At 68.9% G+C, this 115,343-nt stretch carries 90 protein-coding genes and 6 pseudogenes (1 of these 96 only partly in view); 51 read left to right on the top strand and 45 right to left on the bottom strand.

Annotated features, from left to right (window positions below):
• Window positions 1-207 (top strand): annotated as a pseudogene (locus tag ACTRO_RS51430) (transposase) (its annotated part extends 57 nt beyond the left edge of the window); the annotation flags it as partial.
• A gap of 125 nt (window positions 208-332) precedes the next feature.
• Here the strand turns inward: ACTRO_RS51430 and nadC are convergent.
• Genes nadC through nadA form a run of 3 tightly spaced genes read right to left on the bottom strand, consistent with a single transcriptional unit; the run spans window position 333 to window position 3,843 of the window.
• Window positions 333-1,232, bottom strand: a complete 900-nt coding sequence (gene nadC / locus ACTRO_RS16280) for a carboxylating nicotinate-nucleotide diphosphorylase (RefSeq protein WP_084316305.1) — start codon at window positions 1,230-1,232, stop codon at window positions 333-335.
• Window positions 1,229-2,818, bottom strand: a complete 1,590-nt coding sequence (nadB, locus tag ACTRO_RS16275; protein ID WP_157436278.1) for an L-aspartate oxidase — start codon at window positions 2,816-2,818, stop codon at window positions 1,229-1,231. The genes nadC and nadB overlap by 4 nt, the downstream gene beginning before the upstream one ends.
• 29 nt (window positions 2,819-2,847) lie before the next feature.
• Window positions 2,848-3,843, bottom strand: coding sequence for a quinolinate synthase NadA (gene nadA / locus ACTRO_RS16270; RefSeq protein WP_034263947.1), 996 nt, complete (start codon window positions 3,841-3,843; stop codon window positions 2,848-2,850).
• Window positions 3,844-4,042: 199 nt separating this feature from the next.
• On the opposite strand from nadA, the gene ACTRO_RS16265 reads away from it, so the two are divergent.
• A complete protein-coding gene (locus tag ACTRO_RS16265; RefSeq protein WP_245594393.1) occupies window positions 4,043-4,711 on the top strand; it encodes an NUDIX hydrolase in 669 nt (222 codons plus the stop codon).
• A gap of 90 nt (window positions 4,712-4,801) precedes the next feature.
• Here ACTRO_RS16265 and ACTRO_RS50980 read toward each other — a convergent pair.
• Window positions 4,802-5,125: pseudogene (locus ACTRO_RS50980) on the bottom strand (oxidoreductase); the annotation flags it as partial.
• Window positions 5,126-5,188: 63 nt separating this feature from the next.
• Between ACTRO_RS50980 and ACTRO_RS16260 the strand changes: the two are divergent.
• The 4 genes from ACTRO_RS16260 (at window position 5,189) to ACTRO_RS16245 (ending at window position 9,248) form a co-directional block, all read left to right on the top strand.
• Window positions 5,189-5,692, top strand: coding sequence for a DUF3592 domain-containing protein (locus ACTRO_RS16260; protein WP_034263945.1), 504 nt, complete (start codon window positions 5,189-5,191; stop codon window positions 5,690-5,692).
• Between the two features lie 266 nt (window positions 5,693-5,958).
• Complete coding sequence (locus tag ACTRO_RS16255; protein WP_034263943.1) at window positions 5,959-6,552, top strand: HD domain-containing protein; 594 nt, start codon at window positions 5,959-5,961, stop codon at window positions 6,550-6,552.
• The gene (locus tag ACTRO_RS16250; protein ID WP_034263941.1) at window positions 6,549-7,043 is read left to right on the top strand and encodes a hypothetical protein; all 495 of its coding nucleotides are present in this window, start codon (window positions 6,549-6,551) and stop codon (window positions 7,041-7,043) included. The genes ACTRO_RS16255 and ACTRO_RS16250 overlap by 4 nt, the downstream gene beginning before the upstream one ends.
• A 108-nt stretch (window positions 7,044-7,151) precedes the next feature.
• Window positions 7,152-9,248, top strand: a complete 2,097-nt coding sequence (locus ACTRO_RS16245; RefSeq protein WP_281177863.1) for a DUF6461 domain-containing protein — start codon at window positions 7,152-7,154, stop codon at window positions 9,246-9,248.
• A 96-nt stretch (window positions 9,249-9,344) separates the two neighbouring features.
• On the opposite strand, the gene ACTRO_RS16240 is transcribed toward ACTRO_RS16245, so the two are convergent.
• On the bottom strand, window positions 9,345-9,668 hold the full coding sequence (locus ACTRO_RS16240; protein ID WP_157436277.1) for a hypothetical protein: 324 nt from the start codon (window positions 9,666-9,668) through the stop codon (window positions 9,345-9,347).
• A gap of 338 nt (window positions 9,669-10,006) precedes the next feature.
• Window positions 10,007-13,003, bottom strand: coding sequence for a beta-galactosidase (locus ACTRO_RS16235; RefSeq protein WP_034275142.1), 2,997 nt, complete (start codon window positions 13,001-13,003; stop codon window positions 10,007-10,009).
• 542 nt (window positions 13,004-13,545) lie between these two features.
• Between ACTRO_RS16235 and ACTRO_RS16230 the strand changes: the two genes are divergently transcribed.
• Window positions 13,546-14,091: a GNAT family N-acetyltransferase gene (locus tag ACTRO_RS16230; RefSeq protein ID WP_051450931.1), complete on the top strand. Its 546-nt coding sequence runs from the start codon at window positions 13,546-13,548 to the stop codon at window positions 14,089-14,091.
• 352 nt (window positions 14,092-14,443) lie between these two features.
• Window positions 14,444-15,862 (top strand): ATP-binding protein, encoded by a 1,419-nt coding sequence (locus tag ACTRO_RS16225; RefSeq protein ID WP_034263935.1) that lies wholly within the window; start codon window positions 14,444-14,446, stop codon window positions 15,860-15,862.
• A 209-nt stretch (window positions 15,863-16,071) separates the two neighbouring features.
• On the opposite strand, the gene ACTRO_RS16220 is transcribed toward ACTRO_RS16225, so the two are convergent.
• The gene (locus ACTRO_RS16220; protein ID WP_063628010.1) at window positions 16,072-16,668 is read right to left on the bottom strand and encodes a PadR family transcriptional regulator; all 597 of its coding nucleotides are present in this window, start codon (window positions 16,666-16,668) and stop codon (window positions 16,072-16,074) included.
• A gap of 141 nt (window positions 16,669-16,809) precedes the next feature.
• Between ACTRO_RS16220 and ACTRO_RS16215 the strand changes: the two genes are divergently transcribed.
• From ACTRO_RS16215 to ACTRO_RS47260, 3 genes are all read left to right on the top strand, one after another.
• Window positions 16,810-17,676 (top strand): SDR family NAD(P)-dependent oxidoreductase, encoded by an 867-nt coding sequence (locus ACTRO_RS16215; RefSeq protein ID WP_034275133.1) that lies wholly within the window; start codon window positions 16,810-16,812, stop codon window positions 17,674-17,676.
• Between the two features lie 207 nt (window positions 17,677-17,883).
• Window positions 17,884-18,381: a hypothetical protein gene (locus ACTRO_RS16210; protein WP_034263932.1), complete on the top strand. Its 498-nt coding sequence runs from the start codon at window positions 17,884-17,886 to the stop codon at window positions 18,379-18,381.
• Between the two features lie 90 nt (window positions 18,382-18,471).
• Window positions 18,472-18,786: a hypothetical protein gene (locus ACTRO_RS47260; RefSeq protein WP_157436276.1), complete on the top strand. Its 315-nt coding sequence runs from the start codon at window positions 18,472-18,474 to the stop codon at window positions 18,784-18,786.
• A gap of 260 nt (window positions 18,787-19,046) precedes the next feature.
• Here ACTRO_RS47260 and ACTRO_RS16205 read toward each other — a convergent pair whose 3' ends face one another.
• The 4 genes and pseudogenes from ACTRO_RS16205 to ACTRO_RS43420 form a co-directional block, all read right to left on the bottom strand.
• Window positions 19,047-19,271: a hypothetical protein gene (locus ACTRO_RS16205; protein ID WP_157436275.1), complete on the bottom strand. Its 225-nt coding sequence runs from the start codon at window positions 19,269-19,271 to the stop codon at window positions 19,047-19,049.
• Window positions 19,268-20,095: pseudogene (locus ACTRO_RS16200) on the bottom strand (IS5 family transposase). Before ACTRO_RS16200 ends, ACTRO_RS16205 begins: the two are co-directional and overlap by 4 nt.
• A 231-nt stretch (window positions 20,096-20,326) precedes the next feature.
• The gene (locus tag ACTRO_RS16195) at window positions 20,327-20,824 is read right to left on the bottom strand and encodes a PH domain-containing protein (protein WP_169739906.1); all 498 of its coding nucleotides are present in this window, start codon (window positions 20,822-20,824) and stop codon (window positions 20,327-20,329) included.
• A 255-nt stretch (window positions 20,825-21,079) separates the two neighbouring features.
• A complete protein-coding gene (locus ACTRO_RS43420; RefSeq protein WP_051450929.1) occupies window positions 21,080-22,135 on the bottom strand; it encodes a hypothetical protein in 1,056 nt (351 codons plus the stop codon).
• 162 nt (window positions 22,136-22,297) lie between these two features.
• Between ACTRO_RS43420 and ACTRO_RS16185 the strand changes: the two genes are divergently transcribed.
• Entirely contained in the window at window positions 22,298-22,768 is a 471-nt protein-coding gene (locus ACTRO_RS16185; protein WP_157436273.1) for a DUF3592 domain-containing protein, read from the top strand.
• A gap of 277 nt (window positions 22,769-23,045) precedes the next feature.
• Here ACTRO_RS16185 and ACTRO_RS16180 read toward each other — a convergent pair whose 3' ends face one another.
• Both ACTRO_RS16180 and ACTRO_RS50975 read right to left on the bottom strand, forming a co-directional pair.
• The gene (locus ACTRO_RS16180; protein WP_034263917.1) at window positions 23,046-23,507 is read right to left on the bottom strand and encodes a cupin domain-containing protein; all 462 of its coding nucleotides are present in this window, start codon (window positions 23,505-23,507) and stop codon (window positions 23,046-23,048) included.
• Window positions 23,508-23,522: 15 nt separating this feature from the next.
• Window positions 23,523-23,648 (bottom strand): annotated as a pseudogene (locus ACTRO_RS50975) (alkene reductase); the annotation flags it as partial.
• A 63-nt stretch (window positions 23,649-23,711) separates the two neighbouring features.
• Between ACTRO_RS50975 and ACTRO_RS16175 the strand changes: the two are divergent.
• Entirely contained in the window at window positions 23,712-24,203 is a 492-nt protein-coding gene (locus ACTRO_RS16175) for a hypothetical protein (RefSeq protein WP_034263915.1), read from the top strand.
• A 32-nt stretch (window positions 24,204-24,235) separates the two neighbouring features.
• A complete protein-coding gene (locus tag ACTRO_RS50970; RefSeq protein ID WP_084316303.1) occupies window positions 24,236-24,691 on the top strand; it encodes a CPCC family cysteine-rich protein in 456 nt (151 codons plus the stop codon).
• Window positions 24,692-24,758: 67 nt separating this feature from the next.
• On the opposite strand, the gene ACTRO_RS43415 is transcribed toward ACTRO_RS50970, so the two are convergent.
• Window positions 24,759-26,933: a caspase, EACC1-associated type gene (locus ACTRO_RS43415; RefSeq protein WP_051450928.1), complete on the bottom strand. Its 2,175-nt coding sequence runs from the start codon at window positions 26,931-26,933 to the stop codon at window positions 24,759-24,761.
• Window positions 26,930-27,271 carry an effector-associated constant component EACC1 gene (locus ACTRO_RS16165; RefSeq protein WP_245594678.1) on the bottom strand — a complete coding sequence of 114 codons (342 nt, stop codon included), beginning with the start codon at window positions 27,269-27,271 and terminating at the stop codon, window positions 26,930-26,932. The genes ACTRO_RS43415 and ACTRO_RS16165 overlap by 4 nt, the downstream gene beginning before the upstream one ends.
• A 216-nt stretch (window positions 27,272-27,487) precedes the next feature.
• On the opposite strand from ACTRO_RS16165, the gene ACTRO_RS16160 reads away from it, so the two are divergent.
• Window positions 27,488-28,354 carry a GNAT family N-acetyltransferase gene (locus tag ACTRO_RS16160; protein ID WP_034275118.1) on the top strand — a complete coding sequence of 289 codons (867 nt, stop codon included), beginning with the start codon at window positions 27,488-27,490 and terminating at the stop codon, window positions 28,352-28,354.
• A 263-nt stretch (window positions 28,355-28,617) separates the two neighbouring features.
• Entirely contained in the window at window positions 28,618-28,878 is a 261-nt protein-coding gene (locus ACTRO_RS16155; protein WP_157436272.1) for a hypothetical protein, read from the top strand.
• Between the two features lie 8 nt (window positions 28,879-28,886).
• On the opposite strand, the gene ACTRO_RS16150 is transcribed toward ACTRO_RS16155, so the two are convergent.
• The 3 genes from ACTRO_RS16150 to ACTRO_RS45730 all read right to left on the bottom strand — a co-directional run bounded on the left by ACTRO_RS16150 (window position 28,887) and on the right by ACTRO_RS45730 (window position 32,680).
• Window positions 28,887-29,672, bottom strand: a complete 786-nt coding sequence (locus ACTRO_RS16150) for a GNAT family N-acetyltransferase (RefSeq protein WP_051450926.1) — start codon at window positions 29,670-29,672, stop codon at window positions 28,887-28,889.
• Window positions 29,673-29,808: 136 nt separating this feature from the next.
• Window positions 29,809-30,645 carry a GNAT family N-acetyltransferase gene (locus ACTRO_RS16145; RefSeq protein WP_034263911.1) on the bottom strand — a complete coding sequence of 279 codons (837 nt, stop codon included), beginning with the start codon at window positions 30,643-30,645 and terminating at the stop codon, window positions 29,809-29,811.
• Between the two features lie 154 nt (window positions 30,646-30,799).
• Window positions 30,800-32,680, bottom strand: coding sequence for an SAM-dependent methyltransferase (locus ACTRO_RS45730; RefSeq protein ID WP_051450925.1), 1,881 nt, complete (start codon window positions 32,678-32,680; stop codon window positions 30,800-30,802).
• Between the two features lie 222 nt (window positions 32,681-32,902).
• Here ACTRO_RS45730 and ACTRO_RS43405 point away from each other — a divergent pair, with 222 nt between their 5' ends.
• Entirely contained in the window at window positions 32,903-33,400 is a 498-nt protein-coding gene (locus tag ACTRO_RS43405; protein WP_084316301.1) for a cupin domain-containing protein, read from the top strand.
• Between the two features lie 68 nt (window positions 33,401-33,468).
• On the opposite strand, the gene ACTRO_RS51425 is transcribed toward ACTRO_RS43405, so the two are convergent.
• The 5 genes from ACTRO_RS51425 to ACTRO_RS16105 form a co-directional block, all read right to left on the bottom strand.
• A complete protein-coding gene (locus ACTRO_RS51425; RefSeq protein ID WP_084316300.1) occupies window positions 33,469-34,116 on the bottom strand; it encodes a DJ-1/PfpI family protein in 648 nt (215 codons plus the stop codon).
• Window positions 34,117-35,201: 1,085 nt separating this feature from the next.
• A complete protein-coding gene (locus ACTRO_RS16120; RefSeq protein ID WP_034263909.1) occupies window positions 35,202-35,474 on the bottom strand; it encodes a type 1 glutamine amidotransferase domain-containing protein in 273 nt (90 codons plus the stop codon).
• 74 nt (window positions 35,475-35,548) lie between these two features.
• Window positions 35,549-36,484 (bottom strand): RNA polymerase sigma factor, encoded by a 936-nt coding sequence (locus ACTRO_RS16115; protein WP_034263907.1) that lies wholly within the window; start codon window positions 36,482-36,484, stop codon window positions 35,549-35,551.
• Between the two features lie 87 nt (window positions 36,485-36,571).
• Complete coding sequence (locus tag ACTRO_RS16110; RefSeq protein WP_034263906.1) at window positions 36,572-37,456, bottom strand: helix-turn-helix domain-containing protein; 885 nt, start codon at window positions 37,454-37,456, stop codon at window positions 36,572-36,574.
• A 549-nt stretch (window positions 37,457-38,005) separates the two neighbouring features.
• Entirely contained in the window at window positions 38,006-38,770 is a 765-nt protein-coding gene (locus ACTRO_RS16105) for a DeoR/GlpR family DNA-binding transcription regulator (RefSeq protein WP_034275101.1), read from the bottom strand.
• Between the two features lie 90 nt (window positions 38,771-38,860).
• On the opposite strand from ACTRO_RS16105, the gene ACTRO_RS16100 reads away from it, so the two are divergent.
• From ACTRO_RS16100 to ACTRO_RS16085, 4 genes are all read left to right on the top strand, one after another.
• On the top strand, window positions 38,861-40,117 hold the full coding sequence (locus ACTRO_RS16100; protein WP_034263904.1) for an MFS transporter: 1,257 nt from the start codon (window positions 38,861-38,863) through the stop codon (window positions 40,115-40,117).
• 121 nt (window positions 40,118-40,238) lie between these two features.
• Complete coding sequence (locus ACTRO_RS16095; protein WP_034263902.1) at window positions 40,239-41,177, top strand: class I SAM-dependent methyltransferase; 939 nt, start codon at window positions 40,239-40,241, stop codon at window positions 41,175-41,177.
• An 8-nt stretch (window positions 41,178-41,185) separates the two neighbouring features.
• Window positions 41,186-41,722, top strand: a complete 537-nt coding sequence (locus ACTRO_RS16090; RefSeq protein WP_245594391.1) for a hypothetical protein — start codon at window positions 41,186-41,188, stop codon at window positions 41,720-41,722.
• Window positions 41,723-41,757: 35 nt separating this feature from the next.
• Window positions 41,758-42,174: a barstar family protein gene (locus tag ACTRO_RS16085; protein ID WP_034263900.1), complete on the top strand. Its 417-nt coding sequence runs from the start codon at window positions 41,758-41,760 to the stop codon at window positions 42,172-42,174.
• Between the two features lie 57 nt (window positions 42,175-42,231).
• Here the strand turns inward: ACTRO_RS16085 and ACTRO_RS16080 are convergent, their stop codons facing one another.
• Window positions 42,232-42,633 carry a hypothetical protein gene (locus ACTRO_RS16080; RefSeq protein WP_034263898.1) on the bottom strand — a complete coding sequence of 134 codons (402 nt, stop codon included), beginning with the start codon at window positions 42,631-42,633 and terminating at the stop codon, window positions 42,232-42,234.
• Window positions 42,634-42,806: 173 nt separating this feature from the next.
• Here ACTRO_RS16080 and ACTRO_RS16075 point away from each other — a divergent pair, with 173 nt between their 5' ends.
• Window positions 42,807-43,649 (top strand): MerR family transcriptional regulator, encoded by an 843-nt coding sequence (locus ACTRO_RS16075; protein WP_034263895.1) that lies wholly within the window; start codon window positions 42,807-42,809, stop codon window positions 43,647-43,649.
• Between the two features lie 23 nt (window positions 43,650-43,672).
• Here ACTRO_RS16075 and ACTRO_RS16070 read toward each other — a convergent pair whose 3' ends face one another.
• Entirely contained in the window at window positions 43,673-44,302 is a 630-nt protein-coding gene (locus ACTRO_RS16070; protein ID WP_034263894.1) for a TetR/AcrR family transcriptional regulator, read from the bottom strand.
• Window positions 44,303-44,453: 151 nt separating this feature from the next.
• On the opposite strand from ACTRO_RS16070, the gene ACTRO_RS16065 reads away from it, so the two are divergent.
• A complete protein-coding gene (locus ACTRO_RS16065; protein ID WP_034263892.1) occupies window positions 44,454-45,014 on the top strand; it encodes an ester cyclase in 561 nt (186 codons plus the stop codon).
• 58 nt (window positions 45,015-45,072) lie between these two features.
• Here the strand turns inward: ACTRO_RS16065 and ACTRO_RS16060 are convergent, their stop codons facing one another.
• Together ACTRO_RS16060 and ACTRO_RS16055 are read right to left on the bottom strand one after the other, a co-directional pair.
• The gene (locus ACTRO_RS16060) at window positions 45,073-45,339 is read right to left on the bottom strand and encodes a Smr/MutS family protein (RefSeq protein WP_034263891.1); all 267 of its coding nucleotides are present in this window, start codon (window positions 45,337-45,339) and stop codon (window positions 45,073-45,075) included.
• A gap of 148 nt (window positions 45,340-45,487) precedes the next feature.
• Window positions 45,488-46,033, bottom strand: a complete 546-nt coding sequence (locus ACTRO_RS16055; RefSeq protein WP_034263889.1) for a TetR/AcrR family transcriptional regulator — start codon at window positions 46,031-46,033, stop codon at window positions 45,488-45,490.
• A gap of 212 nt (window positions 46,034-46,245) precedes the next feature.
• Between ACTRO_RS16055 and ACTRO_RS16050 the strand changes: the two genes are divergently transcribed.
• The 4 genes and pseudogenes from ACTRO_RS16050 to ACTRO_RS16035 all read left to right on the top strand — a co-directional run bounded on the left by ACTRO_RS16050 (window position 46,246) and on the right by ACTRO_RS16035 (window position 49,831).
• Complete coding sequence (locus ACTRO_RS16050; protein ID WP_034263887.1) at window positions 46,246-46,989, top strand: SDR family oxidoreductase; 744 nt, start codon at window positions 46,246-46,248, stop codon at window positions 46,987-46,989.
• 231 nt (window positions 46,990-47,220) lie between these two features.
• Window positions 47,221-47,658: pseudogene (locus ACTRO_RS16045) on the top strand (aldo/keto reductase); the annotation flags it as partial.
• A gap of 103 nt (window positions 47,659-47,761) precedes the next feature.
• Window positions 47,762-49,207 carry a glucose-6-phosphate dehydrogenase gene (gene zwf / locus ACTRO_RS16040; protein WP_051450920.1) on the top strand — a complete coding sequence of 482 codons (1,446 nt, stop codon included), beginning with the start codon at window positions 47,762-47,764 and terminating at the stop codon, window positions 49,205-49,207.
• Between the two features lie 105 nt (window positions 49,208-49,312).
• Entirely contained in the window at window positions 49,313-49,831 is a 519-nt protein-coding gene (locus ACTRO_RS16035) for a hypothetical protein (RefSeq protein WP_034263885.1), read from the top strand.
• Window positions 49,832-49,877: 46 nt separating this feature from the next.
• Here the strand turns inward: ACTRO_RS16035 and ACTRO_RS16030 are convergent, their stop codons facing one another.
• The 3 genes from ACTRO_RS16030 to ACTRO_RS48110 all read right to left on the bottom strand — a co-directional run bounded on the left by ACTRO_RS16030 (window position 49,878) and on the right by ACTRO_RS48110 (window position 51,652).
• Window positions 49,878-50,486 (bottom strand): TetR/AcrR family transcriptional regulator, encoded by a 609-nt coding sequence (locus tag ACTRO_RS16030; RefSeq protein WP_245594389.1) that lies wholly within the window; start codon window positions 50,484-50,486, stop codon window positions 49,878-49,880.
• A gap of 7 nt (window positions 50,487-50,493) precedes the next feature.
• Window positions 50,494-51,351 (bottom strand): alpha/beta fold hydrolase, encoded by an 858-nt coding sequence (locus tag ACTRO_RS16025; RefSeq protein WP_034263884.1) that lies wholly within the window; start codon window positions 51,349-51,351, stop codon window positions 50,494-50,496.
• A gap of 145 nt (window positions 51,352-51,496) precedes the next feature.
• Window positions 51,497-51,652 (bottom strand): hypothetical protein, encoded by a 156-nt coding sequence (locus ACTRO_RS48110; protein WP_211244277.1) that lies wholly within the window; start codon window positions 51,650-51,652, stop codon window positions 51,497-51,499.
• Between the two features lie 346 nt (window positions 51,653-51,998).
• Between ACTRO_RS48110 and ACTRO_RS16020 the strand changes: the two genes are divergently transcribed.
• From ACTRO_RS16020 to ACTRO_RS16010, 3 genes are read left to right on the top strand one after another with little or no spacing between them, the layout of a single operon-like run.
• Window positions 51,999-53,861 (top strand): SCO2524 family protein, encoded by a 1,863-nt coding sequence (locus ACTRO_RS16020; RefSeq protein ID WP_034263882.1) that lies wholly within the window; start codon window positions 51,999-52,001, stop codon window positions 53,859-53,861.
• Between the two features lie 5 nt (window positions 53,862-53,866).
• Window positions 53,867-54,784 (top strand): SCO2523 family variant P-loop protein, encoded by a 918-nt coding sequence (locus tag ACTRO_RS16015; protein WP_034275092.1) that lies wholly within the window; start codon window positions 53,867-53,869, stop codon window positions 54,782-54,784.
• Window positions 54,785-54,789: 5 nt separating this feature from the next.
• A complete protein-coding gene (locus ACTRO_RS16010) occupies window positions 54,790-56,616 on the top strand; it encodes an SCO2524 family protein (RefSeq protein WP_034263880.1) in 1,827 nt (608 codons plus the stop codon).
• Between the two features lie 17 nt (window positions 56,617-56,633).
• Here ACTRO_RS16010 and ACTRO_RS16005 read toward each other — a convergent pair whose 3' ends face one another.
• From ACTRO_RS16005 to ACTRO_RS15995, 3 genes are all read right to left on the bottom strand, one after another.
• Complete coding sequence (locus ACTRO_RS16005; RefSeq protein ID WP_034263877.1) at window positions 56,634-60,932, bottom strand: AAA family ATPase; 4,299 nt, start codon at window positions 60,930-60,932, stop codon at window positions 56,634-56,636.
• 9 nt (window positions 60,933-60,941) lie between these two features.
• Window positions 60,942-62,348: an esterase/lipase family protein gene (locus ACTRO_RS16000; RefSeq protein ID WP_051450917.1), complete on the bottom strand. Its 1,407-nt coding sequence runs from the start codon at window positions 62,346-62,348 to the stop codon at window positions 60,942-60,944.
• Window positions 62,349-62,571: 223 nt separating this feature from the next.
• Entirely contained in the window at window positions 62,572-63,822 is a 1,251-nt protein-coding gene (locus ACTRO_RS15995; protein WP_051450916.1) for an MFS transporter, read from the bottom strand.
• A 207-nt stretch (window positions 63,823-64,029) separates the two neighbouring features.
• On the opposite strand from ACTRO_RS15995, the gene ACTRO_RS15990 reads away from it, so the two are divergent.
• The 13 genes and pseudogenes from ACTRO_RS15990 to ACTRO_RS15930 all read left to right on the top strand — a co-directional run bounded on the left by ACTRO_RS15990 (window position 64,030) and on the right by ACTRO_RS15930 (window position 88,354).
• A complete protein-coding gene (locus ACTRO_RS15990; RefSeq protein WP_211244276.1) occupies window positions 64,030-65,295 on the top strand; it encodes a cytochrome P450 in 1,266 nt (421 codons plus the stop codon).
• A complete protein-coding gene (locus ACTRO_RS15985; protein WP_034263875.1) occupies window positions 65,292-68,582 on the top strand; it encodes an AMP-binding protein in 3,291 nt (1,096 codons plus the stop codon). The genes ACTRO_RS15990 and ACTRO_RS15985 overlap by 4 nt, the downstream gene beginning before the upstream one ends.
• On the top strand, window positions 68,579-68,884 hold the full coding sequence (locus ACTRO_RS43400) for a phosphopantetheine-binding protein (RefSeq protein ID WP_051450915.1): 306 nt from the start codon (window positions 68,579-68,581) through the stop codon (window positions 68,882-68,884). Before ACTRO_RS15985 ends, ACTRO_RS43400 begins: the two co-directional genes overlap by 4 nt.
• Before the next feature lie 100 nt (window positions 68,885-68,984).
• Window positions 68,985-69,761, top strand: coding sequence for a thioesterase II family protein (locus ACTRO_RS15975; RefSeq protein WP_034263873.1), 777 nt, complete (start codon window positions 68,985-68,987; stop codon window positions 69,759-69,761).
• Window positions 69,762-69,899: 138 nt separating this feature from the next.
• Window positions 69,900-70,919 carry a pyridoxal phosphate-dependent aminotransferase gene (locus ACTRO_RS15970; RefSeq protein WP_034263871.1) on the top strand — a complete coding sequence of 340 codons (1,020 nt, stop codon included), beginning with the start codon at window positions 69,900-69,902 and terminating at the stop codon, window positions 70,917-70,919.
• An 80-nt stretch (window positions 70,920-70,999) separates the two neighbouring features.
• The gene (locus ACTRO_RS15965) at window positions 71,000-72,040 is read left to right on the top strand and encodes a hypothetical protein (protein ID WP_051450914.1); all 1,041 of its coding nucleotides are present in this window, start codon (window positions 71,000-71,002) and stop codon (window positions 72,038-72,040) included.
• Between the two features lie 83 nt (window positions 72,041-72,123).
• Window positions 72,124-73,071, top strand: a complete 948-nt coding sequence (locus ACTRO_RS15960; protein ID WP_034263870.1) for a chlorinating enzyme — start codon at window positions 72,124-72,126, stop codon at window positions 73,069-73,071.
• A 108-nt stretch (window positions 73,072-73,179) separates the two neighbouring features.
• Window positions 73,180-74,760: an amino acid adenylation domain-containing protein gene (locus ACTRO_RS15955; RefSeq protein ID WP_034263869.1), complete on the top strand. Its 1,581-nt coding sequence runs from the start codon at window positions 73,180-73,182 to the stop codon at window positions 74,758-74,760.
• Window positions 74,757-75,914 (top strand): acyl-CoA dehydrogenase family protein, encoded by a 1,158-nt coding sequence (locus tag ACTRO_RS15950; RefSeq protein WP_051450913.1) that lies wholly within the window; start codon window positions 74,757-74,759, stop codon window positions 75,912-75,914. Before ACTRO_RS15955 ends, ACTRO_RS15950 begins: the two co-directional genes overlap by 4 nt.
• Before the next feature lie 131 nt (window positions 75,915-76,045).
• Window positions 76,046-76,831 carry an SDR family NAD(P)-dependent oxidoreductase gene (locus tag ACTRO_RS15945; RefSeq protein ID WP_051450912.1) on the top strand — a complete coding sequence of 262 codons (786 nt, stop codon included), beginning with the start codon at window positions 76,046-76,048 and terminating at the stop codon, window positions 76,829-76,831.
• Between the two features lie 71 nt (window positions 76,832-76,902).
• Window positions 76,903-77,919, top strand: coding sequence for a TauD/TfdA family dioxygenase (locus ACTRO_RS15940; protein ID WP_034263868.1), 1,017 nt, complete (start codon window positions 76,903-76,905; stop codon window positions 77,917-77,919).
• Window positions 77,920-78,048: 129 nt separating this feature from the next.
• Window positions 78,049-88,071: pseudogene (locus ACTRO_RS45715) on the top strand (amino acid adenylation domain-containing protein); the annotation flags it as partial.
• Between the two features lie 61 nt (window positions 88,072-88,132).
• Complete coding sequence (locus ACTRO_RS15930; protein WP_034263867.1) at window positions 88,133-88,354, top strand: MbtH family protein; 222 nt, start codon at window positions 88,133-88,135, stop codon at window positions 88,352-88,354.
• 84 nt (window positions 88,355-88,438) lie between these two features.
• Here ACTRO_RS15930 and ACTRO_RS15925 read toward each other — a convergent pair whose 3' ends face one another.
• The 6 genes from ACTRO_RS15925 to ACTRO_RS15900 form a co-directional block, all read right to left on the bottom strand.
• A complete protein-coding gene (locus tag ACTRO_RS15925) occupies window positions 88,439-94,711 on the bottom strand; it encodes a non-ribosomal peptide synthetase (protein WP_051450910.1) in 6,273 nt (2,090 codons plus the stop codon).
• Window positions 94,712-94,829: 118 nt separating this feature from the next.
• Window positions 94,830-96,092: an ATP-binding protein gene (locus tag ACTRO_RS15920; RefSeq protein ID WP_169739905.1), complete on the bottom strand. Its 1,263-nt coding sequence runs from the start codon at window positions 96,090-96,092 to the stop codon at window positions 94,830-94,832.
• Window positions 96,093-96,209: 117 nt separating this feature from the next.
• Window positions 96,210-97,505: a cation:proton antiporter gene (locus tag ACTRO_RS15915; protein ID WP_084316294.1), complete on the bottom strand. Its 1,296-nt coding sequence runs from the start codon at window positions 97,503-97,505 to the stop codon at window positions 96,210-96,212.
• A 71-nt stretch (window positions 97,506-97,576) separates the two neighbouring features.
• Window positions 97,577-99,184 carry a citramalate synthase gene (gene cimA, locus ACTRO_RS15910; RefSeq protein WP_425394882.1) on the bottom strand — a complete coding sequence of 536 codons (1,608 nt, stop codon included), beginning with the start codon at window positions 99,182-99,184 and terminating at the stop codon, window positions 97,577-97,579.
• Between the two features lie 105 nt (window positions 99,185-99,289).
• Window positions 99,290-99,679, bottom strand: coding sequence for an ATP-grasp domain-containing protein (locus tag ACTRO_RS43390; protein ID WP_051450907.1), 390 nt, complete (start codon window positions 99,677-99,679; stop codon window positions 99,290-99,292).
• 10 nt (window positions 99,680-99,689) lie between these two features.
• Window positions 99,690-100,466 carry a thioesterase II family protein gene (locus ACTRO_RS15900; RefSeq protein ID WP_034263864.1) on the bottom strand — a complete coding sequence of 259 codons (777 nt, stop codon included), beginning with the start codon at window positions 100,464-100,466 and terminating at the stop codon, window positions 99,690-99,692.
• Window positions 100,467-100,744: 278 nt separating this feature from the next.
• On the opposite strand from ACTRO_RS15900, the gene ACTRO_RS15895 reads away from it, so the two are divergent.
• A complete protein-coding gene (locus tag ACTRO_RS15895; protein ID WP_034263863.1) occupies window positions 100,745-100,930 on the top strand; it encodes a hypothetical protein in 186 nt (61 codons plus the stop codon).
• Between the two features lie 18 nt (window positions 100,931-100,948).
• Here ACTRO_RS15895 and ACTRO_RS15890 read toward each other — a convergent pair whose 3' ends face one another.
• The 3 genes from ACTRO_RS15890 to ACTRO_RS15885 form a co-directional block, all read right to left on the bottom strand.
• Window positions 100,949-104,041, bottom strand: coding sequence for an AfsR/SARP family transcriptional regulator (locus ACTRO_RS15890; RefSeq protein ID WP_211244275.1), 3,093 nt, complete (start codon window positions 104,039-104,041; stop codon window positions 100,949-100,951).
• Window positions 104,042-104,074: 33 nt separating this feature from the next.
• Window positions 104,075-104,248: an IS3 family transposase gene (locus ACTRO_RS51420; RefSeq protein WP_425394881.1), complete on the bottom strand. Its 174-nt coding sequence runs from the start codon at window positions 104,246-104,248 to the stop codon at window positions 104,075-104,077.
• 274 nt (window positions 104,249-104,522) lie between these two features.
• Window positions 104,523-105,815 (bottom strand): benzoate/H(+) symporter BenE family transporter, encoded by a 1,293-nt coding sequence (locus ACTRO_RS15885; protein ID WP_051450906.1) that lies wholly within the window; start codon window positions 105,813-105,815, stop codon window positions 104,523-104,525.
• 39 nt (window positions 105,816-105,854) lie between these two features.
• On the opposite strand from ACTRO_RS15885, the gene ACTRO_RS15880 reads away from it, so the two are divergent.
• Window positions 105,855-106,427 (top strand): helix-turn-helix domain-containing protein, encoded by a 573-nt coding sequence (locus ACTRO_RS15880; RefSeq protein WP_034263861.1) that lies wholly within the window; start codon window positions 105,855-105,857, stop codon window positions 106,425-106,427.
• A 30-nt stretch (window positions 106,428-106,457) separates the two neighbouring features.
• Here ACTRO_RS15880 and ACTRO_RS15875 read toward each other — a convergent pair whose 3' ends face one another.
• Entirely contained in the window at window positions 106,458-107,597 is a 1,140-nt protein-coding gene (locus ACTRO_RS15875) for an ROK family protein (protein ID WP_051450905.1), read from the bottom strand.
• Here ACTRO_RS15875 and ACTRO_RS15870 point away from each other — a divergent pair.
• The 6 genes from ACTRO_RS15870 (at window position 107,578) to ACTRO_RS15845 (ending at window position 111,920) form a co-directional block, all read left to right on the top strand.
• Window positions 107,578-107,883 (top strand): helix-turn-helix transcriptional regulator, encoded by a 306-nt coding sequence (locus tag ACTRO_RS15870; RefSeq protein ID WP_051450904.1) that lies wholly within the window; start codon window positions 107,578-107,580, stop codon window positions 107,881-107,883. The genes ACTRO_RS15875 and ACTRO_RS15870 overlap by 20 nt on opposite strands.
• A gap of 178 nt (window positions 107,884-108,061) precedes the next feature.
• A complete protein-coding gene (locus ACTRO_RS47240; RefSeq protein WP_157436268.1) occupies window positions 108,062-108,631 on the top strand; it encodes a hypothetical protein in 570 nt (189 codons plus the stop codon).
• Complete coding sequence (locus tag ACTRO_RS47235) at window positions 108,628-109,158, top strand: SigE family RNA polymerase sigma factor (RefSeq protein WP_051450903.1); 531 nt, start codon at window positions 108,628-108,630, stop codon at window positions 109,156-109,158. Before ACTRO_RS47240 ends, ACTRO_RS47235 begins: the two co-directional genes overlap by 4 nt.
• A gap of 22 nt (window positions 109,159-109,180) precedes the next feature.
• Entirely contained in the window at window positions 109,181-110,104 is a 924-nt protein-coding gene (locus ACTRO_RS15855) for a hypothetical protein (protein WP_157436266.1), read from the top strand.
• A 197-nt stretch (window positions 110,105-110,301) separates the two neighbouring features.
• Window positions 110,302-110,928 (top strand): NADPH-dependent F420 reductase, encoded by a 627-nt coding sequence (locus tag ACTRO_RS15850; protein WP_034263857.1) that lies wholly within the window; start codon window positions 110,302-110,304, stop codon window positions 110,926-110,928.
• A gap of 308 nt (window positions 110,929-111,236) precedes the next feature.
• Window positions 111,237-111,920, top strand: a complete 684-nt coding sequence (locus ACTRO_RS15845; protein WP_157436264.1) for a hypothetical protein — start codon at window positions 111,237-111,239, stop codon at window positions 111,918-111,920.
• 66 nt (window positions 111,921-111,986) lie between these two features.
• Here the strand turns inward: ACTRO_RS15845 and ACTRO_RS15840 are convergent, their stop codons facing one another.
• Both ACTRO_RS15840 and ACTRO_RS15835 read right to left on the bottom strand, forming a co-directional pair.
• Entirely contained in the window at window positions 111,987-113,486 is a 1,500-nt protein-coding gene (locus tag ACTRO_RS15840) for a DUF4246 family protein (protein ID WP_157436262.1), read from the bottom strand.
• Between the two features lie 137 nt (window positions 113,487-113,623).
• A complete protein-coding gene (locus ACTRO_RS15835) occupies window positions 113,624-115,294 on the bottom strand; it encodes a hypothetical protein (protein WP_034263855.1) in 1,671 nt (556 codons plus the stop codon).
• Window positions 115,295-115,343: the final 49 nt, after the last annotated feature.

Raw genomic sequence — 115,343 nt, 5'->3', positions numbered from 1 at the left:
ATGATCAGGGCACTGATGTAGCGGGTACTCCAGGATCTGATCGAGGTGGCGGCCACCGTGCACATCGGTACGGAACCGGGCGAGCACACCGAGACCCGCACCACCTGGCGCGACGGCCACCGGGGGAAGCCGGTGACTACGCGGGCCGGCTACGTCGGCTTGGCGATGCCGAAGGTGCGGGTCGGATCGTTCTTCCCGGTCCTGCTCTGCGCCGCCGTCGAAAAGGCGAATCGACGGAGTCACCCCGCGGGAGGACCTTCAGCACCCGCTGCCATCGCAGTGTTCGGACCTCGCTTGAACGCTGTCAGTGTGTCCCCGCGCAGGTCGGCGGTTCATCGATCCAGCAAGTCGATGCCCAGGTCGAGAGCTGGGCTGGAGTGTGTCAGCGAGCCGACGGACAAGAAGTCCACGCCTGTCTCCGCGACCGCGCGGGCATTCGCCAACTGGAGGCCGCCACTGGCTTCCAGGCCGGCTCCCGGGTATCGGCGGGCCAGGGTGACTGCCGTGCGCATGTCCGCGAGGTCCATGTTGTCCAACAGGATAAGGCCGACGCCCTCGGCCAATGCCTCGCTGACCTGTGCCAGGGTGTCGCACTCGACTTCCATCGGGAGGTCAGGGGCGGCTTCCCGGACCGCCCGGATCGCGGCCGTGATCCCGCCGGCGGCCACGACGTGGTTGTCCTTGATCAGGGCCGCGTCGCCGAGGCCGAACCGGTGGTTGGCCCCGCCGCCGCAGCGCACCGCGTACTTCTGCAGGAGCCGCAGTCCAGGCATGGTCTTGCGGGTGTCGCGGACGACGGCGCCGGTTCCGGTCACTGCGTCAGCCCAAGCGCGCGTGGCGGTGGCGATCCCGGACAGGTGGGTGAGGAAATTGAGCAGGGACGGCTCGGCGGATAACAGACTGGCCGGCGGGGCGCTCACGCGGATCACGGCCTGGCCGGCGTTGATCCGGTCGCCGTCGGTGGCCAGCGGCGTTGCGGCATCCAAGGAGATGCCCATGACATCGAGCACGGCGAGCGCGACCGGCAGGCCGGCCAGAACCCCGGGCTGGCGGGCAACCACATTGGCGGTGACGGTGGTATCGGGCCGAAGCGCGGCCGTGGTCGCCGAGGTGGTGACGTCGGGGCCATACCGGAAGTCTTCGGCGAGGGCCTCACGAACCAGGCGTTCCGTGTCGTCGGGGTCGAGTCCGGCGGCGAGCAGTCGATCTGTGACAGCGGAATTCAGGCTCACGCGGGTACTCCTATTTCCTGGATGGGTTGTTCCGAGCGGTCTATTCGCCCATTGCGCCAGCGCAGCACACTGTGCCTGGAAGGGCCGGTGGTCGGGGCGTCGCTGCGGCGATGGCAACCCCGGCTCTCGGCTCTGGCCAGCGCGGCCGTGGCGACGAGGAGCGAGGCTGTGTGCAGGCTGACCGTCTCGACGGTGGCAAGGCTGAGGCCGGATTCGTCCGAGGGCGATACCGAGTTCAGCTCAGCCAGCAGGCGCCTCAGTCCGGCGGCGTCTCGGGCGATTCCGGCGTGCCGTGACATCGCCTCGGCGAGCGCGGGCCGGTGGGCGGCGGATACGCCGGGACCGTGAGCCGGCGGCCGCAGGTTGCGCCTTTGTTCTGGGAGGTGCCGTCCGAGCAGGTCGCCGGCACGATGCCCGGTGATCAACGACTCGGTGAGCGAGTTGGACGCCAGCCGGTTGGCGCCGTGCACCCCGGTCGCGGCGGCCTCACCGACCGAGAAGAGTCCGGGCATCGAGGTCTGTCCGTCGAGCCCGGCCCGGATTCCGCCGCACGCGTAGTGGGCGCCGGGAGCGACCGGGATGGGTTCGGTGACGGGATCGATGCCGCGGGCCCGGCAGGCCGCGGTCACTGTCGGAAAGTCTTTTTCCAGCGCTGCGCGGCCGAGCGCGGTGGCGTCCAACCACAGGTGGTCGGTGCCACTTCGAGTGATCTGTTCCTGCATGGCCGCCGCGACGACGTCCCGCGGGGCCAAGTCGCCGAGCGGGTGCCGCCCGGCCATCACCGGCAGCCCCGCGGCGTCCACCAGTACCGCGCCGGCACCGCGCAACGCCTCGGTGATCAGTGGTTGCCGGCCCCGGGCCCCCTGCTGCCACAGTATGGTCGGATGGAATTGGACGAACTCGAGGTCGCGCAGGTCGGCCCCGGCCCGGGCGGCTATCGCAAGGCCATCCCCGGTGATACCGGCGGGGCTGGTCGTGGTCACGAACGCCTGGCCGAATCCGCCGGTGGCGAGGACGACGGCCCGAGCCTTGACGACCCCGGTGCGCAACGGTTGGCCACTCGAGCCGATCACGCCCGCGACCAGCCCGCCGGCCCGCCCGTCCGCATCGGTCAGGAGATCGAGCGCGATCGTCCCGCAGTGCACCTCCACCGGGCTGGCGGCCAGGGCGGCGGCGAGTATCCGATGGACCTCGGCCCCGGTCGCATCGCCACCCGCGTGCACGATTCGGCGGCGACTGTGTCCGGCTTCCAGACCCAAGGCGGTGCACTCCAGCCGGGCGCCGCGCCGGTTCAGTTGCTCGATCGTATTCGGAGCCGCGGCCACCAGGGCCGCAACCGCCGATGGTTCGCAAAGGCCGGCGCCCGCCTGCATCGTGTCGCTGCAGTGTAAGGACCCATCGTCGTCCGGCCCTATCGCGGCGGCCATGCCGCCCTGGGCCAATGCGGTGGCGCCGCCTCCCACCTCACCTTTGGACAACAGCACCACGTGCCGGCCGTGCGTTGCGGCGGCAAGCGCGGCACTGATGCCGGCTGCCCCCGAGCCGACCACCACGACATCGGCGTTCAGTTCCCAGTCCGATTCCACGGCAGGTAGGTGGCGGAGCATGGCGCGGCTCACTCTCCCACCGCCGAGGAGGACCCGGCCGCGATCATCGCTTCCACTGCCCGGCGGGCCCGTTCAGCCACGAACGGGTCGACGTGCACCTCGGTCGTGCCTTCGCGTAAGCATCGGAGCAGTGCGGCGGGTGTCGTCATCTTCATGAACTCGCACACGGCGCCCGGGTTGACCGGCTCCCACCGCACCGCCGGGTTCGCCTTCCGCAGCTGGTGCAGCATGCCGGTCTCGGTGGCGACCAGCACGGTTCGGGCACGGGTGGCGCGGGCGGCTGTGAGCATGCCCCCGGTGGACAGGATGCGGGTCCGCTCGGCCGGAAGGTCCCCCAGGCCCGCCTGCCACAGGGCGGGCGTCGCACAACCGCATTCGGGGTGGATGAAGAGTTCGGCCTCCGCGTCGGCTTGGGCCTTCCGGCGCAGTTCGGCCGGGCTGATGTCCGCATGCACGTGGCATTCACCGAGCCAGACGTGCAGGTTGGTGCGGCCCGTCACCCGGCGCACATGCGCGCCGAGGAACTGGTCGGGAAGGAAGAGGACCTCTCGTTCTTCCGGAACGGCGGCGACGATCTCCGCCGCGTTGGCGGACGTGCAGCACACGTCGGCTTCCGCCTTGACCTCGGCAGTGGTGTTGACGTACGCGACGACCGCGGCGCCCGGGTGCTCCGCCTTCCAGGCCCGCAGTTGCTCCGCATCGATGCTGTCCGCCAGCGAGCATCCCGCTCGCGGCTCGGGGATCAGCACCGTCCGCTGCGGCGCGAGGATCTTGGCCGTCTCGGCCATGAAATAGACCCCGGCGAAGACGATGGTGCTCGCGCTTGCCTCAGCTGCCAGACGGGAGAGGGCGAGCGAGTCTCCGACGTGGTCGGCGACGTCCTGGATCTCCGGGCTCTGGTAGTTGTGCGCGAGGATCACGGCGTCGCGCTCGGCGGCGAGCCGCCTGACCTCGTGCGCCCATGCCGTGCCGGCCTCTTGCGTGGCCGTCGCAGTGCCAGTCATCTTCTTCCTCTCCGCCGGGTTTTCGCCTATGAGTCGAAAACCATGTCAGCACAGTAGCATGAAGGATGTGCGCACCGAGCAGTCCCGTCCGGGCATGACCGATCCCGCAGCGGAGAGGGTGGTTGAAGCCGCTGAAGGCCCCGGCCCGGGGCCGTCACGCTCGAGAGCGGCGGACTGCTTCCCGCACGAGGTGTTGGGCGTGGTGCTCAGCGTGCGCAGCGGGCGTCTGCATGTGCTGCTGTGGCGTCGGGCCAACCCGCCGTTCGAAGGAAAATGGTCGCTCCCGTGTGGCCCTCTGGGCGGGGAGGAACGGCTGGGGGCCTCACTCAGCCGGCACCTGGCGGCCAAGGTGGACATCACCAGGATCGCCCACCTCGAGCAGCTCGAGACCCGAAGCGACCCGGCCCGCGACCCGCGCGGCCGATCGCTGGCCACCGCGTATCTGGCCCTGGTCGCCACCGACGCACAGCCGCGTATCCCGCCCGATACGGCGTGGCACGCGGTAGACGCCCTTCCGGCAACCGCCTACGATCACGGCTCGATCATCGGCTCGGCATGCGATCGGCTGCGGTCCAAGTTGTCCTACACCAACATCGGCTTCGCCTTGGCCCCGGACACCTTCACCATCGCCCAGCTACAGGACATCTATGCCGCCTCGCTCGGGCATTCGGTGGCCGCCACCAACCTGCAGCGGATCCTCACGCGGCGCGGAGTGATCGAGCCGACGCCCGGCACGGCCCGCCCGACCGCGGCCGGAGGCAGGCCGGCCAGCCTGTACCGGTTCGCAAGCCGCGAGCTGGTCGTCACCAACGCCTTCGCCGCATTCCGCCCGCCGGAGCCCGGCGCCCCTGCCGGATCGCCGGCATGACCCGGGCCGTGCCGAGTTGAGTCAGAAGGGTGTGAGCCCTTCGCGCCTCATGTCTGGCTGGAGTCGGCACGGTTTAGAACATTTAGAACACGGCCCGATGGCTTCCGCGACGGCATGGACCACGTCCAGGGCGAACCGGATGCGGTGTGCGACTTCGCCGCCGTAGCTGTCCTTGCGATGGTTGGTGTTCATAGCCAGGAATTGGTGGATGCGGTACCCGTTCGCGTCGTGTACCGCGTCGGTGACGCGCCGCCACCCTGCCACTTGCGCTTGGCGGTAGAGGGCGGGGATGGTGGGGTGTGCCTGGCCGACTGCGCTGGGGGTGGCGGCTTCGGCGATGATCAGTCTTGCGGAGGCGCGCTGGGCGTAGTCGTGATCAGTGAAACGGGTCGCTGTCGCCGGTCGGAATGACAAGCCATGTGATCACCAAGTGCGAGAATCAGTCGCTTACATGTCTCTACCAGGCAGGATGAAGTAGTGAGTGCCCGTCGCGCTCGGTGGTCGCCGTTTCAGTTGGTATGCATCGTTCTTTTCGGTGCGTTCGCCGCTCTCATGGTCGTCGGTGCAGTCATGTCGGCCCTGGACAGCGAATCGCTGAGGCACCATGGGGTGCAGGTCAGCGCGACCGCACTGGCCGACAGCGAGCAGCAAAAGAACACCTACTGTGACGTCCAGTTCGCCGACGCCGGCGGCAAGGTCTGGAACGTGCGCATCGACTCCAGTTGCGGAGCGCCCATCGGACACCAAGTCCCTGTCGTCTATGACCCGCGGGATCCCAACCACAGCGACTTCGCACTGGACCTTGGCGCAGGCCACATATTGTTCACCAGTGCCCTCTTTGTCGTCATCAGCCTGCTCTGCGCCGCCATGAGCGTATGGGCCCTACGGGCATCACGCGACCGATTCTCTGATATCAATCGTCGATTGCCACGCTGGCGCGCGCCCGATCGCCGCCCGACGAGCCACCGCCGCGACAGCTGACCGCATTGGTGCAAAAGGTGGGCGTCGGTAGCGGAGGCGCCCAGACGATCGCGCGGCAGAGGCGCCGGGCACCGCAGCGGAGTACAGCAATCGACGCGACGTTCAGCACTAATAGACGTCGCCTACCGATGCCCTGACGTAAGGCCGCCCTGATTTACGGGGCCTTGCCACAAGTCCGGGACGAAGAGCGCACTCGGCAGGTTCGAAGGGCTCATATGTCAGCCTCATGATGAGCTTCAGTGGTTGAAGGGCTTTAGTCTGTCCCGGTGACTGCTGCCGATGTGCTCTCGATTGCATGTGACGAAACCGAGCGGCCTGCGCTGCGCCCGCTGCCGGATGCGCCTGCGAGGCTGTTGTGTGATGTCGGCGCGCCGCCGCGGCTTGTCGCGCATCTCCGACTGGTGCACGACGTCGCGGTACAACTCATCGACTGGGTCAAGCGGCGCGGCTTGGACCTGAGCATCGACTCCGCAGCAGTCTGCTTCGGCGCGGCCACGCACGATATCGGCAAGACTCTGTACCCCGCCGAGCTCTCCGGACCCGGTGCACGGCATGAAGAAGCCGGCAGGGACCTGCTCGTCACCCATGGGGTCGCGCCGAATCTCGCACGCTTCGCAGCGACGCACGCGACGTGGACTCCGGCGACTGGGACCGAGGATCTGCTGGTGAGCCTGGCTGACAAGGTATGGAAGAACAAGCGGGTCCCAGAGCTTGAGAACCTCGTTGTCGATCGGCTGTCGGCGGCGAGCGGGTTGCCGGCCTGGGACGAGTTTCTCAAGCTCGACGAGGCGCTCACGGTCATCGGCGACCTTGCGGATGACCGCCTTTCCTACCAGATGCTATTTCCAGTCAGCCGTTGATCGACGAGACAGTCCATGCAGAGCTCGATATCACTTTGGGCGAACCGGTCGAAACCGTGGGGTCGTCCTCGGTACGCAGGCGTCGCCGGTGGTGGCTGCCGTACGCGGCACTCACCAGTGTGTTCGCGGCCGTCGTGGGGGGAGCCTGCGGTGCTTACTGGTTGACACGACATCACCAGCAGGCTCTTGCACTGCAGGCTGACGACCTGACCGCCGTCGTCGCGCTCAAGGCGGGTAGCGGGTTGAGCACGGTGTTCGACTCCGGCTACGGTGCGAAAGACGGTCAGCTGAAGCTGACCGGCCCCACGACGTTCTACGTGGCGTGTACGGCGGGACGTGTGGTCATCGGCCCGTTCACCGGCTCATGCGATAGCAAATCCGCTGTCTACGGTCCGTACGGCACTGCGGGCACGGTGATTCAGCTATCTTTGCCCGCGTCGCCTTGGGCGTTGCTCGCGCGGCCTGAAGACCAGGGCCAGAGCAGACCTTAGTACGGCAGTCAGAGACCGCCGCCGGCAGCCCGGTTGATCCCACTTTCGGCGGGCAGCCATTCGGCGGATGGGGCCGCGACACATCAAGCGTGGAGAAGAGGCCGGCGGATGCCTTCGGCACCTGGGCAGGCAATCCTTGAGATACAGCATCCTGGCACACGAGCGATATGCATAACCTTGGTCGCCGACGCCGAAATCGCTGCCGTCTACGAGGCCTTCGGCGGCCGATACGGCGAGGCCCGGCCGTTGACACAGCGCGATTGCGAGGCATTGCGCGAAGGGCTCCCGGAACAACTGGCGGTGCCGCTCATACGCATCGGAAGCGGCGCGACCGCGTGCACGCCGGGCGGTGTATTCATCATCGAAGACTCCAGCGCCGAGGGCGCCAGACCGGAGATTCTGCGCGAGGTCTCGCGCGGCACACAGGCGGTGGCCGTCAGTCTGGATCCCGAAGGCCTACCTCGTCTCGCGTGGTACCGCGAGGGCAGACCGGCCGCCGCCATGATCGCCAATGCGCCGGGCCGGGTCAGCGGTCTGGGTAGCGCCGAGATCGAGCAGGTCATCGCCTCTGCGCCCGGGCTTCGTGATCGCCTGTCAGAGGTGCGGAGATGCGCCGCGCTGCCGGCGGTACTCGAGTTGGCAGCGCGGCTGACCGGTGTGAGCCTGAAACCAGGCTGGAGTGAGCAGGCGCTGCCCGGGGGGATCGTCCTACCCGTCCTGGACGATGCCGCACCGCGGGCTGAATCGGCAGGCGCGCCTGATCTACCGCGTCCGCAGGCCGCGGCATTGATCGAAGCGGCGCCGGATGCCGCGGTCGCCGCGGCCGTGCCGCTCCAGGCGCGCAGGCTCGCCGAGGACGCGGACCTGAGCCGGTGGCCGGAGGCTCTCGAGCTGATCGGCTTGCTCGCATCGAGGCCCGCTCACACCGACGTGACCGCGCGGACGGAGCACTCTCCGGGGCGAGCGCCGATCCTCTGGCGTGATTCGTCCATCAGCCTCCTGATTCGCAGGCTGAGCTCGTCGCTGCACTGGCACACCGTCATCGACCCCTCGACCGACCCGGAGCCGCCCTTGCGGACCGTGACCACCGCGCTGGGCGCGTTGCGCTCGGCCGCCGCCGTATTCACGGGCGACGAAGTGCCCGGCGAGCAGGGCGCGCGCGTCGCGCTGCACAGGCTCGTGTCCGGCCGGCCGAACCGGCTCGGCCCGGCCGCGGTCGTCGACCTCGCCGCGGATCTCGGCGTGCCGCCGCCGCGGCGGCGACCGACAGCGCGCGACGAAGCCGCGCGCGACAACTCCCGGCGCCACCAGGAAGCAACGGCGGCGGTTCGCGGATTCGCAGGGCGCCTGCCCGCCGATGGATCGTGGGTCGCTCCCGCATGGCCCATGCCCGTACCCGATCTGTCGCCTGGTCATTGCCTCCTACTCGCCGCGGATCTGAGCCCGGACGAACTGCTCGCGCGAGCAGCGGACGGCCGTCCGATCGAGAGCGCGACCGTGGTGGGAGCGACTGGTCTCGGTACGGCAGTGCCCGGAACGAGGGCGAGGCTCGCGGTCGGGCGCGTCGGCTCGTGGTCGCTCTTGGTCGAACAGGGCAGTTCGTTCACCCCCCGGCCCGAAGTGCTCCGCCGAGTCGGCGCAGGAACGCGCCTGCTGTGCGTTGAGCACGACGCGGTGCTCCGGCTTTCGTACTGCGAAGACGGGGTCCTGGTGGACCGGTTCGAACCGCTCTTTCCCGAGCGACGGGCCGGCGCCGATCCCGGCCGGCTGGATCCTCATCTCGAGGCGATCGGACGGATCGAGGAGGTGAATGCCGCGAACGCGGCCCAAGCGGCCGCAGTGCCCTTCCGGGTCGCAGAAGCCATCCTCGGCACGACGCCCGGATCGGCCGAGCCGCTCAACGACGCCGAGACCTCAGCACCCTTCGCTGCGATAACCGCCGCTCACGTGGACACCTTCCTCGTCGATGTACTCGGGCCGCCACCGCCCCGAGGCGCGAGCGAGTCGCCCGGAGCCGTTGAACCGACCACAACTCCCGGGGGACTTACGTGGTGGCCGCGCCCCGCAGATCCCGGCCGGGTCGAGCGGCAAAGGATCACGCCGCGCGCCGGCAACCCTCGGCCGAGCGCCATCGCCGCGGGACGCGCCACAGCTGTGGGCCCCCGTGCCAGCGGCCCGCAGGCTAACCCTCGCCACACATCGTAGATGAGTCGCTCACCAAGATCAGACCAAACCGCCAGTCGCTCGTAGTCTCGGCCGGGGGTGTTCGGGCGCAGGTCGGCATACTCGGGGCCCCGAAGGTCAAGCTTCTGTGGTGGGCCATTCGCTGAGCAGTTGCACCTGTCCTGCGATTTTGGCCTGCTGGTAGGCGTCCGCGACGGCGGCCATCGCCCAACTCGGCCAGAAGGTGACTCCGCCGGTCTCCTTGTCGATGACGATCACGGAGTGCCCGGGTTCGGGAGGGCGTGGTGGCGCGGTGGCATCCGCAGCCGGCTCAGGCTTGGGTCTCTTCCGCACCGTGAAGCAGGCTTCGTATTCCTCGATGTCCACCAGGTCGCCGCGCTCGCGGTTGTACTGCGAATACAGGAACCGATCGACGACGCGTGCCGCCTCCTCGGCGGTCACCGGCGTGGCGCAGCGCGTCGGGTAGGCCTGCCATCTTCCGGGATTCATCGTGACTCACACCGGTCTTCCTGCGCGTCGAGAACGGTCGCCCACACGGTGGCCGCGTGCTGACGGATCGGGGTGTTGCTCACCTGATCCGTCTGCATGTCCACCCAGACGACCTGGTCCGGGATCCGCGGCTGGGAGCAGGGGGGCCGGCCATATCAGGACTCGAGGAATGAACTCGAGTAGTCGGCGCAGTTGTTCCCACGGCTCTTGGGGATCGTCGCGGCGCACGAGCCGAGACGCAGCGAGCGTGCGGCCCGTCCGTCGAATCGGCTCATCTGACACCTTGAGGCTCAGCTCGACGCGCCGCCGAGGGCGGAGCCGAGCAGAGTCAGGGAGACGGTTCCGGGGCCGGCGGGGGTGGTGCCGGAAGCGAGGACGGCTAGGGCGAGGACGTTCGTCGCGTTGGGCTGGAGGATTCCGTTAGGCAGTACGAAGGTGTGCTGAGGGCCGACGTTGTTGATGTACTGGCCGAGGTTCCAGCCGTTGAGGAAGATCTGTACCCGGTAGGCGCGGGTGGAGTCGTCGGTCAGGGCGAGGCCGACGGACGCGTCCACTCCGGCGGGCGGGGCGTAGGTGAAGCTGGTGCGGTACCAGCGCACGCCCTGGTATGTGTCGGCGCGCGGGAATGTCGTCGCCGTCCAGGCGCTGTCGTCGAAGGTGGGCAGGTACCAGCCGTAGCGTTCGCCGTAAAGGCCGCCGTTGTTCATCGGGCCGCGGACCGGGTCGGCGGTCCCTCCCGCGATCATCCAAGTCATGCTCGGCGTGGCGCCGGTGAAGGCGGCGCCGGTCAGCCCGCGGGCGGCCTTGTGCGCGTCGTTGGCGCCGCCGTCCTCGCTATGCCCCATCGGGCGCACGAGGACTGACAGGACGTGCGCGCCGCTGCCCTGAAGGGAGCTCGGCACGCTGAAGGTCGCGGTGGCGGTCCAGTTCTGTGTCGAGTCGTTGGAGGTGGTCGGGGTGGGCTGCTGGTGTACGCCGAGCGGGGTGCCGTCGAGCCAGGCCATCAGTCCGCCGAGGGTGCCGGAGGAGTAGGACAGGCTGATGGACGTCACGTCGGCGGTGCCGGTGTAGTGGCCGCGGTACCAGACGTCGCCGTAGTGGTAGCCGTAGTCGTCGGCGAACAGCACCGGATTGCCGGCGGGTACCGGCGTTATGCTCTGTGAAGTGGTCTTGTTCGCCACCTTCCAGTGGGAGTCACCGAAGCCCGGAGCCGACTCGGGATTCTCCGTCGCGTACCGCCAGGAGCTCAGGGTGGGCAGGGCTACGGCGGGTGCGGCGGAGAGCCGCGTCGAGGCGAGCATGCTCCCGGAGCTGGTTCTGGTCGTGGATATGCTGCTCCCGTTCCAGGTCAGAGCGGTGAATCCGGCGGGTGTCCAGGCCTCGAGCGAGGCGGCCGCGGTGGTGTCACCGGTCAACTGCATCGTGCTGCCCGACCCGGTTGCGGTACGCAGCAGTGCCGGGCCGGTGACCAGGACTGGACCGGCGGCGCTGGGGTAGCGCCACAGGGTCGCCGTGGAGGCGTCGTCCGCAAGCAGGAGCAGGAGCGGCAGGCCGCCGTCTCCGAAATTCACCAGGACCCTGATCAAACCGGAGAGCGTGGCGTTGATCCGTAGCCGGGAGTGTGCCGTGTCGTAGCTGGAGGTCGCGGAGCCGGCCAGCACGGTCACCGTGGGCGCGGTCGTCGCGGGCAGCATCACCTCGATCGGATCGCCGGTGCGTCCGGTCAGCACCGCGACGTCCTGGGAGCCGATCGTGGCCTGATACATCGGTTGTCCGGTCGAGTACAGCAGGGTTCGCCGGCCCAATTTGATTCCGGTGGCCACGACCTTCATGTCCTGGCCGTTGAGCTGGATGCCGGATCCGCCGGCGGGAACGGTCAGCGTGCCGGCGCTGGTCGTGACCGGCACCGTGAAGAACAGGTCTGACGTGCTGTCGTTGCGCAGGAAGTAGAAGTGCGCGCTCGTGTCCGGGTTGGTCAGGTGGTAGACCTTCACGCTCGAGTTCGACGCGGCGGTGGCGGCCCCGGTGGTCAGCTTGCCGAGGTCGGGAACGGTCTCGAGCATGAGCCCGATCTGCTTCATCGGCACGAGCTTCGACGTCTGGTTGCGCGCCTCGTCGATCGCGGCGCCGTAGTCGTAGGAGGTGTATACGACGGGCGCGGGCAGCCAGCCCCAGGAGGTGCCGCCGAAGGTCATGTAGACGTTGTGGATTTTGATCCCGTTGGCCAGGTTGGTCAGGTAGAAGCGCCGCTCATACGCAGGGCTGCGGGTGACGCGGGCCTGGGCGTAGCCGAGGCCGGAGAACTCGGCGCCGCCCCAGGGGTCGAACCAGCCGCCGCCGAATTCGGCCTCGAACCCGGGCGTGGTGGGACTCGCCGTGGATCCGCCGGTCGCGCCGCCGGTGCCGTAGAGGCCCCAGTCGGGCGGGGTGCTGCTCGGCGAGGGGTATCCGTCGAAGGCGTAGAGGTAGCGGCCGGTCTCGCCGTTGGTGCTGAAGCTCCCGGGGGTCCAGTCGCCGTTCCGGCCCTTGTCGTTGTGGAACAGCGGCACCGTGATGCCGTCGGCGCGGACCTTGGCATACAGATGGGCCATATAGGCGGAGCCGACGCCGTCGGTCAGGTGCGCGGAGTACTCGTTCTCGATCTGGTAGAGCACGACGGTGCCACCACCGGTCGTGTACTGATGCTGTGCGATGACGGCGTTGACGTTCGTCAGCCACTCGTCGACGTGTCCGAGGTAGGTGGAGTTGTTCGTGCGCGCGGTGCCGGTGCTGGTGGTCATCCAGCCGGGGAAGCCGCCGGCGTCCACCTCCGCGTTGATGTAGGGCCCGGGCCGCACGGTGACGAACAGCCCGGCGTTCGCCGCATCGCTCAGGAACTGGCCAAGGTCCCTGACGCCGGTGAAATCGTAAACGCCCGCGGCGGAGGAGTGGAAGTTCCAGGCCACGTAGATGCTCACGGCGTTGTAGCCGTTGGCGCGCAGCTTCTGCAGGATGTCGGGCCACAACTGCGGGCTGGGGAGCCGGAACGGGTGCATCTCCCCGGACCAGATAGGCACCCGGGCGCCGTCGATGATCAGCGAGTACGGGTCGAAGGTGACGGTGTGACCGACTTCGGGATTCACCGCGAACGGCACCTGGCCGGCGATGAGAGCCGCGGGCCCTTTGGCCGAGGCGGCTCCGTCGGCAGCGGCTGCGGATGAGGCGGACGACGGCCACCGGAGCGCCACGACCAGCGATCCGGCGGTGCCCACGGCCAGGGCGGTGAAGGCGCGACGGCTGAATTCCATCGAGGACTCCATGGGTAGATAGAGGCGTTTCGCTGTCCCGGCGAGGTGGACGACCGGCTCGGCGCGTGGGATGGAGACGACGTAGTCAATACAAGGGGCGCCGCTTGAGGCCGTCAATGGTCTGCGATGATAAATGTTAGAAAAAGTTCACTTGATCTTTTTCGTCCCGGGTCCAGGCCGACTCCGTACGGGACGAGGCCACTCGGCGCTGCGGTTGGCCGCGGCGCGCGGCGTCGGCAGCATATTGCCGCAGATCAACCACGCGACTGTGACGCTTTGACTTCCGCATGGCGACGGCTGGCCATGACCGTCTCAGGGCCGCCAAGGCTCCAGCGGGCGCGCTTCGTCTCTGCCATAGAGATGTTCTATCATGTTTGGATATCGCGTCCCTAGCCGTCCGGGTCCTGATTGTCGAGCGAGGCGTGGACGATGTGCCTGGCGCGTCTCGGCTTCCGGCGGATGGCACCGTACAGTGAGCTCGCCGCGGCGCGTTCGGACGCGCGCGGCATGGTGGTCCCCGAGACCTGCGAGGTAAGCCCGGAATGACCGACGCGACCCCGAATCCGCTGCCCCCGCGGCACATTCACACCGACCGGCTGTGCCTGAGCGCTCCCACTCCGGCCGACGAGCGGGCCGTGGCCGAGATCCAGGGCGACCCGGCCACGAACGCCTTCAACCCCAACGGTCCGACCGGCCCGCGCGAGGCCGCCGCGATGCTGGTGGGGTGGATCGCCGACTGGGACCGGGACGGCGTCGGCTACTGGGTGGTCCGCGAAAGCGGAGGCTGCGCGGGCGAGGTCGTCGGCGTGGCCGGGGTCCGGCGTACCGGCGGACTCGAAGCCGACCGCGCGGTATACAACCTCTACTACCGGTTCCGGCCCAGCGCATGGGGCAGCGGCTACGCCCGCGAGGCGGCCGCCGCGGCAGTCCGGGCCGCGGCCGAGCGCGAAGAGCCCGCGCTCGTTCTCGCCGTCATCCGCGAGCAGAACGTCCCGTCGGCCCGTGTTGCCGCGGCGGTGGGCCTGAGCCCCGATGGAACGACGACGCACCACGGAAGCGAGAGCCTGCGCTTCGCCCTGCGAGTGTGATCAATGTGACCGGCGGCTTCGCTCGGTCGTCGTTCAGACCACGGTGACCGAGATCGAGTGGTAGCCGGTAGCACCGTCCAGGATCACGTCTTGGACGGCCGGCGTCGGCACCGCCCTGGACGCCGTTCTCGCCCCGTCGTCCGCTCCGTACTACCGCAGGTATGGACGCCAGGGAGCCCAGGGTGCCCGGGGAGCCCAGGGTGCCAAGGGCGCTCCACGCGATGAGCGAGGTGATCGACACCGCGCGGTCCGATGCAGGCCACAGGCCAAGGCCGTCCAAATCGATGCGCAATACTTTCTTCGCCGATACTATCTGGAGAGGAAGCATCTTCTCCGAAGAAGGGAAGCGCCGATGGCGGACTTCGTGGGCCGGCGCCGTGAGCTCGCGGCGCTAGGGCAGGCCTTGGACGAGGTGCGCTCGGCGATCGGTGGGCAGCGCCCGGGCCGGTGCGTGATCATCCGCGGGCGCCGGCGCATCGGGAAGTCCGCGCTCGTCGGTGAGTTCGTCCGCCACAGCCGGGTGCCGTACGTCTTCCACACCGCACAACTCGGCCGAGGAGCGGAACCGCTCGAGGAGTTCGCGCACGACGTCGCTTCCTCCTCGCTGCCCGAGGCGGCGATCTTCGATGAAGCCGCACCCGGGAACTGGACGGCGGCGCTTCGCCAACTCGCCGGGTTGCTCCCGCAGGACCAGGCCAGCGTGGTCGTGCTCGACGAGGTGCCCTACCTCATGGACGACTCCGGAGCGTTCGAGAGCATCCTGCAGCGCGCGTGGGACCGGGAACTCTCACACCGCCCGGTCCTGCTCCTGCTCATCGGCTCGGACCTGTCGATGATGGAGGCACTCACCTCCTACGGCCGCCCCTTCCACCAGCGCGGCAGTGAAATGCCGGTGGGCCCGCTCAACGTGGCGGAGGTGGCGCAGATGACCGGGCTGGATGCGGCGTCCGCGTTCGACGCCGCGCTCGTGACCGGCGGGCTGCCGATCGTCTGCGCCCGGTGGCGCAGCGGTGAAGGACTCTGGTCGTTCCTGGCCAGGGAGCTCGCGGACCCGCTCAGCCCGATCGTCGCCTCCGCGCAGCTCTCCCTGGCCGCCGAGTTCCCCGACCAGGCGCAGGCCAGGGCGGTCCTCGAGGCGATCGGAAGCGGCGAGCGGACCTTCACGAACATCGCGCGCGCCGCCGGCGGGATCGCGCACTCGACCCTGACCCGCGCCACCGACCTGCTGATCGACAAGCGGATCGTCGCCGGGGAACTCCCGCTCTCCCTTCAGCCTTCGAAGGAACGCAGGTACCGGATCACCGACACCTACCTCCGCTTCTGGCTCGCCTTCCTCGGCCCGCACCTGCCCGAGATCGACCGCATACGTTCCGACCTGACCCTGGACCGGATCAGACGAGGCTGGACCTCCTGGCGCGGACGCGCGATCGAGCCGCTCATCCGCGACTCGCTGTTGCGCCTGCTGCCTGCGCACGCCATCCCCGCCGTCCCGGTCGTCGGCGCGTTCTGGACGCGCAGCAACGACGTCGAGATCGACGTCGTCGGAGCGGACCGCGAGCCGATCGCGAAACAGCTGCTATTCCTCGGGTCGATCAAATGGCTGGAGAACGCGCCGTTCGACGACCACGACATGCTCGCCCTCCAGCGCCACCGCCTCCGCATCACCGATCAGCCCCTTCCGTTGATCGCCATCAGCCGCGCCGGCAGCACCACCAAACACGCCGACGCGGTATTCGGGCCCGATGACCTCATCGCACCGTGGCAGAGCTGAACGCCCTCCGGGTACCGGCCGCCATTTCCTGCGAGGAGCGGACCTGTCTGCGCGCCGTACACAAGGGAAGCACCGCACAGTGCTCGGATTGTGCTTCCGGCCCGCAAGACGGGCTCGCTCCAGATCGGCGATATCGTGGAGGCCGACGCGAATCGGCGCCGCGCCCGGGTGGTCTGGGACCTGCGGATACTCGGCTCCGGCCCGCTGCTTCAGGCGCCGCCCGCCGCCTGGCCGCCTTCTGCTCCGTCCTGCGACCCACCGCCCGTGCCGAACTCGGTGCTCGACATCAGGTCGGTCTCCCTGGCCCACCGCGCCCACTCCGCCAGCGCCTCGTTGACCCGGATCCCGGCCTCCGCCGCGATCCGGAGCGCACGGGTCTGCGGGCCGGTGCCGAATTCGCCGCGGTCCTTGCGGTCCGCGTACTGGCGGAAGGCCTTGGCGGTCTCGTCGAAGTAGCGCTCCTCGGCGACGAGGAAGGCGTCGAGATCCTCCGGCTCCATCAGCCAGAAGAAGAACGCGCGCATCAGCACCTCGACCCGGAAGGTGCGGTCGACGTCGCCCTCGCGCAACCAGCGCCGCACCTCGGCCAGGCCGGACGGGGTGATCCGGTAGGCCTTGCGTCCGCGCGCGCCGACGCTCTCCACCTCGATCAGGCCGGCGTCGGCGAGCCGGCCGAGCTCGGCGTAGATCTGCGGATGCTGCGCCGGCCAGACCGAACCGAGCGCCTCCTGGAAGCGACCGGCGAGGTCGTAGCCGCTGGCCGGCCCTTCGGCGAGCAGACCGAGCAATCCGTGGCGCAGCGACAAGGCGACTCCTCGGGCACAGGGGGCTGATCAGGCCATTTTGGCACGCCCTTGCGGACAGTCGACAGTGACATGTAGATTCTTACATGTCAGATGAACCATGTCACTGCATACAGGTGTCACTGCTGAGAGGTGGAGGCCGCCATGGCGGACGGACAGCAAAAGACGGTTCTGGTGACGGGGGCGTCCCGGGGGGCGGGCCTGCGAGTCTGCCGGGCCCTGGCCGAACGGGGCTTCCGGGTCTACGCGGGGGTGCGCTCGCCCGAGAACGCTCGGCGCGAGCTCGGCCGGGTCCCCGGCGTGGGCGTCGTCCAGCTCGACGTGGCCGACGAGGAGAGCATCATCGCGGCGCGGGAGGAACTGGACGCCGCCGGCGTGACCGCGCTGCACGGCCTGGTCAACAACGCGGGCGTCATCATCCAGGGGCCGCTGGAACTGTGCCCTGACAGTGAACTGCGACGCGGCTTCGAGGTGAACGTCTTCGGCGCGGCGCGGGTGACACAGGAGTTCCTGCCGCTGCTGCGTGCCGGACGCGGCCGGGTCCTCAATGTCACGGCGCCGACCGCGCGCATCCCCGCGCCGTTCTTGGGCGGGATCTCCGCGAGCAAAGCCGCGTTCCAAGCCCTCTCGGACGCCTGGCGAGTCGAACTGGCGCACTGGGGCATCGACGTCGTCGTCCTCGAGCCGGGCGCCATGCAGACCGAGATCTTCGCGACCGCGGACTCCGCGGCCCAGAAGGCGATGACGCAGCTCCCGCCCGCTCGGCGCGCGCTGTACGAGCAGCAGCTCGCCGCGGTGAACGCCGCCGGAGCGAAAATGAAGATGTCCGATCCGAAGATCCTGGCCGACGCCGCAGTCAAGGCAATGACGGCGAATAGGCCGAAGGCTCGCTACACGGTCGGCGCGGACACGCGGCTGATCGGGCTGCTCGCCCGCCTTCCGCTGCGTACCCGAGACCGCCTCGTGAGCGGCGTCCTCGGCCTGTCCAAGATCAAGCCGGCGGTCGGCTGAGGCCCGTCGGCGGCCTGCACGACCGCGGTCCAAGCCGTCGCCACCTGGCGCAAACCGGCCCTCGCCATGGGCGGGGGCAAGTCCAGGGCTGCGTGGCGGTCTCGGTGTCCGTGGGGCCGCCGCCTCATCTGAGGCAGCGGCCTGATCGGGTGGCTCGGCTTCTTGCCACGAGGCTGCGAGTGCGAAGTATCCGTGCAGAATAGGCGCATGCTTGATCTGCGTTGGGAGGAGGTCCGGTGCTTTTTCGACCCGGACTTGATGGGTGGCTTGCCTGACGTGCATGTCCCAGGCGTTTCTGTCGCGGACTGGCAGTCACTTTTCGGTCTGATCCGGTCGTGCGGTTGGAGGATGGAGTGCTACGAGGGCGCCCGCGCCATCGACCTGCCACCGCTACAAGCCGTGTTCAACCGTTCGGCGGAGGACGAACTACTCAACATCTGGGTACGTCCGATCCCGGAACTCCTTGCGATCTTCCGCCCGTGGGCCGGCGGTGGGGAGACCATCGATTTCGATGTTGACCTGTCGGAGTTGCAGGGCCAAGGGCGGCTCGACGTCTTCTGCGAGTTCCTGACGGCGATCGGTCGCCATCTGGCCAAACCCGTGTTGATGTCCGCCGAGAGTGACTGGCAGCATCCTGTCCTCGGTTTTGATCCCGAGTTTGATCGAGTCGTACTGATGGCCGAGCCGTGGGCGGTACCGCAGTGAGCCATGATGTCCAGATTTGCCGCGTAGGTGTCCCGAGTTCCCATCGAGGGGACACGCCGTAGCGTCGGCGGTCACCGGCATCATCTACCCATGGAGACCGCCGCTCTGATTGAAAAATGGCGCAGCATCATCATCGGCGACCAAAAATCGTGGGTTCTGTTCGCCAACGGCACGTGTGTCATCCTGATGCAGCCCGAGGGTGATCTGGCGGACCAGGCTACCGAACTGGTGCGAGAGTATGGCCCCGTCGCTGCTGGTGGTCCGGCAGGTGACTTCGGCACCCAAAGACGGCCGAGAGCCGGTCGTGCTTCACATCGAAGACAAGCGCGGCGCACCCGCCGACGCCAGCGACTGACGCCGACGGCACCGCACGCCACCGGAATCAGGCCATTTCGCTCCGGCTAGCCAACACGCCGTCAGGCTACTAACGCTCAGGTCAGCGTCACAGTGAAGCTGGGGGTCAAGGGGTTGCAGGGTCCAACGATTGTGGGCCCTGCACTGACAGTGCAGGGGCGGTACAGCGGGCTGACTCGCCTGTTCGCACCCACCCCCCGACGACGGAGAGCGCGTGCTCCGGGCTGCGCTCGTCCCAGGCTTCTTCGTCGAACCGGCGATAGGGAAGCAGGCTCTGGAGTTCCGGGTCGTAGGGGTGGTCTGAGTGGGGGTCACCGGTGTTCGGTGAGCACGGCGGGCGCGGCTTGGTGCTCGCCGGCCAACGCCAGGATGGTCTCGCGGGTCGAGGCCCAACGGTCGCGTTCGCACTCGGCGGCAGCAAGCTCGCCGCTAAGCTTGGCCACCTGTTCGCGCAGGTCGGCGATCTCTGCTTCGGCCGCGGCGTGGCGGGAGGCTAGTTTGTGGAGCAGATCTGGGATGGTCAAAGGGCCGTTCACGACCACCGCCACGGAAGGGTGCGGCTGAAGGTGAGCCGGCGGGTGAGGTTCGCGGTCGCGGCCCGGTACACCCGGGAGGCCGTCGAGTCTGGGCTGTGCTCGTAGTCGCGCACCAGGCGCCGGTGCAGTATCAACGTGCCCTGTGATTGTTCCACCACTCACCGCCTCGGCAGCGGTCGGAACCCGCTCTCGCCATCGAGACGGGACACGGTCTCGACGTCGATGCCGAGCATCGCACCGTGGATGGCGACCTGGTCTTTGAACCCGGCGTCGACGAAGGCCTTGGACACACTCGGGTTCTCGGCCGCCACCCGCGTCAGCAGCGCGGCACCGATCACGTTGTCGTGGGCGCTGGCGGCCATCACCACGACCGCGATGATCAGCCCTACAACGTCCACGGCAAGCCCGCGCTTGCGGCCAGGGGTCTTCTTTGCCGCGTCCAGCCCGGTCGTGGTCTTCGGCACTCCCGCCGCCGCACGCACCGGCTGCGAATCGAGCACCACCGCGCTCGGGTCCTCACTGCGGCCGGCCTGCTCACAGACCTGCATTCGCAGCAGGTCGTGGATCTGCTTGTCGGTCCCGTCTTTGCGCCAGAGCGCGAAGTAGTAGTACACCGCGCCATACGGCGGAAGATCGCGCGGGAGGTAGCGCCACTGGCAGCTGGTGCCGGTCTGGCAGAGGATCGGGTTGACGATCTCGCGCATCTCGTAGCGGCCCTGATGCCCGGAGACCGAGGGGTGCGCAGCCTTCCACGCCTCGATCACCGGCCCGATCAACTCCCACCGCTCAACCGAGAGATCGCTGGCCGCACCTCGCTGAGAGATCCGACGCGTCCGCTGCTTCCCGCCGGCCGGGCTCCGGTTCGGCCGCGAACGAGCCGCCAACTGCGCCCGCATCCACGACCTCGAACAACGCTTCGCCGCCGCCCACGGTGAAAACCTGCTTCTACGTCGAAGACCTCACGAAATCGGCGTCGATACACGATAGGCGACACCTCGTGTCTTCCCGTGCTCGCCCCTGTCGGACCGTTCGCAGATCCCGTAACGCTCGAGTCCCTATCGAGCCGAGCGTCGCCGCCCGCGCCGCGTCGGCGACTTCGTGTGCGCCTTTTCTTGGTGCCAGCGCTGATGAATCGCTTCATACTCAGCTCGAAAGGCGGCGCTCGGCTCACTGCCGACCGCGTAGGGTGCCGGCAGGCGGACGGCACCACCGCCATCAAGATGGATGGTGACCTGCCAGGACAGGCGGCCAGCCTTCAGCGGGACCTTGGAGTCCGCCGTGACGTCGGTGATGCGCGCCCAGGCGATCGGCCGAGTGGCGAAGAAGAAATACCCATATGCGATGCCCTCCGGCTTCAGCACAGTAGTGCGCCCGAAGAACATGACCACGAAACCGATCGCCACGATCCCGGCAATGATCGGTGCGGCAAGTACATGCTTGTGGCCGCCCATGTACCCGCCCTGGGCCAGCCCGATCGAGAGCGCCACAACCGGCAACCCAACGCCTCCGAGCAGCATCTGCCCGGGCGGCATGCTGAATCTGGTTTTCCCCACGGATTGAACGTACAGACAATGGCCTCCGCGCGGAACCGGTGAACCTCCACCACACCAGTAGTGCGACGGCGCGAAGGCCCGCATGCTTCCAGATGCCGTCCGCAACAGCGTGACCAGCAAAGATCACACCACCATTGCCATCAACGTCTCGATAGTGACAAGTAAGCTGCGCCAGCTGATCGACCACCCGATCACTGACCGCCTACGACCACTGACCCGGCACCGGACTCACTCACCTGGGGTGGCCGCCCGCGGTCAGCCGTGGTCCGAGTATCCCTGGAGCAGGGAGGCGAGCTCCGCGCTCGACGCGGGGTGGATGCTCAACATGTAGGCGCGCAACAGCTCCGGGTCCATCGTCGGCGGTGCCTGGAGGGTGAACTCGACGTCATCGTGTTCGTATATGGCGACCTGGAAGACCGTGGACGACGAGGTCATCCTGGCGAGCCACATCTGCGGACCCAAGCTGGTGCACTCGTAGCCCTTCTCCCGATTCGGGCCGCACAGGGCCTGGTAGCTGCTGAAACTCTGCGGCCCAGACTGCGCCGCTTCGTACATCATGACCGGCGCCTGCCCGGGCGACGGATCCGGCGGGCAGTTCGAGATACAGGTGTAGCTGGCCAGGAACGGGCTGGCCCCGCCGCTTTCCTCGCTGAGCGAGGTGGGGACGGGCCGGTAGCCGGCCGGAGTGTCGCCGACCAGCATGAGGTTGCTCGGTATCCACGCCGACGAGGCGGGCGAAGGCAGCTGACGCGGCGAGGCGGTGTCGTGGTGGCCGGACGCCGCCGCCGCTAAGCCCAGGGCCAGCACGACGACCGCGCCGAGCCCTGCGCGCGCGGCGCTGCGCAGGACGTTCGTGCGGGTGCGGGCCGCGGCGGCGAGCGCGTAGGCGCAGCCGATCAGCCCTGTCCGCACCAGGGCGTTGCCGAACGGCGCCGGGTCTCGGTGCCAGAGGAATCCGCCGACGGCGATCAGCAGGGTCCCGAGCAGGCACACGCTGCCGGCCCAGCGAAGCCGGCCGCCCCAGGTGTCGCCGGAGGGGATCAGCACCCGGCCCGGCTGCGCCGCCGCCGCGATCACCAGCGTCACGCCCACCAGCGCGGCGAGCAGCGCGAGCAGCATGGCGCCGACGCCGCCACCCCAGCCCGCGATGAAGATCGCCAACCCGAGCGGCGGTACCGCCGCCGCGGTGAGCGCCCAGATCGGTGCCAGCAGCAGGACGAGGTCGCGCGTACGCGGTCCGCTCGCTGTACGGGCCGCGGAATTCGGACCCGCGACCGCGTCTTCCGGCGCCGGCCGGGCGTCCTCGATCACGGGACGTTCGTCCTCAGGCTCCGGACTGGTGCTCCGCGCCGGTTCCCGCCCCATGAACAGCCCCTTATGTATTTCTGCGGAAGAGGGACGATACCAGTGCCGTCTCGCCGCGTGCACTCGGCGCGAGACGGACTGCCCGGTCCGCTGAGCCATGATGGACTCATGCGCATACGGGGCGGGCCGTCGAGACACAGTATCGGCCAGTGGCTGGTCTGCGGAGTGTTCGCCGTCTGCGCCGCGGGTCTGCTGGTCGGGGCCGTCTACGTGCCCGTCCGCACCATAGACGTCGAGGACAACGGCATCCGCACGAGCGCGCTCGTGCAGGACGAGCGCCGCGACGGCAGGAAGACCGATTACGAACTCAGCTTCACGCTCCAGGACGGGTTATCGTTCGACACGTGGACGAGCGACGTGCACGCCGGTACGCACGTCGGCGCCTCCATCCAGATCGCCTATCTCGCCGCCGACCCCGGCAGCGCCGAAGACGTGCGCGACCTCGGCACCTGGTGGCTCGCGCCGCTGATCTTCGCTCCGGTGGGCGGCTTCCTCGGTTGTTCCGGCTGGACGATGTGGCGGCTGACCCCGGAGGCCTTCCTATTCCTGCTCCGCAGCCGCGCTGGGCACCGCCGCTGACCGGCCCGGTCGCCTTGGGTCGGCCCGGCTGCGGACGGTCACGCCGGCGATGGTGCGTCGGCCGTGCCGTTCCAGGTCGAGTGCCCGTGCGGGTGTCGTTGACCGATGCGATCAGCCGGCGCACCTTCTTGAGCATCGGCTCGCCTTAGCGTTCCGCACACCCGCGTGTTCGGCCACGGTGTCGGCCTTGAGCTCCAGCATCACCGCGAGCCATTGCGTGGTCGGCGCACCGGGGCGTTGGACTGTCGGAGTATTCGCCCTTTGCGTCATCGGCGGGTCAACGGGGAGGTCCGACGATGACGTTGCCGTACTTGTTCGCCAGGCTCGGGTCCGGCTTGACCTCGAAGCCGGCTGGGCGCGGCGCGGACTTGTCGCGGCCGGTTTCGCGGAACATCCCCTCGATGCCGGCCGGCGTGTTGATCATCAGTAGGTCGGCCTTCTTCGAGGTGATGCGATAGCCGTGCGGGATGTTGCGGGGCAGGTAGACGACGCCGCCCTCGGCGAGCTCGTACTCCTGGTCGTCGCACCAGACGAGCGCCGTGCCCTTGAGTAGGAGAAAGACCTCGTCCTCCCGGGTGTGCCGGTGGTACGGAGGCGCCTCGCCCTCGGCGACGTCGAAGCGCCCGATCATCAACTGCCCGTCGGTCGCCTTGCCGTCGAGCAACATCGCCAGCGTGCCGCCGTTGAGCCATTCGAGTTGCTGCTGCTGGTCCGGCTGTGCGAGATACGCCATGCTCATGCGATCGTTCCGTTCCTAAAAGGCCTTATGAGTGGGATAATCGGTACATCCCTCGCCGCCTCCACCATAAAAGGTACTCTGGTCGGTGGCATTTAAAGGAACTCCCGCGCGAAGCCGCTCAACCAGGTCGGGGTCGGCCACTGCTCGCGCAGCAGGTCGAGGACGTGCCTGCACCCGACACCGGACGCTGCGAAAATCGCGGTCATGGAGGCCCACATGACACGCGGGACGCTCAACTACGCTCCGTTTGAGCGACTGTTCCCTCGGCAGACCGCGAGCAGTATCAGCCGGATTCGCGCCGCCGGTGAGACTCTAGACAGTTCCCGGCCGGAGGAAGATCCGGCAATCTGGGAATGGATGGCTGCGCACGCGACCTACCCGGGAGCGCCCACGCCCGGAACGCCGGTCGTCCTATACAGGGCGATGAGTGTCGAAGACCGTGACGGAGACTGGGCTGAGGTCGAGCTAGACGTTTCATGGGCGCGCAACGCCGGGTATGAGGTGGCGGCCCAGCTCGGCATCGCGTGCCACTGCGACACCGACCACGGCACGCACTACGTTCAGCGGTTCACCTCCGTGGCTGCGGACTTCAGTGACCTGGCCGAGCTCTTCGAGGCGGCGGTACAGACGGCGCTTGCCCTAATCGCCGGGCCGACTGACCCGACCTACTGGCGAGAGGTCGAAGGGTTGCCGTAAATCCGACGCGGACGTTCCCTCCTGCCCGGGAGATGGAGGGCAATCTGTATCAATGCACTTGCTGTCATCCGTTTACCCTGGACAGCCGCGCGTGCTTCGACATCTGTGACGAGTGCGGATGGGAAGACGACGGCCAGGACGACCCGTATGCAGACGAGGTGCGGGGCGGCCCCGACGATCGGCTGAGTCTTACTCGGGCCCGAGAGCGCTACGCGAGGAGGCGCGCTGCGGAGCCCCAGGACGTCGACTCTGTCGTTCACGGCGGCGAAGGCCGACGCGGCGCTGGCTGCGCGCACCCGGCCCGACCCGGTCGCCCTGATCTGTCCGGCCGCCTCCTCGTCGGCGCCGGCCTCGCCGCCGTGCTCTTCGAGACGGCACCCGTGACCGCCGTGCTGCCACCTCCTGCGGCACTGGCCTTCGTCCTGGCCGTGTCCCTCCGACGTCGTCATGCCGCCACTCGACGCGGATCACGAAGTCGCAGATCATAGTTCCTGCATTGATTCCGGTATGGAACAGGACGTTCTCGGCGCCGTTCTGATCAATCGCAACGGGGCGTCACGGGTGGGGCGGCCAGTCCTCATTCAGCCATGCTTGTCCGACACTGACGAGTGCCTCGATCGTGTACAGCGTCGGTGTAGCGCCTTGTGCGAGGCTCTCGGCCTCGGCGAGCAGCCGGGCCGCGTGCTGTGGATTGCTGCTCATGGCAGCCAACGCGAGTCTGGCCAGCGCGCGGATCTTGCCAGGCCCATCGGCGATATCCAGAATCAGGCTCTCGGCGGCGTCCAGTATCTGGACGGACATCTCCGGCCGGTCGCTGTCTGGCGCAGCAGCCACAAGATGAGTCGTCAGTTCCGTGCGCCGGGCCGCGTCGGTTACCGCGTGCGCGATCCGCCAAGCCCTGGCCAAGTCGCTCACTGCCGCAGCCTGCGCGATTTTGACCAGTGCGGGTTCTCTATCGGCGTCGCCTGTGATGTTCTGGGCGAGTGCCTCGGCCTCGCGGAGCAGCCGGGAGGCGCGCCCCGGGTCACTTGTCGATGCGGCCATGGCGACCTCGGCGAGGGCCGATGCCTTGTGCCGCTCTAGGGTGATGCTCTGCGCGATCCGCTCTCCCTCGCCGAGCAGCCAGGTCCCATGGTCAGGGTGACTGCGCGCCACCACCGCGGCTATGCCGGCCAGAATCCACGCCCGTGCGACCGGGTCGGCGGTTTTCTGCGAGATGAGTACGGCCCGCTGAGGGTCGCGCAGCGCGAACACCTTCGCGACCTGGTATATCGCCGGTTCACGGTAGTCCTCACGACGGATGCTGCAGGCGACCCGCTCGGCCTCGTTCAGCAGCAGAACCGCCCGGTGCGGGTCGGCTTTCGCCACCTCGCGGGCGACATAGGCCATGGCAATAGGCTTGTACATCTTTTCGCGGATGCTGTGCGCGAGAAACTCGGCGCGGTCCGGATCGTCGTGCGCGAGGCGCCATGCGATCTCGGTCAAGGCCGGTGCCTTGAGCCGCTTGTCGGTGATCGTCGCCGCGAGACGGTCAGCCCTTTGCGGATCGCCCTCGGCCATGAATTCCGCGACGCCGGCCAGCGCGTCCCACGTCAACCTTCCGGTGCTGCGGGCAAGCCTCTCGGCCTCATCGCGCAGCAGAGCCGACTCGGGATTGCTCTGCACCGCCCTGGCCGCGAGAGCCGTCAGATGCCGACCTTCGTTCGGCTCGGCCATGAGCAGGCTTCCGGCCTCGCCGAACAGGTGAACCGCCCGCTGCGGATCACTTCGCGCAAGTCCCTTCGCCACAGCTTCCAGCGCCGATGCGCTAGCGCCGCGGCCCACCATCGCGTACGCCGCGTGGATGGACGAGTCGAAAATCGCATCCGCCCGTCGACGCCGCTCATCCGGCTGCCAACGGGCTTCCCACTCGCTGCTCCTGGGATCCGCAGTGTCTGGCGGATCCGCGACGGACGTGACCGTGGGCACTGGCGGCGGGAGGCGGCGATTGCGGACCAGCCCGAGCAAATCGGCGGTCTCGGTCCCACGCTGCTGCGGTAACGGCAGGCCCTCGTCGCGTAGCCGGGCGAGCAGATGGCGGTAGATGTCTCCAAGGCTGATCATCTCCCCCGCCGAAGGGCTGCCCTCGCGCAACAGGGACAGCAATCGCTCGGTGAACGCTGTGTGCCGTTCGCCGGGCAGGATCAGCGCGCTCCGGTTCGCTGGTGCCGAGGCCAGCGTGTACGTTCCAGAGACCTGGATCTGACCCAGGACCTCCTCCTCGTCGCCCGTGAGAGTCTCACCGATCGCTCGACCGCTGAAGCAGCTGTCCAGGATCACCACCCGGTTGGCGGCGCGGCTCTCCAGACACGCGTCGCGTACCGCGTCGAATGCGAGAGCGGTGAACGCCAATCGGTCCGGCCGGGTGCCGAACAGTGTCAGGTATAGCTCCCGGCGACGCGGCCCGAGCAAGCCGTGGCCGCTGTAGTAGAACAGCAGCAGGTCTTGGCCCTCGGCTGCCGCCTGCATCAGCAGGTCACCGACCTGCGCCACGCCTGCCGCCGGCGGCGCGACAAAACAGTGTGCTGCGTCGAACCCGCCCAACTCCGGGTCCATGAGCACCTCGGCCAGATCCGCGATGTTGTTGTCGACCACGGGCACGTTCGGCAGCAGCGGGGTAGCGGCAGCGTACGTCGAGGTGCCGACCAATACGACCCGAGAGCGCGCCGGGTCGATCGCCCGCAGGCTCACTCAGGCTGCCTCAGCGTTTCGCGCACCAGCGCCTCGACGTTGCCGACCCGCTTGGCATCCACCTCCACCCTGCGCCCGTCCGACGTACGCAGCACGATCCGTACGTCCGAGCGCCGCGGCTGGGCCAGAAACGCCTTCAGCGAAGCGGCCAGCACGCTGATCGCCCCACCGCCGCCCACCGCAGCCACCAGGGCGTCGGCCAGCGCCCCCAATTCCCCGGGCCCGGGAGCGCTGTCGCCAGGCCTGACCAGGCCGCGAAGCTCGGACTCACGGCCCAGCCAATCCGACAACTGCGCCAAACCCTCCGCCGGATCGTCTCCCTCGACCGACAACCACACGCTCAAACGAGCCTCCCACCAGACGACTCAGTGGCCTAATTCAGGACAAGTATGACTCAGCCGAGCGCCTTGAAGCAGGCGAACAGGCGATGCAGAGGAAACCGACTCAAGACGTGCATGGACGTCGCCGCGCCGAGTGTTGGAAAACCCCGGAACAGGCAGCGTGAGGGTGAAAACGGGGTGCGGCTGGCGGCCGTGGTGGTGTGGGATGCGGGTATGGCCATCGTTTTGAACGAGCCCGGCCTCGACGGGCTCACCGGCGCTGTGGAGGCCCTGCGCGCATGGCAGGAGGATCTGACGCCGTTCCAGCTGCATCCGGGGGATCTCGGTTGGGGTTGGGCGGCGGGTGCGCAGAAGCTGGCCGGAGACGTGCGTACCTGGAGTGCGGACGGCCGAATCGTCGCCGTCGGATATCTGGACGCCCCCGATCTGCTGCGTCTGACGACCGCACCGGACCTGCGGCAGGACGCGAATCTTGCGAGGTGTCTCGCTGCGGACCTGAACGATCCGGCACGCGGCGTCCTGCCGGCGGGGAAGGTCGGCGTCGAGCTGCCCAACGGCGCTCTTGTCCGCGGCGTTCTCGCCGAGGCCGGCTGGAATCAGAGCGACCCGTGGACACCGCTGTGCCGCGCTCTGGCCGAACCGGTGGAGGATCGGGGACTGCGGATCGCGGTGGTCGGTCCGGAAACGGCGGGGGCGCGCACCGCCGTGCACCGTTCGGCGTTCGGCAGCCCCAGGTTCACCGAGGAGGTGTGGCACGTCGTGGCGGCGGGACCGGTCTACGCCGATGCGCGCTGTCTGATCGGCTATGACGAGCAGGACGATGCAGTGGCTGCGGTGACGGTCTGGTCGGCCGGGCCCGGCAAGCCCGGTCTCCTCGAGCCGATGGGCGTGCACGCGGACCACCGCGGACGCGGCCACGGCGCCGCGATCTGCGTCGCGGCCGCCGCCACGCTGCAGGAGATGGGAGCGTCGAGCGCGCTCGTCTGCACCCCGAGCGCGAACACCGCCGCTGTCGCCACCTATGTGGCCGCCGGATACGAGCCGCTGCCCCAGCGGTGGGACCTGAGCAGGACCGCCTGATACGAGCTGCTCCCCAGTGCCGACGTCAAAGCATGCTTGCTCGTCCTACTCATCAACATGGGCCTTACTATGGTGTGGGGGCTGGGCCGAGTGTCTCTGGCTTCTGGCAAGCCTTACTGCGAATGTAGTTCGCATGCGCTTTCAGGGGGATTGTTATGGTTGAGTCTCGCGGGAAATTCCAGGACGAAGATCAGTTCCCTGTATCCGACGACGGGCAGCCGAGTGGGTTGCGTGTCGGAGCGCTAGGGAGCTCGTATCGGTATGTGCCTGCTCGCGAGATTCCAAGCGGAATATACGGCGTCACCGGAATGATGCTTGGAATTCTCGGATTGATCACCGCGCCGGTGCTTGTCGGACTGGTCATCGGCCTGATCGCTTTCGCACTGTCCGTTGTGGGCATCAGGCGTACGCGAAAATCTGACTTGATGCTTTGGCCCTCTGTTGCCGGTGTCATTGTTTCGAGCATGGCGGTCTTGGTAGGCGTACTATTTGTTGTGGCGTTCTATGATACGGCGTACATTTGAAAGCCGCACTATTGGCGGTGGGAGCCGCGGCATGCTTTGGCGTCGGCGTCCGGAGGTGTGAAGATGCGGTACTCCGCCACCTGCTGGAATCCCATCCGAAGGTAGACCGGTTCCCCCGCGGACGAGGACTGCAGTGTCGCCACCTTCAGGCCTCGCTCGCGGCCGGCTCGCATCACTGCGGCGGTCATCGCCGCGCCGAATCCGCGTCGGCGGAAGCCTTCAGCGGTGGCGACGGTGTACACGCCGGCGATCCCGTGTGCGTCGAACAGCGAGGCGGTCGCGACGATCCGTCCGTCGATGGTGCCGGCGAATCTCGTGATGTCGCCCTCCCTGCCGAACTCGAGGGCGGTGCGGGCCTCGATGGACCGGCTGGGGACACCGAATACCGGAGCGATCGTGCTCACCCACTCCCGGAGGGTGGCAGGGTCGGTCACTTCAACGATGGTCAGGGCGGCCGTCGGTTCGGGAAGGTTCGCGTGGTCCAGATCCATGGCCATGATCGGCTGCCGCGCGGCCAGCTTGCCGCCCCAGGCCCGGAGCCGGTCAGCCGTGTCGGCGCGGCTGTCCGGTCCGACCCACCACCACCATGGCACGCCGGCAAACTCGAGGGCCGCCCGCGCGTGCGCATCATCGAAGTCTGATCCGGTCCACCTGAGTACGCCGTTCAACGACGGGGAACCCAGTCCGCTGCGGTACGTCGTCAGATCCCCCTCGAGCCGGCTCTCTGCTCCGTAGCCGAGCCAGAAGGCCCGCGCGTTCGCCAACTGGGGAGCGAGATCGTGGATCGGGCTCATGGTTTCTCACTTCCAAGGGGGCGACGGGGTCCGTGGGAGAGCCGTCGACGCCGTTGCCGCCAAGACTCAACAGGACGCCCAGTTCAACCGTTTACAAGATCGAACTCCGGGATGACCGGCCTACGATGGGCGGCGGTTACGCGTTCCAGACCCAGGCGACCCGGTCGTAGAGGCGCTCGAAGCCGGAGCGGAGCATGTTGTGCAGCGAGGAGTTGTGCTGGCCGGGTGCTTCCGCGAATGCTTCGGCCACCATCCATCGGCATCCGGCGGCGTGCGCGGCTCGGATACGTGCGGCGAGCAGTGCCGTCTGGACGCCGCGGCCGCGCCAGCCCTCGAGGGTGGCCCCGCCCATCATGTTCGCGCACTCGCCGTTCACGAAGATGCTGCCGACTCCGACGATCCGCTCGCCCTCCCAGGCGGCGAACTGGCGCCAGCCGGGCCGGCCTACACACGCCTCGGCCACATCGATCAGCTCAGGCGCGAATCCGAGCGCCGGCATCATCGCGCTCGCCCACTCGCGCGCTTGACGGGACTCGACGAGACCGATGTGCAGCTTCGGATCCAGCGGCCCGAGGACGTCTGTCGTAGCCACGGCGGACTCGACATCGCAGGCGAGCTTGACGTAACGAGTGCCCTCGACGAGGTCGTACTTCGCGGCGATCGAGGTCCAATCCGTCGGGAGGACTGGCGGCGCGACCATGAACGCGCCTGAGGACAGCTGCTTCTCACGGTAGAAATCGATCGTCCGCGCTACGACGTCCGCATCGATCGGATATTCGGGGCTGAATCCACCGGCACGGTTGAAGAATCCGGTCGAGTCTCCTCGCACCGCGATGGCCCGCGCCGAACCGATTTCGACCGAGCCGATCCCGAGCGCTTCCCGGACGGACGCCGGCGCGCCGGCGACGAAATCCGTGTACGCCTTGATCTCGGTCTGTTCGGCAAGCCCGAGCGGCACGTTGGTGGTGGTCATGGCAATCTCAACTTTCGTTCTCTTGCGGAGGGTGGCAGGCGCTCACACCCCCAAGATGCGACGGTGGTCGCGGAAGTTCGATCGAAACGGGGCGGGTTGAAACCCGCCCCGCAGGTGCACGGCGCGGCCTCCGCGTCGTGAATATCAGGGCCCTCTATCTGCTGGCCGCGGCCCGTTCGGTGCGGGAGGATTCCAGCCGTCCGTGCGCCAGCCAGAGGCCGACCTCGTGGGGACGTCCGTTCTGGAACATCTCCGGGATCCTCCGGCCGTGGCCGGCGATCTCCCTGGCGATCGTCGTGACCTCGGATCCCCACCCGTGGGTGGCCAGCCATCGCTCGGGCGGAAGTGGCGGCCCGCTCTGGAAGAAGCTGACGATCCGCTCGATGACCGCGCGTTCGGCGGCGTTGACCGTGGACACGTCGTCCGCACGTGGAATCGGCTCGAAGTACTCCAGGGCCACGTGGCTGCCGGCGGCGCTCAGGTCCGTCACGGTCTTGAGCACGTGCTCGCACCCTTCGGCCGAGACGTACATGAAGAGGCCCTCGATGAGCCACATCGTCGGCTGTCGAGGGTCGAAGCCCTCAGCCGAGACGGCCGCGGCCCAGGGGCCTCGCAGATCCGCCACGACCGGCCTGCGCTCGCAGCCGGCCTTCTTCAGGCCCGCCGCGTCCAGCACCGATTCCTTGAAGCGCAGCACCGGCTCGGTGTCCACCTCGTACACGACCGCGTCGGCGGGCAGGCCGAGGCGAAGGGCACGTGAGTCGAGGCCCGCCGCCAGGATGACGAACTGCCGGACGCCCTCGGCGGCCGCGGCTCGCATCCGCTCATCGTAGTAACGGGTCCGCACGCCGATGTACGTCGAGAGCATGTACCACGTCTCCGTGAGCTCGGCAGTGTTGCCGGGTGCGGGACCCGTGGGCAGCGCGACGTCCGGATCAGTCCGGGTCGCCCGGTGGACGAGGTCGACAACCGTCTTCGCCAGGGGATCGTTGAAGAGCGGGGACTTGTGGCGAGCTTCGAGTGCCCGCATGTGGGCGGTGAGCAGGCCGGTCCAGCCGACATCGGGTGGAAGCGTCTCCGCTGCCCTCGCTCCGCCGGCGAGCTCGGTTGCGCGAGTGAATTCGAGGACTGCGGTGACGAAGTCGCCGGGTTGCTCGATATGGCCGAAGTGACCGCTCTCGGGCAACTCGAGCAACCGTGCGTTCGGCAATCCGGCGGCGATCGTGCGGGCGTAGACCGGCGCGCAGATGAAGTCGTAGGCACCGGCGATCACCAGCGTCGGGGCCTGAATCGTGTGCAGCAGGTTCCGTACGTCCCAGATGACCGGAAGGCGGTTGGGGTCGACCGTGTACCGGAGGACGGGTGTGGTGCCGAGGTCGGCGACCGTCTTGCGGAAATCCGCGAAGTAGGCCGGCAGGACACGAGCGAAATAACGTTCCTTGGCTTCCGACGCGTCGGCCAGGTCGTCGGCCGGCTTCTCGACCGGCGCGGCCTCCTGCGCCCGCATCTCCTTCCACGCCAGTCCCGCGTCGACCGCCTCGGGGCGAGAGGGCCAGCGCTCGACGAAGGCCGCCATCTCCCGGGTCGCGTTCTCCATCAGCAACGGCGCGTTCACGGGTGCGGTGGAGTGAAGGATCAGACCGCGGAGCCGTTCGGGGCGGTCTATGCCGAACTGAAGGGCGACGAAGCCCCCGTGCGAGTGACCGAGGAAATACGCCGTCTGCGCGCCGAGTTCGTCGAGCACCGCCGCGGCGAAGTCTCCGTAACGGGACATCGAGTAGTCCCCGTCGGGCAGGAGATCGCTCTCGCCCGAGCCGACCGGGTCGAGGTAGACCATGGTCATGTGTTCGTGCAGGGCCGGGAACCTCAGGTGGTCGGAGTGGCCGCCGGGGCCTCCGGAGTGCACCAGGCACACCGGCCCCTCACCCGCGACCCGATAGGCCTGCCGGACGCCGTCGACCTCGATGAACCGGGTCTCGAGGTGTGGTTCCGGCATCACCGAGCCCCGCGGGCGGTCGTTGTCTGTTGCCTTCATGACTGCATGATGCGGCGGGATTCCACGAAGTTCGAAGCCGGTGTCGGATTTTCTCACCGGCCTGGTCGGTGCCGTCCTGACGTGGTTCGCGGAGAGGATCGTCGCGCGATCGAACTTTCGCGTCCCGCGCCGCATCGTGTGGATGGCAGTGCGACCACCGCACGAGAAGAAGCCGAAGAAGCCTGAAGAAGCACGGCTTCGCACCGACGATTTGGGGTTCATATGAGTAGCTGGGGCACAGACGGTTGGGCAATCGCCCCGGGGGAGGGCACCCGCGTCGAGACGGGAGGTCCGCACTGGCTGGAAGTGGTCGTCCGTGGCACCGACGTGGACAACGCCCTCGGGGCGTTCGTGTTCACGCACGACGTCATCAAGGACAATCCTCCGCACGCTCACAACGGCTTCATGAAGATCCTCTACATCATCGAAGGGCACTACGACTTCCGCGTCGGCGACGCCGAATTCTCCGGCGGGCCCGGCACGGTCGTCGTCGTCCCCCGTGGAAGCCAGCACACGTTCACCACCCCGACCGGCGGGCGCGTGCTCTTCGTCAGCTCGCCCGCCGGCAATGAAGAGTTCTTCCTCGAGCTGGGCCGACTGGGCCTGAACGCGACGCCCGAGCAGCTCGCCGACCTCAGTGCCCGATTCCAGACCGTCGGCCTGGGCGAGCAGGAGGCATCCTGGCGCGAGATGCAGCGGTCGGCGCAGGCTGACGGCTGAACATGGCCGCGCGAAGAAGCCTCAAAGTACTGACCGAGCTCTGACGTCACTGGCCGGGGTCAGTCGCCTCAGCTCTCCGTGCCCGAGGCGAGGCGGGCGAGGAATCTGTTCGCGAACAGGTAAGCGTCGCCGGGCCAGCGGGCGGAGACATAAGAGCCGTCTACGACCACGAAAGCGGGGGAGTCGTCGGTTGCGGTGCCACGCGCCGTCATCGTGAGCACGCCGTGGCAGATGGCACCGACCGGCCGGCCGGTACTCCAGAACTCTGCGACTTTCTCGCGCAGTTCCGGCGAGCCGAGGTACTGCCGCATGCCCGGCGCGTGCCCGCCGGGCAACACGAGGCCGTCGAACCTCAGCGGATCTGGAGCGATTTGATGATCGGCTGAGTGTTGGTGGGAGGTGGTGGCCGGTCGGGTCGGGGTACTTGTCCGGGTGTGGGCGGCCGCTTCGCTCCGCCCACGGTTTCGCTTGCCCACCCTGCCCGCCCGTTGCGTTGGCGGGGCGGGCTGGGGTTTCAAGATCTCGCCTCCGGCGGGGGCCCTTCTCTCGGAGAGAGTGCCGGGGTCGTGTGGTTGCTGTCGTTGGTGGGGCGGGCTGGGGTTCGGGGTGGTCGGGTGCCGGGGGCGTGCTCTCTCCTCGGTCGGTCCCCGGAGGCAATCAGGAACCTGTCGGGAGGTCAAGCGGCGGACGGCCTCCGTTGATGCTGGATCTTGCATGGCGCCGCTTGACCTCCCGGCAGAACCCTGATCGGGCTTCGCCTGCCCGACCGAGGAGAGAGCCCACCCCCTGGGGAGGGGTCTGAGCTGCGCTCGGGCCGAGTCTCGGCGCGTGGCCCGGTCGCGCTTGATGCGGAAGGATTCTGCATCACTGTGATCCGACCGTCCCGGTTCCCGATCGGCGCGAAGGGTCGGTGCCTTGGTCGCGCGTGATGTGAAATCTCACATCGCCCTGGGCTCCACCTCGATCCCAGACCTCGCTGCAGATTCCCGCAGCGCCAGCCGCGTTCGGTGCGGAAGGATTCTGCATCGCCCTGGTCCGATCCACCCGGTGCTCACTCACTACACGGGATCGCGTGGCCCGGTCGCACGCCGAGGGGAAATCCTGCACCGCTTTCGGCCACACCCCTGACGTCATCCGCCGGGCCATCTCGTCCACCACCCTCCCGTCACAAGCCCCGACCCTCGTACTCTTCCATGCTAGATGCCACCACCGACAAAAACCGTGAACCCGGCCTTTCACTGGAAAAGCAAAATCATGGAGATTTCCGGGCACTCGGGCGCTCTCCCCGGCGTTGAAGGAGTAGAGAAGAAGACAGCGGCCCAGAACGGCGATGCAGGATTCTTCCGGATCGAGCGCGGCCGGGCCGCGGGCCGGGACTCCGCCCGAGCGCAGCTCGCACCGATCCCCTCAGGGGGTGGGCTCTCTCCTCGGTCGGGCAGGCGAAGCCCGATCAGGGTTCTGCCGGGAGGTCAAGCGGCGCGATGCAAGATCGAGCATCAACGGAGACCTCCGCCGCTTGACCTCCCGGCAGGTTCCTGATTGCCTCTGGTGCCCGGCCGAGGAGAGAGCACGCCCCCGGCACCCGACCACCCCGAACCTCAGCCCGCCCCGCCAACGCCAGCACCCCACAGACCTCGGCAATCTCTCCGAGGGAAGGGCCTGCCAGCGGCGGTTTTCGTCTTGAAACCGCAGCCCGCCCCGCCAATGCAACGGGTGGGCGGGTGGACAGAAGAACCGGGCGACGCGAAGCGGCCGGCCACACCACGAAGTCCACCACGCCCCACGAACACTACGCCACTTCTTAAACGCGCCCTATGTCGGACCACCGCTCGGGCGTCTGGAAGTGCCGATCCTCCGTCAGGTCTCGATACCAGGCGATCGGCTCCAGCGAGGCGCCGAGGCGGCCGAAGATGACGCCGTCGATCAAGCGGGGATCGGCGGTGGGTACCGGGCCGGCGGTTCCGGTCTCGGTGGCGAAGACGACCTCGTGCCCTGCTGCGCGGGCCAGGTGCCAGGGCACCGCCACCTCGGTGACGTCGAAGTCTCGGTCGGGCAGCGGCATGAGTATCTTCATGGCACTGATTGTCCCGTGGTCTCCGGCGCGCTCTCGCGTGCCGCCCATCCCTTCGCCGTCCGCCCCGCCGGATCTCAACGCGGGGACCGCGGGTGGTAGAGGCGCACCCGGTTGATCCGGCCGCGATCGAGATGGTGGACCCAGACCAGTCCGGACGGGAAGGGGAAGGGGAAGGCAGCCGGGCTGTGCAACGCCGCTTCCCAGATGACCACTTCGCGGCTGGCCACGACGTTCAAGATCTGGTGGCGTACGCCGTAAGAGGCATCGCGGGCGAGCGAGTCACTCAGATGCTTGATATCCGTGCTCTGGCCGGTGGGCCAGGTGACCTGCGCGGTCGGTGACCACAAGGTCGAGAGGGCTTCGGCGCGGCCGCCCCGGTGGACTGACGCCACCGTCTCCTCGGCGAGCCTGCGGTGCACTGCCGTCAGCGCCCTCGCGTCGCAATGGGGCCGGTCAGCCGTCTTCAGCAGTGCCTCGGCCAGCTTCCGGCGGGCCTGGTTGAGTCTGCTGCGCACCGTGCCGACCGGTATGGCGCACAGCTCCGCGATCTCCTCATACGAGGTGACATCCGTGAAGTAGCGCAGCAGTGCCACCAGCCTCAACCCCGGAGACAAGTCCTCGAGTGCGGTCCGGACCCAGTCACCGAGGGCGTGATTTCCGAGCACTTCGGCCGGGTCGGGCGCACTGCGCGGTCCGTTGCCCATGAGGGGCTCGGGCAATTCGGCGGCAGGGATCGCGGAGGGCTTTCGCAGCGCGGCTCGACAGATGTTGCGCACCACCATGCGCAGCCACGGGCCGACAGCTGCCGGGTCTCTGAGGCTCCTGATATTGCCGAGGGCGACGATCGCGGCGTCCTGCACGGCATCCTCGGCGTCATTCGGCGAACCCAGTGCCGCCACTGCGACGGCGTACATGCTGCTGCGGTGCTTGGCTAGCAAGAGTCCGAGGGATGTGACATCGCCGGCCTGGGCGGCGCGCACGAGTTCCAGATCCGGCGGTACGGCGTCCATGAGAGAGTTCGACATTCGATGTAGAGCGGCAATCCTCGCATCGAGGTGTGGGCCCTCGATGTTGTGCGGATCGTGCGGTTAGTGCGGTCACGGTGCGGTGTCGGCTCGACGTGCGTTCACCGGGTCCTGACTCGCCAGCCGACTAGCGAGCAGGTCTAGAGCGTTCTGCGCGGGCGATCCCGGTTCGGCCGTGTACACGTTGAGCCTGAGTCCCGGCTGGTCGGCCACGTCGAGCGCTTCGAAGGTCAAGCTGAGGTCGCCGACGAGCGGGTGGTGCACCTCCTTCGCGCCCGAGCACGAGGCCTGGACGTTGTGGGCCGGCCACCGGCTTCGGAACGCCTGACTGTCCGCGGACAGTTCGCCGATGAGCTCGGACAGCACGTGGTCCGCAGGGCTGCGCCCGGCCTCGGCTCGCAGCAGGGCGACGTAATCGGAGGCGATGGACTCCCAGTTTCGGAAGAACTGCCGGGCGGCCGGGTCGAGGAAGGTGAAACGGGCGAGGTTGGCGGGCCGCGCGGGATTCTTGAACACGGGCTCGAAGAGCGCCTGGCCGAGCCGGTTGGCGGCGAGTAGGTCGAGGCGTGCGTTGCGCACGTATGCCGGGGCCGCGCCGATCGTCTCGAGCACGCGCCGAATGCCGTGGCTCACCTCCTCAAGCGGCTGAGTGTCTTTGGCGTCCGTGATGTCGTCGGGAGAACGCACCAGGTCGAATAGGTAGTCGCGCTCCGCCGTGCTGAGCCGCAATCCGTCGGACAGGGCATTGAGCACGTTGTCGGAGACTCCGCGGGCATTGCCTCTCTCGAGACGGATGTAGTAATCGACACTCACGTCGGCGAGCATGGCGACCTCTTCCCGGCGGAGGCCGGGCACGCGCCGATCGCCGTGGCCGGGCAGGCCGACTTGTTCAGGGCTGACCCTGGCGCGCCGCGTGGTCAGAAAACCGCGGATGGCATCTCGCCTGTTTACGCCCATAGTTCGACAGTACGCCGTTGTCGTGTCTCTCTGGGAGTAACCGCCAGTACCCCCCAATTCGGGCGAGTCTGTGCCCAGGTGGAGGCGCTGTGGCTGGTGTGTCGTGCTGCAAGCGCGACGTGGGCCGCAGCGGGGTGAAGCCCACATTGATTGCCGCGCCGAGGCAGGCCAGACTGTGCGTCATGATTGCGAACCGAAGGGCGGATGCCGCGTAGGCGGCCAGGGGCACTGAGGCCCGAACGGCGGCGCCTCGGCGCATGCCATCGATGCGGAAGAGACAAGGACTACTCGGAGCGCTTCGACGCCACATTGTGTGCGTGGTGCGACGAGTGGTTTGAGGGCGTGAACGGAGCCCTCGATGATGTCTGCGAGTTCTGTCGCGGACGGCCGGTGCTGCCGAGCCTCGCCCGAGAGTCGGCTCCATCGGACCGCGCGCTTCGCAGGGCGGCCCGGTATGCGGCCCAGCGGGCTAAATCGCCACGCGTTGTCGACGCCGGAGACTGATACCCACGGTGCCGCACTTGTCCGTCGTCGAGGTTCGGCTGTATGTCAGACGGTTTTGACGATGGTGCCGGCGCCTTCGAGGGCTGCTACCTCGTCCGCGGGCGCGGCGTGGTCGGTGACGAGGGTGTGGATCAGGGTGGAGGCGGCGACGTGAGCCCATGCGGTGCGGGCGAGTTTGCTGCCGTCGGCGGCGGCGATGATGCGCCGGCTTGAGGCGATGGCGGCTTTCTTCACGGCGGCGTCGTCGAGGTCGTAGGCGGTCAAGCCTTCGGCGGCGCTCAGGCCGCAGCAGCCGAGGATCGCGGTGTCGAAGCGCAGGGCGGCGAGGGAGGCGAGAGTGAGTGGTCCGGTCAACGCGCCTTCAGCGGTCCGGGGTGCGCCCCCGGGTACCAGAAGCCTGGTCGGGCTCGGGGTCTCGCTGAGGGTGTGGATGGCTTGGAGTGAGAGCGGCATGACGGTGACGGGCCGTCCCCGCAGAAGGCGAGCGATCTCCAAGCAGGTGGTGCCGCTGTCAAGCAGGACGGTCTCGCCGTCGGCGATGAGCGTGGCGACCTCGGCGGCGATGGCGCGCTTGGCGTCGAGTGCTTCGTGGGTGCGCAGCGCGAAGGGCGGTTCCTCGCCGCGCAGCAGCAGCGTGCGTGCGCCGCCGCGCACGCGTTCGAGGGCGCCTTGGGCGGCGAGGGTGTCGAGGTCGCGGCGGATGGTCATCTCCGATGCGCCGGTGAGCTCGGCCAGTTCCGGCACGGTGGCGCTGCCCGCCTGCTTGACGGCCCGGGCGATCTGCCGGTGACGCTCGGCGTTGCTGCTCATACCGCGATTGAACACCACCAGCAATCGAACATGCAAGTTGTTCGAAGTATCGTCTTTCGAACATCGAGACTGTTCGTTATGGTGGGTTGCATGGAACGTTCGCTTCAAGCCGCCCGCGCGGCGACCATCGTCTACTTCGTGCTGGTCGGCACGCTCATGGGCCTGTGGCTGGTACAGATCCCCACCGTCGAAAAGCACGTCGGCATCAGCCACTCCACCCTCGGCAGCCTGCTGGTGCTGCTCGGGCTCGGCGCGTTCCTCGGCATGCAGGTCGCCGGACGCCTCGCCGACCGCTGGGGCACCCGTATCGTCGTCCCCGCCGCGGGCGTGCTGTGCGGGGCGACGCTCGTGCTGCCGGGCCTGGCCCGCAACCCGTGGGAGCTGGCGGGCGCGCTGCTCGCGTTCGGCTTCGGCAACGGCAGCCTGGACGTGAGCATGAACGCCCACGCCGTCCACGTGGAGAAGGCGTACGGCCGGCCGATCATGTCCACGTTCCACGCCACCTTCTCCGTCGGCGGCGTCATCGCCGCGCTCATCGGCGCGAGGGCCACCAGCGCCGGCCTGAGCTCGGCCACCACCCTCGGCACAGCCGGGGCGGTCGGGGTCGTGATCGCGCTGCTCCCGGCACGCAGCCTGCTGCCCGGCTCACCCACCATCACCGCCACCGCCACCGCCACCGCCGCAGTCGTGCCCGTGCCCGAGCCCGAATCGGCCATCCCCGAAGCCGAAGTCCCGCGCGACGCGTCGGCCAAACGCCGCGCCCCGAAACGGATCTGGATCCTCGCGGCCCTCGCCTTCGCGTGCATGCTGTGCGAAGGAGTCGCCAACGACTGGAGCGCACTGGACGCGAAAAACGTCCTAGGCGCCGGCGCGAGCACGGCCGCCTTCGCCTACGGCACCTACGCCGCGGCCATGACCATCGGCCGCCTGCTCGCCGACCGCGTCTGCGCCCGGATCGGGCCCGCGGCCGTGCTGCGTTACGGCGCCGCCCTCGGCGCGGCCGGCTTTGTGATCGTGGCCATAGCCCCAGGGCTCGCGACGGCGCTCGCCGGGTGGGCGATCTTCGGGATCGGCCTGTCCGGGTGTGTGCCGCAACTGTTCAGCGCCGCCGGACACAGCGACCCGGCATCCGCCGGCACCAACGTCTCACGCGTCGCAGGCCTCGGCTACATCGGCATGCTCGCCGGACCCGCGGTCATCGGCTGGCTCACCCGCCTGACCGCACTCAACTACACCTTCCTGCTTCCTGCCCTGCTACTCGTGATCGCTGCTGTCGCCGCAGGAATCCTGCGCACCGGAGCAGTAGGCACGAGGGAGTCCGAGCCCGAAATGGCCGAGCATCGCTGAGATCCGGGGCGGCACATCAACCCCCACCACCGATAGGAACACTGACCACACGCACGGCCCGACCGGCCCCGGACCGTCGGCGGTGTTGCCCCGGACCTTGGCCCCGGCTACGGTTCGGCGCGTGGCCGTGCTGGAGATCTCCGACCTGATCGCCGCCTGGGACCCCGGCACGGGGGCCCGGCAGCCGATCGCCGTCGCCGACGTCACCGGGCGCCTACGTGCTGCCGGAGACCACCGGGCGGCGAGGATCGTGGAGCGGATGCCCGCCACGAGCGGGGTTCTGGAGCCGGAGTCGGTGGATCGCCTGCTTGTGCGGGTGCACACCGAACTGCAGCGCCTGGCCGAGGAACTGCACATGGCTGAGCGGTTCGTCGAGCTGCTCAGGCCCATGCTCGACGCCGCGCGGTCGGCCGGCTTCCGGCGGCTTCGGGTCGTGGACATCGGCTGCGGCATCGGGTACGTGATCCGTTGGCTCGCCACGACCCGCGTCCTTGGCGCGGACGTCGAACTGCTCGGGGTCGATCAGAACCCGGTCCTGATCGCGGAGGCGTCCAGGCTCGCCCTCGACGAAGGGCTGCCGTGCGGCTTCGCGTGCGCCGACGCCTTCGCGCTGGCGGAGGACGCGACCGTCTACATCTCCTCCGGCGTCCTGCACCATTTCCCGGTCGACGAACTCGGCGACTTCTTCCGGGCCCAGGATCGGCCGGGAACAGCCGGATTCATCCACTACGACATCGCCGCGACCCGTCTGGCCCCGGCCGGCGCGTGGGTCTTCCACCGCGCCCGGATGCGCGAACTGCTGGGTCGGCACGACGGGGTCAACTCGGCCCGCCGCGCGCACGGCGACCGGACCCTGGTGACCGCCGCCGGCCAAGTCGGGACGATGGACATCTTCCTTTTCGCACCGATCCGGCACACCAATCCGTTCTGTGCGGCCATGCGCCCGGTGGTCGGTATCCGGCCGGAGCTGTCCCCTGCTCTGCGCCGGTTGCTCGGCCGCCGCGCTCGCGCGCTCCACGGTACCGATGACCCGGTCCCGAGCCTGCGGGCAGCCACATGAGCGCCGCTGTGCACGCCGGACAGTTCGACCACGTCGCCGTACCCGTCGCGCTCGCGGCGGTGGCACTGGTAGACGCGGCCTTCGCCGGGTTCCGCGCAGCGACCGGCCGCAACGCCCGGATCGAAAAGCGGCGGTACAACCTTCGTGCCGCAGTGCGCGGTCTGGCCATCGGTGCCGCTTCGCTCGCCGTCGTCGCCGCTGTGCTCGGGATCGGCCTCCTGGGCACGCATGACGCAGGGCACGCATATGACGCACTGGTCCAGGCGGGCCACCGCATGCTCATGGTGTTGATGCCTTTCGCGGCCGCGGTGGTGGTGTCCTTGGCCGGGTACTGGCTCTTGCCGATGCGGGAGAGCACGTTCGTGATCCTGGTCGGCCTCGGGCCCTTCACACTCGCTCGCCCGCTCGTCGTCCTGGCCGCCGCGGCCCTCGCGCTGCATGACTCGCACCGTTGGCTGGTCTGGGCTGGAACCTTGCTGGCTTCGGGCGGTGTGCTGCTCGTCGAGCCCTGGGTGCATCGCCGGTGGTACCACGAACCGCTTTAGCGGCCCGCCGCCGCGGACTGGCCTAGGATCACCGCATGTCTTCCGCGAATCTTCCGGTGTTGACCATCGACGGCAGCCAGTTCGACGATCTGGAGGGCTTCGCCAGGGAGTTCTCGAAGCTGCTGTGCCACTACACGTGGCGTGGAAATCTCGATGCGTTCAACGACATCTTGCGCGGAGGCTTCGGCACGCCTGTGGGTGGGTTCGTCCTGCGCTGGCTCAACTCGGCGCGATCGCGCCACGTGCTCGGGTGGGAGGCGACCGCCGCGTGGTATGAGCAGCAGGTTCTTCCACACTGCCACCCGAGCAACCGTCAGCGGGTGCTGGACGAACTGGCCCTTGCGAAACGCGGCGAGGGGGAGACGCTTTTCGACCGCTTCATCGAGATCATTCAGGCCCACGGCCCTGGTGGTGAGGAATCCGACGATCGTGTGGTCTTGGAGCTCTGGTAACGCGGGTCGCCTTCGTGCTCGCCGGCTTCCGGATCGCCGGATCGCCGACGCTTCCCGTCACTCGGTCGGCAGCGGCTTGATCACCAGTTGGTAGGACTGCTGGACGAGCCCGTCGTCGTCGAGCAGGAGGAAGACCCTGGCAGCCCAGGCGCTCTCGCCCTGCTGGGCGGGATCGGCCAGGTGGATGGTGAAGCGGAGCATGTCGTCGTGCACGCTCAGGTCCTCGTCCCAACCCACGACGTACACCCCGCTTGCGATGAACGCCTCGTGCGCCTCCCTGACTCGCTCGGCCAGGCTCGCGCGTCCTTCGAAGCGCGTACCGTCGACGAACTCCACACCGTCGCCCGACCAGAGTTCGGCGACCGCCGCGCGCCGCTGCGCGTCGTCGGAGACGTTCCAGATGGCCAGATAGCGCTGCAGGACGGCGTTCTGCTCGGAGACGAACTCAGTGTGCTCCATGGTGATGTTCCCTTCTCGGTGTCGATCCCGGCGCTTCGGCCGTGGTCACAGCCTCGGGCGTGCCGTCGGGGCAGGGTCAAGCCGCGCCTGGACACGAAACCCTGCCTTTGTGGGAGGGATGGACAGGGCGTGGCGCAGAACCCTGCGTCAGTGGGAGGAGCGAGAATAGCGGGATGAGCGCGAACGATCCTGCGGTCTTGTCCATCGGGGACTTCTCCCGTGCGACACACCTGAGCGTCAAGATGCTGCGCCACTACCACCAGTTGGGCCTGCTCGAACCCGTCGAGGTGGATCCACAGACCGGCTACCGGCGCTACACGGTCGACCAGATCCCGGCGGCGCAGGTGATCGGGCGATTCCGGGCGCTGGAGATGCCGCTGGAGGAGATCCGCGAGATCATCAGCGCCTCGGACCTGGCCACGCGCAACGCCCGCATCGCCAACCACCTCGAACGCCTGGAGGACGAGCTCGGGCGCACCCAGCGTGCCGTCAGCACCCTGCGACGGCTGCTGGAGCCGCCTGCCACGCGGGACGGACAGGAGGTGCGCATCGAGTTGCTCAAGAAGCAGCCCACGCTCTCGGCCGCGATCACGGCGACCGTCGACGTCGCGGACGCGGCCGCGTGGTTCCGGGGTGCCCTGGGCGAGTTGTACGCGACCCTCGACGCGCAGCGGATCCCGGCCACGGGCCGCGCCGGCGGCGTGTACGCCGACGAGATATTCACCGAGCACCGCGGCGAGGCGACCGTGTTCGTGCCCTGCGAGCGGCCGGTCCGCCCGTTGGGGCGGGTCGTCTCCGCGACGATCCCGGCGGTTGAACTCGCCGTGATCGAACACGTCGGCCCGCTCAGCGAGGTCGACCGTTCCTACGGGCTGCTCGCCACGCATGTCGCACGCAATGCCCTGGCCGTAGCCGGGCCGTTGCGCGAGTACTACACCGTCGGAATGCATGACACGGCCGACGAAGCGCAGTGGCTCACCGAGGTGTGCTGGCCCGTTTTCCACACCGGCGGCTGACGCTGCGCCTGAGAAGCCATGCGCTACTGGTGATGGACCGGGTTGTAGAGCCCGGCGAAGGCGTTCTCGCGCAGCACTGCTTCGGCGCGGTCCCAGGTCCAGCCGCCCTCGACGACGAGAGCGCGCCAGCCGGCCGGGCCGAACCAGGACCAGAGGAGATCGGCGGTTTCCTTCGCCGGGTAGCGCGGGGGCGGTGTGAGCGTGTGGAGGTGCTGCGCCGCCGCGTGCATGGCCGCGCGGTAGTCGCGGGTCGCACGTTCCCAGAGGGCTGCGCCGTCCTCGTGGACGGGCAAGGCCATCCGTATAGCTTCATGCACGGCGAGTTGGGACTGGTTGCCCAGGCGGGTGCCTGCCGAGAGAGCCTCGATGATCTCGTACGGGTCATGCAGGTTGAGGAGGCGTTGCATGGCCTGCTCGTAGCGGGACTCGTCGATTCCGCGGTCGACGACGCGGTCCATGATCTCGCGCTTGCTGCCGACGCTGGCGAAGACGGTTTTGGGTGAGACGCCCGCGGCGGACGCGATGTCGGCGATGGTGACCAGGCCGTAGCCGCGGCTGCCGAACAGGTCGGCGGCGGCGAGCAGGATCGATTCGCGGGTCTGGGCGGCGGCCTTCTCGCGCAGGGGGGAGGCGTAGGGCCGACGGGTCGACATGGCCGCCAGTTTACCCGCGCGACGTCTTGGAGTCACGCGGAATAGATTAAATAGGCGCTGTGTTACCTTAATTGTGCGCCGCAGCCCGGCCCCCGCCACCTGCGGCCCGACACGACCGACTAGCGACCGCCGACTCACCTGGGAGCAAGCCATGGCTACCACCGCCACCGACAGTGCGATATCCCTCTTCAAGGTTCTGGAGACCGGCGACGCGGCGCTCGCCGCCGACGTCGTGGGCGAGGCGTTCCACAACCGGGAGGCGGTCAACGCTCCCGGCGCGGCCGCTCTGCCCGGGCCGGCAGGCGTGCTCGCGTCGGGCGCGTGGATGCGGTCGGCGTTCGCGGACTTGAGGTTCCCGATCCTCGGGACCGGCGTGGACGAGGAGCAGGGGCGGGTGTTCGTGCGGCTGCGGATGCAGGGGCGGCACGTCGGGCCGTTCGTCCTCTTCCGCGACGGGAAGCTCGACAAGGCCGTACCGCCGACCGGGCGCGAGATCGACTTCGAGCAGATCCATGTGCTGACCGTGCGGAACGGGAAGGTCGTGGGGCACGAGGCGGTGCGCGACGATGTCACCATGCTCGGCCAGCTCGGCGTGTTCCCCCCGCGTCCGGCGGTGGCCGGTCGTCTGGCCGCCTGGAAGCTGACCGGACGCGACCGGCGTGCCGCGGCCGCGGTGTCCGAGGCAGCATCCGCGGCGGCGTCCGTGCTCTGATTCGCGCACGGGTTCCCCGCCCGAGTTTACGAGGAGTCAGGCGACGCGGAAGCCCATGTCAACGCTTCGTCTTGCCGTGCTGGAAGTGCACGAACACGCGTCCGAAGTTGTCGGAATCCTTCTCCACACGGTGATAGAGCGCCTTGACGTCTTTGCGGTCGAGGTAGCGCAGCACGCGCTTCTTCAGCTGCCCCGAGCCTTTGCCGGGGATGATCTCCACCAGAGGGGCCTTCTTGGCGATGGCCTCGGCGATGATCGCATCCAGGGCCCGGTCGATCTCGGCTCCGTTGTTGTAGATCGCGTGCAGGTCGAGCTTGAGCTTCACATCCGGCCTCGTCTCGATCGGGCAGATCGCCCAGCCTGCCCGGCGGGTACCTGCTGCTTCGAAGGTACTCCCCGACACCCGCGCAGGGTGCGCCAAGATCCTCGTATCGACGCCCGCGGCGCGCGGGTCGCGCTCGCCGCCGGTATCGTCACGCGGGCTGTCCGGCGTGGCCGCCGATGCCGTGGAGCGCCGCGTCGGCGATCAGTTCGGGGGATGCCCCGTAACCGATCGCCGCGCTCATGCCGCAGATGATCGCCCGCACGTCCGCCTCGGTGACGTCGGGGCGGATGGCGCCGTTTGCGACGGCGCGGGCGTGGAAGCCGGTGAAGCGTTCGAGCAGCTCGGGGTTCGATCCGGGCCGTTGCGCGGAGGGCAGCTTCGCGATCATGCTGCGCAGGCCCGCGTCGGCCGAGAGCATCCGGGCGATCGAGCGCAGCAACGCGTCGAGCGCGATCGCGTCGTCGCCCTTCTGCCGGTATACGGCCTCGGCCTGCTCGAGGCATTCGTTCAGCGAGGCGCTGGCGACGTGACTGAGCAGGGATTCCTTGGATCCGAACACGCGGTAGACGGTGGCCACGCCGATTCCGGCGCGGGCGGCCACGTCGTCCATCTGCAGCGCCTCGCCCTTCTCCGAGAACAACGCCCTGGCCGCAGCCGTCGCGAGCTCCTTGTTGTGTTGTGCGTCAGCACGCATAGATCGTCTTCCCTTCGCGATCCATATCCGACCTGACCGCGGTCGCCCCTCCGCGGTCGGGATTGACCCTTGACAAGTGGAACTTGAGTTCCGGTAGAGTTCTAACTGGAACCCGAACCTTGGTTCCACTACCAGAGCCGATCCTACACGTGGCACGCCGTGTGTCGAGCGTCGTAATCCCACACGGCTTCGATGACTCGCGGCGGGACCCGATGGGGGAGATGACGATGGCCAGACTTGCGGTGGTGACCGGCGGCGGAACCGGCATCGGACGAGCGATCGCGGAGCGCTTCGCCGACGCCGGCGACGAGGTGATCGTGCTGGGACGCAGACCGGAACCGCTCGAGCAGGTCGCGGCGCGGTATCCGTCGGGCGCCGTGACGCCGTTGACCGCCGACCTCTCGGCGGCACAGGACGTGCTGCGGGTGGCGGAGGTCCTCGGCGGGCGCACCGTCGACGTGCTGGTGAACAGCGCGGGTGGCGTGGTCAAGGACGAACAGCCCGGGCTGACCGGTGCGTTCGAGGCGTGGGACCGGACCCTCGAGTCCAACCTCCTCGCGCCGATGATGCTGACCGAGGCCCTGTGGCCTTCGCTGCGCCGGCCGGGCGGCCGCGTGGTGAGCATCGGGTCGATCGCCGGGCAGCGCGGAGGCGGCGACGCGTATGGGGCTGCCAAGGCCGCGGTGGCGGCCTGGGGGTTCGGTCTGGCAGCGCGGGGCGGGCCTGACGGGATCACGGTCAACACGGTCGCGCCCGGCTACGTCGAGGACACCGAGTTCTTCAACGAACGTGGTCGGTCCGCCCGCCACGAACAACTGGTGGCGCAGACCCTGGTGGGCCGGGCCGGGCGTCCGGAGGACGTCGCCGCAGCGGTGTTCTTCCTCGCTTCCGCCGAGGCTTCGTTCATCACAGGCCAGGTGATCAGCGTGAACGGCGGCGCTCTACTCAGCCGCTGACCGATCCGACTGGCGCGAGTGGCGTGCGAGTCCGGTTCCCCTCAGGTTCGCCCGAAAGGCCCAACGGTGCCCACTCGGCGCGCAACGGCGCGGCGCTCGGGCGCCGCGGCGCTTATGTTCGGGCAGAGAGGTAACCCGAAGCCGCGTAGATCCGTCCGTCGGCGGCGTGCTTGTCGTGCGCCGACCTCGAGGAGGAGTAGCGCTGTGAGCAACGTGCCCGAGATCGTTCGCCGGGCGAAGGCGGTGGGTGTGTCGAACTTCCAGCCCGCACACCTAGAGCGGCTGCTCGAGCAGTCCAAACTGGTTCCGGCGGTCAACCAGATCGAGGTCCATCCGTATTTGACGCAGGACGAGGTCCGCACGTTCAACGCGGACCACGGGATCGCCACCGAAGCCTGGTCTCCGATCGCCCAGGGCGCCGTGCTCGGCGATCCGGCGGTGAAATCCGTGGCCGAGCGGGTTGGGCGCACGCCCGCGCAGGTCGTCTTGCGCTGGCACATCCAGCGTGGCGACATCGTCTTCCCGAAGTCGGTGACGCCGCAGCGGGTCAGGGAGAACTTCGAGCTGTTCGACTTCGAGCTCTCCGACCAGGACATGGCCGCCATCACCGGCTTGAACCGCAACGAGCGCAGGGGTTTCGATCCGGACACGTTCAATTCCGTGTCCTGATTCCGTCTGCGTCGCCACCCACCGTTGATCACAGACCACGTATATCGCAGGTTCCGGGTAACTCAGGCCCCTGGTCCGGGCGCGAGAGTAGAGGAACGAAGCCATGAACGACTCCACCGCGCAGTCCGCGGCTGTGAAGAAGGCCGAGCACGCCACGAGGGCCGCCGACGCGCTCGTCCTGTTCGGCATCACCGGCGATCTAGCCAAGAAGATGCTGCTGCCGGCCCTCTACCAGTTGGTGCGGGACGAGAAGTGGGACGTGCCGATCGTCGGCGTCACTCGCGGCGGCTGGAGTGTGGAGCGGCTGCGCGAGCACGCCCGCGACTCGGTCACCCAGAGCGGCGCCGTGGACGAGGAAGCCTTCGGGCGCTTCTCCGACCTGCTGGGGCTGGCCACCATCGACTACGACGACCCGTCCAGTTTCCGGAGCATCGCTGAGCAGATCAAGGGCTGCGAGTTCGTCGCCCACTACCTCGCGGTCCCGCCGCAGCTGTACGCGAAGGCGGCCGCCTGTCTGGCCGCCGTGGACCTGGCCGATAACGCGCGGCTAGTGGTGGAGAAGCCGTTCGGGCACGACCTGGAGTCCGCCCGCGCGCTCCAAGGGGAGCTCGCCAAGCACTTTCCGGAGGACCGGATCCGCCGGGTGGACCACTACCTCGGCAAGGACGCGGTCGAGGACCTGCTGACGATCCGCTTTGCCAACAACATGCTGCGTGCGCTGATGTACCGCGACCACGTGAGCTCCGTGCAGGTGACGATGGCAGAGAACTTCGACGTCGCGGACCGCGGCGGTTTCTACGACGCGACCGGCGCGCTGCGCGACGTGGTGCAGAACCACATGCTGCAGATGCTCGCCTACCTCGTCATGGAATCGCCGCGTACCGATGCGCCCGAGGACATTCTCGACGAGCGCGCCCGAGCGTTGCGTGCCGTCCGGACCGTGCAGCGCGCGGATCTCGTACGTGGGCAGTACGAGGGATTCCAGGACGTGCAAGGGGTACGGCCGGTTTCGACCACTGAGACCTACGCCGCGCTGCGCACGTATGTCGACAGCGACCGCTGGTCCGGCGTGCCTTTCGTGCTGCGTACCGGCAAAGCCCTGACCGCCTCGGCCACCGAGATCCTCGTCGAGCTGAACAAGGTCTCGCCGGACTCCTACTACACTGCGTGCTCGCAGGACGCGGCACCGAACCTGATCCGCTTCCGCATCAGCCCGGATGCCGGCGTCACCTTCGATCTGCTCGCCCAGCACGAGGGCAACGCACAGCGGGTGGATCCGGTGTCGGCGACCGTCGACTTCACCCATCTGACCGGCAGCGGTACCGCCGCCTACCGGCTGGTGCTCGGCGACGCCGTCAGCGGGGATCCGCGGCGGTTCACCCGGATGGACATGGTCGAGGAGTCCTGGCGCATCGTCGAGGAGATCCTCGACTCCGACGTCATGCCGAGCGTCTATCGCGTCGGCAGCTGGGGCCCGGCCGAGGCCGACGCGCTGACCGAGGGCGGCTGGTACCTGCCGAGCGTCGCGCGCGCCACGGACGAGTCGTGAGCAGTTGAGGTCTTCGAACACTGGCGGGAGGGAGGTCGATAGACTCTGCCGCTGCGGGCGAACGCGCGGGGAGGGTTACGACCTGCACATTACGCGGGCCGGGCTGTGGACACGCAGCGCGGAGTATCCGATTTCCCGACAGGAGTCGCCGGGGCGTGGAAGTCGCTGCTGGACTGGGAGGACTGCAAAGACGAGGGGTCAACCGCGCTCCAGGCACTGCAGGCTTTCCGGGCGATGGCCGCACGCCCGGTCGCAACCTGGGACGTGCCCGCAGCAGACGTGCTGTTCTACGGGTACGGGACGCGCATGTTCTATGGTGAGACGACGTTCACGGTGCGCACGGCCCGCTGGTTCGCCCAACCTGATACCGCCGGCGGTGGGCTTGTCCAGGTCGAGTGCGAGGTGGCGTATCGGCCGACGCCCGAACTTCTCGAGGTTCGCTCGTTCCTCGAATGGGAGGCCGCCGGGGCTTCGGAGGCGCGTGATGCCTGGCTCGCGGATATCGGCGAGCGCCCGGAGTGGGCACTGTTCGACCGCTTGGTTCCTTGGGATCTGCGGCTTGGCGGTGATGCCGTCTACAACAGGAGAATTGCCGCGGCACGCCGAGGTGGTGCGTCGGTGTGAGTCCGGGCTCGAGCGCGATGGCTTGAGGTCGTCCAGTGAGGCGTACCTAGTCTGCCGGGGCGCTGTGCGCGGCAACGCAGGTCGTCGGTCGCGGTGATGCTGGCTGCGAGCGGGAGGCTAGCCCCCGGTCGAGGCAACCCATCATCCACGCGAAACTCGATTCTTGACTGTCCTGCCGCCGGAATCCCTGTCCGAGCTCGAGCAACGCGAATCCATGGAAGACGCAGCGCAGCAGGCGCAGCGCGTGCACCATGTCGTCCTCGCCCAACCGGTAGCCGCGTAGCACCGCGGTCATGACCTCGATGATCCGGTTGCCGGCGCACAGAAGCGGGTCGTTCGGACCGGTGGATTTCTCGCCGATGGTCGCCGCATAGCGGCCGGGGTGGGCGAGCGCGTAGTCACGTAGGGCCCTGATGAGGGCTGCCAGCGCGTCGGGTCCGGACAGGCCGTGCACGGCCACGCGCACCGACCGGTCGAGCTCGGTGATCGCGAGCGTCGCAATGCCGTGCTGCAGTTCCGCGAGCCCGGCCACGTGCTTGTAGAGCGACGGCGGGCGAACGCCGAGCCGCTGGGCCAGCGGGGCCATCGCCAGGGCGGCAAAGCCGACGTCATCAGCGAGTGCGGCACCCTCGGCGATGACCTCGGCTTTGCTCAACCCGGTCCTAGGCACCGACTCGTCCGTTGAGAAACTCGACGATCAGCGCTGCGACTCGGTCGGCGGAGTCGACGTGCGGGTAGTGCCCGGAGCCCTCGACCATTGCCAGCCGACCCGCACCCGCGGGCATCTTGGCGACGATGGCCTCGCCTTCGGCTCGCGGGTCCGCGAAGTCCGGGTCGGCGTCGCCCATGATGATCAGCGCCGGGCACTTGACGTTCGGCAATTGTGCTTCAGCGTCCGCGGGAGTGGACTTGGACGTCTTGATGAACTCGGCCATCCGCCCCGGCTCGCGCAGGTTCGCGGTCATCGCGGCGATGTCCTCGGCGTAGTCGGCGGGCTTGATCGGGTAGGCCACGTCGAGATAGTGCCGCCAGATCCGCAGGCTCTTGAAGAGCGCGGTGCCCGTCAGGGCGATCGCACCCCTGCGGTAGCGCCGCACCGTGAACAGCGCAGCGAGGTCCGCGTGCTGCACCTGGGTGAAGGGGTTGACCTCCACGACGGCGCTGACCAGTTCGGGGGCTGTGGCGGCCGCGATGGTGGCTGCCCCGCCGGAGATCGAGTGCCCGACGATCACGGCGGGGCCGCCGAGATGGCGGATCAGATCGAGCAGGTCACCGGCGACGTCGGTGCGCGAGATCGCCTGGCCGCCGTTGTAAGAGGTCCAGCCCATGCTCGACTCGCCGTGGCCGCGGATGTCCATGCGCGCCACCCGGTAGCCGGCGGCCGCCAGCAGCGGCGCGAGGTGGCGGTAGACCGTGCGCTGGTTGCCGATGCCGGGCGCCAGCACGATGAGCGGCCCGGTTCCGGTGACGTCATAGGCGAGGGCGCCGCCGGCGGTCTTCAGGTGCTGAGTCTGGGTCATCTTGGTCTCCTGGTGGGACGGTCTCGGCTACTGCTGATAGCTCAAAAGCTACTCGCATTAGCTTTCGCTGTCAAGGCCGGCCCTGGAGTTCGCATCGGTGCTGGCCGGCGGCTCCGCCCGGGCCACGGCGCGGCCGGCTGGACCGTCATGTCAGCTTCTTGAGTTCCGCTCGGCGCGTGAGTTGCTCCACGAACGAGCGGAAATCCGGGGCGAGCACTGCTTTCGTTCCGAGTTCAACGTCGAACCAGCCGACTGACGGCTCACCGTGGTCGCCGACATCGATCGGATCGCATGCGTGCATGCGCGCCGACTTGGGCTCGGCGCTGTCACGCGGCCGTCCCGGGCGAACGCGACCATCGACGGAGTGGTGCGGGCTCCCTCGGCATTCGGAATGATGAGCGTTCGAGCGGGAGCCGCGGAATCAGGGCCCGTCTATGCCAGTGAGAGAGCTGATGAAGACGGGTGGTGCTTGAGTTTCATATGCTCACTGACGTGGTTTGTGCGGTGGGTACACAGCCCGCCGCGAGTCCTGGAGGCGAGTGAGGGCTGTGGGGTGCCGACTGTCGTCTCGGTTTGAGCGGACGGCCCGCGTGGGATCGCTTGACGTGAGAGCATCGGTCACACGGTAGGCGACGCAGGGTGGGGGCATGCCGAGGACGCAGGGCATTCAGCCGCGCAGGGAGATCATCGAAGTCTGGCAGGCGCTGGCCCGCCACGTGTACGCCGACCGACGGTGGCGGTGGGACGGTGTGGTCGCCGGCAACTCCGTCAGCGATGCCGAACTCCTTCTCTGCATTCTGCTTCCGGCTACCGCGATACCCGAACTCGCCTTGTCGGATCCGAACGACACCTCAGAGGATGTGCTCGCGGCTCTGGCGCCGCTCGGTGACAGCACCCAGATACCTCGAAGCATTGTCCAGGCCCTCGAGGAGTTCTGCGAGCGATATACGCTGCCGGATGGCGCGGCCGACTTCTCGGCCGGCCCTCTTCTCGCCCTCGCCGACTTCGGCACGGCCCTGACACGGCAACAGCGCGAGATTGAGCTGACCGCTTCGCACGCGATTTCTGTACACCTGTGCATCGCCGCGCTCGCGTTCACCACGACCTACCGGTCCTCCGCGGCCCGCGGCGTGATGGCCGCTCGTGTCGACCGTCTCATCTTGCGGATCAGCAGCCGGCTCACCCAAGCCCTCGTCGGCCTGCTCCGCAGCTTCTGCATGAATCCCATCGAGCCCGACTCCAGCGAGGGCCAGGACCTCTTCGCGATGCTCGATCAGGGCAGCGCCACCAGGTACGAGCTGATCACGAGGTTCAACGACGAGATGGCGGTGGTGCGCGCGCGCCTGAGCGAGGCACGTCTCGGCGTCGCCCGGTTCGAGGAGCTCGACAACCCCAACCTGCTGTTCGAGCTGGGATGGACCTGGGGGGTGGCCGATTCCGCCCCGCGCATCGAGTTGTACGAGGACGGCGAGAGGTCGGCTTCAATCCAGCGCGAGGGGCTCGCGCAATCCACGCCCGACCTGCACTTCACCATGGAGGTGCTGGACGCCATCGGTCAGCTCGAATCGGAATCCACCCGCGTGCTCGGTCTTCTCGACCCCGAGCAGGAGAGGTTGGCCAATGCTCTGCTCATTCGCCGTGATCTGTGCCGGCTGTACTGGTCGACGCTGGCGCGGTTCGACGAGGAGTACTGGCCGGTCGAGGACATTCCCTGGCGTGCGACAGACGGAGTGGAGTCCGACTACTTCACGCTGCTCATGTGCGGTGTCGTCATCGGCGACGTCCGTATCCGCGCCGCGAACGAGGACGATGTGGCAAGGCTCGTACCCCTGCTCGAGGAGTTGGCGGAGCGCTCGCGCATCACTCGTCGTCCGCTGCGTGGGGACCAGGCTCTCGACCTGCACCATCCTGGTATCGGCCTCGCTCTGCCCGGCCGCTGGGAGCCGGACGGCGAGGAGCCGCGCTGGCGGGTGACCGATTTCGCCGCCGCCCTGCTCAAGCGGACGGTTGAACTGGCCGGGCTGACCGCGAGCACGACGGTGCGCGACCAGCTCTTCCAGCACGCCGCGAATATCTGGGGCCATCTCCGTGCCCGTAGTTTCACCGGAGGCCCGGCGCTGGGCCTGTGGGACGACCCGGGCCGGGTCTTCCCCGAGCTGCCTCCAGCCGAGTCGGCGGCTCCGTCCCTGGCCGCGACTTATCACGTGGTGGACGCGCTGGTCGCCACCTGGTCGGCGCAGGCGACCCGGGTCAGCCGCGCTTCCGGGCTCGGGAGTATGGCGGAGGCGATGGTCAGTGAAGCCGGAGACCTGCTCAACCAGGAGCTCATCCGCGCCGCAGCTCTCAGCACCCCGTTCCAGAGCGCTCTGCAGGAACTGCAATCGGCGGTGAACCGGGCGAAGGACCTGGTCGACGGCCAGCCGGCCAGCGCGATCGCCCTCGTGGTCACGGTGCTGCACGAGTTGGACATGATCGGCATGGCGCGTGCCGACGCGTCCCGGGCGGTTTGACCGGGATGCTCGTGTTCTGCCTCTCCGCGCAGGGGGGTGTCGGTACCACGGTGACCGCCGCCAACCTCGCTTATCACAGTTCCCTGACGGGCGTGAGCACGTGCCTGGTGGATCTCGGCTTCCCGTCACCCGCTGCCGACCTGGTCTTCGACATCGAGCCGGGCCTGCGGCACAGGCTGCGGGACCGGGGCCTGAACGCTTACCTGTACGGTCGGGCCGCCGAGCCGCTCGGCATCGATGTCTGGGCGAACACCGAACGGCGCAGCCTCGACCGCCTGCTCGGGGCGGGCGCGATGGTCTTGTACTCCTCTGCGGGCGAGGCGCTGATCCAGATCACGGATAGCGAGGTCAGCCGGTTCGCCGACTTCCTGTTCCGCCTCGAGGAGACCTTCGACGTCTCCTTCGTGGACCTCGGCCCCGGCCGGTCCGCCCTGATCGAGTTGGCCTTGCTCTCCGTCGCCGTTCCTTATCTGCGCTCGGCCAGGACGCGGTGGCTGGTCTTCCACCGATGGTCCCGATACGAGGTGCTGAGTACGGCCCAGTACGTCTTCGGTGACCACGGGCTGGTCAGAACGGGCATCGCCTGCGGCCTGGATTCCGCAGAACTCGAAGCGTCGCTCGAGTACGTCCGTGTCGCGGCCGCCGATCTGGACGCGGGGATCGCGGCGTCCCTGCGTCCCGCGCAGTTGGCCTGGCAGCTCGAGATGGACCGCGACCTCGAGCGGTTGGCTTCACTGCACCGTATCGGCCGGGACGTCCGGCTCGGTTCGATCCCGCAGGAGCCGGTGCTGCTGCGGCGCGAGCAGCTGATCACCTCGCGCGACGTGTACGCGATCGGCGTCGCGAATCAGCAGACTCTCTACGCCTATCGACACCTGGCGTCGATGTTGCGATTCGCGCGATTCAGGGACGAGGAGAGGTAACCGAGATGCTCACCGAGCCCAGGCGCGCTCTGCTCGAGATCTGGCGTCACACCGCGGTAGCCGTGTTCCGGGACGGGGCGTGGAACTGGGGTGTGCGGGAGGAACGCGACTCGATCCGGGACGCGCAGTTGCTGCTGTGCCTGCTACGCCCCTCGGGTGCGCTCAAGGATCTGCGACTGGACGACCCCAATGGAATCCAGGACGACGCGCTCTCGGCGTTGCGCGCGATGGGCGACAGCATGACCATCCCGCGGCGCCTCGCGGCGGCGCTGGACGAATACCTCACCGAATACGCTGACGACGAGGGCACACCGGTCTTCTCTTCGCACACCTCGCTGGAGACGGAAGAGGGCAGGCCGCTCACCCGCGAGCAGGCGGTACCCGCTCTGGTGGAGGCCTATGCCGTCTCGGTGCATCTGTGCCTGTCGGCGCTCGACTTCCTGCAGGCGTTCGATTCGGCGTCCCTGCGTCTGGACGCGCGCCACGAGGTCCGGCACCAGGCGGCCAGGGTCCAGACGTCGGCGCGGATCCGGCTCGACGCCGCGCTCCAAGGGCTGCACCGGTGCTTCGTCGTGCGGACTCACGCAGTGGAGAGCGACGAGGCGCAGGCCGTCCTGCGTGTGCTGGCCGTGCCCTCGGTCGCCCGGGTACAGCGCCTGTCCGCTCTGGCGGAACAATTGCGGGGTATCCGGGCGGCGCTGGTCGACATCCGGCCGGACGATGACGACCTGCGCGATCTGGACAACGAGCGCTTCCTGTTCGAATGCGGCTGGGCTTGGGGCGAAGGTGGCGGGGTTGCGGATAAGCGGGCCGAAGATGCCGGTGTTCCGGATCTGCACGCCACGGTGGCCGTCACCGCGGCTGTCAGGGAACTGTCGTCGCAGCGCACCCGCGTGCTCGGCCTTCTCGACCCGGAGCAGCAGGCACTCGTCCAGGGCCTGCAGGTGCGTGCGGATCTCACCCGGCGCTTCTGGTCCACGCTGGCCCGCTTCGGGAACGCGTCCTGGCCGCTCGAGGCCGTGCCCTGGACCGCGTCCGACGGCGAGTCCTCCGAGTACTTCAGCCTGCTGATCGCCACGCTCACGCTGGAGGACCTCGTGGAACGCCGCGCGCCGGACGAGGAGCTGGCCCGGATGATCCCCGTGCTCGAGGAGCTGGCGGTTCTCGGCCGGATCTCGCGGCGGGCGAACCGGCCGGACGATCCGCAGATCCAGCTGCACGCCCCGGGTCTGCCGGTGTCCCTGGCCGGCAGCGACGCCTTCGGCCCGGCGCTGGTGCTGCGCATGCGGGACTACGCCGCGCTCCTGCTCGACGCGGCCATCGTCGCGGCGACGGCGACGCGGGACCTGCGCTCCAGGGACCGGCTGACCGCGCTCGCCGACCAGATCTTCGAGCACTTCGGCCGTCGGGTCCATCAGTGGGGCCCGATGAGCGGGCTGTGGGATGCGCCGTTGCAGCCGTTCTCCGGACCCGAACCGCCGACCGACCCCCGCGGGCTGCCGATCTCGTGGGCCATGACCGCCCGCGTCGTGGACGCCCATCTGCAGGCCGCTGCGATGCTGGTCGCCCCGCCGTTGCGCAGCTCACGGGTCGCGGAGGTGGCCGCGGACCTGCTCAGCGAGGCCGAGCACATGCTGAGCCGGGAACAGCTCGTCGTGCCGTCCGTGTCCAACCCGCTGCAGGAGGAGCTGCAGGGGATCGCCGACGCACTCGCGCTCGCTCGCGCGCAGTTGGAGGAGCGGCCCGGTGTCGCCCAAGCGGAAGCGCTCGAGGTGTTGCGTCGGCTGCACAAGCTTGAGATCGCCCGTCGCGACGCCGCACCACGCGGCTGAGCCGCCTCCGGTCCGCGTCAGAGATCGATGACGAGGACGCCCGCCTCGGCGGCCACGGCCACTCCGCGCGCGCCGACCGGCGCGATGCCGCGCACCGAGACGCCCAGGACCGCGGTGCCGAGGAGCCGGCCCGAGGCCGCGTGCCACAGCCGCAGCGTCGCGTCCTCGCCGGCGCTCACGAGCAGCGGCGCTCCGTCCGTGTCCGCGGGCTCGCCGAGAACGCACAGCGCGCTCACCGCTCCCTTGTGTGCGAACGGAATGGTCAGCTCGCACCGGCGGGTCACCGGGTCCCACAGCCGCAGCGTCCGGTCGTGGCCGGCCGACGCCAGCAGGCCGCCGTCTCCCGGCACCATGGTGAGCGCATTCACCGGCCCGCGGTGTCCGCGCAGGACGGCTGAGCAGGAGGGGACGCGCGGATCCCACAGCCGGATGGTCCCGTCGTCAGCGGCGCTGGCCAGCCGGTCGGCGCCGAGGGAGGCGAGCGCGCGGATGGTTCCGGTGTGGCCGGACAGGGCGGCTCGGGAGGTCTGTGTGCTCCCCGGTTCCCAGAGCCGGATCGTCCGTCCGCTGCCGCCGACCGCGACGATCTCGCCGTCGCCGCCCGTGCCGTCCGGGATGGCGGCCATCGCCTCCAGCCGATCGGAGCCGGAGAGCCGCACTCCACCGGTCTGCACGCCGGTCTCGCCGTCCCACTGCCGGATCGCGCCGTCCCAGCCACAGGTCCAGACGGTTGCGCAGGAACGGCCGAAGGTGACCGCGCGGACCCAGTCACTGTGGCCGAGGAGCAGTTTCTGCAGGAGTTCGCCGGTGTCCGCGTCCCACAGCCGGGCCGTCCCGTCGTCGCTGGCGGTGGCCAGCACCGTGCGCCCGGTCGGCAGCATGGCGCGGGCGGCCACTGCGCCCACCCAGTCCTCGTGCCCGAGCCGGGCCGCGGAAGGCTCGCCGGAGCCTCGCGGCCGGGCGTCCCAGAGCCGCACCGTGCCGTCTTCGCCCGCGGACGCGAGCAGGGAACGGTCCGCCCCGACGGACACCGCGGCCAGGGCCCGCACCGGACCGGAGTGGCCGGTCAGCGGCGCTCCGACAGCGTGGTCTGCGGACGCGTCCCACAGCCGGATGGCGGCGTGTACGCCCGCGATGGCCAGAAGCGTGCGGTCGGGATCCTGAACCTGCGCCAAGGCGGACACGGCACCCGGATCGAGCGGCTGAGCCTCTGACGTGGCTTCCGCCGCGGTGGGATCGAGCAGCCACATCTTGCGCGCCGACGCGACCACGACCGCGCAGCTGCCGTCGGCTGCGTCCACTTTGGCGATTCGGGTGAGCGCCGTGAGCGAGGAGTGCGCGAGATCGCCGTGCGGGCGAAGCGTTCTGAGCTCCCACAGTTTGATCCGTCTGCCGCCGACCACGGCGGCGAGTACGCCGCGGCCCAGGTTCGGGACCATCGCCAACGCGTCGACGGTCTCGCTCTCCCTGGTGACCGACTGCCCTTCCCGGTACTGTTCCGGGTTCGTCCACAGCCGCACGGTGTGATCGTCGGCGCTGGCCAGCCAGGAGCCGTCCGTCACGAGGGTCCTGATGGCCGCGGTGTGCTCGCGCAGGGGTGCGCCGAGCTGGCGTCCGGTGACGCAGTCCCACAGCCTGATCGTGCCGTCCACACCCGCGCTGGCCAGATGGGCGCGGCCGCCGTTCGATCCCGGGCTCAACGGTGCCAGGGCACTGACGGCGCCGGCGTGCCCGGTCAGCGGCTCGCCCACGGACCAGCCGGTGGCGGTGTCGAAGAGCCTTACCGTGCCGTCCGCTCCGGCGCTGGCGAGCAATGTGCGGCCGTCCGGCAGCGGAACGACGGCGAGCGCCAGCACGGCTCCGACGTGACCGGTCATCACCAGGTGAAGCGGCTCGCTGCGCAGACAAGCCCAACGCAGAGCGGCGCCGCGCGTCGTGTCGCCGGACAGTCGCGCCTGCGCGATCTCGCGTACCAGCGCGCGCTGCGCCACCGGGAGGGTCCGGAGCAGGTGCCGGGCGCTGAGGACCGCCGCCACCTCGTCGGACACCCGCGCCGCGCCGAACTTCGCGCGCAGCATGTCGGCCGCGACCGCGTCGGGGTCGAGGGCATCGAGCAGTCGCGTGTCTCGGCTCAGCAGCGGCCACTCGTCGGAGATGGCGACATGCGCTGTCAGATGTCTGACGATATAGGCGCCCGGTTGCCGGGGACGTGACGCTCGCGCCAGGGCCGCCAGCGCCGTCGCGATCGCGGCGTGGGCGTCTTGCGGGTTCGAGGGGACCGGCGCCGGCAGGGTCGCGGCGAAGTACTCCTGAAACGTACGGTGCGCGAGCCGGTAGACGCTGCCGCCGTCCTCGCCGTCGAGCATGATGTAGGGCGCCGCATTGTCGAGCAGGACATCGATGTCTGCTTCGGTGACGACGGTTGCGCCGAGCGCTCCCCCCGCGGCCGCCCAGATGCGGTCGGCGCGCGGCAGGCCGCGTCCTTGGGACAGCGCCAGCGCGGACAGCAGCCCGGCGGCCTTCGGCGATCCGGCCGTCAGCCGGTCGACCGCGGCCGCGAACAGCGCGAGATACGAGCTGTCCGACAGGGCCAGCAGCCGATCGGAGTTGCGCTGCTCCACCAGCTCGGGGCGGGCAGTGATCTCATGGATGAGCAACCGGGCGAAGAGGAACGAGCTCGCGTTCACCCGGACTCGGTCCGCGATCTGTTCGATCCGGTCGTCGGAGACCTCGAGCTTCGCCTGGTCGCGTGCCGCGGAGAGTCTGCGCCGGACGAAGTCGGCGACGGAGTCCGGATCCTGGGAGACGTCGAGCACGGGTGTCCGCGCCGACGTCCCGAGCGCGTCGAGCAGGTCCTGGTCCGGCGGCGCCGGCCGGTCCGGGCCCTCTCGGGTCGACGCCCGGGTGCCGACCACGACCCGGCAGCCCGGCACCGCCGCGAGCGGACGCAGCAGAGACGCGGCGACCGCCAGCGGCTCCTGGGCCTCGTCCAGCGCGTCGACCAGAACCGTCAGCGGTCGCGGCCCTCCGCCGCCCGAGCCGCCCACCTGCGCCGATCGCTCCTGCAGCCGCCGGATGAGTCGCTCGGCCGCTTCGCGGGGATCAGTGCTGACCGAAGCCGACGGCTCGCCGACGGCCGTGGCGATCCGGTCTACGACGCCTGCGACGGTCAGCCCGGTCAGATGGACCACCGCGTCGAAAGTGCCCGCGGCGAGTACGTTGGCGGTCGCCGGAGCCGGTCCGCCGGACTCCTGGGCGGCGCGGCTTATCAGGGTTCGCAGTTCGTAGTCGGACTGAAGGACGAGGTTGCCGAGCAGAGCCGATTTACCCACCCCGGGCGGCCCGGTGACCACGAACATTCCCTGCGCGGCCCCGTTCAGCCACGCGGCGATCGTGTCGAGCTCGGCCTTGCGCCCCACGAAGTACCAGGCCAATTCCCCTTGCTCGGCCCCGAGCGCACTCGGGATGAAGTGTCCGCGCTGGTCCGCCGGCAGCGCGGCCACGAAGGCCCGCAGCTGCTGGTAGACGTCGAGCGGCGCCGCGACCGAGGCCAATACCCTGTTATGGCGGATCGGCCGAGCGCGGTGGAGCTCGGGGAACTCGATGACCGTGCTCGACGGCAGGCGTTCCTGGAGCCGGCCGATGAGATCGCGCAACCGGATGCTCTCGTCGTTGTCCGTGTAGGACTCCACGGTCAGGCGGAGTGCCGTGCGGAACTCGCCGAGGAACGCGGTGCCGTAGCCGCCGATACCGATCAGGGCGAGTCGGCGTGGCGGATCGGGACGGGTGAAAAGCGCGGCGCCGAGGCGTTCGACGAAACGCGCGGCGCCGCAGGCTTCGATGACGACCAAGGCCCACGGCTCACCGTCCGCGTCGTGGTCGGCGTCCGGATGGTGCTCGGCGTCCGGATCGTCTTGCCCGGCCCAGGCTTCGGCGCGCGAGCGCCATTCCTCCATGATGTGGTCGGCCAGCGCGTCCGGCCGCATGGCCGTGCCGCCCATCCGAGCGGTCGTGCGAAACGTAGCCAGCCAAGCGTCGTCTCCATCGGAGGCACCATGGCCGACCCAGTACAGCACCGAGCTGCGGCAAGCGCGCAGGCCGTATCCCTCGAACGAAGACCACGCGGCGAGCCGCTCGGCGACGCTGGTCTGGTGCCGCTCGGCCGCATCGATCGGCCAGGGCAGGCCACGACCGCCGAGCCGGCCCAACAGCTCGAGCACCCCGGCCGCTTCCTCGTCGGCCGGCACGCTCTCGTGATGTGCGTACTCCCCGATGGGAATCGGCACGACATCGAACGCTGCGTCGCCCTCCTGCATCGGGCGATCTCAGCGGTCGTCGGTATCGGAGGCCGGCACCACGAGGACCAGCTGACGCACCGCGGACCCGCCGCCCGCCTTGACTTCGAGGGCATAGACCCCCGGCCGGTCCACGAGCACGGTCCCGGTGAGCGTCGCGGCGCCGGATCGCCGCAGCAGCGGGCGCGCCACCGGAGTGTTCGCGGCTCCCGACACGACACGGCAGCGCACCGTCGCCGACGAGCTCCCGAGCTCGGCCGGATCCGTGCTGAGGTGGACCGTCACGGGGAACGGCTGTCCGGCGACGGCCACATCGGGCACATCCAGCCCGAGTTCCACCGCCCCGAGAGGCGGACCCAGCGGTTGCTCTGTCAGGACGGCGCGCACGTACTCCACGACCTCGTCGGCGCCGGGCAGTCCGCCGTGCGACTGCGCGAAGTAGACGGGTTCGATGCCGGGAAGCGCGGCCGCTTCACGGAGCACAGTCGAATCTCCGCCCCGGTCCACCCGTCGCACACCGCCGTCGGCGGTGTCCTGGCAGATGTGCCGGTGCTCGGTCACCACACCGTCGCGCAAGCTGACGCTTTGGCCGGTGGGCTGGCTGACTCCGACGACCATACGGGTGGACGGGCCGAGCCCGGGCGCCCGCTCGGGCCGCCGTTCGAGCGCCGCACCCGCCAGCTCGGCATCGCCGCCCGCCGCGGCGACGTCCGCGCGGGTGAGCCGTCGGGCCGGCCGGTCGCCGCCCTCGTCCACGCAGCGGTACGTCGGAAGCAGATCGTGCACGGACGGCAGCGACGCGGCCAGATCGCGCAGGCGCCGATGCGGCAACGGAACCGGTCCGCCGCGTCCGGAATTCCACATGCTCAGCACCTTGACGGATCCGAAGAACGGCGTGCCGAGGGTGACGACGGTGCGAACGAGTTCTCCGCCGCCGAGTTCGTCGGTGAAGTGACGCGCGATCAGGCCGCCCATGGAGTGCGCGACGAGCACGAGCCGCACCTCGTCCGCGCGGCAGGCCGGATGGGCGCGCCACGCAGCCAGGTGCATCTGCGCCGCCTCGGCGAGCAGCCGCGCATTGACCGACACGGGCAGGCGCCAGTCGTACGGGAACGTGGCGACTGCGGCCGGATGCGCGGCGACGCGTCCCAGGGCGTCAACGAGCTTGGTGTACGGCTCGGCTCCGCGCAGGATGGGCGCGAACGCCGGGAACCGCAACAGCCGCGTCGCGGCGATGCGGCTGCCGTGGCCCTCGAGCTCTTCCGGTGTAGGCCGCAACGCGGAGAGTGAACCGCCCGTCGTCCAGGCACGGACGTACCAGCCGGGGTCGGCCAGCCCCCACAGCACGCGTCCAGTCTCCACCTCCACCAGTTCGCTGCCCATGATTCCCGGCAGGACCATGACGGCGTCGGCACACGTCGGTGCGGCGGCGGGCATAGAGGTCCTCGCTCTCGGCAGCACTCTGCGACAGGTGGCTCCTGTTACGAATCTAGCGCCGGCGCGGCGTGGCGGGCGGGCTTTTCGCTGACGAGCGCCGTCTGACGCGGCGATCAGTTGATGGTCCTGTGGCGTCGGGCAATGCTTGAGGAGTCTGTGGCTTCCATGGCGCCTGGTCGGAAGACAGGCGTTCCGGTGGATCGCCGACCAGGCGCCGCTCCGACTACTGGGCGAATGCGGCGACCGGCTCGTCCAGCACGTCGAGCGAGCGGGACACCATCAGGGCGACGGCGAGGGGTATCAGCACGATGAGCAGCGCCATCATGCCGCCCGACACGCCGAACAGGGCGGCGAGGGCGCCGGCGAGCAGCGGGCCCAGCCACTCCAGGGCGTAGGCGCCGAAGCGGTTTACCGCGGCTACGCGGCCGAGGAGTTGGTCGGGGACGGTCTGCATGACGTAGGTCTGGAGGACCACGTTGACCGGCACCATGGCCACCTGGGCGAGGCACACGACCACGGCCATCTGCCAGACCGCCGGCACGACGGCGATGAGCGCGACCCCTACCGTGAACGACCAGACCGCGGCGCACAGCAGGAGCCTGGCTTTCACACGGCGGGCCAGTGCCGGGGCGAAGAACGATCCCGCCAGCGCGCCGGCCACCGTCATGGCGGTGACCACGCCGACGGCGCTCGAACTGCCCCCGCGGTAGCGGACCAGGGCGATCAGGAGCAGCAGGAACGCCTGGGCGAGCATGTTCATGACGGACGCCATGACCACGACGAAGCGGAGGAACGGCTGGTTCCGCACGAACCTGATGCCCTCGGCGACGTCCTTGGTCATCGTGGTCTTCGGCTCCTGCGACCGGTCCGGGCCGAGCGGCTTGCGGATGTTCAGCGCGCCGAGCGCCGCGAAGACGAAGGAGAGCGCGTCGGCGCCGAACGGAAGCCAGCGGGCGGCGGCGAACAGGATGCCGCCGAGCGGGGAGCCGAGTAGCTGGGCGCCCATGTCGCGGGCCATCGCCTGGCCGTTCGCGGTCGCCAGCTGGTCTCCGGGAACGATGCGACGCAGCGCCGGTGTGCTCGCTCCGAGGACGACTCCCGAGCACAGGCCGCTCGCCAGCGCGGCGAGGACCAGCAGCGTCAGGTGGGTCCGGCCGCCGTGGACGAGGATCGCGACGGCCGCCAGTACCGCTGCCTGCACCAGCGGGCCGGTGATCAGGATCGCGCGCCGGGAGGCCCGGTCGGCCAGCGCCCCGCCCCAGAGTGTGGTGACGAGTATGCCGATCAGATTCGCCGAGCCGATGAGGCCGGCTTTCGTGACCGATCCCGTGATGCCCAGGACGAGGAGCGGGAAGGCGATGGCCGAGACGCTCGTCCCCAGGGCGGAGAGCGTGTTTCCGGTCCACCATCCCACGTAGTCGGTGTCGCGCCAGAGCGAAGGGCGGAGGTCCGCCGTCGATGATGTGTCGGACACGGTCGGTCTCCGTAATTCGGAAAATGGGGGGCCTTTTTCAGTGTTCTACGGCGCGACGGCGTCGAACAGGCAGGGACCAGGCAGTTCGGCGGCACCGGGAGTTGCCGATCCGATGCCTGGCGGGGAGCGGGGCGGACGGCGTCCAATCGAGACAGTCCCGGTCCCGACGTCGTGCCGTCCGCACGACTTGCAGCGGAGGTTGTATTCGTGGTTACCGATCTGGCCCTCGAACGGGGCCGCCAACTCGTCGAGGAGGTCGACCTGACGGATCCGGAGACCTTCGCCGGAGCCGATCTGGGCGACTACTGGCGCCGGCTGCGCCGGGAGAACCCGGTGTACTGGCATCCCGAGGCCGCCGGCCGCCCCGGCTTCTGGGTGGTGAGCCGGTACGCCGACGCGATGACGGTGTACCGCGACAACCAGAACTACACCTCGGAGAAGGGAAACGTGCTCGTCACGCTGCTCGCCGGGGAGGACTCCGCGAGCGGCCGGATGTTGGCGGTGACCGACGGGCCGCGCCATCGCGACGTGCGCAACGTGCTCCTGAAGGCGTTCTCGCCGCGAGCCATGGCCGCAGTCACCGAGCGCGTGCGGGAGAACACCCACCGCCTGGTCGCCGACGCGGTGCGCCGGGGGGAGGGGGACTTCGCGACCGAGGTCTCGGAGTTCGTCCCGATCACCACGATCTCCGACCTCCTCGGGGTCCCCGAGTGCGACCGCGAGTTCCTGCTGTCCAGGACCAGGTCCGCGCTCAGTTCGGACGACGCGGACCAGCCCGAGGAAGACGCGTGGACGGCTCGCAGCGACATCCTGCTCTACTTCGCGGACCTGATGACGCAGCGCCGGGGGAAGGACTCCGAGGACGTCATCAGTATCCTGACGAACGCCCTGATCGACGGCAAGCCGCTGGCCCGGGACGAGATCGTGCTCAACTGCTACAGCCTCATCCTCGGCGGCGAGGAGACCAGCCGGCTGACCATGAACGACGCGGTCTACACCCTCGCCCACGACCAGGAGCAGTGGGAGAACCTCCGGGAGGGCCGCGTCGGCCTCGACACGGCCTGCGACGAGGCCCTGCGCTGGGCCACGCCCACCATGCACTTCGGCCGGACCGCCGTGGAGCGCGTCACCCTGAACGGTCAGGAGATCCAGCCCGGCGAGGTCGTCACGGTGTGGCACACCTCGGCCAACCGTGACGAGGCCGTCTTCCCCGAGCCCGACAAGTTCGATCTGGGACGCACGCCGAACAAGCACCTCGCCTTCGGCTACGGGCCGCATTTCTGCCTCGGCGCCTTCCTCGCGCGGACCGAAGTGAGCGCCCTGTTGGCCGCGCTGCGCACCTTCACGACGCGGTTCGAGGTCACCGGCCCGGTCACGCATTTCCACTCGAACTTCCTGACCGGCCTGAGCAGCCTGCCGGTCCGGTTCACCCCGGACGAGGTCGGCCTGCGGACGTACGAGGAGAGCAGATGAACAGGCCGGCGGGAATCGGCGTCGCCGAATCATTGGATTGGCATACCCGGGTCACCCGGGCGCAGGAGGGCATGCTCGCCGTCGAAGGACCGTTGACCGGGAAGCCCTCGCCGTTCCACCTGCTCGTCACCGCCGAGATCGCCGGCGGCCTCGACCTTCCCCGGCTCAAGGCGGTCCTGGCGCGGGCCACCCGGCGCAACACCGCACTGCGCACCGTCTTCACCCGCGACGCCGACACAGGCGAGCTCGGCTGCAGGGTTCTGTCGTCCTGGCAGCCGATCGTCATCGAACAGGACCTGCCGTCGCTGCCGCCGAACGCGGACCGGATCGAGGTTCTGCACCGGCTGCTCGCGCCGACGGCGCCGCAGCTTCTCCGGCCGTATGACCGGCCGCCGGTCGCGTTCGTGCTCACCCACGCGGGGCCGGAACGGCTGTTCCTTTCCATTCTGGCGCACCACACCGTCCTGGACGGCGCGAGCGTCGGACTCCTGTGGAACGAGATCATCACCGCGTACGCCGCCGAGCGCGGTGCCGGTGTCGCCGACAGCGACGGTGGCGAGCACGACGGCGATCCGGTTCCCGGCATGGAGATCATCGCCGAGGCGGAGCACGCCGCGCTGTCCCGGGACCGCCTGCCGCGACGCGCGGAGATGCTCGCAGGCTGGCCCACCGCCGTGGAGATCGCCTCCGACCTCGAACGTCCCGAGACGCGGACCTTCAGCGGCCTCCGGCTTCCGTTCGCTCTGACGGACGAGGCCAAGTCGGGGTGTGTCAGCCTCGCGAGTTCCCTCAAGGTGAGCCGTAACACCGTACTGCTGGCCGCTTGGGCGCTGGTGGTCGCGCGCAGAGGAGCGCTCAGCCGCCTCATCGTCGGGGTTCCCACGATCGGACGTTCCTCCGCGGCCGCGATGCAGGTGATCGGCGGTCCCACCGGGCTCGGCACGGTCGCGTGCGAGATCCCGGTGGACGGCAGCGTCGCGGACTATGTGCGCCAGACGGCCGGGGCGACCCGGCAGGCGCTCGCTTTCGGCAGCGTCCCGTTCGAGGACCTGGTGGCGGCCTTGTCAGCAGGCGGAGACCCGTCTCGCAACCCGCTGGCACAGATCGCCTTCGGAGACCGCAGCGAAGTGGTGCGGCCCGTGCTCAAGGCGGGGGACGTCACGTTCGACGTCCGGGTCGGCCACACCGGGGGAACGGCCTACGACGCGATGATCACCCTGCTCGGGTGGGGGGCGGATGCCACGCTCGAACTCGAGTACGCGACCTCGGTCCTGTCCTGCGAGCAGGCGACGGACCTCGTCGGCAGCTTCGATCGCGCCCTGGTCGAGATGGCCTCGAACCCGGACGGCCCGTTGGCCCTCGTCACGACGATCACCGAGGCCCAGCAGCGTCGGCTGGAGGAACTCCAGTCGGGTCCCGTCGTCGGCGCTACGTCCGCCACCGGCCTGTGGCAGCTGATCGAAGAAGCCGCGGACAGGTGCCCGGAGGCGATCGCGATTCGCGATGCCGACCCGAACCGCACCGTCAGCTATCGCCGACTCGTCGATGCCGCCGCGAGCCAGTCAGCCCAGCTCGCCGCCGCCGGGGTCAAGGAAGGCGACTGTGTGGCCATCGCGGTGCGCCGTTCCGCGGAGGAGATCATTGCCGTCCTGGGGATTCTCCGCGCGGGGGCGGCGTATGTCGCCGTCGATGCCGATGACCCACCCGCGGTGACGGCGGCGATCCTGGACCGCGCCGGTGTCCGTGTGATCGTCGGCGATCACGACCGGCTCGCGCGTCTCGGTGCCGAGGGGGAGCGGCGCGTCTGCCTGCCCGTCGTCAGTCCTGAGTCACCCGTCGCCGATGTCTCGACTCCGCCGCCGGCCGCTGCGGATCCCGAGCGCGTCGCCTGCGTCACCATGACTTCCGGATCCGACGGCGTGCTGAAGGGCACCCTGATTCCCTGCCGCGCGGTCCTCCGGCTCGCTCATCACCCGGAGTACCTGTCCCAGGGGTCGAGTATCCGTTTCCTGCGTCACACGCCGCTGGCCGGCCAGGCGTCCCTGCTGGAAATCTTCGCTCCGCTGCTTGCCGGACGGACAGTGGAGATCTACCCGGACGGCGTGGTCACCCCGGATGCGCTGGCGAATTTCCTGCAGGCGCGGGCCGTCACCGGTCTCTGGCTCTCCGCCGACCTCTTCCGCCAGGTCGCGGACTCCAGGCCGGACGCGTTCCGGACGGTGGGCCAGCTCCTCACCGGAGGCGACGTCATACCTCCCGCGCAGGTGGCGCGCGTACTTCAAGGCAGTCCGGGGCTGAGAGTCACGTGCGGATTCGGATCGCCGCAGAACACGCTGTTCACCACCGTCTACCACGTCGAGGACCCCGCGGCCGCGACGGTCGCGGCCCTGCCGATCGGCAAGCCGATTCAGGGCACGGGTGTCATGGTGCTGGACTCCTCAGGACGCCCCGTCCCGCCCGGCGGGATCGGTGAACTGTTCGTCCATGGTGACGGCCTGGCCCTGCGATACGCGGGCATGCCGGCCGAGACCGCAGAGGTCTTCGGCGCCTTCGCCCCGGATACCGGGCTCCACCTCTACCGGACCGGTGACGTGGTGCGCTGGGACGCCAACGGCGACCTCAGGCTGATAGCCAGGCGCGACCGCCAGGTGGAGATCCTCGGCTTCCGTGTCGATCTCGACCACGTGGCGGGCGTCCTGCGCCGGCACCCGGATGTCCTCGACGCCGTCGTGGACGTCGAGCCGGAGGACGACAGCGGTCGACGGATCGTGGCCGCCATCAGGACTCTGACCGGCTCTCCGCTGCCCGCGACGCTGCGGTCCTTCGCCGCTCAGCGACTTCCCGGCCACGCGCTGCCGCAGGTGTGGACGGTGGTCGACGAGACTCCGTCCGGGGCCGAGAGCGGTACCGAGACCGCTGTCGAGTCCGGTGTCGAGGCCGACGCCGCGACGATCGCCGAGGCCGACCTCGTGCAGACCGGACCGGAGGTGATCCTCGGTGACGACATCGAAGACGTCATCGCCGACGCGTGGCGGAAAGTCCTGGGACACCGCGACTTCTGCCACAGCGACTGGTTCCTGGACGTCGGCGGCGATTCCCTGCTGATGATCCGCGTCCAGGCGATTCTCGAACGCACACTTCCGGCCTGGGACATCACCGTCGCCGACCTTTACGCCTGCGCCACGATCGATGATCTGGCTGCCAAACTGCGGGCCGAATCCGGCGTACGCATCAATTCCAGTATCCCGATTCACTCCGTGATAACCAGAAATGAGGAGAGAGTATGAGCGCCAATGCGACCGAGAACGGACGCCGGACTTCCAGTCAGGAGGAGATCGAGACCTGGGTCGTCGACAACTGCCGCAGCCTCGGGCTGCGGGTGGAGGGCGCGGAGAGCGACTTCTTCTCGGTCGGCGGCACCTCGCTGGCCGCGACGCGGCTGATCGCCCGCGCCGAGCAGGACTTCGGCGACGACGCGCTCCCGCCGGACGACCTCTACGAGGACGGGTGCCTGCGCGCGATCGCGGCGGCGATCTTCCGCAACAGCCGGGCCGTCGGCGTCGGCGGCGGCGACCCGGGCACCGCCTGACAGCAACGGGCGGGTCGGCGGCGGGGTCCTTCGGGCCCCGCCGCTCGGCCGATCGCCTCTATCGCCTGATACGGATTCGGAGCAGAAAGGTCCTGATCACATGTCTAAGAGGCCGGACTGGATTTTCCCTCTGCGCAAGGCCGGCGGCGCACCCAGCTGCCGTCTGGTCGTCTTCCCGTACGCCGCGGCCGGCGCGAGCGCGCTCCGGCCGCTCGTGACCCTGCTGCCGGACTCCGTCGAGCTGCTCGGCGTGGCGCTGCCCGGCCGCGAGCGCCGGTTCGGCGAACCGGCCGCGACGACCTTCCCCGAGATCATGCGGGGCGTGGTCGACGACCTCGCCGCGCGCCCGGAGCTGCCGACCTTCCTGCTCGGCCACAGCCTGGGCGCGAGCCTCGCCGTCGCCCTGGCCCGGTCGGTGCCGGAGATCTGCTCCGGGATCATCGTCAGCGCCCGGCGGCCCGCGCACGTCGCGCTGGCCCCCATCCTCGCCATGTCCGACGAAGAGGTCGGCTCGTTCCTCGACGAGCTGGGCAACACCGCTCCGCAGCTGCTCGGCGAGCCGTACTGGCGCGATCGGCTGATCCAGCTCTTCCGGCACGACACCGAGCTCGACATCGAGGCCTCGCACGTCGCCGAGACCAGGCTGCTGACTCAGCCGCTGACCGTGCTCGCGGGCTCCGAGGACCCCTATGTCGACGTGCGCGATCTGGATGCGTGGGCGGCCCGGACCAGCGGGCACTGCGATATCCGGATCTATCCCGGTGACCATTTCTTCCTTCTCGATCCGGGCAACCTCGCGGTCGTCGCCGACGCGCTGAGTGCGTTCATCGGCGGCGTGTCCGGGATTCCCGGGGTCCTCGACGAGGCCTACAGCTGAACCCTTCCGGGGGCGGCTACCGCAATCCGAACTGCCGCATGCAATTGCCGGATCGTTGCCTGGAAAGGCTCCGGACGGCGCGGCATAGTAATAAATGACAAGAGAAAGAGCCGGAAAGGAAGAATCGGAGGCGGGAAAGTGGTTGCGGCCCATGCGCCGGCTGACGGAGAAGCGCTGCTCGACTGGAATGAAAGCCCGATAGGACCGCCGGCCCTGGCGGCCAAGCGCGTCATCGACGCCGCGGGACGGCTGCACCGCTATCCCCGTGGCCTGATGGAGGAGGTGACCGAACTGGCGGCCGCCCACGTCGGGGTCGCTCCGGACCGGATCCTGCTGACCGCGGGCGTCGACGAGGCGGTGGACATCGCCCTCTCGCTCGTCGAGCGAGGCTGGGGCACGCGCCCCGGTTTCGACGGGTACGAGGACCGGATCCGGGCCAACGGCAAGCGGTTCCACCCGATCGCGCTCGGCCCGGACTGGCAGCCGGCATCGCCGCCGGATCAGGGGCTCGGCGAGGGGGACATGGTCTTCCTGGCTCAGCCCGGCAATCCGACGGGAAACCTGCTGCCGGCCGCGTGGATCGACGCGGTACGTGCAAAAGCGCAGTACGTGTTCATCGACGAGACCTACCACGAGTTCTCCACGCGTCCGAGCGTCCTGCACGCCGCCCGCGACGAGGCTCCGGACGGCGCCGTGGACAAGGGCCTGCTCGTCTACCGGAGTTTCTCCAAGGCCGCCGGGCTGGCCGGCATCAGACTCGGCTGCCTGATCGGCGAGTCCACGGTCATCGAGCGGCTGGAACCGGTACGCCGCTTCATGCCGATCGACGCGGTCAGCCTCAACGCCGCCGCGGGACTCCTCGAAGAGCCCGAATTCATGGTGCGCCTCACCGCGCACGTCCTTGAGGCGAGGACCGCCTTGTGCGAGACCCTGCGCGGCAGCGGACTGTTCGCCGAGGTCCGTGAGACCGAGACGAACTTCGTCCTGGCCAAGCCGTGGGAATGGGCGTCAGCGCCCATGTCCCGCCAGTTCGACCGCGACCTCGTCCGGGTCAAGGACTGCGCGGCGGTCGGCCTGGCCGGCTGGCTGCGGATCAGTGTCGGCTCCTGGGACGACCAGGCGCGCCTCGGCGCCAGCCTCGGCCGCGTCGCGAAGTAGCGAAACAGCACCACACCACCATCTCGGACGGGTAGGCCCGGCCGCTCACCTGATCACCTTTTAAGGAAGGCGAATCCTTCATGCTCGACGACGATTTCGAACGCCGACTGATCCACAACACGCAGCCGGTCCGCTACTTCTTCCTGGCTCAGGCCCTGCACCACGCCCTCCACGAGGGCCTGTTCGCGGCCCTCGTGAAGGAGCCGGGCCTGTCGGCCGAGGCCCTCGCCGAGCGCCTCGAACTCGACGCGTACCGCGTCGGCGGCCTTCTGCGCTACCTGCGCAACGAGGGCTACACGGTGCTCGACGACGGCTGGTCCCTCAGCTCCCGGGGCGTGGAGGTCCAGACCTTCGCCCCCTGGTACGAGATGCTGGTCGGCGGCTACGCCCCGTCCATGGACCAGCTCGGGGACGTGCTCCGGGACGGGTCGATCTACGCGTCGCGCAACACGACCAAGGTCGGCGAGGGCAGCTGCGGAATCGGTGCCTACGACGCGCTGCCGCTGGTCGAGAAGCTGCTCGCCCAGGTGGAAGTGGACGGCGGGCCGGAGAAGATCGTGGACCTCGGCTGCGGCGACGGCAGCTTCCTGATGGACCTGCTGGTCGTCAAGCCCGGCCTGCGCGGCCTCGGCGTCGAGCCGAACGCGGGGTCGATCACCCTCGGCGAGCGCCGCCGCGCCGACCTCGGACTCGACGGCCGGATGGAGCTGGTGCAGGGCGCCGCGCAGGACGCGACGCGGCTCGGCCTCCCCGACGGCGGCCGCGGCATCTGCTTCATGACCGCGTTCGTACTCCAGGAGGTCCTGCAGCAGGAAGGCCAGGAAGTCGTCGAGCGCCTGCTCGCGGACACGTTCGAGGCCTACCCCGAGGCGCGGTGGATGGTCGTCGAGATGGACCACAAGCCGCTCGCCCCCGTCATGGGCAGCCACGGACTGGCGCTCGCGTTCTACAACCCCTACTTCCTCATCCACACGGTCACCGAGCAGCGGCTGCAGACCCGCGAGTGGTGGGACGCGCTGTTCGAGCGGCTCGGCCTGACCGTCGAGGCCGTCGCCGAGCCGGACCCGCGTGCCGACTCCACCGGCCTGCAGTTCGGTGTCGTCCTTTCGAAGAAGCCGTAGCCCGGCGCCGGCCCCACGACCCCTGACTTCCCGTAGGCCGAGCCGCTCCCGGTGGGCGGTCGGCGATCCGCGAAAGGCGAGAAATGGAACGAGAGACCTTCGAACTGAGCCCGGCCGAACTCGAGCAGTTCCACCGCAACGGGTTCATCGGCCCGTTCGACCTGTACGAGACGGCGGAGATGGCGCAGAACCTCAAGGCGCTGCGCCCGAAGCTGATCGACACCCGCAAGGCGATCTACAGCGCCAAGCAGTCGATCTCGGGCAACACCAACCTGTCCAACTACGACCGTCACCTGGACGTCGACTTCCTGGCCGAGCACATCACCCGCCCGGAGATCGTCGACCGGGTGGCGAGCATCCTCGGCCGCGACACCCTGTGCTGGCGCAGCGAGTTCTTCCCCAAGTACCCGGGCGACGAGGGCACCGACTGGCACCAGGCCGACAACTTCTCCAACGTGGCCGGCTCGAAGCACCCGCAGATCGTCTGGCCCGAGGACGCCGAGTTCGGCGGCACCATCACCGTCTGGGCGGCGTTCACGGAGGCCTCCGTCGACAACGGCTGCCTGCAGTTCATCCCCGGCTCCCACAAGACCATGAACTACGACGAGTCCAAGACCATGAGCTACGACGCCGAGACCATCAACCAGGTGGAGAAGGACGGAGTCAAGCGGGGTTTCTTCGGCTACGACTACCGGCAGCTGCAGAAGGACCCCGACTGGAAGCCGGACGAGGCCAAGGCCGAGTCCCAGGTGATGCGCCAGGGCCAGTTCATCATCTTCTGGTCGACGCTGATGCACGCGTCCCACCCGCACAGCGCCCGCACCGACGAGATGCGGCTCGGCTTCGCGGCCCGCTACCTGCCGACCTCCGTACGGGTCTATCCGTACTCGGACGCGCTCGAGGAGTTCGGCGGCGGTGCCAGCCTGGAGAAGTTCGGCAACGTCCTGACCTCGGGGAAGGACGAGTACGGCCACAACCGGTTCGTCGAGACCACGGTCAACGGATACCCGTTCCCGACCCGGCAGAGCTGACCGCGGCCGGCGCGGTCTCGGAAGGAAGGACTCTCGGGCGGGCGGTTGCGGCGCGCAACGCACCGCGGCCGCCCGCCCGAGACCTCGACCGCACGATGGAGGTGCCCCATGCTGAACCTGATTTGTGACGACAAAGCCCTGGCAGCCCACCGCCGGATCAATCAGACCGGTGTCCCCTATCCCGACGGGGAGAGCGTCAAAGAGCTCTTCGAGCGCTGTGCCGACCGCGCTCCCGACGCGGTGGCGGTGATCCACGGGGACACCGTCCTGAGCTACCGGGAGCTCAACCGGCAGGCGAACGTCCTGGCCGCGCGGCTGACGGAGTCCGGGCTGCGGCCCGGCGAGGCGGTGGGCGTGCTCCTGGGGCGCTCGCCGGAGCTGATCGTCGCGCTCCTGGCCGTGGTCAAGTGCGGAGCCGCGTATCTGCCGTTCGACGCCTCGTGGCCGGCCGAGCGAATAAAGGCTCTGCTGGACGACGCGAACTGCACCCATGTCCTGTCCAATCCCGCCGTCCCGGCGGGGGACCGCTTCCCGGGATGCCGGGTCCTGCCCGTGAGCGGGCCCGACCTGACCGGGGAATCTCAGAATCCCGCGACGTCGGTGGCTCCCGAGGACATCGCCTACATCAACTTCACCTCCGGTTCGACCGGCCGGCCCAAGGGCGTCCCGATCCGGCATCGCAGCATCACCCGGCTGGTCTTCGGCGCCACCTACGCGCGCCTGGACGAGAACAGCAGGCTGCTGCAGCTGGCCACCGCCTCCTTCGACGCCGCGACGTTCGAGATCTGGGGTGCGCTGCTGCACGGCGGGACCTGCGTGCTCTATCCGCTCCCTTACGTCAGCCTCTCCGAACTCCGGCAGGTCCTGGAGACCCACGGTGTCACCGTCGTGTTCCTGACGACGGCCCTGTTCAACACGATCGTGGACGAGGCGCCGCAGACCCTCGCGTGCGTCGAGACGATCCTCACCGGCGGTGAGGCGCATTCGCTGACGCACATCGAGAAGGCGCTGCAGTGTTACGGACCGGACCGGCTCGTCAGCGTCTACGGTCCGACCGAGTGCACGACGTTCGCCACCTACTACCCGGTCCGGCGGCTCGCCGCGGACCAGACGGCCCTGCCCATCGGCCGCCCGATCCAGAACACCCGTGCGTACGTGGTCGAGGCGGGCGAACTCTGCTCTCCAGACCAGGTCGGCGAGGTACTGCTGGCCGGCCCCGGGCTCAGTCCGGGATATCTGGGGCGACCGGAGGAGACTCGCGAGCGTTTCGTCGAGGGCGAGATCGACGGCGTCGTGGAACGGCTCTACCGGACCGGTGACCGCGCCTATCTCGACGACGACGGGAACCTGGTCTTCCAGGGCCGGCTCGACGACCAGGTGAAGATCAACGGCTTCCGGATCGAGCTGGGCGAGGTCGCCCATCATCTCGACATGCATCCCCAGGTCAAGCAGAGCTATGTCACCTACGAGGCGAACGCCTACAGCGAGAAGCGGCTCGTGGCGTTCGCGGTGCCGGCGGACGAGAGCCTCACCCGGCAGTCGATCCGCGCCTTCCTGCGCGAGCGGCTGCCCGGCTACATGATTCCCTCGGACATCGAGATCTGCGCGTCGCTGCCGCTGTCGGCGACGGGCAAGGTCGACCGCAGTGCCCTGCTGTCGACCCGGCAGGCGAGGGACGCGGAGGCATGAACAGTGTCCTGACGCTTCCCGCCGACGACGTCTCCGGGCTCACCGACGAACACCTCGCCCTCCGTTCGCGGATCCGCGACGAGCTCGACCGTTGCGTCATTCCGCATGCGGACGAGTGGGAAGCCCGGGGGTTCGTCTCCCGGCAGGGGTGGCGGGCGCTCGGTTCCGCCGGGCTGCTGGAGTTCGGCCACGACGGTGAGGACTTCCTGAGCAGCGCCGTCTTCCTCGAGGAACTCGGCCGAACCGGCTATGCCGGAATCCGCGCCGCGGTCGGCGTCCACGCGTACATGGCGCTCTCCTACCTGCTGCTCTTCGGCACGGCCGAGCAACAGGAAGCCTACGTGCCGGCGGCTCGCCGGGGAGAGCGGATCGCGGCGCTGGCGATCAGCGAGGAGAACGCCGGGTCGGATCTGCGTCATCTGGGCACGCGTGCGGAGCCCGTGGGCGAACTCGGCTACCGGGTCACCGGCCGCAAGTGCCACATCGCCAACGGGTCCCAGGCCGACTTCTTCGTCGTGCTCGCCAGAACCGGCGAGGAGCGAGGCGGCCGGGGCCTGAGCGGTGCCAGCCTGGTGATCGTCGACGCGGACAGCCCGGGCGTGTCGCGTACCCCTCGGCCGATGCTGGGCTGGCACAGCGCGGACGTGTGCGACGTCGAGTTCTCCGACGTCGCGGTCCCCGCGGACCGGCTTCTCGGGCGGCGGGACAAGGCACTGATGCACCTCATGCGCGGACTCGACTTCGAGCGTCTGGCGGCGGGCCTCCTGGCCGTCGGCGGCGTCGCGCACTGCCTGGAACTGCTCAACCGGTTCGTCCGCGACCACCAGGTCAAAGACGCGCCCCTCGCCGCGAACCAGGCGGTCCGGCATCGGATCGCCGAGCTCGACAGCGATCTGGCACTCGTCCGGAACTACGCGTACCACGCGGCCTGGCTGCACAGCCGAGGCCGCCTCGACACCCGGGTCGCCTCGATCCTCAAGCTCAAGGCCACCGAACTGGCCGTCGCCGCCGCTCAGACGCTGGTCCAGTACCAGGGCGCCCGCGGCTATCGCGACGAGGCGGCCGCGGCCCGCCTCCATCGCGACGCGATCGCGGGAACCATCGCCGCCGGCGCCAGCGAACTGCTGCGGGACCTGATTTTCGAAATGGGCTGATCCGGTTCGCGAGCCGGACCCTCGGGCGAATTCCCGGCCTGCTCAAGACAATTGCCGGGGAAATGCCTGGGATATCAAAAGGCTTCGCTGCCACGATGGTGGGAGCGTCTAACTTCTGACTGGAGGTTCTCGTGCGAGTCATTCTGATATCCGGCGCTTCGAGCGGCATCGGCCGCGCGACCGCGCTGCGATTCCTAAGGGCGGGGGACCAGGTCTACAACCTCGATGTGCAGCCGCCGGACTCAGCCGCCGAAGGCGTCTCCTGGATCGAGACCGACATCGCCGACTGGTCCGCGGTGGAAAGGGCCGTCGGCCTTGTCCATGACGAACACGGACGGATCGACGTCGCGATAGCGAATGCCGGGATCAGCATTCGGCATGGTGTCTTCGACATCACCGAGTTCGAGGCGCGCCGGCTGGCCGAGGTCAACATGCTGGGTGTGCTGGCGATGTGGCAGGCGGCGGCCCGCCGCATGGCGGAGCGAGGCTCCGGCGTGCTGCTCGCCACCTCGTCCGTCAACGCGCACCGGGGTTTCCCGTACTACGCGGACTACAACGCCACGAAGGCCGGCGTGCTCGCGCTCTGCCGCACGTTCGCCATGGAGCTGAGCCCGAGGATCCGGGTGGCCTGCGTGTCACCCGGCGCCGTGTCTACGCCGATGCAACTCGCCGAGTACACGCCCCAGATGCTCGACGCGGTGAACGTCCGGATTCCGGCGGGCCGGCATGCCGACCCCGAGGAGATCGCATCCGCCTTCTATTACCTGGCGTCGGAGGAAGCACGGTTCATCACCGGTCAGGAAATCGTCATCGACGGCGGAGAGATCGCGGGCAGCACGACATCCGATTTCGGTACGGCGTATGCCGCCGGAATCCGCGCGGATGAGTTGGCTTCGATCGGATTTCCGCCTGGATAGGGATCGGTGAAGATCGGAGTGAAGATGATCGGTCCTGGAAGTGAACCCGAACTGGTGTCGGAGGATGCCATATGTACGCCACGTACGCGCGCACAAGGGAATACACGCTGAAACGACCCGAGGTCGACGTTCTGCTGGACGGCCAGCGCGAGCTGGTGGAGAGCGGGCTCTCTCCCGTCGAACCGGAGTTCTACCAGAAGTACGCGGGGTGCCAGGGTCTGGTGCCCGAGGGCCTGCGCGGCTTTCTCGAGGACTTCCGCAACGACCGGTCCTCGACGGCCTGCCAGGTGCACGGCTTCCCGGTCGGCGACGCGGCCGTCGGGCCGACCCCGCAGCACTGGGAGCGTCCCGACGGCTACGACTCGACGATCGAATCCGACGTCTACATGGCGCTCTGCGCCTCGGTCCTGGGCGATCCGTTCTCCTGGGCGACGCTGCAGCGCGGCCGGCTCATCCAGGACGTCTTCCCGATCCGGGGCGACGAGCGACGGGAGAGCGGACACGGCAGCGACGCGTTCCTGATGTTCCACACCGACGACGCGTTCCGCCCGGACTCCTGCGACTACATCATGCTGTTCGGCGTCCGCAACCACGACGCCGTGCCCACCTATGCGGCGGCGATCCGCGACGTCGTGCTCAGCGACGAGTACCGCAGGGTGCTGTTCGAGGACCGTTTCCACATCCTGCCCGACGACGAGCACATCCGGCAGCTGGAGCTGCGGGCGCCGGACGACCCGGCACTGCAGCGCGCGATCGAGATGCGCGACCATCCGCAGCCGGTCTCCGTGCTCTTCGGCGACGTGCTGGACCCGAACATCCGGCTGGACGTGCCCTACATGCGGTGCATCGGCGACGATCCGACGGCCGAGCGGGCGCTGACCGCGCTGCAGGTCGAGCTGGACCGGGTGCGCCGGCCGCTGGTCGCGGCCCAGGGCACGCTGCTGATCATCGACAACCACAGTGTCGTGCACGCCCGGGAGTCCTTCAAGGCGCGGTACGACGGCACCGACCGCTGGCTGCGGAAGATCATCGTCAGCCGCGATCTGTTCGGCGACGGCGCCGACCCCACCTGCCGCGTGCTGCTGTAGCGCACGGCTGATCCACCGACCACGCACGCACCGCCCCCACACGCACCGTCAATCCGACTGCCCAGAAAAGAGGCCGACGAAATGAACCGTTCAGGCTCGCACATCGCCGAGATACCGGAGTTCGCCGGTTCCGAGGGCGGTCAGGCGCCGAGCACCTCCCGGGAGACGCTGCTGTGCGGCCTGTTCGCTGAGGTCCTCGGGCTCGAGCTCGAAGAAGTCGGGATCGACGACAGCTTCTTCGAGCTCGGCGGGGACTCGATCACCTCGATCCAACTGGTGACCCTGGCGCGCGACGCCGGACTCGTCGTGGACTATCGCGACGTCTTCGAGGGCGAGACGGTGGCGGCGCTGGCGGCGGCGGCCACCGAGGTCGGCGCCGGCACCGGGTTCGTGCCGGTGGGTGAGCCGTTGGTGTCGTTGGATGCTGATGAGTTGGTGGAGATTGGGGCGGGGTTCGGGTCGGTGGAGGAGGTGTGGCCGTTGACGCCTCTTCAGGAGGGTCTGCTTTTCCATGCGTTGTTTGATGAGGAGAAGGCTGATCCGTATCTGATGCAGGCGCCGTTGGTGTTGTCGGGTGTGGTGGATGTGGTGGGTTTGCGGGGTGCGTTCGGGGCGTTGTTGGGGCGGCATGCGAGTCTGCGTGCGGGGTTTGTGGTGCGGCGTTCGGGTGAGCCGGTGCAGGTGGTTGCGGGTGGGGTGGAGGTTCCGTGGCGGGAGGTGGATCTCTCCGGTCTTGAGGAGGGGGTGCAGGCGGAGCGGGTGCGGGGGTTGTTGGAGGCGGATCGTCTGGTGCGGTTTGATCCGGCGGTGCCGCCGTTGGTGCGGGTGTTGCTGGTTCGGTTGGCGGCGGATCGTCATGTGTTGGTGGTGACGAGTCATCACATGGTGTGGGATGGCTGGTCGATGTCGCGGGCGTTGGGTGATCTGTTCGAGTTGTACAAGTCGGGGGGTGATGGGTCGGTTCTGCCGGGGGTGGTGGAGTTCCGGGATTATCTGGCGTGGCTCTCGGTGCAGGATCGTGATGCGGGTTTGGGGGTGTGGGGTCGGGTTCTGGAGGGTCTGGAGGAGCCGACTTTGGTGGCTCCGGGGGTGGATGCGTCGTTGTCGGTGTTGCCGGCGCGGGTGGTTGGCGCTTTGAGTGTGGAGACGAGTGCCGCGTTGGGTGTGGTGGCGCGGTCGCGGGGTTTGACGTTGAACACGGTGGTGCAGGGTGTGTGGTCGTTGTTGCTGGCTGGGGTGACGGGTCAGCGGGATGTGGTGTTCGGTGCGACGGTGTCGGGTCGGCCTCCGGAGTTGCCGGGGGTGGAGGACATTGTCGGGTTGTTGATCAATACGGTTCCGGTGCGGGTGTCGCTGGATCCGGGTGAGTCGTTGGAGGGGTTGTTGGGGCGGATTCAGGAGCAGCAGGCTGCGTTGACCCCGTTCCACTACCTGAGCCTGCCGGCGATCCAACGCCAGACCGGACTCGGCGAACTGTTCGACACGTCCACGGCGTTCGGGAACTTCGCCCAGCAGTCGGAGGACGACTTCTGGGACGCGGGCTTTCTCCGCGGCGAGGACCTGGACGTCCTCCCGGCCGGCAGCAGCGAATCCCGCGGCTTTGCCCACTATCCGCTGAGTCTCGCGGTGTTCCCCGGCGCAAGCCTGCGGTTCGACCTCGCTTACCGGCCTGATGTGTTCGGTGCTGAGGTTGTGCGGGGTCTGGCGGATCGTCTGGTTCGGTTGCTGGAGTTGGTGGCGGCTGATCCGGGGCGGCTGGTCGGGCGGATCGAGGTGCTGTCCGAGCGCGAGCGGTCGGTGGTGTTGGCGGCGGGTTCGGGTGCCGGTGTCGCTGTGGAGTCGGCGTCGGTGGTGGGGTTGTTCGAGCGGCAGGTGGCTCGGGATGGCTCGGCGACGGCGTTGGTGTGTGAGGGTTCGCGGTGGTCTTACGGTGAGTTGAATGTGCGGGTGAATCGGCTGGCTCGGGTGCTGGTGGCTGCGGGTGTTTGCCGGGAGGCGCCGGTGGTGGTGGCTTTGCCGCGTGGGGTGGAGTGGGTGGTCTCGGTGCTGGCGGTGGTGAAGGCCGGCGGGGTGTTCGTGCCGGTGGATCTGGCGTATCCGCCGGAGCGGATCCGGCACATGCTGGCGGATGCGGATCCGGTGTGTCTGATCACTTCGTCCGAGACGTTGTGGGCTGCTGAGCCGTTCGCGGGGGCGCGGGTGCTGGTGGATGATCCGGTGTGTCTGGAGTTGCTGGCGTCCTACTCGTCGGCGGATCTGGTCGATGCGGAGCGCGGTGGTGCGCTGACGGCGGACAGTGGCGCGTACATGATCTACACCTCGGGTTCCACGGGTGTGCCCAAGGGTGTGACGGTGGCGCATCGGGGTGTGGCGTCGTTGGTGCGGGCGCAGGTGGAGGCGCTGGGGGTGACGCCGGGCAGTGTGGTGTTGCAGTTCTCGTCGCCGGGGTTCGACGCGATCGTGTTCGAGGTGTGTATGGCGTTGCTGACCGGGGCGCGGTTGGTGTTGGCGCCGGGTGAGTCGCGTTTGCCGGGGCCGCAGTTGGTGGCGTTGATCCGGGATCAGGCGGTGACGCATGCGACGTTGATTCCCTCGGTGTTGGCGGCGTTGGATCCGGGGTCGGTGCCGTCGGTCTCGACGCTGGTGGTGGCGGGTGAGGCGGTCTCGCAGGAGTTGGTGGACCGGTGGTCGCCGGGTCGGCGGATGGTGAATGCGTACGGGCCGACGGAGTCGACGATCTGGGCGACGGGTTCGGGCGGGCTGGCGCCGGGGGCGGTGCCGGTGATCGGGGGTCCGATCGTCGGGACGCGGGTGTTCGTTCTGGATGCGTATCTGCAGTTGGTGGGTCCGGGGGTGGCGGGTGAGTTGTATATCGCGGGTGCGGGTCTGGCCCGGGGTTACGTGAACCGGCCGGGTCTGACGGCGGAGCGGTTCGTGGCGTGTCCGTTCGGTGCTGCGGGTGAGCGGATGTACCGGACCGGGGACGTGGTGCGCTGGACCGCTGATGGCGAGCTGGAGTTCGTCGGGCGCGCGGATGACCAGGTGAAGGTGCGCGGCTTCCGGATCGAGCTGGGTGAGATCGAAGCGGTGCTTCGCGCCCATGCGTCGGTCGGCCAAGTCGCCGTCATCGCCCGCGCAGACTCCGGCGGCGCCAAGAGGCTCATCGGCTACGTCGTGCCCGCGGTCGCTGGAGACGCGATGGATGTCACGGTTCTGCGTAACCACGTGGCCGCCAGTCTGCCGGATTACATGGTGCCCTCGGCGTTCGTGGAACTCGGAGAGCTGCCGGTCACGGTGACCGGGAAGCTGGATCGCCGGGCGCTGCCGGAGCCGGAGTTCGCCGGCTCCGAGGGCGGCCGGATGCCGAGCACCGCCCTGGAGAGGGTGCTGTGTGACCTGTTCGCCGAGGTCCTCGGGCTTGAGACAGGGCGGATCGGGATCGACGACAGCTTCTTCGAACTCGGCGGGGACTCGATCACCTCGATCCAGCTCTCGGCCAGGGTTCGCAAGGCTGGTATGTCTCTGCCGCCGCGTGACGTGTTCGCTGGCAAGACCGTCGCCGGGATCGTCCAGATCCTCAACGAATCGGAGACTGAGGAGCCGGCCGTCGCGCCAGCGGCGGAGCAGTTGGTGTCGCTGGACCCTGACGAACTGGCGGAGATCGAGACGCAGTTCACGTCGGTGCAAGAGGTGCTGCCACTGACGCCGCTCCAGGAGGGGCTGCTCTTCCACACCCTCTACGACCAGCAGGGAACCGGGCACGACGACCGGCGTTCAGCGGACGGTGGCGAGCCGGCCGACGCCTACATCGGCCAGATCCCGTTGCTGCTGTCGGGTGTGGTGGATGTGGTGGGTCTGCGGGGTGCGTTCGCGGCTTTGCTGGATCGGCATGCGAGTCTGCGTGCGGGGTTTGTGGTGCGGCGTTCGGGTGAGCCGGTGCAGGTGGTTGCGGGTGGCGTGGAGGTTCCCTGGCGCGAGGTCGATCTGTCCGGTCTCGACGAGGGGGTGCAGGCGGAGCGGGTGCAGGAGCTGTTGGAGGCGGACCGTCTGGTGCGGTTCGATCCGGCGGTGCCGCCGCTGGTGCGGGTGCTGCTGGTCCGGCTGGCGGCGGATCTCCACGTCTTGGTAGTGACGAGTCATCACATGGTGTGGGATGGCTGGTCGATGTCGCGGGCGTTGGGGGACCTGTTCGAGCTGTACAAGTCGGGCGGTGATGGGTCGGTTCTGCCGGAGGCGGTGGAGTTCCGGGATTATCTGGCGTGGCTCTCGGTGCAGGATCGTGATGCGGGGCTGGAGGTGTGGGGTCGGGTTCTGGAGGGTTTGGAGGAGCCGACTTTGGTGGCTCCGGGGGTGGATGCGTCGTTGTCGGTGTTGCCGGCGCGGGTCGTGGGTGGGTTGAGTGTGGAGACGAGTGCCGCGTTGGGTGTGGTGGCGCGTTCGCGTGGTTTGACGTTGAACACGGTGGTTCAGGGTGTGTGGGCGTTGCTGCTGGCCGGGGTGACGGGTCAGCGGGACGTGGTGTTCGGTGCGACGGTCTCGGGTCGGCCTCCGGAGTTGCCGGGGGTCGAGGACATCGTCGGGTTGTTGATCAATACGGTTCCGGTGCGAGTGCGGTTGGACCCGGGTGAGTCCTTGCAGGGGCTGCTGGGGCGGATCCAGGAGCAGCAGGCTGCGCTGACCCCGTTCCACTACCTCGGGCTCGCGGCGATCCAACGCCAGACCGGACTGGGCGAACTGTTCGACACCTCCACCGTCTTCCAGAACGCACCCTTCGACGACGGCGTGCTGCGGTCCACGGATCTGGAGATCACCTCCTACGACGACGACGCACCGGGATTCACCCACTACCCGCTGAGCGTCGATGTGTTCCCTGGAGCGGATCTGCGGTTCGAGCTCAGTTACCGGCCCGACGTGTTCAGCACCGAGGTCGTGCAGGGCCTGGCGGATCGGATGGTCCGGCTGCTGGAAGTCGTCGCGGACAATCCCGGGCAGCTGGTCGGACGGATCGAGTTCCTCTCCGAGCACGAGCGCTCGGTGCTCCTCGACCGCTGGTGCAGCACCGAAGGGCCCGATCGGGGCGAGACGCTGCCTGAGCTGTTCCAGGCCCAGGCCGAGCTGACCCCCGACGACGTCGCCCTGGTCTACGAGGGCTTCGAACTGACCTACGCCGAGCTCAACGCTCGCGCCAACCATCTCGCGCATCGGCTGATCGGCCTCGGCGCGGGAGCCGACGACCTGGTGGCGGTGATGCTGCCCCGGTCCCTCGACTCGGTGACGGCCGTCCTCGGCATCCTCAAGGCGGGCTGCGCCTACGTGCCCGTCGAGCTGTCCTGGCCGGCGGACCGCGTCGCGGAACTGCTGGCGGACGTCCGCCCCGCGGTGGTGCTGACGAACCGGGAACTCGCCCCGTCGCTTCCGGCCGACGGCGTCGCCGGGGTCCTGCTCGTGGAGGACCTCGAGACCGGTGCCGGGTCATTCGACCCCACCGATGCCGATCTGGTCCGCCCGCTGCTGCCCACGCACGTGGCGTACGTGATCCACACGTCGGGGTCGACCGGTCGGCCGAAGGGCGTGGCCGTCACCCACCGCAACGTCGTCAACATGTTCCACGCACAGAACATCGGCTACATGGCGCCGACCGTCGCCGCCGCGGGCGGCCGCCGGCTCAGCGTCGCACTGATATCAGGCTTCGGATTCGACGCGGCCTGGGCGGACCTGCTGCGGATGATCGCCGGCCACGAGCTGCACCTGATCGGTGAGGACCTGCGCCGGGACGCCCACGCGCTGGTCGAGTACTCGGCGCGCAACGCCATCGACTCGCTCAGCGTCACGCCCCTGCACGCCAAGGAACTGCTGGCGGCCGGGATGCTGAGCACGCCCGGATACCGGCCGCTCATCGTGTCGCTGGGTGGCGAGGCGGTGGACGAGTCGCTGTGGAACGAGCTCGGCGACGGCCGGACGATCGCGTACAACTTCTACGGCCCGACCGAGTGCACGATCGACTCGACGTTCAGCCGGATCGTGAACGACGTCCTTCCGCATGTCGGCCGTCCGATCGTGGACAACCGGGCCTTCGTCCTGGACGCGCATCTCCGGCTGGTGGCGCCCGGAGTGGCCGGCGAGCTGTATCTCGCTGGGGAGGGCCTGGCCCGGGGTTACGTGAACCGGCCGGGTTTGACTTCGGAGCGGTTCGTGTCGTGTCCGTTCGGGGCTCCAGGTGAGCGGATGTACCGGACCGGGGACGTGGTGCGCTGGACCGAGGACGGTGAGCTGGAGTTCGTCGGGCGTGCGGATGACCAGGTGAAGGTGCGTGGTTTCCGGATCGAGCTGGGTGAGGTCGAAGCGGTGCTTCGGGCTCACGCGTCGGTCGGCCAGGTCGCGGTGATCGCCCGCGGGGACGCCGGGGGTGTCAAGCGGCTGATCGCCTACGTCGTGCCCGCGGTCGCCGGAGACGCGATGGACGTCACGGTGCTGCGTAACCACGTGGCGGCCTGTCTGCCGGACTACATGGTGCCCTCGGCGTTCGTGGAGCTCGAGGCGTTGCCGGTCACCGCGATCGGCAAGCTGGATCGGCGTGCGCTGCCGGAGCCGGCGTTCGTCGGTTCCGAGGACGGTCGGATGCCGAGTACCGCCCTGGAGAGGGTGCTGTGTGACCTGTTCGCCGAGGTCCTCGGGTTGGGGACCGGGCGGATCGGGATCGACGACAGCTTCTTCGAGCTCGGCGGGGACTCGATCACCTCGATCCAGCTCTCGACGCGGGCCCGCAAGGCCGGGCTGTCTCTGTCGCCGCGTGACGTGTTCGCCGGCAAGACCGTCGCCGGGATCGTGGAGAACATCGCCGAATCGGTGACCGAGGAACCGGCCGTCGCGTCCGCGCAGGAACTGTTGGTGTCGTTGGATGCTGATGAGTTGGTGGAGATTGGGGCGGGGTTCGGGTCGGTGGAGGAGGTGTGGCCGTTGACGCCTCTTCAGGAGGGTCTGCTTTTTCATGCGTTGTTTGATGAGGAGAAGGCTGATCCGTATCTGATGCAGGCGCCGTTGGTGTTGTCGGGTGTGGTGGATGTGGTGGGTTTGCGGGGTGCGTTCGGGGCGTTGTTGGGGCGGCATGCGAGTCTGCGTGCGGGGTTTGTGGTGCGGCGTTCGGGTGAGCCGGTGCAGGTGGTTGCGGGTGGGGTGGAGGTTCCGTGGCGGGAGGTGGATCTCTCCGGTCTTGAGGAGGGGGTGCAGGCGGAGCGGGTGCGGGGGTTGTTGGAGGCGGATCGTCTGGTGCGGTTTGATCCGGCGGTGCCGCCGTTGGTGCGGGTGTTGCTGGTTCGGTTGGCGGCGGATCGTCATGTGTTGGTGGTGACGAGTCATCACATGGTGTGGGATGGCTGGTCGATGTCGCGGGCGTTGGGTGATCTGTTCGAGTTGTACAAGTCGGGGGGTGATGGGTCGGTTCTGCCGGGGGTGGTGGAGTTCCGGGATTATCTGGCGTGGCTCTCGGTGCAGGATCGTGATGCGGGTTTGGGGGTGTGGGGTCGGGTTCTGGAGGGTCTGGAGGAGCCGACTCTGGTGGCTCCGGGGGTGGATGCGTCGTTGTCGGTGTTGCCGGCTCGCGTGGTCAATGGGCTGAGCGAGCAGTGCAGTGCCGCGTTGGGTGTGGTGGCGCGGTCGCGGGGTTTGACGTTGAACACGGTGGTGCAGGGTGTGTGGTCGTTGTTGCTGGCTGGGGTGACGGGTCAGCGGGATGTGGTGTTCGGTGCGACGGTCTCGGGTCGGCCTCCGGAGTTGCCGGGGGTGGAGGACATTGTCGGGTTGTTGATCAATACGGTTCCGGTGCGGGTGCGGTTGGACCCGGGTGAGTCGTTGGAGGGGTTGCTGGGGCGGATCCAGGAGCAGCAGGCTGCGTTGACCCCGTTCCACTACCTGAGCCTGCCGGCGATTCAGAAGCAGACCGGTCTGAGCGAACTGTTCGACACCTCCACCGTCTTCCAGAACGCGCCGTGGGATGAAGGCATACTCCGGTCGACGGATCTGGAGATCAGCGCCTTCGACGACGATCACCCGCCGGTCATCCACTATCCGTTGAGCCTCGCCGTTACGCCGGGGCCCGAATGGAAGCTGGAAGTCGGTTACCGGCCTGATGTGTTCGGTGCTGAGGTTGTGCGGGGTCTGGCGGATCGTCTGGTTCGGTTGCTGGAGTTGGTGGCGGCTGATCCGGGGCGGCTGGTCGGGCGGATCGAGGTGCTGTCCGAGCGCGAGCGGTCGGTGGTGTTGGCGGCGGGTTCGGGTGCCGGTGTCGCTGTGGAGTCGGCGTCGGTGGTGGGGTTGTTCGAGCGGCAGGTGGCTCGGGATGGCTCGGCGACGGCGTTGGTGTGTGAGGGTTCGCGGTGGTCTTACGGTGAGTTGAATGTGCGGGTGAATCGGCTGGCTCGGGTGCTGGTGGCTGCGGGTGTTTGCCGGGAGGCGCCGGTGGTGGTGGCTTTGCCGCGTGGGGTGGAGTGGGTGGTCTCGGTGCTGGCGGTGGTGAAGGCCGGCGGGGTGTTCGTGCCGGTGGATCTGGCGTATCCGCCGGAGCGGATCCGGCACATGCTGGCGGATGCGGATCCGGTGTGTCTGATCACTTCGTCCGAGACGTTGTGGGCTGCTGAGCCGTTCGCGGGGGCGCGGGTGCTGGTGGATGATCCGGTGTGTCTGGAGTTGCTGGCGTCCTACTCGTCGGCGGATCTGGTCGATGCGGAGCGCGGTGGTGCGCTGACGGCGGACAGTGGCGCGTACATGATCTACACCTCGGGTTCCACGGGTGTGCCCAAGGGTGTGACGGTGGCGCATCGGGGTGTGGCGTCGTTGGTGCGGGCGCAGGTGGAGGCGCTGGGGGTGACGCCGGGCAGTGTGGTGTTGCAGTTCTCGTCGCCGGGGTTCGACGCGATCGTGTTCGAGGTGTGTATGGCGTTGCTGACCGGGGCGCGGTTGGTGTTGGCGCCGGGTGAGTCGCGTTTGCCGGGGCCGCAGTTGGTGGCGTTGATCCGGGATCAGGCGGTGACGCATGCGACGTTGATTCCCTCGGTGTTGGCGGCGTTGGATCCGGGGTCGGTGCCGTCGGTCTCGACGCTGGTGGTGGCGGGTGAGGCGGTCTCGCAGGAGTTGGTGGACCGGTGGTCGCCGGGTCGGCGGATGGTGAATGCGTACGGGCCGACGGAGTCGACGATCTGGGCGACGGGTTCGGGCGGGCTGGCGCCGGGGGCGGTGCCGGTGATCGGGGGTCCGATCGTCGGGACGCGGGTGTTCGTTCTGGATGCGTATCTGCAGTTGGTGGGTCCGGGGGTGGCGGGTGAGTTGTATATCGCGGGTGCGGGTCTGGCCCGGGGTTACGTGAACCGGCCGGGTCTGACGGCGGAGCGGTTCGTGGCGTGTCCGTTCGGTGCTGCGGGTGAGCGGATGTACCGGACCGGGGACGTGGTGCGCTGGACCGCTGATGGCGAGCTGGAGTTCGTCGGGCGCGCGGATGACCAGGTGAAGGTGCGCGGCTTCCGGATCGAGCTGGGTGAGATCGAAGCGGTGCTTCGCGCCCATGCGTCGGTCGGCCAAGTCGCCGTCATCGCCCGCGCAGACTCCGGCGGCGCCAAGAGGCTCATCGGCTACGTCGTGCCCGCGGTCGCTGGAGACGCGATGGATGTCACGGTTCTGCGTAACCACGTGGCCGCCAGTCTGCCGGATTACATGGTGCCCTCGGCGTTCGTGGAACTCGGAGAGCTGCCGGTCACGGTGACCGGGAAGCTGGATCGCCGGGCGCTGCCGGAGCCGGAGTTCGCCGGCTCCGAGGGCGGCCGGATGCCGAGCACCGCCCTGGAGAGGGTGCTGTGTGACCTGTTCGCCGAGGTCCTCGGGCTTGAGACAGGGCGGATCGGGATCGACGACAGCTTCTTCGAACTCGGCGGAGACTCGATCGCCTCCATCCAGGTCGTGACGCGGGCCCGCAAGGCCGGGCTGTCTCTGTCGCCGCGCGACGTGTTCGTCGGCAAGACCGTCACCGGCATCACCCAAAAGCTTGCTGAAGCCCGGGCCGAAACGCCGGCCGAGAACCCGGTCGCCGCGCCCGTACGAGAGCCGCTGGTGTCACTCGACGCCGACGAACTGGCGGAGTTCGAGGCGGAATGGAGTAACGCATAGAGGGACACCAAGGACCGGACCGAACGAAGGAATCAATCACCAGGAGAAGGAGAGTCTCATCGTGGCTAATCCGTTTGAGGACAAGGAGCAGCCCTATCTCGCGCTCGTCAACGACGAAGGCCAGTTCTCGCTGTGGCCCGGCTTCGCCGAGGTCCCTGCGGGGTGGGCCGTCGCCCACGGCCCGGACGGCCGGGAGGCCTGCCTCGCCCACGTCAACCAGGAGTGGACGGACATGCGACCCAAGAGCCTCGTCGCGGCGATGACCGCCGCGTCAGTGGCCTGACCCCGTACGACGCGCGACGCCTGGCCCGATCGGGCCAGGCGTCGCGTTGCTTGCAGACGGTTCCCGCTCGCGCGGGAACACCGGTTACCCGCGGACCGCCTCGGTCTTCGCCAGCTCGGCCGCGATCGCGGCCGCCGTGCGGCATCGGAAGACCGCGCTCACCTCGAGTGCCGTACCGAGGAGCGCGTTGATCCGCCCGACCAGTCGCAGGGCCCGCAGCGAGTCGCCGCCGGCCTCGAAGAAGTCGGCATCGGCGTCCAGCCCCTCCAGTTCCGGCCCCTCCAGTTCCAGCACTGCGGCGGCGAGAGCCCTGACGGTCGCCAATTCCGCGGAAGCGTTGCCGGACGAGGCGCAGCGCGACGGGAGTCCGGCCGCCGCCGAGATCCGCGTCTGCTCCCACGGATCGCCGACGAACAGCTCCGCGACCCTTCGGTGCGGATCGGCGGAGAACGCCTCGAGCAGCGTCTGGAGCCGCTGCCAGACACTCGCCGCCTGCTCGTCGGAAACCAGCTCACTGCGATGGCTGACTTCCAGGAAGAGCCGGTCGCCGGGAGCGGCCATCAGCTTGAGCGGATAGTGGTACGCGTCGCAGCCGGAGACGCCGGCGACGCGCAGTCCTCCGGTCTCGTCCGCCGGCGGCTGGGCCTCGGTCCGCGGATAGTTCTCGAACACCATCGAGGTGTCGTACAGCGGGCCCACGCCCGCAAGGCGCTGGATGACCGCCGGGCCCAGGTGGAAGTGGCCGGCGAGGTCGGTCTGGTTCGTCTGCATGCGGGTGAGCAGGGTGGCCAGGGTGTCAGTGGGCTGCGGTCGCATCCGCACCGGGACGGTGTTGAGCTGGAGCCCGACCATGTCCTCGACGCCGGGCAGCTCGGGCGGGCGCACCGAGACGGTGGCGCCGAAGACGACGTCCCTTCGCCCGGTGAGTTCGCCGACCAGCAGTCCCCACGCGCCTTGCACCACGGTGTTCAACGTCAAGCCGCAAGCCCGGGCCTGTGCGACCAGCGACGCCGTCAGTTCCCGAGACAACTCGCCCGAGACGCGGCTCGGCAACGTCGGCAGACCCGCGGCATCGGCCGCGGGAGCGACCAGGGTCGGGCCGGTCAGACCGTCGAGCGCGGCTCGCCAAGCGGACATCGCCGCGGCGTTGTCCTGGGTCGCCAACCACTCGTAGTAGCCGCGGGCCGGTACGGCCGCAGGCAAAGCGGACGCGTCACCGCCATGGGCGTACAGGTCGAACAGATCGCGCAGGAGCAGCGCCATCGACCAGCCGTCGGTGAGGAGGTGGTGGCTGGTGAAGACCAGTGCGTGGCGGTGGTCGCCGAGACGCAGCAGGCCGAAGCGCACCAGCGGTGCCTGGTCCGGGGCGAACCTGCGAACCCTGTCATCCGCCAGATAGGAAGCGAGACGCTCGTCCGCGTCGCCGTGGCCCCGCAGGTCGTGTTCCTGCCAGGGAACGTCCACCGTCCGTGGGATGAGCTGTACCGGCACGCCGGACGACGTCATCACGAAGGCGGCCTTCAGGGCCGTGTGGCGCTCGACCAGAGCTCGGCAGGCGGTGCGCAGCCGGAGTGCCTCCAGATCGCCCTCCAACTCGAGGACGAGTTGCACGTTGTAGACATCAGGAGCCTGACGCTCGTAGAGCGCGTGGAACAGGAGCCCTTCCTGAAGGGGCGTCAGCGGCAGGACGTCGGCCAGACCCTGGGACGTCCAGGCGCGCTCAAGGCGCTCGAGTTCGGTCTGGCCCACTTCGGCCGGGGCGACGTCGGAGGGAGTCAGGCCGCCGCTGTCCGGCAGTGCGGCATGCGCGACCAGGGCGCGGAGCGCGGCGAACCACATCTCTCCCAGCTCGCGCACCGACTCCTCGTCCACCAGGCCTTCGGGCCAGGTCCAGGACGCGAGCAGCTGCGGACCGTCGGGCGAGTCCTGGGTGGCCGCGGTGACTTCGAACGCGTGCGGCAGCGAGAGGCCCGCGTTCGCGGCCGGCCCGGTGCTGTCGGACTCGCTCGCCGCCTGCCAGTCCTCGTCGTCTCCGGCGAATCGGCCCAGGTAGTTGAAGCCGATCTGCGGGGTCGCGAGACCGGCGAACGCGGGAGCCGTCTCCGGATTGAGGTAGCGCAGCATGCCGTAACCGATGCCGTGGTCGGGGATGGCACGCATCTGCTCCTTGATTCGCTTCACCGCCCGACCCAGGCTGCAGTCCGCCGCGTCGGCCTGTTCCCAGCTGGTCTCACCGGGATCCAGACGGACCGGGTGGAGGCTGGTGAACCAGCCGAGGGTCCGGGACAGATCCAGACCCGCCGGGATTTCGCCGCGGCCGTGGCCCTCCAGATCCACGAGCACGTCGGTGCCCTCGCCCAGCCCTCGGCGGCGTCGCCAGGTGCCGACGGCCATCGAGAGGGCGGTGAGCAGGACGGCGTCGACGCCGGTGTGGAAGACGGCCGGCACCCTGGTGAGCAGAGGCTCGGTGTGTTCGGCTGCCAGGTGCACCGTCAGGGATCGGGCCGTGCCGTGGACGTCCAGGGCAGGGTCCAGCGCCCGCTCCGTGAGAGCGGGGTCGCTCGCATCCCGGAGCATCGAGGTCCACAGGGTGAGCTCGGCAGTTCGGGCAGGCTCGATCGCCGCTGCCGCGAGCCGGTGCGACCAGGTGCGCAGCGAAGTCGGCACGGCGGCGAGGTCCGGCGTGGCCCCGGCCGCGGCGGCCTCCCAGGCAGCGCGCAGGTCGGGCACGAGGATGCGCCAGGAGACTCCGTCGACGGCGAGATGGTGCACGATGATCAGCAGCCGTCCCGGGTTCGCGCAGCCGCCGTCGAACCAGACGAACCGGACCATCTGCCGCTGATCGGGGTCGAGTTCCCCACGGGCGCGGACGGCCTCCGCCGCGATAGCGGTCCGCAGCCCGGCGTCGTCCAGGCCTGAGACGTCCACCCGGCGGACGCAGTCCCATGCGAGCACCGTGCCCGGTCGGGCGATGTCCAGATCCCAGCCGCGCCCGTGCGCCCGGACGGTGCGACGCATCCGGAGGGAGTCGTGGCGGTCCAGCAGCGCCTGCGCGGCCGCGGTGAGGTGCGGCATCTCCAGCGCCGCGGGCACGCGGAGCAGCATCGACTGATGGAAGTCGTGGTCGGATCCCGCAAGACCGCGCAGCCAGTGCATGATCGGGCTGGCCGGCAGTTCTCCGATACCGGCCTCCGGATCCTCCGACGGCGCGGCCTCGGCCTGCCGGACCACCCGAGCGAGCGCCGCGACACTGCGATGGGAGAACACGTCCTTCGGAGTGAAGATCAGCCCGGCGCGGCGCGCGCGGGCGACCAGCTGGATCGAGATGATCGAGTCGCCGCCGAGGTCGAAGAAGCTGGCGTCGGGACTCACGGACGCGAGTCCGAGGACGCCGGCGAACAGCTCGGCGAGCCGGAGTTCGACCGGGCCGCGCGGGCGCCGGTCGGAGACGGTTCGGGCGGCGGTGGGAGCGGGCAGCGCCTTGCGATCCAGCTTCCCGTTCGGGGTCAACGGCAGTTCGGCCAGCTGCACCAACGCGTTCGGCACCATGTAGTCGGGCAACGCCGTGGCGGCGTGCGCCAGGAGCAGCTCGGTCTCGACGGCTTCGCCGCTCGGCACCACGTAGCCGACCAGCCGTCGCACGCCGGGCACGTCCTCGCGCACGACGACGGCGGCTTGGGCGACGGTGTCGTGCCGAAGCAGGACGGTCTCGATCTCGCCGAGCTCGATGCGCAGTCCCCGGAGCTTGACCTGGTCGTCCGCCCGCCCGAGGTATTCGAGGTTGCCGTCGGCGCTCCACTGCACGACGTCTCCCGTGCGGTACATCCTGCTGCCCGGGGCGCCGAAGGGATCTGCCACGAACCTCTCGGCCGTCAGGTCCGGCCGGTGCGCGTAGCCGGATGCCAGCTGCCGACCGCCCAGATAGAGCTCTCCCGGCACGCCGGGCGCCACCGGGCGAAGCGCCGAGTCGAGCACATAGACCTGCGTGTTCCAGACCGGCTGCCCGATGGGCACGGTGGTGGCGTCGGCTTCCGGCCGGCAGGTCCACGCGGTGACGTCCACGGCGGCCTCGGTGGGGCCGTAGAGGTTGTGGAGATCTGCGCCCAGGCAGGCGAAGAACCGGTTCTGGGTTTCCAGGGGCAGCGCCTCCCCACTGGAGAACACGTGGCGCAGACTGCGGCACTCGGCCGCGGCCGGCTCCTGGAGGAAGACCTGGAGCATCGAGGGCACGAAGTGGGCGACGGTCACGGACTCACGGCGGATCAGGTCCGCCAGGTAGGCCGCGTCCTTGTGGCCGCCGGGCGCGGCGACCACCAGCGTCGCCCCGGTCTGGAGTGCCCAGAAGAATTCCCACACGGAGACGTCGAACCCTGACGGCGTCTTCTGCACGACGCGGTCGCCCGGACCCAGCGGGTACTGGCCCTGCATCCACAGCAGCCTGTTGACGATGGCGGCGTGGGATACCACCACACCCTTGGGGCGACCGGTGGATCCCGAGGTGAAGATGACGTAGGCGGGGCTCTGCCCGGACAGTTTCCGCGCCGCGCCGCCCACCGTGCCCGTCGGCAGCGGGCCGTCCAGGAACACCTTGGGAACCTCGGACGCCGGAAGTCCCGCCGCCACGGGGCCTGTGGTGAGCATCAGTGCCGGCGCGGCGTCCTCGATGATCCATCCGATCCGCTCGGCAGGATAGTCCGGATCGATCGGGACGTAGGCCGCGCCGGTGGCCAGCACGGCGTGCAGCGCCACGATCAACTCCACCGATCGTGGGACGGCCACGGCGACGAAGTCGCCCGCGCGCACACCCTGAGTTCGCAGAACGTCCGCCAGCCCGTCCACCCTCGCCGCGAACTCGCGGTACGAGAGCGACTGCCCGTCGAAGACGACTGCGGTGGCCTCGGGAGTCAGGGCCACCCGAGCTTCGAAGAGGTCTGGCATCGTCACGTCGGGGACCGGCTGGTCGGTGTCGTTCCACTTGCGGATCACCTGGGCCAGCTCGTCCTCGGCGAGCAGCCCGACCCGGCCGACCAGGGTGTCCGGGGCGGTCGCGTAGGTCTCGAGCAGGACCCGCAGCCGCGTGGTGAGCCGGTCGACGGTGTCGCGGTCGAAGAGGTCGGCACGGTAGCTCAGCGCCAATCGCATCGTCCGACCAGGCATGACCGTCAGATTCAGCGGATAGTGCGTCGACCCGGTCGAAGCCTGCGCAGGTCCGTCTTCGCCTTCCGCCGCCTGCTCGGCCAGAAGGCTGATCCGCAGCCCGTCGGTGGGGCTGTACGCCTCGTCCCAGTCGAGGGGAGCGCTGGCGAACGCGATCGCGGTGTCGTAGAGCTCGCCGAGCCCCACGCGTCGCCGGATGTCGGCCAGCCCCAGATAGTGGAACTGGGCCAGGTCCGCCTGTTCGCGCTGGACGCGGCCGAGCAGCGCGGCCAGCGTCTCGCGGGGATCCAGCGCGACCCGGACGGGACTGGCGTTGATCAGCAGGCCGACCATGTCCTCCACGCCGTCCAGCCGCGCAGAGCGGCCCGACACCGTCTGGCCGAACACCACGTCGTCGCGCCCGGTCACACTGCTCAGCAGAAGCGCCCATACTCCCTGGATCACGGTGTTGAGGGTCAGCCCCGCCGATCGCGCGGTCGCCGCCAGGGCCTCCGTCGTTTCCTCACAGAGCCCTGCGACAGCCATCCGGGGCATCGCCACCTCGCCCCGCACCGGGCGGTCGGCCGCGACCAGGGTCGGCACCTCCAGCCCGGCCAAGGACTCGGCCCACGCGTCCTCGGCGAGTTTCCGGTCCTGGTCGGCGAGCCAGGCCAGATAGCCCTCGAAGGGGACCACCGGGGGCAGCCCCGCCGAGTCCGCCTCCTGTGCGTAGAGCGTGAACAGCTCGCGCAAGACGATCTGGAAGGACCACGCGTCGAGAAGGATGTGGTGATAGGTCATCACCAGGACTCGGCGGTCGTCGGTGAGGCGCACCAGCGTGAACCGGATCAGCGGCGGCCGCTTCATGTCGAAGCCCCGGGCCCGATCGGCGTCCTGGAACTCGGCCAGGCGCGCCTCCTGGTCGGCCGGCGCGAGGCCGCGCAGATCGAGTTCGGACCAAGGGGTCTCGACGTCCCTGCTGATCAGCTGTACCGGTTCGCCGGACTTGCGCAGCCGGAAGCAGGCTCGGAGCGTGGGATGCCGCCTGAGCAGCTCCGCGGCGGCCGACCTGAGAGTGGCCTCGGACAGGTTCCCCTCCAGCCCGAACGACACCTGGATCGCGTAGACGTCGACGCCCTCGTCGTCGTAGAGGGCGTGGAAGAGCATGCCTTCCTGCAGGGGGGTGAGGGGGAGGGCGGCTTCCAGCAGTGACTGCACCATCTTCGGGCTCTCCAGTGGGATGTAGGGTGCCGCATGATCGGGATGTGAGTTCCTTGACATGGCCGGTCCAGATCCGTCGGCCGGCGGGATGGTGCGACCGCAGCGATGCCGTCGGCGGTCAGGCGAGAGCCGCCCGCCCCAGTTCCGGGGTACTGATCAGGAACGACCTGATGTGCCGCATCATGCGGTATTCGTAGTCCCGGCCGCGGTCCACTTGGAGGAGGGAGGCGTCGGCGAGATCGGCCAGCAGTTCGACGACCTCTGTGTCGGGGTCGGAGGGTCCATTCCCCTCGGCGCCGGTGTCATCGACCGTGAGCCGGCCGGCATCGGTGCGCCGCGCCAGGCGTGCCAGCAGGGACTGGTGCCGGTTGTCCAGCAGGTCCAGACTCCAGTGCAGGCTCGACTCCAGCGTCCGCTGGTGCGGCAGGACGGCGAAGTCCGCCGAGCCGAGCCGCTTGCGCGCCTGGCTGTCGGCCAGGAGGGCGGGCAACGACATCATGCGCAGCCGGTGAGCGGCGAACTCGAGCAGCCGCGGCAGTCCGTCCAGCTCCCGGCACAGCTCGGCGACCTGCGGGAGCTTGTCGGACAGGTCCAGAGTCGGGCAGATCGTCGTCAGCCGCTGGGACAGCAGGTCGACCGCCGCCTCCACGGACAGCGGCGGCACCTCGAAGATGCTGACGCCGTTCAGCCGCGGCGGCCGCCGTGACGTGACGAGCAGATGGCACTCCGGGTAGTCGTTGAGCAGCCGCTCCACCAGGAGGGCCGTGGTCCCCAGGAGATGCTCGGTGTTGTCGAGGACCAGCAGCATCTTGTGGCCGGGCGGCCTCGGCTCCTGCCCGAGGAGCGTGGTGACGGCGTACATCGCCTGGGCCATGATCGACTGGCTGTCGAGGTGCCGTTCCCCGGGGATCCGGCCCATCTCGGCGACGACGACGCCGTCGTCGAACCAGACGCCCACGTTCTCGGCCACCGCGAGCGCGAGCCGCGTCTTGCCGACGCCGCCGGGCCCGGTGAGGACCACGACCTGGTTGGTGATGACGCTGTTGCCGAGCCGATCGAGCTCGCGCTCGCGGTCGACGAGGGAGGTGCGGGTCTGCGTGGAGCCCCGCCAGTATGCCGGAGTGGGCTGGAGCAGCTGCTGCCACTCGGCGGCCAGATCCGGCGGGACGCCGAGTCGCCCCGCCGGCTTCGTCTGCAGCACCTGCTTGAGACTCGGGTCGAGGACACCGAGCAGCAGTTCGATCGAGCTGCGGCGGGGCCGTTGGATCTGGCCCCGCTCCAGGTTTCGGATGGTCCGTACACTGACTCCGGAACGTTCGGAGAGCTCTTCCTGCGTGATCCCGCCTTTGAGCCGCAGGCCGAGCAATAGGTTGTTCGACACGCCGATCACCCCTGTCCGCCGGAACTCGTCAGCAAGAGGGCTGACCGAGTGCGCGATGCAGAGTCTTCGGCTTCCCGTTCCCGATACCCTCCTGTTGCGGTACCGGTCCGGCACCCGTCACACGAGGACGGCCGCCGGCACCGGAATCTCCTCCGCGTCCAGGACGTCCTCCGCGTCGGCTGTATCGTCGACCAGCAGGTTCAGCAGCGGGCCCGCCATGGCCGTGGTCACCACCGCCACGAGCACCATGACAGTGAACAGATTCGCCCCGATCAGACCCAGCTGGCGGCCGATGCCCAGGACCACGAGCTCGGTCAGGCCGCGCGTGTTCATCAGCGTTCCGAGGATGCCGCTCTCCCGCCAACTCAGGTGCGAGAGCCGGGCAGGGATCACGGCGCCGGCGAACTTGCCGCCGACCGCGGCCACGATGGCGATCAGCAGGGCGACGAGGCCGGTCCAGCCGAGGCCGCCGATGTTGACGGACAGGCCGGTGACGACGAAGAAGACGGGCAGCAGGAGCGAGGAGACCTTCTCCAGCGGGATGGCGATCTGCTGCCGGACCTCCGCCGTGGCGACGTGCCGGCGGGGCATCGCGAGTCCGAAGGCGAAGGCGCCGAAGATGGCGTGCACGCCGATCCAGGTCGTCGCGAGACCGGACAGGAAGATGCCGGCAGTGATCAGCACCAGCAGAGTCCCGCTGTCGTGCCGCGTGGGGCTGCTGAGCGCGCGCCGCAGGATCGGCCGGACGACCAGTGCCATGAGCGCCGCGTAGCCGACGGCGAGCCCGGTCGTCACGAGGAAGCCGCCCGGCCTGCCGGCGCCCACCATCGCGGTCGTCAGGGCCAGGACACACCAGGCGGCGACGTCGCAGATCGCCGAACAGGACATGGCCAGAGTGCCGATCCGGGTCCGGGAGAGGCCTCGGTCCTGGACGATGCGCGCCAGGACGGGGAACGCCGTGATCGAGAACGCGGTGGCCATGTAGAGGATGAAGACGTGCTCACTCACCCCGTGCGGCCCCACCGAGTGGTAGAGCGCGACCGCGGCGAAACCGCCCACGACGAAGGGTACGGCCATGGACATCGCGGCCGTCAGCCCGAGGGCCCTGCCGTTGCCGCGCAGGCGGCGGGGGTCCAGTTCCCAGCCGGCCATGAACATGAACACGGCCAGGCCGAGGTTGGCGATCACCGAGAGCGGGGTCTGGGCCTCGGGCGGGAAGAGGTGCTGCGGCAGGTGGCCCGGCAGCAGACCGAGCAGGCTGGGGCCCAGCATGATGCCGGCGACGACCTCCGCCACGACGGCCGGCTGGCGCGCCCATCGGCTGAAGCGCGCCATCAGGGCACCGACGACCAGCACGACGGCGACGTCGGCGAGGACCACGACTTCCACGGGCAGTGCGTTGGGCGATGCCATTCTTCGACGCTCCTGGGAGGTAGGTGGGTCGGGTTATGCGGATACTGCGCGAGTCGGACTGCTCAGACTGCTCAGACCGCGCTGTGCTCTTGGTCGGTGACCTCCGCCCCGCGCGGCGGCGGGACGTAGCCGAACTTCAGCAACGCGAACGTGATCGCGTCGTCCAGCGCCCGCCACGAGGCGGAGATGACGTTCTCGCCGACGCCGACGGTCGACCAGCTCGTGTGGCCGTCGCTGGTCTCGACCAGGACCCGGGTGACCGAGTCGCTGCCGTGCGCGCCTTCGAGGATGCGGACCTTGTAGTCGACCAGTTCGAGACACGCCAGCTCCGGATAGATCGGCGCGAGCGCGATTCTCAGTGCCCTGTCCAGAGCGTTGACCGGGCCGTTGCCCTCCCCGGTCGCGATGACGCGTTCGCCCTTCGCGTAGATCTTGACCGTGCCCTCGGCGAAATCGCTGCCGTCCGCGCGGTGCTCGACGATGGCCCGCCACGTTTCGAGGACGAAGAACCGCTGTTCCGCGCCTGCCATCTCGTTGCGCACCAGCAGGTCGAACGAGGCGTCCGCGGCCTCGTAGGTGTAGCCGGTCGCCTCCCTCTCCTTGACCCGTGCGGCGATCCGGCTGATCACTTCGCGATTGCCGGACAGGTCGTGGCCCAGCGCTCGTCCCTTGAGCTCGATCGACGCCCGGCCGGCCATCTCCGAGACCAGCATCCGCATGTCGTTGCCCACGGTGGACGGCTCGACGTGCTGGTAGAGGTTCGGATCAGCCTTGATCGCCGAGGCGTGCAGGCCCGCCTTGTGCGCGAACGCGGACAGCCCCACATACGGCTGTTTCGCGTGCGGGGCGACGTTGGCGACCTCGGAGACGGCGTGCGCGATCCGGGTCAGGTCGGACAGCGCCGCACCCGGGATGACGGATCGCGCCGTCTTCAGCTGGAGGTTCGCCACGACGGTGAACAGATTCGCGTTCCCGGTGCGCTCTCCGTAGCCGTTGGCGGTGCCCTGCACGTGGGTCGCGCCGGCGGTGACGGCCGCGAGCGTGTTGGCGACGGCACAGCCGGAGTCGTCATGGCAGTGGATTCCGACGCGCGCCGACGTCGAGGAGACGACCTCCCCGACGATGTCGGCGATCTGGTCGGGCAGCATGCCGCCGTTCGTGTCGCAGAGTGCTACCAGGCTCGCGCCCGCCTCCACGGCTGCCCGCACGCATTCCAGCGCGTAGGCGGGATTCGCCAGGTATCCGTCGAAGAAGTGCTCGGCGTCGACGAACACCCGCTGGCCCTCGGCGACCAGGTGTCCGACGGTGTCGCGCCACATCGCGAGGTTCTCCGCGAGCGTGGTGCGCAGCGCCAGCTCGACGTGCCGGTCGTGGCTCTTGGCCACGAGCGTCACGACCGGGGCGCCCGATGCGCGCAAAGCGGCCACCTGGGGGTCGTCGGCGGCCTGCACACCGGCCCGGCGGGTCGCGCCGAACGCGGCGAGTTGCGCGTGCTCCAGGTCGAGCTCGGTCCGAGCCCGCCGGAAGAATTCGGTGTCCTTGGGCACGGCGCCCGGCCAGCCGCCCTCGATGAAGCCGACGCCGAGGGCGTCGAGGTGGCGGGCGACGGCCAGCTTGTCGGCCACGGACAGGGAGAGGCCCTCCTGCTGCACGCCGTCGCGGAGCGTCGTGTCGTACACGTGGAAGCCGTCATCCGGTCGTACGAGTCTCGATGCCACGGGGCTGCTCCCTTGTCTTCGTCGGCTGGCTTTCCTTGGGGACTGGCGGGTGCGGTCCGGCTCCGCTCACGGTTCCTGGATGCGGCAGCCGACGATGCGCGGACCGTCGTCCGCGAGCGTGACCTCGGTGAGTGTGGTCCCTGATTCGAAGGCCGTCAGGTCGAGCATCGACCGGACGACGGAGCGCACCGCGGCCTGCTCCGAGGCCGGGAGAGCGGCCGGCACGGACGCGCCGCCGCGCAGCCGGCGGGTGATGTCGACGATCTCGTGGATGCCGTCCTCGGTCCTGGTCTGGACGGTGAACGAACTGCCCGCCCGGAACGAGGCGAGGCCGCGCGGCTTGCAGCGGCGCCCTGATCTCAGCCGTACGGACCAGGCCTCGGCGTCGAGCAGGTCCCCGAGGAGGCCCCGTGCGGTGCGGTCGCCGTCGCGGGAGCGGAACTTGAAGATGCCCATGGCGCCTCCCTCACAGCCTCGAGCCGGCGGCGCCCGCGGCCACGAGGCCGGGAAGCTTGCCCTGGACCGCGGCCAGCATGGCGACGGGATCGGTGTACGGGAATCCGTGGCCGCCCGGCATCACCTGCACGCTGAATCCGCCGCTGGCGCACCGTGACCAGTGCGGCAGCTCCGCCACCATGGTGAGCCGGTCGTCCGCTCCACCGAAGACGTGCAAGGGGCCCCGGAGCGGCAGCGGGTCGGGAACCACGTACGACTCCGCGTATTCGAGATCGATCCGGAGAGTCCGGAGGATCTCGTCGAGGAAGGTCGGGAACTCGAACAGTTCCTGGGGCAGTCCCTCGTTGTCGGCGAGCCAGGCGAGCAGGGTCTCGTCGTCGGACTTGGACCGCAGCGGGATCCGCACCTGGGGCGGCCGCGAACCGGAGACCAGGGTGGCGAGCGGGGCGCGCGGCCCGCGGTCCTCGGCCATCCGGGCCAGTTCGTAGGCGAGCACCGCGCCGAAGCTGTGGCCGAAGATCGCGTACGGCATGGTGAATTCGGGCGCGAGGCCGTCGAAGAGCGCTTCGGCCAGAGCGTCGAAGCCGTCGGGGATCGGGTCGTTCTCGCGGGTGCCGCGTCCGGGCAGCACCACGGGCGCCAGTTCGATTCCCGGCGGCAGGTGTCTGCGCCACGCCGAGAACGCACCGGCGCCGGCGCCGGCCTGGGGGAGGCAGATGAGCCGGATCTGCGGGTCGCCGACGCAGCAGCGGCCGACGATCCAGGGATTATGCGACTTCGAACTCATGGCCCTTGTTTCCTGCCCTCGGTCGGGTGCCGACTGGCCGCTTCAGCGGGTGGTACCTCGAAGCGTGCCTGTGACGCTCGGCCGGACACCAGGCAGATAGACGGCAATCACCAGGCAGTTGCGTGCGGCGACACGCCGTGGTCCGCGTCGGGACCACGGCGTGTCGCCGCACGAACACGCGCGGGATCGGAACAGGATCGGTTCAGGAACCGCCTCCGGCAGTGTCAGGGGCATCGAAAGGCCCGGTTCACCGAAGACCTGACAAAGGGAGCGGCATCATGGCAGGCAAGCTGCGTAACACGACCAGCGTCACGCTCGTGGCACTCGTTCTCAGCCTCATGACCGCGGGCGCCGCCATCGGCGTGACCGGCTACCAGCACACGTCCGGACACGCGATCGTCGCGGACGACAAGGGGCCGACGGCTTCGGTCGTCCCGACCGTCGTCCAGACCGTCGCCCCGTAGGGCGCGGCGCGAATCGGCTCAGGCTCGTCGGCCGGACTCGGGAATGCCGAGCGCCGTGAACAGTTCCTCAGATGCGGTCCGGTGGTCGGCTGCGGTCTGGACGTCGTCCAGCGCCGCGGCGGCTCGGGCCATTCCGGACAGGGCGTAAGCCTCCTCCACCCGGAAATCGATCGCCGAGGCGATCGCATGCGCTCGGCCGTGGACCCGCAGAGCCGCCGAGCTTTCCTTCTGATGCAGCATCAGTCTGCCGAGCAGGTTGTAGACCTTCGCCTGGCGCGGAGGTGATGCGCTCGTCTCGACGAGTGCGAGCGCCTGGTTGGCGTAGTACGTAGCCTGTGCGAAGTCTCCCTTGTGCTGAGCGAGATTCGCCGAGAGCGCCAGAGCCATCGCGACGTGGCCCGGCTCCTGCTTCTCGCTCTCCTCGTCGCAAAGCCGGAGCGACTCGGTGAGGTCCTCTTCGGCCGCCGCGTAGTCCCGCATGCCGAAGTGGGCGAGGGCCAGATCGTTGAACGCGGCGAGCGCGGTCTCATGGCGGCCCAGTTCCCGCATGAGCGCGATGGACTTCTGCGCCTCCGCGGCCGCCTCCGGATACCGTCCCCATTGCTCGTACAGGGTGCTCAGCACCGTGCGACTCTCCGCTTCGGCGCGCGACGCCTGCAGTTCGTGTTCCAGGGCCACCGCCGCCTCGAGATGGCGCAGCGCCCCGGGGAAGTCTCCCTGCAGGCTCTTGTACAGGCCGAGCGTGCCTTCGCTGTGTGCCTGCGTGTGCCGGTCACCGGTCTGGGCGGCCAGATCGCGTGCCTCGGCCGCGAGGCCGGCGCCTTCGGCGTAGAGCCCGAGTTTCCAGCACGCGACGCCCAGGTTGGAGAGGCTGACGCTGAGCAGCCCGGCGTCCCCCACTCGGCGGGCGGCCGCGAGGCCCAGCCGGCTGAGTTCCGCGAACTCCCTGAGCTTTCCCAGGGCGTTGAGGTGGAATCCGATCTCGCGGGCCATGTACACCGCGTGGCGGTGGTAGCCGTCGCCGACGGCCGAGTTCACCACCGACATCAGCGTGCTGTATTCCCTCGCGAACCATCTCCGCGCCTCGTCCGCCTGCCTGATCGGCGGAACCTGGGCGGTGGGCTGCTGCGTACCGCTGGACCTGCGGGTGCGGCCGGGGAAGAGGATCTCGGAGGCCGACTCGGTCGCCGCCAGGTAGTAGTCGAGCATCCTCGTGGTGGCCGCCTGATCGAGCCGGCTGGCCGGACCGCCCAGGCTGATCGCGAAGCTTCGCACCAGGTCGTGGAACACGTACAGGCCGAGTCCCGGCTGCTGCAGCAGGCGGGCGTCGAGCAGCATCTCCAGATGTTCCTCGGCCTCCCGGAAGTCGAGGGACAGCAGTGCCGCGGCGGAGTAGATGTCGAGGGCGGCGCTCGGATGCAGCGCGAGACGCCGGAAAGCGGCGCGGCAGGACTCCGGGAGCACCTGGTAGGACAGGCGAAGGGTCGCCGCGACGCTGCGGTCGCCCGAAGTGAGCACGTCCAGCTTCCGGGTCTCGTCGCGCAGCCGCTCGATCAGGTATTGCGGGGACCACAGCGGCCGGTTGCACATCCGCGCGGTGGCGATGCGGATGGCCAACGGGAGGTGGCCGCACAACTCGGCCAACTCGGCGGCGGCCTCCGGCTCGGTCTCGATCTGTTGGGCCCGGAACAGCTCGGCGACGAGGAACTCGCTGTCCTCGGGAGCCATGACGTCGATGGAGACCCACTCCGCGCCGTCGAGGTCCACGAGCCGGGCGCGGCTCGTCACCAGCACGAGGCAGCCGGGCGAAGCCGGGAGCAGGCGGCGTATGACGGAGGCTTCGGAGGCGTTGTCGAGAAGAAGGAGCAGCTGCTTGCCGACGAGCGCTCGGCGCCACTGCGCGGTGCGGCCGGCGTCGTCGTCGGGTATTCGGTCGTGGGGCAGTCCCAGGGCGCGCAGCAGCACCTCGAGCGCCGGCCCCTCGCTGACGGGACTCTCTTCGGGAGAGTAGCCGCGCAGGTCGATGTAGAGCTGCCCGTCCGGGTATTCGGCGGCGAGCTGGTGCGCGATCTTCACCGCGAGCGACGTCTTCCCCACGCCGCCCATGCCGTCGATGGCCACGATGCGAGTCTCTTGCTCCGCTCCGTGCTCGCGGCTGAGCAACTGACGCAGTTCATGGTGGCGCCCGACGAATCCGGTCGGATCGTGCGGCAGTGTGCTGGGAGCCTCCGCCTTCGCCGTGACCGGTTTCGGTCGCTGCGCGGTCGCGGTCTGGTCCGCGGTCTGCGGCGCGGCCTGAGGCGCGGTCCGGGGCGGCTCGGGTGGCGTGGGCGCGGCCAGCCCCGGGCTCGTCCGCAGGATCTGTTCGTAGAGTTTCCCCAGCTGGGGCCCGGGTTCGATGCCGAGCTCCTCCACGAGGTGCTCACGCGCCTTGTGGTATTCGTCCAGCGCCTCGGCCCGCCGCCCAGACCGGTAGAGCGTGAGCATGAGCTGTCCGCGCAGCGTCTCCCGGAGCGGATGGCGCAGAATGTAACTGCGCAGCTCCTCCACCAGCTCGGAGGGATCGTCGAACACCAGCCGCAGCTCGAAGTAACGTTCGGCGGTGATCAGCTCGCGTTCCTCCAACGCGACCGCCGCCGCGTCGATGATCGGACCGCCCATGCCGGCCAGGACGGGTCCGCGCCACAGTTGCAGGGCGGATCGCAGAACCGTGACGGCCTGGCGCTGATCCCCCTGCAACGCGACGGCCTTCGCCTGACGGACCCGGCTGTCGAACTCGTTGAGGTCCAGCTGTGTGTCCGACAAGACGACGGCGTAGCCCGGCCCGTCCGTCACGAGGCACTGGGCGCCGCCGGGGATGCGCCGGCGTAGATCGGCGACGGCCTTGCGCACCTGGTGCGTGGCCGTCGCGGGCGGTTCCTCGTCCCAGGTCGCTTCGACCAGCCGGGAGATGGGGAGCATGTGGCCGACATCCAGGAGGAGCGCGGCGAGCACCCGCTTCTGGATCGGCCCGCCGAGGTCGAGCCGGGCTCCGTCAGACCAGGCCTCGAACGGTCCAAGTATGTTGAAGCGCAGAATGCCGCCCTGGAGCACAGGTTCCCCTTGTCGCATGAAACGAACGAGCTCGCGGCTTGATATCAGAATTTATGGCCACACCGGGCATGAGTCAAGTGTGAAAGGGGTCTGCGTCTCGTACTCGTCCGCGGTCAGGTAGCCGAGCCCGCGCCGGATGCGCGGCCGGTTGTAGTAGCCTTCTATGAACTCGAAGGCGGCAGAAGCGACGTGTCGGACATTCATCCAGGCATGGAGATCGAACAGTTCCTTTTTATGCGGTCACTGAATAACGCAGGCATCACCAAACCTTTCACGCCAAGCTGCTGGCCAGCGGCTCGAGGATGACGGACGCTCGATGCCCGCCTGCTTCCACGAACGGTCGGCGGCGGGAATGGTTCCGGCATCAACGGGTCACAGGTTCGAATCCTGTCATCCCGGCGGGGAAAGTACAGGTCAAAGCCTCAATCCGAGCTATCTGATTGAGGCTTCTGTTATTCCTCGGGGCTGGGAAGCGGTGTGCGAATGGCCCCTGTCCCGCTTACCCGGAGGCGGTTGCCGACTGTGATGAGTGTTCGACCGGGGTTTCAGCGACGGGGCCGGCTGGGTTCACGCCGTTGTTGTTCTCGTGTGCGGGCACGGCGGACGGTTCGCGCCGGCGCAGGACGATGTGGATCGCCAGGCCGCAGACGAGACCCCAGCAGGCCGAGCCGATGGAGAGGATGGAGATACCGGACGCGGTGACCGCGAAGGTGATGACCGCGGCCTGCCGGTGCTGTTCGTCGGCGAGGGCGCGGGAGAGTGCGGAGCCGAGTGTGGCGATCAGTGCCAGTCCGGCGACCGTCTCGATCAGGAGCGGCGGGCTGTCCGCGAGCAGCGCGATCACCAGTGCGGCGCAGAGGCCGAGGACGAGGTAGCACACGCCGGCGCTGACCGTGGCGATCCAGCGCCGGCTCGGCAGCGGATGGGCGTCGGGGCCGGCGGCCAGCGCGGCGCTGATCGCGGCGAGACAGACTGCGAACACACCGAGGGGGGCGCTGAGTGCGGTGACGGTGCCGGTCGTCACGAGCGCGGGACGCAGCCCGGTGTGGTAGCCGAAGCCGCGCAGCACCGTGTGGCCCGCGAGGTTCTGCGCGGCCATCGTGATGATGAAGAGCGGAACGGCGATGCCGATCAGCGCACCTACGGTGAATCTCGGCATCGTCAACGACAGGTGTGGCCCCAGTCCGAGGCCGGACGTGCCGGACAGGCCGGTGTGGCGGCGCACGACCAGTTCGATCAGGACGGCGGCCAGCGCGCCGGGGGCCGCCCAGCGCTGGGCGAACCTGGAGAGCAGCAGCCAGACGGCGATCGGGGTGAGGGCCTGGCCGGGCAGTTGGACCGCGGCCCGGACCGGAGCCAGGCACAGCGGCCACAGCACTCCGGCGAGCAGCGCGGAGGTGATCGGCGCCGGTATCCGCCCGATCCAGGCCACGAGCCGGCTGGAGAGGCCGGTGGCCACGACCATCAGTCCGGCCACGACGAACGCCCCGACGGCCGCGGGATATCCGCCGTGCTGCGGGCCGGCCGTGACGAGCAGGGCCGCGCCGGGAGTGGACCAGGCGATGCTGACCGGCTTGCGCGTGCAGAGGGCATACCCGATGTTCAGGACGCCGAGGGCGAGACAGAGCGCGAACAGCGCGCTGACCGCCTGCTGCTGGTCGGCACCGACCGCGCGCAGGCCGACGAGGACCAGGGCGAACGACGCGCTGAAGCCGACCAGCGCGGTGACCAGGCCGGCGACGACCGGTTGGAGCGGGCCGGGCACGCCCGTTCCATAAAGGGAACGTTCCATAAGCGGAACGATACGCGAGAAGCGGTCATACTGGTAGCCATGGCCTCGACGCACGCCTCGACGCTCGCGCAGGAGATCGGCCGCCGCATCCAGGCGCTGCGCGCCGAACGGGGAATCAGCCTGTCCGAACTCGCCCGCGGCGCGCAGTTGGGCAAGGCGACGCTCTCCACCGTCGAAGCGGGAACGCGCAATCCGACGCTCGAGACGCTCTACGCGATCGCCGCGCGACTCGACGTCCCCCTGGCGGCGCTGCTGGCCCCGCCCGCCGTCCGCACGGTGGCGGAACCGGTGCACGGCACGGCGGTGACCGCGCACCTGCTCGAGGTGTTCACCGACACCGGAACCAGCACCGAGCTCTACCGGCTGACGATCCGTCCGGGACCCACCCAGACCTCTCCGGCGCACCCGCACGGAGTGGTCGAATACCTCACCGTCTTCTCCGGCACCGCGGTGGTCGGCCCTGCCCAGGTGCCGTCGACCGTCTCGGCCGGCGGCCACGTCAGCTTCGCCGCCGACGTGCCGCACATCTACCAGGCGGTCGGTGGCGAAGTGCACGCCTCCCTGCTCATCCGGCACCCCGGGCGAAGTGGTCGCCCGGACCCGGCAGAGTAACAGGCCTCGAATTCGCGGCGCCGCCGGTGATCAGACGCGTCCGGCGGCACCGACCGGGTCTTGGTAGATCCGGTCGACGGCCAGGCAAGCGGCTCCGCGCGCGACCGCGTCGAATCCGAGTGTGGAGACCATTACCTCGCAGTCGCCCGCGCGAGGGGTGATCACACGTGCGGCCATGACGGCGCGAACCTGGTCGATGACGTAGCGGCTCACGTGCGTGAAGTAGCCGCCGAGCACGATGGCGCGCGGGTTCATCACATCGGACAGCAGCGACAGGCCGAGGCCGAGGTCCGCCCCGACGGCGTCGAGGGCGGCCAGCGTGCGCCGATCTCCGGCGTCCGCGCGCGCGACGAGCTCATCGAGCCGCTGCTTCACGTCGATGGTCGAGTCCAACACTTCGTCGTCGCAAGCCGCAGCCCGACGCAGCAGCGCGGTCAGGCCCACCATCGTCTCCCAGCAGCCGCGCCGGCCGCAGGCACACACTGCCCCGCCGGGGTCGAGCGGCATGTGCCCGATCTCGCCGGCGAGGCCTGAGGACCCGGTGATCAGGCGACCGTCGGAGATGAAGCCTCCGCCGATACCGATCCCGCCGATGATGTAGATCAGGTCATGGACATCAGGGTTCTGGAAGCCGAGGTACTCGGCGATCACGGCCAGGCGCGCGTCGTTGCCCAGCCCGAGCGGCGGCGCCGAGCGGCCGAGCCGCTCGGTGAGGGCGCCGATCAGGGGGACGTGGGACCAGCCGATGTTGGGTGCGTTCTCGACGATCCCGTCCACCGGGTCGACGATGCCCGGCGCCGCGACCGCCGCGCCGACGCACCGCACGCCCGCCCGGCGCAGCTCGCCCGTGGTCTCCTTGATCAGGCTCGCGACGGCGTCTATGACAATGGACTGATCGAGATGGCATACGTCGAGAGGTGAGTACTTCTCGATCAGGACCTGTCCGCGCGGGGTCAGCGCCGTCGCCTTGATGTGACCGGTGCTCACCTCGATCCCGATCCCGGCGAACTCGCGCCCGTCGAGCTCGACGATGAGGCCCGGCCGGCCGATGGCGCCGGAGCGCTCCGCGTGGCTCTCGCGCGCGAGGCCGAGGTCGACGAGCTCGCCGACGAGGCTGGTGATGGTGGGCTTGGAGGCCCTGAGCAGAGACTTGGCCGCCCCGGTCCGCATCGGCGCCCTCGCCAAGGAGTTCGCCGTCTCCCGCGGCACCCTTCTCGCCGCGGTGCGCGCCGTCACCGGCTCGACCCCGAGCGACTACCTCACGCGCTGCCGCCTCGACCGCGCCAAGTCCCTCCTCGCCGCCACCGACCTGCCCATCGCCAAAATCGGCGCACGCGTCGGCTACCCCGACCCCGCCTACTTCGCCCGCGTCTTCTCCCACCACGTCGGCCTCCCGCCCGGCCGGTTCCGCAGCCAGTCCTGGAAGCCCGACGGCGAGAGCGCCCCGGGAGTGTGACTCAGCTCACTTATCCGGGGCGCTCCGTCCAGGCTCCCTGAGGCATCTTCCTCAGTGGTGGCGGTCCGCGCCTCGCGCGGCTCTGAGGCCTCGGGCCCGCCGCAAACGAGGGAGGGGTCTGATGAAGCTTGCCGGGGCGGGGTGCCCGGGGCCGGCCGTGGCGGCTGCGGTGGCCGTAGTGCTGCTGCTGGCCGGTTGCGCGTCCGGCACGGATGGCGAGGCGGTCGCGGCGTCGGATGGCGGCCGAACCGCTTCAGCCGTGTCGGCGAGCGCCGGCGCCCCGACCGCGAGCGCGGGGACCGTTCCATCGACGCTCACGGCCATCACGCCGTCGGCCGCGGCATCCTCGGCCGTGGCACAGGCGAAGGCCGACGAGTCGAAGTTCCCGAAGGCGAAGCTCTACCCGCCGTCGGCTCGCCCGGCCGAAGTCTCCATCGCCTACGTCGGCGTCTCAGGATCGGCCAGGTACATCGACGCTTTCTCGGTTGCGCTCCTGTGCGGAGAGGGTGTTCCCGACGACTGCATCCGCTACGTCGGCGCGCCCGAATACCGTATCCCGCTGGCACCCGACGCGCGCTTCATAGTGCTTGGTGTCGGCATGGCACCGAACCAGCCGGTGGACTTCGCCCGGTTCCGGACGATGGCGCAAGGCCCGGACGGAACGTACGGGGGGAACTTCGACCTCTTCGACATCACCTACACAGCGGGCGGTCAGGCCGCGAGCCTGACCATGGAGTACACGCCGTGACGCGCCTGGCCGCGACGGACGAGGAGGAGTTCCGCGAGTTCGTCACCGCGCGGGCCGGCCAGCTGTTCAAGGTCGCCTACTTCATCGCCGGCGACTACCACGACGCGCAGGACCTGCTGCAGACCAGCCTGGCCAAACTGTACGTGGCCTGGCCCCGGATCGAGCGCTCGCAGGCCGCCGAGGCGTACGCGCGAAAAGTGCTGCTGCGCACGTATCTGTCCCAGCGGCGCCTGAAACGCTCGTCCGAAGTGCCCGTGGACGCGCACGACCTGGCCGGCCGCAAGGTGGATCCGGGCGGCGACCACGACCTGCAACTCTCCCTCGCCGCAGCCCTGCGACAACTGCCGCCGCGCAACCGCGCGGTGGTGGTCCTGCACTACCTCGAGGGCCACGACACCGCGACGATCGCCGATTACCTCAACACCACCCCGTCGGCGGTCAAGAGCCTGAACACGCGCTCGCTGCGCCTGCTGCGTGCGCAGCTCGGCGAGTCTCGCGACGCCCTCTTTTCTCCCCAGAACCCGTAATTCGCCTCCTGGAGTCATGGTCGTGGACGACTACATCGAAAATCAGCTCCCGCAGTTCTTCGAGCAGGCGGCAGCTCACCTTGAGCCGCCGGTCGAGGAGATCGTGGCGGCCAGCACCGTGCTCGGGCGCCGTCGCCGGCGCCGCCGTACCGCCGGGAGCGCCTGCGCGGCCGTCGGCATGATCGGGCTGACGGCCGGGCTCGTCATCGGCATGCAGCGATTCGGCATCAGCGGCGCGCCCCGCGGCGGCGCGGTTGCCGCGGGCGGAGAAAGCCGCGGCCCGAGCATGACGCCCGCAACCCCGCCGGGCACCGCACGCCCGCCCACCACCGGCTCGCCCGTTTCCGTCCCGAGCGTCTCCGGCTCGCCCGCCTCCGCCCTGAGCATCTCCGCCCCGAGCGTTTCCGGCCCGAGCGTCTCCAGCTCGACCGGGTCCGTCACCCCCTCCACTCCGCAGAGCGCCCCGGAACTGCTCTCCCGGCTGCTCGCCGCCTACGGACTGCACGAGGTCGGCCCGCAGGTTAACCCGATCGGAGTCGCAGACCTCGTCTTCGATGATGGCCACGGACAGTCCGACATCATCGCCTCTGTGGTGCGCTACACTCCGCAGCTGGCCAGCGACCACGCGTTCACCTGCGTGAACTTCGACCCCACGGATGCGGGAGTCCGGCCGTCAGGCGCTCCGAAGCCCAGCTGCACCAAGACGAGCTCCGCGGGCGGACAGACCGAGTACGTCATCGTGACAACAGTCGACGGTTCCGGCTTCTACGACTACGAGGTGAACCTCTTCGCCTCGAACGGACTGGTTGTCGCCCTGGACGTGGGCAACGGCGTGCCGCAGGGGGGCACCGTCGACGTCACCCGCGCCCTCCCGCCGCTGAGCCTCGACCAGATGCGCGCCGTCGTCTCCGATCCGGGCTGGCTCGCCTTCCGCGACACGTCCTGAGCTTGTCCTTCAAGCCGAAGTGGCGTGCCGGCTGTCAGATCGTCGGCCGACGGCAGCGCGCAAAGAATTCTTCCCGGCGCGTGCTACCTTGCCCGATCCGCAGACGTCTTACTTGTGAATGATCTCGTCCGCTCTACCGCGGACTGGAACGGGGATGACGGGTGGGGCCCGTCACCAAGGAGTCTGAGGGGACTGCCATGCGTATCGGCATCATCGGAGCGGGACTGATCGGAACCACCGCGGCGGAACTGTTCGCCCGGGCCGGACATCAGGTCTCGATCAGCAACTCCCGCGGGCCCGAGTCGCTGGCCGACGAGGTCTCCCGGATCGGGCACGGGGTACGCGCGGCGAGCGTGGCGCAGGCCGCGGCCGACGCCGAGGTGGTGCTGCTCGCCATCCCGCTGGGCGCATACAAGAGCCTGCCGGCCGAGGCGCTGAGCGGTCGGATCGTGATCGACGCGATGAACCGCGACCCGCGACAGGACCCGGACCTCGGCCTCGCCGGGCGCGGCTCCAGCGAGCTCGTCGCCGACCACCTGTCCGGCGCACGGCTGGTCAAGGCCTTCAACACGCTGCAGTACCAGGTCCTGGCCACGGCCGGGCGCCCCGGCAGCGAGCCCGCCGAACGCCTCGGCTTGCCCCTCGCCGGAGACGACCCGGAGGCCAGGTCCGTGGTCGCCGGCCTGATCGAGGAACTGGGCTTCACCCCGGTGGACCTCGGCCGCCTGACCGCCGGGAACGGCCGGCGACAGTTCGGCGCGCTCAGCCACAACTCACTGCACACCCCGGCCGAGGAGCGCCTGATGCTCGCCGAGCAGGGCTGACCGGAAACCGGCCCCGGCGAGGCCGAGACCCGGGTCTCGGGCGAGTTGGAGCAGATGGATCTGTGGGCCGTGCATATCGCGGACGGTGACCCGGCCGGCTACGGAGTAGTCGGGTTAGCGGAATGCGATATGCCGGTCGGCAGTGCTCGAAAATGCAATACGCGACCGGCCCGGGTTGGTGCATACTCGTGCATTGCCAGCAGGGTGTGCGTGCCGCCGTGACTCCGAACCGCATCCCCGGCTGAAAATTCGGGCATCGAAGGGGGCTGGACATGGGAGCTACGTGGCGTCGGCATCTCGGGTGGGGCGTGAGCTCCGCCGTTGCCGTGCAATTGGCTGCGGGCTGCAGCTCAGCAGCGCCGGCCTCGGCCATGTCGGCAGCCGAACTCACCCAGCGTCAGCTCACTTCGAAGACAGTTCCAACGGGCTTTGAAATCAATATCATACCTCAGGATCCGACTGCAGCCGCGGACAGCGGCTCCGCCTCGCCGCAGGCGACTCCCCTCGGCCGGGTGCCCTGCGATGCATTGGAGGACGCTCTCGAGATCGTCGACACCTACGAGCCCCCGGCTTCGAGGAACACCAAGGAGATCATGCTGAGCACCACAGGGCTCAACGGCCTGAGGTGGCTTGGCAGTGAACGCCTCGTCAGTTACCCCGGCGACGGCGCCGCCCACGTGCTCACCGATATCCGTGAACTCGGCGCACGGTGTGCGAAGACGAACATCGGCGAGGCGGATACGCCCACCTATGCCACAGTGGTCGACGGGCCGAAGCTAGGCGACGAGAGCGTGATGGTGAAGGTCAGGTCCACTTTGACGACAGATTTCACCTCGGCCCACTTTTCCGTCGACGCGATGTTGATTCGGATCGGCAGTGCGCTGATCGTCCTCGATGAGACCAGCACACCCACGCCGGCGGACGGCAGCTCACCCCAGCTTGCCGCGCTTGCATCGGTCGCGGTCACGGCGTTCAACGCCGCAGGCAACTGACGGTGACCGCCGGTCCACACCTCCAGCCGTTCTCAACCATCGCGTGCCGCCGACCGCGCCTGCGAGTCAGTGTTCACAGAGTGAGAACTCGCGTTCGTACAGTTCTTCGGTGTTCTCGTCGAGGAAGTACTTGCGCTCCTGCATCAGCTCTTCGCGATACGCCTTCGCCTGCCCGAGCGTCATGGTCGAGGTCGGAGCCCAGGGCTGCTGCGGGGGCACGTCGGAGGTCGAGACGATCGTCGCCGACGGGTCGACGAGGAAGAACGCCAGGATTTTGCGATGCCCTGGCCGCGAGGGGTCCGCGAGGCGGAACGCATCGACGTGGTGCTGCAGGATGTTGGGGAACGCCAGGGCCCGGCCGGTGCGCGTCTCGGCCGAGCCGAGCACCTGGTTGAGCATGCCTTCGTTCTCCAGGCCGTAGACCGTGCGCACGCCGTTATCGTCGTTCTGCTGGTAGCGCGGTTCCTCGACCGCCGCGCGGAAACTCAACCTGCTGTCAGTGATGTTCTCGCTGTCCCAGTAGTACATGCCGGTCGAGACGATGCGCTCGTTCACCATCCCCTCCACATGCCAGCTGCCGCCGGCGTATTCGGGCTCTTCGGGGGTGAGGTGAAGGGTGGCGAGTTTGACGATGACCTGCAGGCGGCGCTTGCGCAGGTCCACTCGAGCGGCGTCGGCCGGCGACGGCGGTGGCGTGAACTCGGGGGCGTCCGGGATCAACGGCTTGCGGGTGGTCCACCATTCGTCCATGGCTTCCGACCAAGCACGCTTAGCGTCCTCGTAATCCTCGTCCTCGGTCTTGGCCGGATAGACGGGCTCGTCGACGTACCAGGCATAGCCGTCCGCCTCGATCCGTGCCGGGCGGGGATGGAGCAGATCGGTGAGTACGTTCTCGAACAGCGGGAGCATGCGGCCGAACAGGGCCGGTAGCACGGATTCGAGCTCGCGATGCGCTTCGGGGTGGACGTTGTTGACGTACGAGTAGAACTCGGCTTGGCCGTGCTCGTCGACCTCGACGTCGGTGGGCAGCCACTGGAACTTGTTCGAGACCGCGTAGGCCGCCTCGTCGTCAGTGAGGACGGTCCATGGGGCGCCGTCCGGGCGGCTCACGTTGCGCACCAGGCAGAACAGCGACGGGTGAACGAGGTCCAGGACTTGCCGGCCGGAGCCCGGATGCCAATCCCGCTGTGCTTCGGGGACGTCTTCGAGGACCTGCACCGCCTTGCGCAGTCGAGACCTGAGCTCGTCGTCGATCAACGAATCGGACTGCCACACCCCGTCGACACCGGACACCTCGATGCCGCTCTGCTCGTCCCTGAGTTGCGCGTAGTGCACGAGTTCCGCCAGCACGTAACGGATCTGCGCCTCCGTCATTCCCTGCTCGGCGGCCTCCCGCGTCCACGTGGCCGAGACCTCGGCGTCGTTCATCTTGACGTGCCACTGTGGCTTCGCCCGGATGAGCGCGCTCATCCGCATCATCTCCAGTTCCCGGAGCGTGCGGACCGGCGCTACCGACATCAGGTGTTCCTCGACGAAGGGCAACGGAAAAGCGGCTGTCTCGTGCAACTTCACAGATCTCCCCAGACTGAACACGGTGACCCATCGTGCGCACGCAGCGCGCCGCATGGTCGAGTCGACATTAACCGCCGCCTCCGACACAGGCGCCGGTCCATCACCCGGGACCGGCGCCACCGCCGACACCGCTACTCGTGCTGGTGCGGGTCGTTCGAGTCGTGATGGTCCATCAGCCCCCGTGGCGCCGGGACGAGGCCGCCGACCGGTGCCGCGCCACCACCGGCAGCTGGGGTGCTCGCGGCTCCGCTGACGACCACCTCGGTGGTAACCACCTTGGTCACGACCGTCGTGGTCGTCCCCGGCTCGGCGGCGGCCACCGCGGCGGCGACGGCCTCGGCTGTGACTGGCACCGGACTGCCTTGCCCCGCCAGTACCTGCTGATGGCCTGTGGCCAGCGCCGCGCCGAAGGTCGTGGCCGACGGAGCTTCCGCGCCGCCGAACCGGTGCAGGCCGCCGACGTTCGCCGCCGCCTTCAGGTACAGGTGCACGTACCCGCAGCGGATCTCCAGCGACTTGGTCAGCTTCGCGGTGATGCTCTCGAAGAAGTCCTTGCGGTAGGCCTCGTCGGTGACGGCCGAGACGGCGAAGAAGAACGCTGAGAACGTGGTCAGCAGCAGCGCCGTCTGGATCAGCGGGTCGGAGAACACGACCTCGGTGCCCGGGATTCGCGCCTCCAGGCCGAAGAAGTGGCCCGGATGGATGACCCGCATCCAGCCGTCGGGGTCTGCACATTTGGTGGCGATCTCGTGAACCTGGTGATAGTTCGTGACCTCGCACTCGGGGACGCGCAACCAGTCGGCGACTTGGCCGGGCTTCACCGCGATCTCACCCAGGGTGATGAAGTAGACGAACACCACCAGGGACAGCAGCAGGATCTGGATGATCTGCGTGAAGCCCAGAACGAACAGCATGTTCAGTCGCTGGCGCCGGGTGGTGCGCAGCTGCGGCAGGATCTCGTCGAGCTCCTCCAGGTGCCGCACCAGTGGCGTGCCCGCCGCGGCGGCGCTCACCGTCTCCCGGGTGAAGCCGCCGGTCAGCGAGCGGATCTCCTCCGGCAGCCGCGCGACGAGGAACAGCAGGGTGACGACGGAGAAGAACCCGACGATCCGCCACAGGTCGGAGCGGTCCAAGTACGAGGCGATGTGCCACATGTCGACGTTCAGGAACAGGAACGTGCCGAACAGGGCGAGCATGGGCAGCGCCTTGCTGGCCAGGCGAACCAGGTTCTTGACTTCCCGGACCGCGTGGCTCACCGCCCACATGATCACGGGCAGGATCGCGTAGGCGACCAGTCCGTACACCACCAGGAACAGCCCGACGTTGGCGGCCAGGTTGATGCCGACGGCCTCCGTGCTGGCGCTGGCCACCAGGCCGACCACCGGGCCCAGGACCACCAGAACGGCCATCTCGACCAGGCCGACGCGCTTGGGCAGCCGCCACCACAGGCGCCGCTGCCGGATCAGGTTGGCGACCAGGAACAGACCCAGGACGCACACCACGCCGACCACGCCGCCGATCACCCGGTCGTGCCAGGTGACGTCCTTGCTGGAGAGCTCCAGGCCCATCTGGACGATGATGAGCAGGACGATCAGCGGCAGCGTCCGGCTGAAGATGTCATCGGTCGCCTTGTAGTTCTCGATGAAGTGCGGCAGGCCCCGCTTGATGAACCACTTCTCGATGTCGCCGAGGTGGCGGTGCGCCTCGTTCAGCGCGGCGCGCTCCTGGCGTCTGGAGGCTCCGGCAGATATACGGCCATGTATATTCGCTGACGGCGTAGCCTGATTCGTTCTTATGCCCACGGTCTCTCCCCGCGATCTGGGTGGAGTGCTTCCCGAAATGAAGTTCGCG

The sequence above is a fragment of the Actinospica robiniae DSM 44927 genome, from assembly GCF_000504285.1.
Classification (GTDB): Bacteria; Actinomycetota; Actinomycetes; order Streptomycetales; family Catenulisporaceae; genus Actinospica; species Actinospica robiniae.
Note: the sequence above shows the minus strand (reverse complement) of the source record. Positions and strands in the feature narration are given on the sequence as shown.

Excerpts from the sequence above, each read along its gene's own strand:
- nadA (WP_034263947.1), bottom strand. The coding sequence starts at position 3,843 with ATGACTGGCACTGCGACGGCCACGCAAGAGGCCGGCACGGCATGGGCG.
- ACTRO_RS16245 (WP_281177863.1), top strand. The coding sequence starts at position 7,152 with ATGCCTTCGGCACCTGGGCAGGCAATCCTTGAGATACAGCATCCTGGC.
- ACTRO_RS16235 (WP_034275142.1), bottom strand. The coding sequence starts at position 13,003 with ATGGAATTCAGCCGTCGCGCCTTCACCGCCCTGGCCGTGGGCACCGCC.
- ACTRO_RS16230 (WP_051450931.1), top strand. The coding sequence starts at position 13,546 with ATGACCGACGCGACCCCGAATCCGCTGCCCCCGCGGCACATTCACACC.
- ACTRO_RS16225 (WP_034263935.1), top strand. The coding sequence starts at position 14,444 with ATGGCGGACTTCGTGGGCCGGCGCCGTGAGCTCGCGGCGCTAGGGCAG.
- ACTRO_RS16215 (WP_034275133.1), top strand. The coding sequence starts at position 16,810 with ATGGCGGACGGACAGCAAAAGACGGTTCTGGTGACGGGGGCGTCCCGG.
- ACTRO_RS16210 (WP_034263932.1), top strand. The coding sequence starts at position 17,884 with ATGCTTGATCTGCGTTGGGAGGAGGTCCGGTGCTTTTTCGACCCGGAC.
- ACTRO_RS47260 (WP_157436276.1), top strand. The coding sequence starts at position 18,472 with ATGGAGACCGCCGCTCTGATTGAAAAATGGCGCAGCATCATCATCGGC.
- ACTRO_RS16185 (WP_157436273.1), top strand. The coding sequence starts at position 22,298 with ATGCGCATACGGGGCGGGCCGTCGAGACACAGTATCGGCCAGTGGCTG.
- ACTRO_RS16180 (WP_034263917.1), bottom strand. The coding sequence starts at position 23,507 with ATGAGCATGGCGTATCTCGCACAGCCGGACCAGCAGCAGCAACTCGAA.
- ACTRO_RS16175 (WP_034263915.1), top strand. The coding sequence starts at position 23,712 with ATGGAGGCCCACATGACACGCGGGACGCTCAACTACGCTCCGTTTGAG.
- ACTRO_RS50970 (WP_084316303.1), top strand. The coding sequence starts at position 24,236 with ATGGAGGGCAATCTGTATCAATGCACTTGCTGTCATCCGTTTACCCTG.
- ACTRO_RS16160 (WP_034275118.1), top strand. The coding sequence starts at position 27,488 with ATGGCCATCGTTTTGAACGAGCCCGGCCTCGACGGGCTCACCGGCGCT.
- ACTRO_RS16150 (WP_051450926.1), bottom strand. The coding sequence starts at position 29,672 with ATGAGCCCGATCCACGATCTCGCTCCCCAGTTGGCGAACGCGCGGGCC.
- ACTRO_RS16145 (WP_034263911.1), bottom strand. The coding sequence starts at position 30,645 with ATGACCACCACCAACGTGCCGCTCGGGCTTGCCGAACAGACCGAGATC.
- ACTRO_RS45730 (WP_051450925.1), bottom strand. The coding sequence starts at position 32,680 with ATGAAGGCAACAGACAACGACCGCCCGCGGGGCTCGGTGATGCCGGAA.
- ACTRO_RS43405 (WP_084316301.1), top strand. The coding sequence starts at position 32,903 with ATGAGTAGCTGGGGCACAGACGGTTGGGCAATCGCCCCGGGGGAGGGC.
- ACTRO_RS51425 (WP_084316300.1), bottom strand. The coding sequence starts at position 34,116 with ATGCAAGATCCAGCATCAACGGAGGCCGTCCGCCGCTTGACCTCCCGA.
- ACTRO_RS16120 (WP_034263909.1), bottom strand. The coding sequence starts at position 35,474 with ATGAAGATACTCATGCCGCTGCCCGACCGAGACTTCGACGTCACCGAG.
- ACTRO_RS16115 (WP_034263907.1), bottom strand. The coding sequence starts at position 36,484 with ATGGACGCCGTACCGCCGGATCTGGAACTCGTGCGCGCCGCCCAGGCC.
- ACTRO_RS16110 (WP_034263906.1), bottom strand. The coding sequence starts at position 37,456 with ATGGGCGTAAACAGGCGAGATGCCATCCGCGGTTTTCTGACCACGCGG.
- ACTRO_RS16105 (WP_034275101.1), bottom strand. The coding sequence starts at position 38,770 with ATGAGCAGCAACGCCGAGCGTCACCGGCAGATCGCCCGGGCCGTCAAG.
- ACTRO_RS16100 (WP_034263904.1), top strand. The coding sequence starts at position 38,861 with ATGGAACGTTCGCTTCAAGCCGCCCGCGCGGCGACCATCGTCTACTTC.
- ACTRO_RS16085 (WP_034263900.1), top strand. The coding sequence starts at position 41,758 with ATGTCTTCCGCGAATCTTCCGGTGTTGACCATCGACGGCAGCCAGTTC.
- ACTRO_RS16080 (WP_034263898.1), bottom strand. The coding sequence starts at position 42,633 with ATGGAGCACACTGAGTTCGTCTCCGAGCAGAACGCCGTCCTGCAGCGC.
- ACTRO_RS16075 (WP_034263895.1), top strand. The coding sequence starts at position 42,807 with ATGAGCGCGAACGATCCTGCGGTCTTGTCCATCGGGGACTTCTCCCGT.
- ACTRO_RS16070 (WP_034263894.1), bottom strand. The coding sequence starts at position 44,302 with ATGTCGACCCGTCGGCCCTACGCCTCCCCCCTGCGCGAGAAGGCCGCC.
- ACTRO_RS16065 (WP_034263892.1), top strand. The coding sequence starts at position 44,454 with ATGGCTACCACCGCCACCGACAGTGCGATATCCCTCTTCAAGGTTCTG.
- ACTRO_RS16055 (WP_034263889.1), bottom strand. The coding sequence starts at position 46,033 with ATGCGTGCTGACGCACAACACAACAAGGAGCTCGCGACGGCTGCGGCC.
- ACTRO_RS16050 (WP_034263887.1), top strand. The coding sequence starts at position 46,246 with ATGGGGGAGATGACGATGGCCAGACTTGCGGTGGTGACCGGCGGCGGA.
- zwf (WP_051450920.1), top strand. The coding sequence starts at position 47,762 with ATGAACGACTCCACCGCGCAGTCCGCGGCTGTGAAGAAGGCCGAGCAC.
- ACTRO_RS16025 (WP_034263884.1), bottom strand. The coding sequence starts at position 51,351 with ATGACCCAGACTCAGCACCTGAAGACCGCCGGCGGCGCCCTCGCCTAT.
- ACTRO_RS48110 (WP_211244277.1), bottom strand. The coding sequence starts at position 51,652 with ATGCACGCATGCGATCCGATCGATGTCGGCGACCACGGTGAGCCGTCA.
- ACTRO_RS16020 (WP_034263882.1), top strand. The coding sequence starts at position 51,999 with ATGCCGAGGACGCAGGGCATTCAGCCGCGCAGGGAGATCATCGAAGTC.
- ACTRO_RS16015 (WP_034275092.1), top strand. The coding sequence starts at position 53,867 with ATGCTCGTGTTCTGCCTCTCCGCGCAGGGGGGTGTCGGTACCACGGTG.
- ACTRO_RS16010 (WP_034263880.1), top strand. The coding sequence starts at position 54,790 with ATGCTCACCGAGCCCAGGCGCGCTCTGCTCGAGATCTGGCGTCACACC.
- ACTRO_RS16005 (WP_034263877.1), bottom strand. The coding sequence starts at position 60,932 with ATGCAGGAGGGCGACGCAGCGTTCGATGTCGTGCCGATTCCCATCGGG.
- ACTRO_RS16000 (WP_051450917.1), bottom strand. The coding sequence starts at position 62,348 with ATGCCCGCCGCCGCACCGACGTGTGCCGACGCCGTCATGGTCCTGCCG.
- ACTRO_RS15985 (WP_034263875.1), top strand. The coding sequence starts at position 65,292 with ATGAACAGGCCGGCGGGAATCGGCGTCGCCGAATCATTGGATTGGCAT.
- ACTRO_RS43400 (WP_051450915.1), top strand. The coding sequence starts at position 68,579 with ATGAGCGCCAATGCGACCGAGAACGGACGCCGGACTTCCAGTCAGGAG.
- ACTRO_RS15975 (WP_034263873.1), top strand. The coding sequence starts at position 68,985 with ATGTCTAAGAGGCCGGACTGGATTTTCCCTCTGCGCAAGGCCGGCGGC.
- ACTRO_RS15965 (WP_051450914.1), top strand. The coding sequence starts at position 71,000 with ATGCTCGACGACGATTTCGAACGCCGACTGATCCACAACACGCAGCCG.
- ACTRO_RS15960 (WP_034263870.1), top strand. The coding sequence starts at position 72,124 with ATGGAACGAGAGACCTTCGAACTGAGCCCGGCCGAACTCGAGCAGTTC.
- ACTRO_RS15955 (WP_034263869.1), top strand. The coding sequence starts at position 73,180 with ATGCTGAACCTGATTTGTGACGACAAAGCCCTGGCAGCCCACCGCCGG.
- ACTRO_RS15950 (WP_051450913.1), top strand. The coding sequence starts at position 74,757 with ATGAACAGTGTCCTGACGCTTCCCGCCGACGACGTCTCCGGGCTCACC.
- ACTRO_RS15940 (WP_034263868.1), top strand. The coding sequence starts at position 76,903 with ATGTACGCCACGTACGCGCGCACAAGGGAATACACGCTGAAACGACCC.
- ACTRO_RS15925 (WP_051450910.1), bottom strand. The coding sequence starts at position 94,711 with ATGGTGCAGTCACTGCTGGAAGCCGCCCTCCCCCTCACCCCCCTGCAG.
- ACTRO_RS15915 (WP_084316294.1), bottom strand. The coding sequence starts at position 97,505 with ATGGCATCGCCCAACGCACTGCCCGTGGAAGTCGTGGTCCTCGCCGAC.
- ACTRO_RS43390 (WP_051450907.1), bottom strand. The coding sequence starts at position 99,679 with ATGGGCATCTTCAAGTTCCGCTCCCGCGACGGCGACCGCACCGCACGG.
- ACTRO_RS15900 (WP_034263864.1), bottom strand. The coding sequence starts at position 100,466 with ATGAGTTCGAAGTCGCATAATCCCTGGATCGTCGGCCGCTGCTGCGTC.
- ACTRO_RS15895 (WP_034263863.1), top strand. The coding sequence starts at position 100,745 with ATGGCAGGCAAGCTGCGTAACACGACCAGCGTCACGCTCGTGGCACTC.
- ACTRO_RS15890 (WP_211244275.1), bottom strand. The coding sequence starts at position 104,041 with ATGCGACAAGGGGAACCTGTGCTCCAGGGCGGCATTCTGCGCTTCAAC.
- ACTRO_RS15885 (WP_051450906.1), bottom strand. The coding sequence starts at position 105,815 with ATGGAACGTTCCCTTTATGGAACGGGCGTGCCCGGCCCGCTCCAACCG.
- ACTRO_RS15880 (WP_034263861.1), top strand. The coding sequence starts at position 105,855 with ATGGCCTCGACGCACGCCTCGACGCTCGCGCAGGAGATCGGCCGCCGC.
- ACTRO_RS15875 (WP_051450905.1), bottom strand. The coding sequence starts at position 107,597 with ATGCGGACCGGGGCGGCCAAGTCTCTGCTCAGGGCCTCCAAGCCCACC.
- ACTRO_RS15850 (WP_034263857.1), top strand. The coding sequence starts at position 110,302 with ATGCGTATCGGCATCATCGGAGCGGGACTGATCGGAACCACCGCGGCG.